131 protein-coding genes, 2 tRNA genes and 19 pseudogenes are annotated in these 98,545 nt (G+C 47.2%); 74 read left to right on the top strand and 78 right to left on the bottom strand.

Annotated elements, in window-relative coordinates; all coding sequences use genetic code 11:
- Window positions 1–476 precede the first annotated feature (476 nt).
- Window positions 477–572 (top strand) — tRNA-Ile (locus JCM16159_RS17040).
- 43 nt (window positions 573–615) lie between these two features.
- Here the strand turns inward: JCM16159_RS17040 and JCM16159_RS10415 are convergent.
- The 4 genes from JCM16159_RS10415 to JCM16159_RS19365 are packed head-to-tail and all read right to left on the bottom strand — an operon-like array spanning window position 616 to window position 1,616.
- Entirely contained in the window at window positions 616–984 is a 369-nt protein-coding gene (locus tag JCM16159_RS10415) for a hypothetical protein (RefSeq protein WP_054857785.1), read from the bottom strand.
- Window positions 985–992: 8 nt separating this feature from the next.
- Window positions 993–1,226 carry a hypothetical protein gene (locus tag JCM16159_RS10410; protein ID WP_054857784.1) on the bottom strand — a complete coding sequence of 78 codons (234 nt, stop codon included), beginning with the start codon at window positions 1,224–1,226 and terminating at the stop codon, window positions 993–995.
- Complete coding sequence (locus tag JCM16159_RS10405) at window positions 1,219–1,425, bottom strand: hypothetical protein (RefSeq protein WP_054857783.1); 207 nt, start codon at window positions 1,423–1,425, stop codon at window positions 1,219–1,221. Before JCM16159_RS10405 ends, JCM16159_RS10410 begins: the two co-directional genes overlap by 8 nt.
- 59 nt (window positions 1,426–1,484) lie before the next feature.
- Complete coding sequence (locus JCM16159_RS19365; protein WP_367834456.1) at window positions 1,485–1,616, bottom strand: hypothetical protein; 132 nt, start codon at window positions 1,614–1,616, stop codon at window positions 1,485–1,487.
- Between the two features lie 88 nt (window positions 1,617–1,704).
- Here JCM16159_RS19365 and JCM16159_RS10400 point away from each other — a divergent pair, with 88 nt between their 5' ends.
- Window positions 1,705–2,151, top strand: coding sequence for an archease (locus tag JCM16159_RS10400; protein WP_054857786.1), 447 nt, complete (start codon window positions 1,705–1,707; stop codon window positions 2,149–2,151).
- Window positions 2,152–2,312: 161 nt separating this feature from the next.
- Window positions 2,313–3,930: pseudogene (locus JCM16159_RS10395) on the top strand (acyl CoA:acetate/3-ketoacid CoA transferase).
- On the opposite strand, the gene JCM16159_RS10390 reads toward JCM16159_RS10395, so the two are convergent.
- The 4 genes and pseudogenes from JCM16159_RS10390 to JCM16159_RS17035 all read right to left on the bottom strand — a co-directional run bounded on the left by JCM16159_RS10390 (window position 3,920) and on the right by JCM16159_RS17035 (window position 8,048).
- A complete protein-coding gene (locus JCM16159_RS10390; protein WP_054857782.1) occupies window positions 3,920–4,786 on the bottom strand; it encodes a hypothetical protein in 867 nt (288 codons plus the stop codon). The pseudogene JCM16159_RS10395 and the gene JCM16159_RS10390 sit on opposite strands and share 11 nt — an antisense overlap.
- A 58-nt stretch (window positions 4,787–4,844) precedes the next feature.
- Window positions 4,845–6,733, bottom strand: a pseudogene (locus JCM16159_RS10385) (aldehyde ferredoxin oxidoreductase family protein).
- A 233-nt stretch (window positions 6,734–6,966) separates the two neighbouring features.
- On the bottom strand, window positions 6,967–7,857 hold the full coding sequence (locus JCM16159_RS10380; protein ID WP_243666626.1) for an MFS transporter: 891 nt from the start codon (window positions 7,855–7,857) through the stop codon (window positions 6,967–6,969).
- Between the two features lie 26 nt (window positions 7,858–7,883).
- Window positions 7,884–8,048 (bottom strand): hypothetical protein, encoded by a 165-nt coding sequence (locus JCM16159_RS17035; protein WP_243666620.1) that lies wholly within the window; start codon window positions 8,046–8,048, stop codon window positions 7,884–7,886.
- Between the two features lie 192 nt (window positions 8,049–8,240).
- On the opposite strand from JCM16159_RS17035, the gene JCM16159_RS10375 reads away from it, so the two are divergent.
- Window positions 8,241–8,453 (top strand): AMP-binding protein, encoded by a 213-nt coding sequence (locus JCM16159_RS10375; RefSeq protein WP_054857781.1) that lies wholly within the window; start codon window positions 8,241–8,243, stop codon window positions 8,451–8,453.
- A 69-nt stretch (window positions 8,454–8,522) separates the two neighbouring features.
- On the opposite strand, the gene nadC is transcribed toward JCM16159_RS10375, so the two are convergent.
- The 12 genes and pseudogenes from nadC to JCM16159_RS19350 all read right to left on the bottom strand — a co-directional run bounded on the left by nadC (window position 8,523) and on the right by JCM16159_RS19350 (window position 15,618).
- Window positions 8,523–9,353 carry a carboxylating nicotinate-nucleotide diphosphorylase gene (gene nadC / locus JCM16159_RS10370; RefSeq protein WP_054857780.1) on the bottom strand — a complete coding sequence of 277 codons (831 nt, stop codon included), beginning with the start codon at window positions 9,351–9,353 and terminating at the stop codon, window positions 8,523–8,525.
- Window positions 9,350–10,785 (bottom strand): annotated as a pseudogene (locus JCM16159_RS10365) (L-aspartate oxidase). The gene nadC and the pseudogene JCM16159_RS10365 overlap by 4 nt, the downstream one beginning before the upstream one ends.
- A 5-nt stretch (window positions 10,786–10,790) precedes the next feature.
- Window positions 10,791–11,717, bottom strand: a complete 927-nt coding sequence (gene nadA / locus JCM16159_RS10360; RefSeq protein ID WP_054857779.1) for a quinolinate synthase NadA — start codon at window positions 11,715–11,717, stop codon at window positions 10,791–10,793.
- 145 nt (window positions 11,718–11,862) lie between these two features.
- Entirely contained in the window at window positions 11,863–11,991 is a 129-nt protein-coding gene (locus tag JCM16159_RS19360; RefSeq protein ID WP_367834455.1) for a hypothetical protein, read from the bottom strand.
- Complete coding sequence (locus tag JCM16159_RS17025; protein ID WP_243666618.1) at window positions 11,988–12,332, bottom strand: hypothetical protein; 345 nt, start codon at window positions 12,330–12,332, stop codon at window positions 11,988–11,990. The genes JCM16159_RS19360 and JCM16159_RS17025 overlap by 4 nt, the downstream gene beginning before the upstream one ends.
- A gap of 78 nt (window positions 12,333–12,410) precedes the next feature.
- Window positions 12,411–12,941 (bottom strand): hypothetical protein, encoded by a 531-nt coding sequence (locus JCM16159_RS17020; protein ID WP_243666617.1) that lies wholly within the window; start codon window positions 12,939–12,941, stop codon window positions 12,411–12,413.
- Between the two features lie 20 nt (window positions 12,942–12,961).
- Window positions 12,962–13,102, bottom strand: a complete 141-nt coding sequence (locus JCM16159_RS17015) for a hypothetical protein (protein WP_243666616.1) — start codon at window positions 13,100–13,102, stop codon at window positions 12,962–12,964.
- A complete protein-coding gene (locus JCM16159_RS17010) occupies window positions 13,099–13,536 on the bottom strand; it encodes an MFS transporter (protein ID WP_243666615.1) in 438 nt (145 codons plus the stop codon). The genes JCM16159_RS17015 and JCM16159_RS17010 overlap by 4 nt, the downstream gene beginning before the upstream one ends.
- Window positions 13,537–13,627: 91 nt before the next feature.
- A complete protein-coding gene (locus JCM16159_RS17005; RefSeq protein ID WP_243666614.1) occupies window positions 13,628–13,765 on the bottom strand; it encodes a hypothetical protein in 138 nt (45 codons plus the stop codon).
- Window positions 13,766–14,297: 532 nt separating this feature from the next.
- Window positions 14,298–14,795 carry a hypothetical protein gene (locus JCM16159_RS10350; RefSeq protein ID WP_243666613.1) on the bottom strand — a complete coding sequence of 166 codons (498 nt, stop codon included), beginning with the start codon at window positions 14,793–14,795 and terminating at the stop codon, window positions 14,298–14,300.
- Window positions 14,753–15,295, bottom strand: a pseudogene (locus JCM16159_RS19355) (glycosyltransferase family 2 protein); the annotation flags it as partial. The gene JCM16159_RS10350 and the pseudogene JCM16159_RS19355, both read right to left, overlap by 43 nt.
- A gap of 11 nt (window positions 15,296–15,306) precedes the next feature.
- Window positions 15,307–15,618, bottom strand: coding sequence for a glycosyltransferase family 2 protein (locus JCM16159_RS19350; RefSeq protein ID WP_054857776.1), 312 nt, complete (start codon window positions 15,616–15,618; stop codon window positions 15,307–15,309).
- A gap of 689 nt (window positions 15,619–16,307) precedes the next feature.
- Between JCM16159_RS19350 and JCM16159_RS16995 the strand changes: the two genes are divergently transcribed.
- Together JCM16159_RS16995 and JCM16159_RS10330 are read left to right on the top strand one after the other, a co-directional pair.
- Window positions 16,308–16,517, top strand: coding sequence for a hypothetical protein (locus JCM16159_RS16995; protein ID WP_243666612.1), 210 nt, complete (start codon window positions 16,308–16,310; stop codon window positions 16,515–16,517).
- Between the two features lie 2 nt (window positions 16,518–16,519).
- A complete protein-coding gene (locus JCM16159_RS10330; RefSeq protein ID WP_054857774.1) occupies window positions 16,520–16,972 on the top strand; it encodes a hypothetical protein in 453 nt (150 codons plus the stop codon).
- Between the two features lie 24 nt (window positions 16,973–16,996).
- On the opposite strand, the gene JCM16159_RS10325 is transcribed toward JCM16159_RS10330, so the two are convergent.
- From JCM16159_RS10325 to JCM16159_RS10310, 4 genes are all read right to left on the bottom strand, one after another.
- A complete protein-coding gene (locus tag JCM16159_RS10325) occupies window positions 16,997–17,344 on the bottom strand; it encodes a hypothetical protein (protein WP_054857773.1) in 348 nt (115 codons plus the stop codon).
- Window positions 17,341–17,907, bottom strand: coding sequence for a hypothetical protein (locus JCM16159_RS10320; RefSeq protein ID WP_243666611.1), 567 nt, complete (start codon window positions 17,905–17,907; stop codon window positions 17,341–17,343). The genes JCM16159_RS10325 and JCM16159_RS10320 overlap by 4 nt, the downstream gene beginning before the upstream one ends.
- A gap of 151 nt (window positions 17,908–18,058) precedes the next feature.
- On the bottom strand, window positions 18,059–20,023 hold the full coding sequence (locus JCM16159_RS10315) for a hypothetical protein (RefSeq protein ID WP_054857771.1): 1,965 nt from the start codon (window positions 20,021–20,023) through the stop codon (window positions 18,059–18,061).
- 245 nt (window positions 20,024–20,268) lie between these two features.
- Window positions 20,269–20,362, bottom strand: a tRNA-Met gene (locus JCM16159_RS10310).
- 356 nt (window positions 20,363–20,718) lie between these two features.
- Between JCM16159_RS10310 and JCM16159_RS16990 the strand changes: the two genes are divergently transcribed.
- The gene (locus tag JCM16159_RS16990; RefSeq protein WP_243666610.1) at window positions 20,719–20,919 is read left to right on the top strand and encodes a hypothetical protein; all 201 of its coding nucleotides are present in this window, start codon (window positions 20,719–20,721) and stop codon (window positions 20,917–20,919) included.
- Window positions 20,920–21,025: 106 nt separating this feature from the next.
- Here JCM16159_RS16990 and JCM16159_RS10305 read toward each other — a convergent pair whose 3' ends face one another.
- Together JCM16159_RS10305 and JCM16159_RS10300 are read right to left on the bottom strand one after the other, a co-directional pair.
- A complete protein-coding gene (locus tag JCM16159_RS10305) occupies window positions 21,026–21,895 on the bottom strand; it encodes a phosphotriesterase (RefSeq protein WP_243666609.1) in 870 nt (289 codons plus the stop codon).
- Window positions 21,896–21,985: 90 nt separating this feature from the next.
- Window positions 21,986–23,607: pseudogene (locus JCM16159_RS10300) on the bottom strand (long-chain-fatty-acid--CoA ligase).
- Window positions 23,608–23,869: 262 nt separating this feature from the next.
- On the opposite strand from JCM16159_RS10300, the pseudogene JCM16159_RS19345 reads away from it, so the two are divergent.
- From JCM16159_RS19345 to JCM16159_RS10285, 3 genes and pseudogenes are all read left to right on the top strand, one after another.
- Window positions 23,870–25,346: pseudogene (locus JCM16159_RS19345) on the top strand (4-hydroxyphenylacetate 3-hydroxylase N-terminal domain-containing protein).
- A gap of 114 nt (window positions 25,347–25,460) precedes the next feature.
- Window positions 25,461–26,393, top strand: coding sequence for a polyamine aminopropyltransferase (gene speE, locus JCM16159_RS10290; protein WP_054857770.1), 933 nt, complete (start codon window positions 25,461–25,463; stop codon window positions 26,391–26,393).
- Between the two features lie 50 nt (window positions 26,394–26,443).
- Window positions 26,444–27,774, top strand: a pseudogene (locus JCM16159_RS10285) (aspartate aminotransferase family protein).
- On the opposite strand, the gene JCM16159_RS10280 reads toward JCM16159_RS10285, so the two are convergent.
- Window positions 27,771–28,634 (bottom strand): class I SAM-dependent methyltransferase, encoded by an 864-nt coding sequence (locus JCM16159_RS10280; protein WP_054857769.1) that lies wholly within the window; start codon window positions 28,632–28,634, stop codon window positions 27,771–27,773. The pseudogene JCM16159_RS10285 and the gene JCM16159_RS10280 overlap by 4 nt on opposite strands.
- 295 nt (window positions 28,635–28,929) lie before the next feature.
- Between JCM16159_RS10280 and JCM16159_RS10275 the strand changes: the two genes are divergently transcribed.
- From JCM16159_RS10275 to JCM16159_RS19335, 7 genes are all read left to right on the top strand, one after another.
- On the top strand, window positions 28,930–29,553 hold the full coding sequence (locus tag JCM16159_RS10275; RefSeq protein WP_243666607.1) for a hypothetical protein: 624 nt from the start codon (window positions 28,930–28,932) through the stop codon (window positions 29,551–29,553).
- Window positions 29,554–30,041: 488 nt separating this feature from the next.
- Window positions 30,042–30,731, top strand: coding sequence for a hypothetical protein (locus JCM16159_RS10270; protein WP_054857768.1), 690 nt, complete (start codon window positions 30,042–30,044; stop codon window positions 30,729–30,731).
- Window positions 30,732–30,748: 17 nt separating this feature from the next.
- A complete protein-coding gene (locus tag JCM16159_RS19340; RefSeq protein ID WP_367834454.1) occupies window positions 30,749–30,880 on the top strand; it encodes a hypothetical protein in 132 nt (43 codons plus the stop codon).
- Between the two features lie 263 nt (window positions 30,881–31,143).
- Window positions 31,144–32,235 (top strand): hypothetical protein, encoded by a 1,092-nt coding sequence (locus tag JCM16159_RS10265; protein WP_243666606.1) that lies wholly within the window; start codon window positions 31,144–31,146, stop codon window positions 32,233–32,235.
- A gap of 35 nt (window positions 32,236–32,270) precedes the next feature.
- Window positions 32,271–32,417 (top strand): hypothetical protein, encoded by a 147-nt coding sequence (locus JCM16159_RS16965; protein WP_243666605.1) that lies wholly within the window; start codon window positions 32,271–32,273, stop codon window positions 32,415–32,417.
- 94 nt (window positions 32,418–32,511) lie between these two features.
- Entirely contained in the window at window positions 32,512–33,078 is a 567-nt protein-coding gene (locus tag JCM16159_RS10260; protein ID WP_243666604.1) for a hypothetical protein, read from the top strand.
- A 43-nt stretch (window positions 33,079–33,121) separates the two neighbouring features.
- Window positions 33,122–33,247, top strand: coding sequence for a hypothetical protein (locus JCM16159_RS19335; protein ID WP_367834453.1), 126 nt, complete (start codon window positions 33,122–33,124; stop codon window positions 33,245–33,247).
- A gap of 21 nt (window positions 33,248–33,268) precedes the next feature.
- Here JCM16159_RS19335 and JCM16159_RS10255 read toward each other — a convergent pair whose 3' ends face one another.
- The 5 genes and pseudogenes from JCM16159_RS10255 to JCM16159_RS16955 all read right to left on the bottom strand — a co-directional run.
- The gene (locus JCM16159_RS10255; RefSeq protein ID WP_243666603.1) at window positions 33,269–33,826 is read right to left on the bottom strand and encodes a DUF86 domain-containing protein; all 558 of its coding nucleotides are present in this window, start codon (window positions 33,824–33,826) and stop codon (window positions 33,269–33,271) included.
- The gene (locus JCM16159_RS10250) at window positions 33,823–34,131 is read right to left on the bottom strand and encodes a nucleotidyltransferase domain-containing protein (RefSeq protein WP_243666602.1); all 309 of its coding nucleotides are present in this window, start codon (window positions 34,129–34,131) and stop codon (window positions 33,823–33,825) included. Before JCM16159_RS10250 ends, JCM16159_RS10255 begins: the two co-directional genes overlap by 4 nt.
- Window positions 34,132–34,853: 722 nt before the next feature.
- Window positions 34,854–36,188 (bottom strand): hypothetical protein, encoded by a 1,335-nt coding sequence (locus JCM16159_RS10240; protein ID WP_243666601.1) that lies wholly within the window; start codon window positions 36,186–36,188, stop codon window positions 34,854–34,856.
- A 74-nt stretch (window positions 36,189–36,262) separates the two neighbouring features.
- Window positions 36,263–36,460, bottom strand: coding sequence for a hypothetical protein (locus JCM16159_RS16960; protein WP_243666600.1), 198 nt, complete (start codon window positions 36,458–36,460; stop codon window positions 36,263–36,265).
- 220 nt (window positions 36,461–36,680) lie between these two features.
- A pseudogene (locus JCM16159_RS16955) lies at window positions 36,681–36,836 on the bottom strand (30S ribosomal protein S30e); the annotation flags it as partial.
- 119 nt (window positions 36,837–36,955) lie between these two features.
- Between JCM16159_RS16955 and JCM16159_RS10230 the strand changes: the two are divergent.
- Together JCM16159_RS10230 and JCM16159_RS16950 are read left to right on the top strand one after the other, a co-directional pair.
- Window positions 36,956–38,305, top strand: a complete 1,350-nt coding sequence (locus tag JCM16159_RS10230; RefSeq protein ID WP_054857761.1) for a hypothetical protein — start codon at window positions 36,956–36,958, stop codon at window positions 38,303–38,305.
- The gene (locus JCM16159_RS16950) at window positions 38,239–38,463 is read left to right on the top strand and encodes a hypothetical protein (protein ID WP_243666598.1); all 225 of its coding nucleotides are present in this window, start codon (window positions 38,239–38,241) and stop codon (window positions 38,461–38,463) included. The genes JCM16159_RS10230 and JCM16159_RS16950 overlap by 67 nt, the downstream gene beginning before the upstream one ends.
- A 16-nt stretch (window positions 38,464–38,479) precedes the next feature.
- Here the strand turns inward: JCM16159_RS16950 and JCM16159_RS10225 are convergent, their stop codons facing one another.
- Window positions 38,480–38,935, bottom strand: a complete 456-nt coding sequence (locus tag JCM16159_RS10225) for a hypothetical protein (protein WP_054857760.1) — start codon at window positions 38,933–38,935, stop codon at window positions 38,480–38,482.
- A 681-nt stretch (window positions 38,936–39,616) separates the two neighbouring features.
- Window positions 39,617–39,748 (bottom strand): hypothetical protein, encoded by a 132-nt coding sequence (locus JCM16159_RS19330; RefSeq protein ID WP_367834452.1) that lies wholly within the window; start codon window positions 39,746–39,748, stop codon window positions 39,617–39,619.
- A gap of 435 nt (window positions 39,749–40,183) precedes the next feature.
- Between JCM16159_RS19330 and JCM16159_RS10215 the strand changes: the two genes are divergently transcribed.
- The 29 genes and pseudogenes from JCM16159_RS10215 to JCM16159_RS10120 all read left to right on the top strand — a co-directional run bounded on the left by JCM16159_RS10215 (window position 40,184) and on the right by JCM16159_RS10120 (window position 57,724).
- Entirely contained in the window at window positions 40,184–40,492 is a 309-nt protein-coding gene (locus JCM16159_RS10215; protein ID WP_243666597.1) for a hypothetical protein, read from the top strand.
- Between the two features lie 204 nt (window positions 40,493–40,696).
- A complete protein-coding gene (locus JCM16159_RS10210) occupies window positions 40,697–41,623 on the top strand; it encodes an AAA family ATPase (RefSeq protein ID WP_054857757.1) in 927 nt (308 codons plus the stop codon).
- On the top strand, window positions 41,608–41,976 hold the full coding sequence (locus JCM16159_RS10205; RefSeq protein ID WP_054857756.1) for an ATP/GTP-binding protein: 369 nt from the start codon (window positions 41,608–41,610) through the stop codon (window positions 41,974–41,976). Before JCM16159_RS10210 ends, JCM16159_RS10205 begins: the two co-directional genes overlap by 16 nt.
- A gap of 28 nt (window positions 41,977–42,004) precedes the next feature.
- On the top strand, window positions 42,005–42,514 hold the full coding sequence (locus JCM16159_RS10200; protein ID WP_054857755.1) for a hypothetical protein: 510 nt from the start codon (window positions 42,005–42,007) through the stop codon (window positions 42,512–42,514).
- A gap of 140 nt (window positions 42,515–42,654) precedes the next feature.
- A complete protein-coding gene (locus JCM16159_RS16945; RefSeq protein WP_243666596.1) occupies window positions 42,655–42,894 on the top strand; it encodes a hypothetical protein in 240 nt (79 codons plus the stop codon).
- A gap of 173 nt (window positions 42,895–43,067) precedes the next feature.
- A complete protein-coding gene (locus JCM16159_RS10190; protein ID WP_054857754.1) occupies window positions 43,068–43,295 on the top strand; it encodes an AbrB/MazE/SpoVT family DNA-binding domain-containing protein in 228 nt (75 codons plus the stop codon).
- Window positions 43,291–43,698 (top strand): type II toxin-antitoxin system VapC family toxin, encoded by a 408-nt coding sequence (locus JCM16159_RS10185; RefSeq protein WP_054857753.1) that lies wholly within the window; start codon window positions 43,291–43,293, stop codon window positions 43,696–43,698. Before JCM16159_RS10190 ends, JCM16159_RS10185 begins: the two co-directional genes overlap by 5 nt.
- Before the next feature lie 206 nt (window positions 43,699–43,904).
- Window positions 43,905–44,282: a DNA replication complex GINS family protein gene (locus JCM16159_RS10180; protein ID WP_243666594.1), complete on the top strand. Its 378-nt coding sequence runs from the start codon at window positions 43,905–43,907 to the stop codon at window positions 44,280–44,282.
- Window positions 44,279–46,340, top strand: a pseudogene (gene mcm / locus JCM16159_RS10175) (minichromosome maintenance protein MCM). Before JCM16159_RS10180 ends, mcm begins: the two are co-directional and overlap by 4 nt.
- Window positions 46,341–46,397: 57 nt before the next feature.
- Entirely contained in the window at window positions 46,398–46,583 is a 186-nt protein-coding gene (locus JCM16159_RS16940) for a hypothetical protein (protein WP_243666593.1), read from the top strand.
- Window positions 46,519–46,764: a hypothetical protein gene (locus JCM16159_RS10170; protein WP_243666592.1), complete on the top strand. Its 246-nt coding sequence runs from the start codon at window positions 46,519–46,521 to the stop codon at window positions 46,762–46,764. The genes JCM16159_RS16940 and JCM16159_RS10170 overlap by 65 nt, the downstream gene beginning before the upstream one ends.
- A 128-nt stretch (window positions 46,765–46,892) precedes the next feature.
- On the top strand, window positions 46,893–47,255 hold the full coding sequence (locus JCM16159_RS16935; protein ID WP_243666591.1) for a hypothetical protein: 363 nt from the start codon (window positions 46,893–46,895) through the stop codon (window positions 47,253–47,255).
- Window positions 47,256–47,257: 2 nt separating this feature from the next.
- Entirely contained in the window at window positions 47,258–47,992 is a 735-nt protein-coding gene (locus JCM16159_RS10165) for a 4Fe-4S dicluster-binding protein (protein ID WP_243666590.1), read from the top strand.
- A 6-nt stretch (window positions 47,993–47,998) separates the two neighbouring features.
- Window positions 47,999–49,245: pseudogene (locus JCM16159_RS19325) on the top strand (pyruvate ferredoxin oxidoreductase).
- A 96-nt stretch (window positions 49,246–49,341) separates the two neighbouring features.
- The gene (locus tag JCM16159_RS10155) at window positions 49,342–50,298 is read left to right on the top strand and encodes a thiamine pyrophosphate-dependent enzyme (protein ID WP_367834457.1); all 957 of its coding nucleotides are present in this window, start codon (window positions 49,342–49,344) and stop codon (window positions 50,296–50,298) included.
- 123 nt (window positions 50,299–50,421) lie between these two features.
- Window positions 50,422–51,357, top strand: a complete 936-nt coding sequence (locus tag JCM16159_RS10150; RefSeq protein WP_054857751.1) for a homoserine kinase — start codon at window positions 50,422–50,424, stop codon at window positions 51,355–51,357.
- Window positions 51,358–51,383: 26 nt separating this feature from the next.
- On the top strand, window positions 51,384–52,298 hold the full coding sequence (locus tag JCM16159_RS10145) for an FAD-dependent oxidoreductase (RefSeq protein WP_054857750.1): 915 nt from the start codon (window positions 51,384–51,386) through the stop codon (window positions 52,296–52,298).
- Window positions 52,295–52,507: a hypothetical protein gene (locus tag JCM16159_RS10140; RefSeq protein ID WP_054857749.1), complete on the top strand. Its 213-nt coding sequence runs from the start codon at window positions 52,295–52,297 to the stop codon at window positions 52,505–52,507. Before JCM16159_RS10145 ends, JCM16159_RS10140 begins: the two co-directional genes overlap by 4 nt.
- Window positions 52,508–52,561: 54 nt before the next feature.
- Complete coding sequence (locus tag JCM16159_RS16920; protein WP_243666589.1) at window positions 52,562–53,140, top strand: DEAD/DEAH box helicase; 579 nt, start codon at window positions 52,562–52,564, stop codon at window positions 53,138–53,140.
- Window positions 53,107–53,679: a helicase-related protein gene (locus JCM16159_RS16915; protein WP_243666588.1), complete on the top strand. Its 573-nt coding sequence runs from the start codon at window positions 53,107–53,109 to the stop codon at window positions 53,677–53,679. Before JCM16159_RS16920 ends, JCM16159_RS16915 begins: the two co-directional genes overlap by 34 nt.
- Entirely contained in the window at window positions 53,661–53,978 is a 318-nt protein-coding gene (locus JCM16159_RS16910) for an HTH domain-containing protein (RefSeq protein WP_243666587.1), read from the top strand. The genes JCM16159_RS16915 and JCM16159_RS16910 overlap by 19 nt, the downstream gene beginning before the upstream one ends.
- Window positions 53,979–53,990: 12 nt before the next feature.
- Window positions 53,991–54,848 carry a helix-hairpin-helix domain-containing protein gene (locus JCM16159_RS16905; protein ID WP_243666586.1) on the top strand — a complete coding sequence of 286 codons (858 nt, stop codon included), beginning with the start codon at window positions 53,991–53,993 and terminating at the stop codon, window positions 54,846–54,848.
- Window positions 54,849–54,959: 111 nt separating this feature from the next.
- Window positions 54,960–55,277 (top strand): hypothetical protein, encoded by a 318-nt coding sequence (locus JCM16159_RS16900; protein ID WP_243666585.1) that lies wholly within the window; start codon window positions 54,960–54,962, stop codon window positions 55,275–55,277.
- Complete coding sequence (locus JCM16159_RS16895) at window positions 55,235–55,672, top strand: hypothetical protein (protein WP_243666584.1); 438 nt, start codon at window positions 55,235–55,237, stop codon at window positions 55,670–55,672. Before JCM16159_RS16900 ends, JCM16159_RS16895 begins: the two co-directional genes overlap by 43 nt.
- Window positions 55,669–55,920: a glycosyltransferase gene (locus JCM16159_RS16890; protein ID WP_243666583.1), complete on the top strand. Its 252-nt coding sequence runs from the start codon at window positions 55,669–55,671 to the stop codon at window positions 55,918–55,920. Before JCM16159_RS16895 ends, JCM16159_RS16890 begins: the two co-directional genes overlap by 4 nt.
- A complete protein-coding gene (locus tag JCM16159_RS19320; protein ID WP_367834451.1) occupies window positions 55,913–56,287 on the top strand; it encodes a M20/M25/M40 family metallo-hydrolase in 375 nt (124 codons plus the stop codon). Before JCM16159_RS16890 ends, JCM16159_RS19320 begins: the two co-directional genes overlap by 8 nt.
- Entirely contained in the window at window positions 56,271–57,104 is an 834-nt protein-coding gene (locus JCM16159_RS10125; protein WP_367834450.1) for a M20/M25/M40 family metallo-hydrolase, read from the top strand. Before JCM16159_RS19320 ends, JCM16159_RS10125 begins: the two co-directional genes overlap by 17 nt.
- Before the next feature lie 66 nt (window positions 57,105–57,170).
- Complete coding sequence (locus JCM16159_RS19315; protein ID WP_367834449.1) at window positions 57,171–57,362, top strand: hypothetical protein; 192 nt, start codon at window positions 57,171–57,173, stop codon at window positions 57,360–57,362.
- The gene (locus tag JCM16159_RS10120) at window positions 57,293–57,724 is read left to right on the top strand and encodes a 50S ribosomal protein L22 (RefSeq protein WP_367834448.1); all 432 of its coding nucleotides are present in this window, start codon (window positions 57,293–57,295) and stop codon (window positions 57,722–57,724) included. The genes JCM16159_RS19315 and JCM16159_RS10120 overlap by 70 nt, the downstream gene beginning before the upstream one ends.
- On the opposite strand, the gene JCM16159_RS10115 is transcribed toward JCM16159_RS10120, so the two are convergent.
- Window positions 57,718–58,074: a twitching motility protein PilT gene (locus JCM16159_RS10115; RefSeq protein ID WP_243666582.1), complete on the bottom strand. Its 357-nt coding sequence runs from the start codon at window positions 58,072–58,074 to the stop codon at window positions 57,718–57,720. The genes JCM16159_RS10120 and JCM16159_RS10115 overlap by 7 nt on opposite strands.
- Window positions 58,064–58,891, bottom strand: coding sequence for an NAD(+)/NADH kinase (locus JCM16159_RS10110; RefSeq protein ID WP_243666581.1), 828 nt, complete (start codon window positions 58,889–58,891; stop codon window positions 58,064–58,066). Before JCM16159_RS10110 ends, JCM16159_RS10115 begins: the two co-directional genes overlap by 11 nt.
- 97 nt (window positions 58,892–58,988) lie before the next feature.
- On the opposite strand from JCM16159_RS10110, the gene JCM16159_RS10105 reads away from it, so the two are divergent.
- Entirely contained in the window at window positions 58,989–59,387 is a 399-nt protein-coding gene (locus JCM16159_RS10105; RefSeq protein ID WP_054857746.1) for a translation initiation factor IF-5A, read from the top strand.
- A gap of 6 nt (window positions 59,388–59,393) precedes the next feature.
- Here JCM16159_RS10105 and JCM16159_RS10100 read toward each other — a convergent pair whose 3' ends face one another.
- Together JCM16159_RS10100 and JCM16159_RS10095 are read right to left on the bottom strand one after the other, a co-directional pair.
- On the bottom strand, window positions 59,394–59,957 hold the full coding sequence (locus JCM16159_RS10100; RefSeq protein WP_054857745.1) for a DUF655 domain-containing protein: 564 nt from the start codon (window positions 59,955–59,957) through the stop codon (window positions 59,394–59,396).
- Between the two features lie 12 nt (window positions 59,958–59,969).
- The gene (locus tag JCM16159_RS10095; protein WP_054857744.1) at window positions 59,970–60,317 is read right to left on the bottom strand and encodes an RNA polymerase Rpb4 family protein; all 348 of its coding nucleotides are present in this window, start codon (window positions 60,315–60,317) and stop codon (window positions 59,970–59,972) included.
- 108 nt (window positions 60,318–60,425) lie between these two features.
- Between JCM16159_RS10095 and JCM16159_RS10090 the strand changes: the two are divergent.
- Window positions 60,426–60,751 (top strand): annotated as a pseudogene (locus JCM16159_RS10090) (50S ribosomal protein L21e).
- Here JCM16159_RS10090 and JCM16159_RS16885 read toward each other — a convergent pair.
- Window positions 60,752–61,318, bottom strand: coding sequence for a hypothetical protein (locus JCM16159_RS16885; protein ID WP_243666580.1), 567 nt, complete (start codon window positions 61,316–61,318; stop codon window positions 60,752–60,754).
- Window positions 61,319–61,338: 20 nt separating this feature from the next.
- The gene (locus tag JCM16159_RS16880) at window positions 61,339–61,989 is read right to left on the bottom strand and encodes a THUMP domain-containing protein (RefSeq protein WP_243666579.1); all 651 of its coding nucleotides are present in this window, start codon (window positions 61,987–61,989) and stop codon (window positions 61,339–61,341) included.
- 173 nt (window positions 61,990–62,162) lie between these two features.
- Here JCM16159_RS16880 and JCM16159_RS10080 point away from each other — a divergent pair, with 173 nt between their 5' ends.
- Window positions 62,163–62,618 (top strand): hypothetical protein, encoded by a 456-nt coding sequence (locus JCM16159_RS10080; protein WP_243666578.1) that lies wholly within the window; start codon window positions 62,163–62,165, stop codon window positions 62,616–62,618.
- Window positions 62,619–62,744: 126 nt separating this feature from the next.
- Here JCM16159_RS10080 and rfbC read toward each other — a convergent pair.
- Window positions 62,745–63,310, bottom strand: a pseudogene (gene rfbC, locus JCM16159_RS10075) (dTDP-4-dehydrorhamnose 3,5-epimerase).
- Window positions 63,311–63,417: 107 nt separating this feature from the next.
- Between rfbC and JCM16159_RS10070 the strand changes: the two are divergent.
- Genes JCM16159_RS10070 through JCM16159_RS10060 form a run of 3 tightly spaced genes read left to right on the top strand, consistent with a single transcriptional unit; the run spans window position 63,418 to window position 64,903 of the window.
- A complete protein-coding gene (locus tag JCM16159_RS10070; RefSeq protein WP_054857743.1) occupies window positions 63,418–64,020 on the top strand; it encodes an ArsR family transcriptional regulator in 603 nt (200 codons plus the stop codon).
- Between the two features lie 52 nt (window positions 64,021–64,072).
- On the top strand, window positions 64,073–64,453 hold the full coding sequence (locus JCM16159_RS10065) for a roadblock/LC7 domain-containing protein (protein WP_054853056.1): 381 nt from the start codon (window positions 64,073–64,075) through the stop codon (window positions 64,451–64,453).
- A gap of 39 nt (window positions 64,454–64,492) precedes the next feature.
- Window positions 64,493–64,903, top strand: a complete 411-nt coding sequence (locus tag JCM16159_RS10060) for a secondary thiamine-phosphate synthase enzyme YjbQ (protein ID WP_054853140.1) — start codon at window positions 64,493–64,495, stop codon at window positions 64,901–64,903.
- 11 nt (window positions 64,904–64,914) lie between these two features.
- On the opposite strand, the gene JCM16159_RS19310 is transcribed toward JCM16159_RS10060, so the two are convergent.
- From JCM16159_RS19310 to JCM16159_RS10045, 5 genes and pseudogenes are all read right to left on the bottom strand, one after another.
- Window positions 64,915–65,157: a bifunctional nuclease family protein gene (locus JCM16159_RS19310; protein WP_367834447.1), complete on the bottom strand. Its 243-nt coding sequence runs from the start codon at window positions 65,155–65,157 to the stop codon at window positions 64,915–64,917.
- Complete coding sequence (locus tag JCM16159_RS19305; protein ID WP_367834446.1) at window positions 65,157–65,405, bottom strand: bifunctional nuclease domain-containing protein; 249 nt, start codon at window positions 65,403–65,405, stop codon at window positions 65,157–65,159. The genes JCM16159_RS19310 and JCM16159_RS19305 overlap by 1 nt, the downstream gene beginning before the upstream one ends.
- Before the next feature lie 41 nt (window positions 65,406–65,446).
- A complete protein-coding gene (locus tag JCM16159_RS16875; protein WP_243666621.1) occupies window positions 65,447–65,677 on the bottom strand; it encodes a His/Gly/Thr/Pro-type tRNA ligase C-terminal domain-containing protein in 231 nt (76 codons plus the stop codon).
- Between the two features lie 153 nt (window positions 65,678–65,830).
- Window positions 65,831–66,663, bottom strand: a pseudogene (locus JCM16159_RS16870) (histidine--tRNA ligase); the annotation flags it as partial.
- Window positions 66,664–66,756: 93 nt separating this feature from the next.
- A complete protein-coding gene (locus JCM16159_RS10045; RefSeq protein ID WP_243666577.1) occupies window positions 66,757–67,536 on the bottom strand; it encodes an A24 family peptidase in 780 nt (259 codons plus the stop codon).
- A 109-nt stretch (window positions 67,537–67,645) separates the two neighbouring features.
- Here JCM16159_RS10045 and JCM16159_RS10040 point away from each other — a divergent pair, with 109 nt between their 5' ends.
- The 8 genes and pseudogenes from JCM16159_RS10040 to JCM16159_RS10010 all read left to right on the top strand — a co-directional run bounded on the left by JCM16159_RS10040 (window position 67,646) and on the right by JCM16159_RS10010 (window position 77,176).
- Entirely contained in the window at window positions 67,646–68,803 is a 1,158-nt protein-coding gene (locus JCM16159_RS10040) for a thiolase domain-containing protein (RefSeq protein ID WP_054857742.1), read from the top strand.
- A 37-nt stretch (window positions 68,804–68,840) separates the two neighbouring features.
- Window positions 68,841–70,018 (top strand): annotated as a pseudogene (locus tag JCM16159_RS10035) (thiolase domain-containing protein).
- A gap of 91 nt (window positions 70,019–70,109) precedes the next feature.
- Window positions 70,110–72,070 (top strand): annotated as a pseudogene (locus JCM16159_RS19300) (hydantoinase/oxoprolinase family protein).
- A 109-nt stretch (window positions 72,071–72,179) separates the two neighbouring features.
- A pseudogene (gene thiM, locus JCM16159_RS10025) lies at window positions 72,180–72,967 on the top strand (hydroxyethylthiazole kinase).
- Window positions 72,968–73,009: 42 nt separating this feature from the next.
- Window positions 73,010–74,010: pseudogene (locus JCM16159_RS10020) on the top strand (acryloyl-coenzyme A reductase).
- Between the two features lie 143 nt (window positions 74,011–74,153).
- Window positions 74,154–74,687: a 2-oxoacid:acceptor oxidoreductase family protein gene (locus tag JCM16159_RS16840; protein WP_243666569.1), complete on the top strand. Its 534-nt coding sequence runs from the start codon at window positions 74,154–74,156 to the stop codon at window positions 74,685–74,687.
- A 20-nt stretch (window positions 74,688–74,707) separates the two neighbouring features.
- Window positions 74,708–76,066: a 2-oxoacid:acceptor oxidoreductase subunit alpha gene (locus tag JCM16159_RS10015; RefSeq protein ID WP_243666568.1), complete on the top strand. Its 1,359-nt coding sequence runs from the start codon at window positions 74,708–74,710 to the stop codon at window positions 76,064–76,066.
- 63 nt (window positions 76,067–76,129) lie between these two features.
- Window positions 76,130–77,176: a glucose 1-dehydrogenase gene (locus tag JCM16159_RS10010; protein WP_054857741.1), complete on the top strand. Its 1,047-nt coding sequence runs from the start codon at window positions 76,130–76,132 to the stop codon at window positions 77,174–77,176.
- A 4-nt stretch (window positions 77,177–77,180) separates the two neighbouring features.
- Here JCM16159_RS10010 and JCM16159_RS10005 read toward each other — a convergent pair whose 3' ends face one another.
- Complete coding sequence (locus JCM16159_RS10005; RefSeq protein WP_054857740.1) at window positions 77,181–77,792, bottom strand: HEPN domain-containing protein; 612 nt, start codon at window positions 77,790–77,792, stop codon at window positions 77,181–77,183.
- A gap of 301 nt (window positions 77,793–78,093) precedes the next feature.
- Here JCM16159_RS10005 and JCM16159_RS19295 point away from each other — a divergent pair.
- Together JCM16159_RS19295 and JCM16159_RS16825 are read left to right on the top strand one after the other, a co-directional pair.
- A pseudogene (locus JCM16159_RS19295) lies at window positions 78,094–78,571 on the top strand (PaREP1 family protein).
- A gap of 71 nt (window positions 78,572–78,642) precedes the next feature.
- Window positions 78,643–78,798, top strand: coding sequence for a hypothetical protein (locus tag JCM16159_RS16825; protein ID WP_243666565.1), 156 nt, complete (start codon window positions 78,643–78,645; stop codon window positions 78,796–78,798).
- 319 nt (window positions 78,799–79,117) lie between these two features.
- Here the strand turns inward: JCM16159_RS16825 and JCM16159_RS09995 are convergent, their stop codons facing one another.
- Both JCM16159_RS09995 and JCM16159_RS09990 read right to left on the bottom strand, forming a co-directional pair.
- Entirely contained in the window at window positions 79,118–79,573 is a 456-nt protein-coding gene (locus JCM16159_RS09995) for a PaREP1 family protein (protein ID WP_054857739.1), read from the bottom strand.
- 430 nt (window positions 79,574–80,003) lie between these two features.
- Window positions 80,004–80,774, bottom strand: a complete 771-nt coding sequence (locus JCM16159_RS09990; protein WP_243666564.1) for a molybdopterin-binding protein — start codon at window positions 80,772–80,774, stop codon at window positions 80,004–80,006.
- A gap of 93 nt (window positions 80,775–80,867) precedes the next feature.
- On the opposite strand from JCM16159_RS09990, the pseudogene JCM16159_RS16820 reads away from it, so the two are divergent.
- A pseudogene (locus JCM16159_RS16820) lies at window positions 80,868–80,978 on the top strand (NAD(P)-binding domain-containing protein); the annotation flags it as partial.
- An 18-nt stretch (window positions 80,979–80,996) separates the two neighbouring features.
- On the opposite strand, the gene JCM16159_RS16815 reads toward JCM16159_RS16820, so the two are convergent.
- Both JCM16159_RS16815 and JCM16159_RS09985 read right to left on the bottom strand, forming a co-directional pair.
- The gene (locus tag JCM16159_RS16815) at window positions 80,997–81,365 is read right to left on the bottom strand and encodes a hypothetical protein (RefSeq protein WP_243666563.1); all 369 of its coding nucleotides are present in this window, start codon (window positions 81,363–81,365) and stop codon (window positions 80,997–80,999) included.
- A 5-nt stretch (window positions 81,366–81,370) separates the two neighbouring features.
- Window positions 81,371–82,534 (bottom strand): hypothetical protein, encoded by a 1,164-nt coding sequence (locus JCM16159_RS09985; protein ID WP_243666562.1) that lies wholly within the window; start codon window positions 82,532–82,534, stop codon window positions 81,371–81,373.
- A gap of 327 nt (window positions 82,535–82,861) precedes the next feature.
- Here JCM16159_RS09985 and JCM16159_RS16810 point away from each other — a divergent pair, with 327 nt between their 5' ends.
- Both JCM16159_RS16810 and JCM16159_RS16805 read left to right on the top strand, forming a co-directional pair.
- Window positions 82,862–83,026 carry a hypothetical protein gene (locus tag JCM16159_RS16810; RefSeq protein WP_243666561.1) on the top strand — a complete coding sequence of 55 codons (165 nt, stop codon included), beginning with the start codon at window positions 82,862–82,864 and terminating at the stop codon, window positions 83,024–83,026.
- 132 nt (window positions 83,027–83,158) lie between these two features.
- Complete coding sequence (locus JCM16159_RS16805) at window positions 83,159–83,335, top strand: hypothetical protein (RefSeq protein ID WP_243666560.1); 177 nt, start codon at window positions 83,159–83,161, stop codon at window positions 83,333–83,335.
- Window positions 83,336–84,036: 701 nt separating this feature from the next.
- Here JCM16159_RS16805 and JCM16159_RS09975 read toward each other — a convergent pair.
- From JCM16159_RS09975 to JCM16159_RS09955, 5 genes are all read right to left on the bottom strand, one after another.
- Window positions 84,037–84,321, bottom strand: coding sequence for a hypothetical protein (locus JCM16159_RS09975; RefSeq protein ID WP_054857737.1), 285 nt, complete (start codon window positions 84,319–84,321; stop codon window positions 84,037–84,039).
- Between the two features lie 114 nt (window positions 84,322–84,435).
- Window positions 84,436–84,681 carry a hypothetical protein gene (locus JCM16159_RS09970; RefSeq protein ID WP_054857736.1) on the bottom strand — a complete coding sequence of 82 codons (246 nt, stop codon included), beginning with the start codon at window positions 84,679–84,681 and terminating at the stop codon, window positions 84,436–84,438.
- The gene (locus JCM16159_RS09965; protein WP_054857735.1) at window positions 84,659–84,904 is read right to left on the bottom strand and encodes a hypothetical protein; all 246 of its coding nucleotides are present in this window, start codon (window positions 84,902–84,904) and stop codon (window positions 84,659–84,661) included. The genes JCM16159_RS09970 and JCM16159_RS09965 overlap by 23 nt, the downstream gene beginning before the upstream one ends.
- Window positions 84,873–85,514 carry a hypothetical protein gene (locus JCM16159_RS09960; RefSeq protein ID WP_243666559.1) on the bottom strand — a complete coding sequence of 214 codons (642 nt, stop codon included), beginning with the start codon at window positions 85,512–85,514 and terminating at the stop codon, window positions 84,873–84,875. Before JCM16159_RS09960 ends, JCM16159_RS09965 begins: the two co-directional genes overlap by 32 nt.
- Before the next feature lie 68 nt (window positions 85,515–85,582).
- Window positions 85,583–85,915 carry a hypothetical protein gene (locus JCM16159_RS09955; RefSeq protein WP_054857733.1) on the bottom strand — a complete coding sequence of 111 codons (333 nt, stop codon included), beginning with the start codon at window positions 85,913–85,915 and terminating at the stop codon, window positions 85,583–85,585.
- 61 nt (window positions 85,916–85,976) lie between these two features.
- On the opposite strand from JCM16159_RS09955, the gene JCM16159_RS09950 reads away from it, so the two are divergent.
- Entirely contained in the window at window positions 85,977–86,192 is a 216-nt protein-coding gene (locus JCM16159_RS09950) for a hypothetical protein (RefSeq protein ID WP_054857732.1), read from the top strand.
- On the opposite strand, the gene JCM16159_RS09945 is transcribed toward JCM16159_RS09950, so the two are convergent.
- The 8 genes from JCM16159_RS09945 to JCM16159_RS16785 form a co-directional block, all read right to left on the bottom strand.
- Entirely contained in the window at window positions 86,161–86,619 is a 459-nt protein-coding gene (locus tag JCM16159_RS09945; RefSeq protein ID WP_054857731.1) for a hypothetical protein, read from the bottom strand. The two genes, JCM16159_RS09950 and JCM16159_RS09945, sit on opposite strands and share 32 nt — an antisense overlap.
- Window positions 86,620–87,342: 723 nt before the next feature.
- Window positions 87,343–87,609 carry a hypothetical protein gene (locus tag JCM16159_RS16800; protein WP_243666558.1) on the bottom strand — a complete coding sequence of 89 codons (267 nt, stop codon included), beginning with the start codon at window positions 87,607–87,609 and terminating at the stop codon, window positions 87,343–87,345.
- Window positions 87,570–87,779 (bottom strand): hypothetical protein, encoded by a 210-nt coding sequence (locus JCM16159_RS09940; protein ID WP_054857730.1) that lies wholly within the window; start codon window positions 87,777–87,779, stop codon window positions 87,570–87,572. Before JCM16159_RS09940 ends, JCM16159_RS16800 begins: the two co-directional genes overlap by 40 nt.
- 284 nt (window positions 87,780–88,063) lie before the next feature.
- Window positions 88,064–88,207, bottom strand: a complete 144-nt coding sequence (locus tag JCM16159_RS16795) for a hypothetical protein (RefSeq protein WP_243666557.1) — start codon at window positions 88,205–88,207, stop codon at window positions 88,064–88,066.
- 55 nt (window positions 88,208–88,262) lie between these two features.
- Entirely contained in the window at window positions 88,263–88,421 is a 159-nt protein-coding gene (locus JCM16159_RS16790; RefSeq protein WP_243666556.1) for a hypothetical protein, read from the bottom strand.
- Entirely contained in the window at window positions 88,418–88,615 is a 198-nt protein-coding gene (locus JCM16159_RS09935) for a hypothetical protein (RefSeq protein ID WP_054857729.1), read from the bottom strand. Before JCM16159_RS09935 ends, JCM16159_RS16790 begins: the two co-directional genes overlap by 4 nt.
- An 80-nt stretch (window positions 88,616–88,695) precedes the next feature.
- Complete coding sequence (locus JCM16159_RS09930; protein ID WP_054857728.1) at window positions 88,696–88,953, bottom strand: hypothetical protein; 258 nt, start codon at window positions 88,951–88,953, stop codon at window positions 88,696–88,698.
- Window positions 88,954–88,985: 32 nt separating this feature from the next.
- Window positions 88,986–89,153, bottom strand: a complete 168-nt coding sequence (locus JCM16159_RS16785) for a hypothetical protein (RefSeq protein ID WP_243666555.1) — start codon at window positions 89,151–89,153, stop codon at window positions 88,986–88,988.
- A gap of 50 nt (window positions 89,154–89,203) precedes the next feature.
- Between JCM16159_RS16785 and JCM16159_RS19290 the strand changes: the two genes are divergently transcribed.
- Together JCM16159_RS19290 and JCM16159_RS09925 are read left to right on the top strand one after the other, a co-directional pair.
- Window positions 89,204–89,332 (top strand): hypothetical protein, encoded by a 129-nt coding sequence (locus tag JCM16159_RS19290; protein WP_367834445.1) that lies wholly within the window; start codon window positions 89,204–89,206, stop codon window positions 89,330–89,332.
- 191 nt (window positions 89,333–89,523) lie between these two features.
- Window positions 89,524–89,796, top strand: a complete 273-nt coding sequence (locus JCM16159_RS09925; RefSeq protein ID WP_054857727.1) for a hypothetical protein — start codon at window positions 89,524–89,526, stop codon at window positions 89,794–89,796.
- A gap of 7 nt (window positions 89,797–89,803) precedes the next feature.
- On the opposite strand, the gene JCM16159_RS09920 is transcribed toward JCM16159_RS09925, so the two are convergent.
- The 7 genes from JCM16159_RS09920 to JCM16159_RS09910 all read right to left on the bottom strand — a co-directional run bounded on the left by JCM16159_RS09920 (window position 89,804) and on the right by JCM16159_RS09910 (window position 91,593).
- Window positions 89,804–90,082, bottom strand: a complete 279-nt coding sequence (locus JCM16159_RS09920) for a hypothetical protein (RefSeq protein WP_243666554.1) — start codon at window positions 90,080–90,082, stop codon at window positions 89,804–89,806.
- Between the two features lie 4 nt (window positions 90,083–90,086).
- Window positions 90,087–90,260, bottom strand: coding sequence for a hypothetical protein (locus JCM16159_RS16780; protein WP_243666553.1), 174 nt, complete (start codon window positions 90,258–90,260; stop codon window positions 90,087–90,089).
- A 72-nt stretch (window positions 90,261–90,332) separates the two neighbouring features.
- Window positions 90,333–90,464 (bottom strand): hypothetical protein, encoded by a 132-nt coding sequence (locus tag JCM16159_RS19285; protein WP_367834444.1) that lies wholly within the window; start codon window positions 90,462–90,464, stop codon window positions 90,333–90,335.
- The gene (locus JCM16159_RS16775; RefSeq protein WP_243666552.1) at window positions 90,461–90,607 is read right to left on the bottom strand and encodes a hypothetical protein; all 147 of its coding nucleotides are present in this window, start codon (window positions 90,605–90,607) and stop codon (window positions 90,461–90,463) included. The genes JCM16159_RS19285 and JCM16159_RS16775 overlap by 4 nt, the downstream gene beginning before the upstream one ends.
- Window positions 90,608–90,691: 84 nt before the next feature.
- Entirely contained in the window at window positions 90,692–90,853 is a 162-nt protein-coding gene (locus JCM16159_RS16770; RefSeq protein WP_243666551.1) for a hypothetical protein, read from the bottom strand.
- Window positions 90,854–90,880: 27 nt separating this feature from the next.
- Window positions 90,881–91,141 (bottom strand): hypothetical protein, encoded by a 261-nt coding sequence (locus tag JCM16159_RS09915; RefSeq protein ID WP_243666550.1) that lies wholly within the window; start codon window positions 91,139–91,141, stop codon window positions 90,881–90,883.
- Complete coding sequence (locus JCM16159_RS09910; protein ID WP_054857724.1) at window positions 91,120–91,593, bottom strand: hypothetical protein; 474 nt, start codon at window positions 91,591–91,593, stop codon at window positions 91,120–91,122. The genes JCM16159_RS09915 and JCM16159_RS09910 overlap by 22 nt, the downstream gene beginning before the upstream one ends.
- A gap of 107 nt (window positions 91,594–91,700) precedes the next feature.
- Here JCM16159_RS09910 and JCM16159_RS09905 point away from each other — a divergent pair, with 107 nt between their 5' ends.
- The 3 genes from JCM16159_RS09905 to JCM16159_RS09900 all read left to right on the top strand — a co-directional run bounded on the left by JCM16159_RS09905 (window position 91,701) and on the right by JCM16159_RS09900 (window position 93,833).
- The gene (locus tag JCM16159_RS09905; RefSeq protein ID WP_054857723.1) at window positions 91,701–91,940 is read left to right on the top strand and encodes a hypothetical protein; all 240 of its coding nucleotides are present in this window, start codon (window positions 91,701–91,703) and stop codon (window positions 91,938–91,940) included.
- Window positions 91,941–92,103: 163 nt separating this feature from the next.
- Window positions 92,104–92,265: a hypothetical protein gene (locus tag JCM16159_RS16765; protein ID WP_243666549.1), complete on the top strand. Its 162-nt coding sequence runs from the start codon at window positions 92,104–92,106 to the stop codon at window positions 92,263–92,265.
- A complete protein-coding gene (locus JCM16159_RS09900) occupies window positions 92,253–93,833 on the top strand; it encodes a hypothetical protein (protein ID WP_054857722.1) in 1,581 nt (526 codons plus the stop codon). The genes JCM16159_RS16765 and JCM16159_RS09900 overlap by 13 nt, the downstream gene beginning before the upstream one ends.
- A 338-nt stretch (window positions 93,834–94,171) precedes the next feature.
- On the opposite strand, the gene JCM16159_RS16760 is transcribed toward JCM16159_RS09900, so the two are convergent.
- Window positions 94,172–94,336, bottom strand: a complete 165-nt coding sequence (locus JCM16159_RS16760) for a hypothetical protein (RefSeq protein WP_243666548.1) — start codon at window positions 94,334–94,336, stop codon at window positions 94,172–94,174.
- Window positions 94,337–94,730: 394 nt separating this feature from the next.
- Between JCM16159_RS16760 and JCM16159_RS09895 the strand changes: the two genes are divergently transcribed.
- On the top strand, window positions 94,731–94,961 hold the full coding sequence (locus JCM16159_RS09895; protein ID WP_054857721.1) for a hypothetical protein: 231 nt from the start codon (window positions 94,731–94,733) through the stop codon (window positions 94,959–94,961).
- A 277-nt stretch (window positions 94,962–95,238) separates the two neighbouring features.
- Here JCM16159_RS09895 and JCM16159_RS09890 read toward each other — a convergent pair whose 3' ends face one another.
- From JCM16159_RS09890 to JCM16159_RS09865, 6 genes are all read right to left on the bottom strand, one after another.
- A complete protein-coding gene (locus JCM16159_RS09890; RefSeq protein ID WP_054857720.1) occupies window positions 95,239–95,742 on the bottom strand; it encodes a DUF996 domain-containing protein in 504 nt (167 codons plus the stop codon).
- Window positions 95,743–95,882: 140 nt separating this feature from the next.
- Window positions 95,883–96,146 (bottom strand): hypothetical protein, encoded by a 264-nt coding sequence (locus JCM16159_RS09885; RefSeq protein ID WP_054857719.1) that lies wholly within the window; start codon window positions 96,144–96,146, stop codon window positions 95,883–95,885.
- 161 nt (window positions 96,147–96,307) lie between these two features.
- Entirely contained in the window at window positions 96,308–96,889 is a 582-nt protein-coding gene (locus JCM16159_RS09880) for a hypothetical protein (protein ID WP_054857718.1), read from the bottom strand.
- Between the two features lie 22 nt (window positions 96,890–96,911).
- Window positions 96,912–97,373, bottom strand: a complete 462-nt coding sequence (locus tag JCM16159_RS09875; protein WP_243666547.1) for a hypothetical protein — start codon at window positions 97,371–97,373, stop codon at window positions 96,912–96,914.
- A gap of 77 nt (window positions 97,374–97,450) precedes the next feature.
- A complete protein-coding gene (locus JCM16159_RS09870) occupies window positions 97,451–97,708 on the bottom strand; it encodes a hypothetical protein (RefSeq protein ID WP_054857716.1) in 258 nt (85 codons plus the stop codon).
- Between the two features lies 1 nt (window position 97,709).
- A complete protein-coding gene (locus JCM16159_RS09865) occupies window positions 97,710–98,132 on the bottom strand; it encodes a hypothetical protein (RefSeq protein WP_243666546.1) in 423 nt (140 codons plus the stop codon).
- Window positions 98,133–98,545 lie beyond the last annotated feature (413 nt).

The following is a 98,545-nucleotide window of genomic DNA, read 5'->3' as shown; positions in this document are numbered from 1 at the left end:
CAAGATGACCGTACATGTGAATGATGGTGGCCGTGTTGAACTCATCAGTCGTAAGGATTGTGAGGAGGCAAGGGCCATCCTGGAGAGGTTAAGGGGTGCGGGCTACGGGGAGGTTGAGCTGGTTAACGGGGTAAGAGGTACGTGGTTTACATGGGCATGGACGTGATAAGGAAGCACCCAGAGCTCGCCACCAAAGTCTGCGAAGTACTTAGGAGGATGCTCGAGGAGGCAGTGAGCAAGGGCAACAAAAAGAGAGCTTAGGGGATAACCAAGGCAATGACAAACCTAGGCTGTCAATAACCCCACCCAAGGGCCCACGGGCAAACAAACCACACAACAAAACAATAAGTACAACCACCCCGAGAAAAACACCCAGCAAACAAGCAATAAATAAAACAAAACCCACACAACACATAGAATTCAGCAACGAACCCACGAAACCAAAAACTTAAAACCACCCCATAAAATCATTAGCCAGGCCCGTAGCTAGCCAGGTAGAGCGCCCTGGGGCGGTAGCCCCGCGTAAGGCTCATAACCGGGAGGTCCCGGGTTCAAATCCCGCGGGCCCACCACCGTGCTGTCCTTGCCATGTTTTGTTGTGGTTGATTGAGTTGTTTAGTCTCTGCGTAATGATTCAATGGCCTTCCTGAGCCTATACTCCATTCTCTTCATGTATATTGCCATGGCGGCCATTCCGAGGAATTGTAATCCGATCAGGGTCATTATTATGGCGATCAACCCCTTAAGGTAGTATTTAATGCCGTAGAATATGTACCAATAACCAACGTAGGCGCCAAGGGCTAGGCCAGGTATGAGGAGGAGTGCGCCCAGTAGGAATAGTATTAGCATTGGGTTGTACCTAATGGTTAGCCTAACCATGTCACCGAATATCCTCAGCCCACCCCTCACGCCAAGCTTCTTCCTACCAATCTTGCGCCTATACTCAATGGGGATCTCCCTGACGACCCTGCCCGTACTAACCATGTGGGCCGTTATATGAGCTCGATACTGAAGCCGCCAACCTCCGCAACCGCATCCCTAAGCGAGTCGGCCCTAATTATGTACATGCCACTAAGCACGTCATGAAGCTTCGTGCCGAATAGTAGGTTGAAGGCCCAGGTGAGTATTTTATTACCAATCCTATAAATGAAGCCCTGACTGCCTGGCAGTGGCCTTCTAACGCCTATTACCTCGTCAGCCCCAGTCCTCATTATCTCCCTAACCATCTCCGGAACGTACCTGGCCGGGTATGAGTAGTCCCCCATCTATGACGAGCATGTAGGGCGTATTCACGTACTTCAGCGCCGTCCAGATGGCCATGGCCTTACCCCCACCCTCCTGCTGAATAACCCTAACCCCACGTCCCGCTGTTGAATACGCCAATGAACCATTCCCATAGTAAATCAACAGGTAGTAATCACTCACTAGCGAGTCATTGGGCTATTTTACAATGATCCAATCACCTGGTAATGCGTGGGTCACGTTTATGAACCTAGGCACAGTGTCGTAAGTATGATTATTGGTATCGCCGCATTAATGATTAATAACCTAAATGAGTTGATATCCCTAATGAAGAACCTAATTGATGCATCAATTGCGTAAACCCAACGATGCACATTAATGAATCACTGACACCCTTAAAAGTTAAATCTCACGGGTTAACAACACGTAAGGTTGTTAAAGGGGTTTAATAGCGGTATCCTGATGCAGTGTCAATTACCCACCAGGTATGAGTATGGGGAGCACACGGCGGACATTGCCGTGATAGCCTATGGCTGCACACTTGAGGAGGCCTTTAAGAATGCCGCGGTTGGGGTTGCCGGCCTCACCTACTACGTTGATAGGGTTGAGCCGAGGGAGTTCGTGGAGGTTAACGTGGAGGGTGATGACCTTGAGCAGCTATTGTTTAACTGGATTGATGAGTTTATTTACCTATTCGATGGTAGGAAGTTCGCCTATGGCGATTACTTTAGGGAAGTTAGTATTGAGGGTAATGGGCCGTATAGGATTAGGGCTACTGTTGGTGGTGAGCGCTTCGACATTAATAAGCATGGTTATAGGGGCCTAATTGTTAAGGCCATGACTTACAACATGATGGATATTAGGAAGGTCGATGATTACTGGAGGCTCACGTTCGTGGTTGACATCTAAGTTGTTGATGCGTTCCCACAACTGTGTCCTAACTTCGTTTCATGTTTCTATTCATTTGTTTATTTTCATATATTCTTGATCAAGGGTAGTTCGACAAGGGATTAGGCAAAAAATGCATTTTTATAAAGGTATAAATTTCGAGGTTTCATAACTACTTGGCTATGGGTAAGGTTGTTGATGTTGATGAAGCATTGGGCATCATTAGGGATGGTGATGTCATTGCTGTTTCGGGGTTTAATATGGCGACAACCCCTGAGTACCTGCTCATTAAGCTTTATGATAGGTATAGGGAGACGGGGCATCCACGTGATTTATTCATACTTGCTGACTCATTGCCTGCAGCTAGGGGGCGCGCTTTTGATTTAATTGCTGAGTGCATGATTAAGGATAATGACTTCGGCTTCATTAGGGGATTCATGATGCCGTTCCTTGGCGTTGCACCATCACTGCAGAGGCTAGTTATTGAGGATAGGGTTGAGGCTTACTCATTCCCCATTGGTGTTGCGACTAGGTGGTTTAGGAGTGTGGCCTCTGGTGTGCCTGCCATTACTAAGGTTGGCCTTGGGACATTCCTCGACCCTAGGCAGGACGGTATATACTTAAATGACCTGGCGAGGGAGAGGAGGACCTGTAGGGTTGAGTTAATTAGCATTGATGGCGATGAGTACCTGCTCTATGACTGCCCAAAGCCAAGGGTTGGCCTAATCAGAGGTAGTACAGCCGATGAGTTTGGCAACCTAACAATGAGCGAAGAGGCGATATACGGAACCGTTTTAGCAATAGCACAGGCCGTTAAGGCCCACCCCAATCCAGGTACTGTAATTGCCCAGGTACTGTATGTAAGTAAGTTTGTCAATCCCAGGGATGTTCATGTACCAGGCCCATTAATTGACTACATCGTTACTTCACCGCCTGAGTACCACACGCAATCGGCCAGTGTTAGGTATGACCCAAGCATGTGCGGTCGTGTTGTCCTGAGTAATGTCTGTCTACCCAGTGATGATAAGCCTGGCTTCGAGTACGTGATTGCGAGGAGGGTGGTGCTCGAGTTTGCCAGGCTCGTGGAGAAATTGGGTAGGCCAATAGCCGTTAACCTAGGCATTGGGATACCTGCCTGGCCGCGAGGATAATAAGGAGCGAGGGTATTGAGGATTACGTGGTCACCACGGTAGAGTCCGGCCCCTGGGGTGGGATAGCGCTTGGTGGTGATGACTTCGGCGTTGCGTTGTCCCCCAAGGCAGTACTGTCGATGCCCGATCAATTCATAATGTATGAGGGCGGCATAATAGACGCCTCGTCACTGGGGTTCATGCAGGTAGGACCCAATGGGGATGTAAACCCAAGCTTCCTACCTGAGAGGGTTACGGGACCTGGTGGGTTCCCGGTCATTGCCCATGGCTCGCCGAGGCTCTACTTCGCGGGGGCATTCACGGCGGGTAAGAGGGACATAGCGGTCATGAATGGTAGGCTTGCCATAGTTAGGGATGGGCCAATAATAAAGTTTGTGAAGAAGCCATACAAGGTGGGCTTCAATGCTGGGCTCGGCCTTAAGATGGGTAAGGAGGTCCTTTACATAACCGAGAGGGCCGTATTCAGGTTAACGGGTGAGGGCTTGGTCCTTGAGGAGTACGCACCGGGTGTTGACATTGAGAGGGATATATTGGCTAAGATGGAGTTTAAGCCCATGATTTCAAGGCATCTACAGCCAATGGATGAATTAGTGTTTAGGGATGGCCCATGGGCCTATTAGAGGTTGTTGAGAAGGCTGTTAGGCGTTGATTATGGCGTAACCTATTATCCTTGGTCTCCTGGGCCTGGCATTAACATTTATTACCAATGCTCTACCACTGGTCATGGGTAACTCCCTGGCTAGGGTGATGTTGTTGCCCTCGACCTTACCCATGACCTTAATGCCGTTAAACACCACGTGAACCTCCCTAGCATCATCACTCCACTTAAACCTGCTGAAACCATCGATGGAGTTTATGAATTTCGTACCAGGCCTAACCAACGCCTGCACCCCCTCAATATCCTCAAGCCTAACATTCCTAAGCGCTAAACCAACGCGGGTTCCCGGCAGCACGGAGTCCTGATCCTCATCAAGAACCTGTATGCTCCTAACCTCAACTTCTAAATTCATTGGGTAGGCAATGAACCTGTCATGAACGGACACCTGGGTCAATGCATAGCCGAGCACCACGACACCAACACCCCTGACATTAAATGCCCTATCAACGTAAACAATACCCCTGTCAGGTACCTCAAGGTCAAGCTCCCTAAACTCGGAGACGAATTTGGAGATGCCTAACTCGCCGAAGTACTTCATGAATAGGTTAGTATCATCCGCAAGGACCACGCCAGGTATCCCGGAGGCCTCAAGCAGTAGTGCTTTCTCGCCGTCGAGCCAGGCGACCTCGTTATTAACCCTGAAGTAGAAGGAGCTCGATATTGACAGGGCCATGGCCTCATCAAGGATACTGCTTGGGCTTGGTATTAAGACACTACGAACAAGCTCACCAATCTTCCTGTAATAAACCCTCTCCTCACCCCTATCCCTCTTTCCAAGCATTGACGCTACCCTGAAGGCCTCCTGCTCATTCGTTGATAAAACGGTTATGATGCTTCCTCGAAGCACGAGGTTATGGTTAGGGAATTACCGTTTTTAAACCTATCGTATTAATTAGGTAAAATGATCATGGAGGCAGGACATTAATGATGTCGCTGGCTATCTCGGCGAGCCCAAGCTCCTCGACGGTCCTCCTCCTTGGGTAGCCAGTGCTCGGGTCCCAACCAAGTGTCTCCCAGTACTGCTCCCTCATTCTCTCCACATCCTCCTCAGTCAACTTAACGCCGGCAAGTGGGCCCTCTGGGAATGGCTCGAGAACCCTCTTGGGTAGCTTGAAGTCCTTCTTCGGGTTGACGCCCTCCCTAACATTGAATAATTGCCTAAGCGTGTGTATCCTATGGCCAACCTTAAGCAGTTCCTGCGGTGTATACTTCATGCCAGTCACGGCATATATCAGGTCTATGTATGGCAGCGTCCTATAAATGACTTGCGAAGCAAATTGGCAGAAGCCCAGGGAATTCTCGACTTGCGTGGACATGGCTATTACGGCGGCCTTACGACCCTTATCACTATAATCATACTTTGGCGATGCGCCCAGGTCCATGCCGATATCAAATGGCGCCCAAAGTCTCTTACCACCCTCACCCCACCAATGGACCCCACCAGCCGTGTGCCTGGCCGGTGTTGGATCTGCCGTGTATGTAATGGCCAGTCCAGGCAGGAACTGCGGGTGGTGTGATGGTAGTTCCTGGCCACCAACGTGCATTGCGTACTGCTCGGCGCCCTTGCCAATTATCTCGGCAGCCCTCTTAACACCCTGCCCAAGTATCTTACCGATACCCTCCGCCTTGGCTATTAACTCAACGAGCTTAACCACACTCTCAGGGTCACCCCACCTCAGTGGAAAGCCAACATCCTTCTCAGTGAGTATTCCCTTCTCGTATAACTCAAAGGCAAAGCCTACGACATTTGCAGTTGAAATCGTGTCAAGCCCATACATGTTGCAGAGCTCGCCCACGTAAACCACCGAGTCCTGGTCAGCATTTAATAATGCCGGCCCGAATAGGGAGCCGTCTCATACTCAAGCCTATGGCCCTCGACGAGGCCGTACCTAGTGTTCCTCCTAATCCACGCACCGCAGGACACAGGACAGCTGGCGCATCCGTAGGGCTTGACATTATCCTTAATGACCGTGTTTGTGCCGAACTTCTCGAGGTTCTTGGTCCCGTAATCCCTAACACCAATGCCAGCCCAATTCTTAATTGGCGTATCGCCAGAGAGGACGCTCGTGTCTAATGTGGATATTGTCCCGTACTTATGCCAAATCTCGTATGCCCTCGCCCTAGTCGTCCTTAGGGCATCTAGCATCTCCTTAATCCTTTGCCTCAGTAGGTCCCTATCATGGATCTCCGGCTTCTTATCACCGACTGCGACTATGGCCTTCAGCTTCTTACTACCCATCACGGCGGCGAGTCCGGACCTGCCGTAGGCCCTACCATACTCATTAATAATGGCGGCAATCAACTGAAGCCTCTCGCCAGGGGGGCCAATACTGACCACTTGGGCTCCCTTATATCTACTCCTTAATTCATCCTCAGTCTCCCTGGTGGTTTTACCCCAAAGGTCGGTCGCGCTCTCTATGTGTATGTTGCCATTATCAATTAATATGTAGACTGGCTTCTCGGAAACGCCCGTGACAAATATGGCGTCTAAGCCAGCCTCTAGAAGCTTGGGCCCAAACCTACCGCCGGCGTTTGAGTCGCCCCAACCGCCAGTCAGTGGTGACTTACCAACGGCCATGGACCTGCCAGTCATTGGTATGCCACTGGCGTTTAGTAGGCCCGATATTATGCCCAGTATGTTGTCGGGGCCAAGCGGGTCAACCCTAGGCCTCATGTGGGTATATAGGAACCAGGCGCCTAGTCCATAACCACCCAGGAAGTTCCTATAAACCTCATCAGGCACTTGTACCTTCCTGACCTCGCCCGTCGAGAGGTTGACGAAGCTATAACCCATTAATGCCCTTAATCGTCACGGCCTGTTAATAATTGCTCTCTCTATTAAAGTTATGCCTGAAGACTAATTAAGTTATGATATGCAGGCATTGGTATGAGTTTACGTGGCTTAATTCGCATTGATCACGCTATTTCTCGCCGCCTCATACCTACGTATCTGCTCGAAGAGGTATGATGATGCTCAAAGCATTGCACCGGCGACCATGTAACTCCTACCAATGCCGATGGAATCAGCTAAGTAGCCGGATGCCAAGGAACCCGCCAGGTATGCCGAGCCAGTGATGAAGTTATAGCTCCAAGGCCCCTACCCTCCTCACCGCTGCTGAGTCTCTCAAAGACTATCACACTCGATGCCGTGTAGAACGTCGAGAAGGCGATGCCCGCGGCCAGTGGGTATAGCGTTAATCCCGTAATGATCATGGTCTCGGGGGTTGATGATGTTAAACCAATTAGAAAGTACGACAGGCCCCTCAACAGTAATGCACGTGATGAAGCTCTGGAATTACCACCAAGTACTTTAATCATGCGCGGCGTAATCATGAAACCCACGATCTGGATCCCCATGCCTACGGAGATTATGGTCATTACCCAAGTCCTCGATAAGCCGCCGACCCTGAGACCGTAGGGATAAAGCGTGTTGAAAATGCCCGATGAGACGTAGAAAATAATGAGCGCAAGGTATAGCGTCACCAACTCGCCGGGACTGACCTTAAGCCCCCGCCCACCGGGTAACAGCCTCTCCATAGCCTTTCTATTGCCGTTGGTGATCCTCGGTACTGAGACCAAGGACCAAACTGAGGAGACCATGGGCAGTAAACCCATGATGAGGAGTATGGACTTAACATCCATAAAGCCCGATAATACGGCCGCCGAGACATCACCCACTAAGTAACCCAGTGAATTAATGAAGTTGAGCATGGAGTACGACTCATTAAGTCTAAGCTTGCTCGAGGACTTGACAAGTATGAAGCTTGTGGAGACACCAACAGCGGAGGAGAACAGTGATGAAGCGGCGTAGTAAAGGGCTATCTGCGGAACGTTGGGCGCGTATGACAATGCCAGGATGAATATGGCCGTACCGAGGAAGCCCAGGGCAAGCACCTCCTTACTGCCGTACCTATCCAGTAGGAAGCCCCACAGCAGTGGGGCGATTATTCCGGTGGCAGAGCCGCGGCCATGGCGTAACCAACATCCACCGGGCCACCCATTAATGAGGCGATTTCGAGGGTTATCAAGGTGCTCAGCGGACCGATGGCTACACTATATGGCAGTAGGGTCAATACCCACCCAGTGCTCCGCTTATTGGTAATGTCCATATCATGGCAGGCATTATTTTAAGGCACATTTAAAACATACTACACGAGAATAACCAAAAAGAAACAGAAAGTTAGACTAACATGGCTTCTAAATACCATTATATGAAGCGCGGCATTGGTCTTGAGGAGGGTGACGTGATTTGAAACAGTGCAAACCCTGGATGGCCTTATTACGGTATCATAGGCCCATTGATGTTTGGTAAACCCGTCGTATTCCTAAACAGGCCATTCTCCCCTGAGGACACGCTTAGGTTGCTGGAGGAGTTGAAGATTACGAACTTCACCTTTGTACCAACGGCTTACAGACTAATCATGGGTACCGTAAAGAACATAGGTAGGTATAACCTGAGGGTTAGGAAGCTTAGCTCAGCAGGTGAACCACTCAATCCTGAGGTGATTAGGTGATTCCAGGAGAGGTTGGCGTCCCGGTTAAGTGCCACTATGTTCAATCTGAGGTAGGCATGGTCGTCTAGTTTAAACCCTCTCGGCATCCATTGTTAGATCAAGAGATCGGGCACTATGCGTTATGTAACCGCTGGATATCACGTCAACGCCCGTCCTTGCATACTCAATCACGTTGTCAGGCGTTATACCGCCGCTTGCCTCGAGTATCACCTTACCCTTCAACTCATTGACTATTGGCGTTATATCGCTGGGTCTCATATTATCGAGCAATACGGCATCGGCACCAGCTCTATAGGCCTTGATTGCGTCCTCATACGTAGACACCTCCACCTCAACCTTCTTCGTGAAGCTCGTCCCCTCCTTAATCAGCCTGATGAGCTTCTCAAGGTCTCCGTAAATTAATACGTGATTATCCTTAATCAACACCGCATCAGCCAGGTTAAACCTATGCGGGTCACCACCACCAACCTCTATCGCATACTTCTCAAACGCCCTGAACCCGGGCGTTGTCTTTCTCGTACCGGCAACCCTAACCGTTGGGTTAACGGACCTAGCCAACCTAACCATGGTGCTTGTGGCAGTGGCAATACCCGAAAGTCTCGAGAGGAAATTCAGAGTTAATCGCTCAACCGTTAATAACCTACCCGCGTCACCAATGATCTCCATTATAATGTCGCCCTTACGTAGCGCCTCACCATCGTGCTTGTGCGTAATTACCTCGAAGCCGAGGTATTTGAGGAATGGAGTTATGAACCTAAGCCCGGCGATTATTCCCTCATCCTTAGACTTAACAATGCCCCTGGCCCTAATGCCCTCAAGGAACCTACTGGTTATGTCCTCTGGATACGCGTCCTCCTCCAGGTAGTTAAGAAGCTTGTTTATGTAAAGTTCCTCAATCATGGGGACACCCTGAAGTAAATTCTCTTCTGCCAATTAATATCCTTGCCTGGGTAATCAACCTATAGTGAGTTCCCCTGGACTCTGTCCTGAGTAGGGCGGCGTATGCCGTTAGGTAAGAGACCAAGGCGGCGTTGGACTCCTTAGTACTGACGGCCATGTTTACTCGTTCGTAAAGGTCCACGGCCTTCCTCAAACCCTCACCACTCCTAAGTATGCCCACGTACTCCCAATTAACCCTCCTAACCTCATCAATACTCATTAAAGGCCCATTATCCCTAAGCTTTATAGTCACTAGCAAGCCATCGTCAAGCCTCGGTCCATCCCAAGGCTCGCTCAGGTACCTGGGTAGGTTAAAGCCCATTACCAATGCTTCAAGCAGTGAATTGCTGGCTAGTCTATTGGCTCCATGCAGGCCGGTATCAGCTACCTCACCAATGGCGTAAAGGCTTGATGTTCGTCTCACCCCTAACATTAACCCTCAACCCACCAATTGTGAAATGCGCACCTGTAGATGGGCACCCTATCCTTATTACTTAATCCATGCCTCCCCAGGAAATCACTGACACCAGGGAATTTTCTATCAAAATCCTCAATATCACTTAAATCCATGTACACCCTATGACCATTCATCAATTCCATGTATATTGCCCTGGATAGTACGTCCCTCGGGGCCAACTCGCCACGTTCATGGTAATTAAACGCAAACCTCTCGCCAAGCTCATTAACAATCCTGGCGCCCTCACCCCTCAAGGTCTCGGTTAAGAGCATAGTCTCACCGCCCAGGGTTGTTATGGTTGGGTGAAATTGAACGAACTCCATATCCGAAACCACGGCCCCAGCCTAAGGCTATGGCTACTCCATCACCGGTATTTGTTGATGGGTTTGATGTGTATTGCCATAAGTACGCATAACCACCCATTGCTAATACTAGGTAATCCACGTTACTAATGAGACCCCGCTCCCTAGTCACGAAACCCCTAATCACCCCATCCCCTATCTGCAGCGCCATCAACTCATCCTCAACAATATTCACGCCAAGTCCAACGGCCTCCTTAAGCAGGAACTCGGTCAATACCCTCCCAGTCTCGTCAGTCTTATGATGAACCCTCCTCCTGAAATGCCCACCCTCAAGCCTTAAGTCCTTATCAAATTCAAAGCCCATCCTTATCAATTCCTCAATAATGACGGGCGCCTCACTTGTAAAGTATCTAACGGCTTCCACATCGCAAAGCCCATCACCAACCCTAAGCGTATCCTCCGCATGCATTTGCGGTGAGTCATCAATTGCCGTGGCGGCCGCTATGCCGCCCTTAGATACATAACTTGAACCTCCATGCAATTCCTTAGTTATTACGGTAACATCATAGCCAGCCCTCCTAAGGGCAATTGCGGCCGACAACCCAGCAATGCCGCTACCGATTATGTATATCAACGGCCTCACCCCTCAAGGAGTTTTCGAGTCCTTTCGAAGGCCTCCCTTATGGCGTCGGCGGTTGATTTCGGTATCTCAACCTCATGAACCATGTCCCGGAGCGACCTATAGACCTTATCGAGGGTTATCATCGCCATGAATGGGCACCTAGCACTTGGGCCTGTCGTTAATGGATAAAACGTCTTATTAGACACCTTAATCCTCAGGGCATTTAGCATGCCTATTTCCGTACCAACCACGAATTCATCATAACCACTATTCCTGGCATACTCAATCATCTGGTTCGTGGATCCCACGAAATCGGCCAGCCTCAACACATTAAGGGGTGCCTCTGGGTGTATCATCACCCTAGCCCCTGGATACTTAGTCCTAACCTCCCTCAACATATCAACCGTGTAATTTGCATGAACTACGCACTTACCGTTGGGAGGCACCTTAATTATACGCTTACCAGTCATGTAAGCAACGTAGTCTGCCAGGTTAGAGTCGGGGCCGAAGATAACCACATCGCTACTCAATCTCCTAATGACCTTAATGGCCGTCGATGATGTAACGATGTAATCGGCCAACGCCTTAACATCCACGTTACTATTAACGTAGAGAACCACGGGGACGTTGGGATACTCCTCCTTAACCCGCCTTAATGTGCCTACGTCAAGGGCATCGGCTATTGTACAACCAGCGCCGGGGTCTGGTGCGAGGACAATCCTATCGTAATTAAGTGCCTTGGCTTGCTCGGCCATGAACCTGACGCCTGCGAAGACTATTACCTCGGCCTTCGTTTCCATGGCCTTTAGTGCCAAGTCATATGAGTCACCGATGAAGTCAGCAACGACTTGTACGTCGTAGTCCATGTAGTTGTGGGCGAGTATTACGGCATTTCTCTCACGCTTTAGGGCCAGCACCTTATTGATTAAGTCCTTACTTCCCATTGCTGGCGGGTTTATCTATATCGTAAAATATTCTCTATCTGGCAAATAAATAACGGCACAGATAAGGTAGAGCACTAAGGCTCAGGGCAAAAACTGTCAGGTCTATGACATGGATTGAGCTTGATAAGTTAGTGGTGATGCATTACTACGATGCATATGCACCCTCCCTTATGCTCTCCTCATAAACGTACCTACCACCCCTCATGTATGACAACACGGCGCCTATGGCAACGAAGACTATGGATATGTACAGCGAGAACCTGAGGCCCATCATGAATGGTGGTCCAAGGACGCTGGTAGGAATGTATTGCTGTCCAGGAGTCTCACCACACCTGCTGGTAGGTTATTGACTGTTGAGTTGGGCAATACCGATGCAGGGTCCATACCGAGGAATGTCGCAAAAAGTAGGCTAGATGCTGGTATGCTGGCCAGTGCATCGGCTATGCCTGTGGGTAGCCCATAACTTAGGGCAATATTGTGGATCCTAATCGGCACGTACTGGGAGAAAACGCTCATGGCTATTGTGAAGAACATGGCCATGCTTATCGTAGAACCAACATTACTCAAGGTTTGCCTCATACCATTACCCGCACCTCTATCCCTTGGTGGTAGCATTCATGATCGATGCGGTGTTTGGTGAGGCAAATAGGCCATTGCCAACGCCGTTAAGGAATAGTATTGACTCGAACTCGACTAGGTCGAAGTTGTAGGGAGTAGCGTGAGTAGGTAGAGCGATATGGCTATTATTACCATGCCCACGGTAGCTATGATCCTCGCGCCGTACTTATCCGTGAGCGAACCACCGATTGGTGCCATTACCACGGTGCCCACGAGCATGGGCAACATGTATATGCCGGCCCAGAACGGGGTCTCCGTATAACTAAAGCCGTGGAGCGGTAGGTATATGCCCTGTAGCCATATTGTTATTAGGAACATTATGGCGCCCCTGGCCAGTGATGATAGGAAGAGAGCCATCACACCGTAGGTGAAGGGCCTAACCCTAAACAGTGATAGTTTGAAGAGTGGTTCTTCCTGCCTAAGCTCTATGGGTATAAATGCGATTATTAACGCTGCACCGGCTATGAAGGAGGCTATGACCAGCGGGTTCGTCCAACCCATCTCCGAGTTTCCATAGGGCATCAGTGCGTATGTGAAGCCCAGGGTTACTAACACGAGGCCGAGGGCGAGCGTCAAGTTACCCCAGTAATCAATCCTCACCCTCACACTTCCCCTATCAACCCTCCTTAGCTTAAATATGGACCACAGGCGCCGGCTATTGCGAAGGGCACGTTAACGAGGAATAGGAGGTGCCAGTCATAGTTTGAGAGTAGGCCGCCCAGTATTATTCCAAGGAAGGAACCAATTATGAAGGAGGCCTGGTTCAAGCCAAGGGCCTACCTCTCTCGCCTGGTGGGAAGGCGTCGGTCAGTAATGCCGTGCTATTAACCATAATGAAACCACCACCAATTGCCTGGACAACCCTAAACACTATCAGTAGCAATGCACCGAAATTGCCTGAATCACTCGGTATTAATGAGAGCAGTACCGAGGCTACCGCGAATGTTATAAAGCCGAGTGTATAGAGCCTAGTCCTGCCAAATAAGTCCGAGATCCTGCCGAACGTAACTAGGATGCTGGCGAGGACTATGTTGTAGCCCATGAGAACCCAAAGCAGGTAATCAAACTCCCCGGGTAGGAATGGGTTAACATTCAATCCCCTAAAAATCGTGGGCAGCGATATTAAGACAATGTACATGTTAATTGAAGACATGATTACTCCAAGAGTCGTATTAGTCAGCACAACCCACTTATACTCCATCAATAATCAAAACCATTATCAGAAACAAATCATATTTAAAACTAATGCCAATAGAAAAACAATTCAATTAATGTATGTCGGTTATAAATACCTACTTTCCTTTCTCGGCTATGTACTTCACGCTGTATAGAAACGTCAGGGCAATTACGTATAAAATTAATGCAATTAAATAATCTGATATGAAACTCCTCGTTATGTAATTGAAGTAGCCGAATATTGTTGGCCCCACAAAGGATCCAATATTACCAGCCCAATCTATGAGCGCTATAACAGTTGCCGAGGCCGCCCCAGTGAAGAGTTGCGTTATTAGTGCCCAGAATGCTTATACCCATCATCGCGCCTATTATTATTAGGGATAGGCCTACAGTAAGCATTAACATGTTTGCGGGGAATAAGTAGGCCAGTAGTGCGCCGATGAGGGATAGTATTACGCCAACTCCTACGTGATTATACCTCTCATTAGTTCACTCTGAACATAACCTGTTAATAGTGCCTGTGGAAGGCACGCAAATGAATGGGCTCACGGCTGTTTTAAGGTCGGCTGCCGCATAGGTATACCCACGGTAAGTAGCGGCACATCACTCACACTAAACGTTAACCCAGCTAATATAAGGGATGAGGAAGGTCTCGAAAAGTTTGCATCGTTAATCCTGGCGTACTTCATGCTTGGAGGTAGGCACTTTCAGATCAACCAATAAGTAGGGAGATACCGCTAGGAATCCGTGAGGATGTCATAAAAATGCATTGACGTACGTGCGTTATCAATTGGACTTGTCCATGGGTATCTTTACAATGCCTATTCTATATCCTGTGAGTATTAATACGGCGTTGGTTATCATATAGATCGATATTAATGGACGACGCATTAATAGGAAGATTATGCCCAACACCAGCATTATTAACATAACTGACTGTTCAATGATGATTCTCCCGGTCTCAAGGGCTCGGGAAGCCTTAGGTGTCCTCATCCAGGGTATGTCGGATATGGCTGATTTCGTTAAGTAAACCACCAGTGGGTATGTAAGTGCATAAATTGTTAAGCCACCTACTATTAACGCCTTGAAGGTATCTAGAATATTGTAACCAAGCCTGCGGCCTATATCTAGTAATTGAATTATCATGACCAGGCCCAGAACGTCTGAGACAATCATTAATATTAATACTGGAAGCGGTGGTATTAATACACCTATTAACTGCATGAATAGGGATAGTACCATTAAGGCCAGGCTATGTAGGCAGTTGGGTACTTGATTAACCATAGCATTAAATCAATGTAGTTCAGGAAACCCATTGATAATGCCCTTCTGGCGTATTTCCTGAGGGCCCATATGTCGTTAGTGGCCCATCTAATGGTCTGTGATCTAAATGCATAGTATGTACTGGGCACCTCGGTCACCGCGTATACATCCATTAACCCAATCCTACCTCTACTTAGCAAGACCCTAATGGCTAAGTCAATATCATCAGCCTTGCAGTGGCATAAACCGCCGTATTTCATGAAGGTCGACTTAAGCATAGTTAAATTATTACCTATGAGCATGTAGAAGCCTCTTCTCGTCCTAATCATTGCCCTGCCCACTACCTGAACCATGGCCAATACATTAAATAATATGGTCAAGGCCCTACTGAACTTGGTCGAGACCTTAGGAAGCCCAAGGAATGGGGCTCCCACCACGTCATAACCAGCCGCTAAGTAATCCAAGGCCCTCCTAAAGTACTCCCTAGGAAGCTTAGTATCAACGTCCAGGATGGTTATGACATCTCCCGTGGCTAGGGACGCGGCGTAGTTAACGGCACCACCCTTATAACCAACGGGCTATCCCTTCTAATAACCCTGTAATCTAGATTAATTCCCTTTAGCGTTAGCCCTAAGGCGTTGTTAAGTTCCTTAACATAAGCCTCTTCATCATCAGACACTATGATAACCTCAAGCAGGTTTAAGGGATAATCCACATTTAGAAGCCCCTTAATAACCTCAACAACTGCGTCAATCGGTTCGTTCTTAATGGGTATTATAACCGATATCCTGGGTAACGGATCAACAGCGGCCGGACCTATGGGTCTTGCCTTTCGTGAAGCCATAAGCCGAATGTATAATTGATATTAATTGAATTAATATAAAGATCAAAAATATGCTGTAGATAACGTAAACTATTTTAAGACTAGGTATATATGATTTAGGGACTTGATTTGTGGTGACGCCTATTGATGAGTTAATTTGATTCACATAATATGTGCTATTGCTGATCATGACATGCATGTACTCCACATCACTATTAACCGCATCCTCGATATTCCTAAAAACATTAACAATGGAAAAAAAACGAGATGGAATTTCCATTAACCATTAACTTCATAAAGCTTAACAACATTATCTTATGTTACACGATAAAGATTTATTTAAGATTTACCCCAACGATATTCACACCTTAAAGATAAAAGAAGAGTATTTACATGCCTCAATCAAAATATATCTAATAAAAATAATTATTATATAGGCAGAAATTTTAGATAATATGGCGTAGAGTATGTTATACTACCTAGTATAAATTTATAGTGGAAGAAGGAATTAATTTTTATATTAATTTTGAATAATATTCAAAGTAAATTATTATTAATTATTTTTGCATCTTTAAGTAAGTTTTTAAATGATAGGTATAACTTATATTGTGCAACTTAAAAAGTACTACCTTGATGATGATTTACAATTTTTATTAGCTATCATGACTAGGCTATTGCTTTATTCTCCCTGTGCCAGGTTCACTGAATTAATGAGACTCACATCGTGGCATCAACAGAGACTCTCTAGGGCATTAGGTAGGGGCATTGGCATGGGTATCATCATTAGATGCGTTGATGGTGAGGGATACGACCTTGCATTACCCATATCGCGTAGGAGTCTTATTAGAAGAGGAAGAATAACACTTAGTGTTAATGATTTTGCGAGCAATTACCTAACCATGAAACACAGAGTTCCATAACGATGCAGAACACGGGCCTTACGGACATAGGTAACGTTTTTGTTAGGGTTTATGGCGACATTGACTGGAACGAGCCACTGAGATTCGGATGCGGTGATACGAAGGTGGTGAAGAAACTAGAGAGGGATAAGTGCCCACTAAACATGTGCAACTTAGTCTTTGATCTAGGTAAATCAATGGCTCCAGGAAGCATCTTCGATTATAACTATTCATTCAACCTATACTACTACCCACCAAGGGACTACTTCAGCCTAGACATACTCAACAACATTAAGTATGTCTCAATAAGGATACCGAGGAGCTACGGCATAAATGGGCGAATAAGCCTAGGCGATGTGGAACTAACGGGCTATGGCTCAGTGAGGACCAGCATAAGTAGGAAGTACAACATAGTCCATGGAATATCATTAACGCCACCAGGAGTACTAAAAATACCAATACAAATAGAGACATAATACTTTTAATCATGGGAACGTAAATTAACCATTAATAGTTACACCTGAACAGGTATTGGCTGAACCAATGGGTATTGTCTCCTCGCCCATTACTGGATTTGCTGTGAACCCAGTACAAAATGAGCCGCCATTTATATAAAAGTAATGAGCACCATCGGTCAACCATAGTACTAGGTATATGGGGCCGCATCCCTGGTAGCCATACGGATAACCATTATAACCACAACTATTTTGACTATTAAGGGAGTTCGGCATTGCGGTTGTGTATAATGTCTTACCATTGTATGTGATTGTCATCTGCGTTTGTATTGGCGTTAGTATAGTTACATTCTCAGGCCTATTGAGGGTTAATGTAATCGAGTTCTCCCTCATGAAGACGAGGGAGCCTGCGGTAAATACGGATTGTAATAAACACTATAGGTTATGAGCTGTGGACTGATTACTAAATAAATAGTCGTGGGTGTTTGTGCCGTAAAGACGTACGTGCCTGGACCAAGTGTTGAATTCGTATAGGGTGTGTACGTCCCTATATCAAAGCCATAATATGTACCGGAGGGTAGTGTCGTCGGTATTCCTGAGGTCATATAGGGAGCCTGTATTGATGCGCATGCGTTGTACTCGGTCTGCAGGTTCGTATAATTAATCATTAGTGAATTATATCTTGACTGAAGGGTACTGTATTGGCTTTGTAGTGAGGCGTATTGGGATTGTAGGGTATTATAATTATTCTCTAGGGAGTTGTAATTGTTTTCCAGGTCTGTGTAGTTGGTCATCAATGAGTTGTACCTGGAAAGTAATGTGGCATACTCAGCCTCTAATGATTGAAATTCAGGTCTATAACTAAGTATTGCCGTGTACCATTGATACGCAAAGAAAACAGAAACAATAGCCAGGGCAACCACGGAGACCAACAACCCAACCATACCCATATTCACCAATCAATCACCGCATCCCTTTACTCTAGATAACATATTTAAGGAATTGTCACGAAGCACCGTGACAAAGCTCATTATCCAATTTAACGAGAGTTTGATAAGGAAAATAAGAATTTCTAATAATTTTTAATGCTGAATGCCATGTCGAAGTCTAGCCTTGTTTGAATTGTGTTGTTATTTCTTGGTTGCTTGTTACGGTGTCCGTCACCACGTAGGCTCCGTATAGGTTGATGCCACTCATGGTGTTTCCATTGACGTAAACACCCTCCACTGCGTAGCCTGGTAGTGGCCATGCGTATATGGTGATTGTGGTGTTGATGGGTAGCTCCAGGTTTTCCGTAATCGGGCCATTGAGAATTAACTGCCTCTGGCCGAGACCAGGCTCATTGATTATGGTTATTACACCGCCACCAGTCGTCACGTTCATGGTAACGCGCATCATTGGTTCACAATTAATTATTATTGTCTCATAATTAGATCCGTAGTTTAGGCTTAGCGTGTTTGATGGTTCATAGGTTATTGATGGGCTTGGGCAGTTACCAAGGGCTGTGACATTGAATATCACGGTGGTGCCTGGCTGACCAATGAATGCTGGTCCAAAACCCATTGAGCCAGTGCCCGTGTAATTGACATACCAACCATTAGAGGCCACCGCAGAAACAAGCCAAGTGGCGTAGCTTGGGGCAACAACATTAATGAACGCGTACGATGGGGGTGGAGGAATAGTCAATGAGGTTGGTGTTGTGGTTATCATTGTTAGGAAGGGTACACCTATCAGGTCTGTGGAGTTTATCATGGTCGTCTCATTAGGCTCTAACTCAGTCGTTGTGGAATTAACAACAACCTTACTACTGCTCATATAGAAGCCGGTTACGTTTAAGCTTGCCGAGGAGTTGGACGTTATGGTAAGGCCGTATGGCCTTAAACCGATGGTTACATTGATTGACATGCTTGATGTTGCGTTGATTAGGAAACCCTTGACTGTCGTGCCCGAGACCTGCATTATGAAGACACCGACACTGGTACCTATTGGGTCCACCGCAAGGTCGCCATCGTACTGGTTGGGTATTGCAAAGACCTCAACATTACCATCAAAAACACCTGTACTACCAGGAATAAGCCCAACAAAGGACTGCGAATCACCCCACTGAGTGAAGGTATCATACATGGAGGGGTTATCTTTAAGAAAAACCTTGACATTAGACTGGGAACTGGCATAAACAACAATAAGAGTGTATGGCGCCAGCTCCTCTTCAACATACTTAATATTATCAAAAAGCTGTGACAAATAAGTAAGCCGATTACTAAACCAACTCCACCTAGCTGGAGTGGGCTGAATTACGTAGAATGTTGTGAATGTGGTGCCATTCGGCCACATATATTCAAATGCATTGTCCATTGGATTATAGATGGCGACTCTAATGGTACCTGGATAGCCAGGGTCGCTGATTAGTATTGCGTAGAAGCCATTGGCAAGCTTTGCATAACCCCAAGCAACAACATCATGACCAACATTTGAGTTACTTCTAATTGTTAATAGAAGAGCTGGATGCCCACTCTTTAGAATACTAGTCAGTGAAGTAAAATCATTAGGACTCCCCCAACTTGAAGGTAAAATAGTCCATGAACCAATAGACCAGCCTGCATTATTTGGATCGAATAGTTGGTGTATTGCTATTTCTAGGGCTGCTGGTGTTAAATTATATTGAGGTGGCGAAATAACTAAGTTACTTGAATTAACATAACCTAGATATAGTTGTGCTGTGGCTGTTGGCGTACTCGTTGGCCCATAATTCTGCAACGGGTAATAGGGCACTACTAGTCCATTGATTGTGTCCTCGCCAAGCACGTAACGATCAAAATAAAGTATTGCCGTGCTTGAGAAGCCATAGCAATTACCACTAGGTGAATAATTGGTGTCGTAATTGGCGTAGGAGTACATGTCGAGGAACGGGTTCCAACCACTCACAACACTATAATCATTACCCTGTGGAATGAAAACAATGTATATCGGTGGGTATATTTCTGCGGAGAATCCGAAACCTTCCTCATTATCCGCCGTTTGAGACCATAGTAGGTCTGTTAGGTTTATCGTGAGTTGGCTCGGTATCGGCACGTAAGTAACACCATTACTAGTATAATCATTAATGTTAATTGTAATCTCATAATTCGTTATATCACTAAAATCATAATGAACTAAGTTAAGATTAGAAAGCTTAACCGCGGTATTAAGATCAAAAAATTCATAGACGTGAATATTATTAGTGCTTATGCCGTAAAACCTAGTAACTATTAATGAATTAAATTATTTATTCATAGAAATTTTCATAAAATAATCAATAAATTTATGAAAAAAAGTCTTGGTAGCGGGGCGGATTTGAACCGGGGACTTCCCGACCCGATTGGGTTCTCGGGGTTATGAGCCCCGCAGGCTACCAGGCTACCCTACCCCGCTGGTTTATGGGCCCTTCCCTATGCTTTTAAGGCTTTCGGTCTATCTATACGTGGTTCCTATGATGGCTTTAGTATTGGGTATGATTATCACCTGCCCTGTTTTACATGTTTGTTTAATTAATGAACGATTATTAATATTACTTAGGTCTCTGATTGTGTGACCTATTTCTCCAATGGGTTTAGATATGGCATTAAGACAATCTATATCTGGGTAATTATTCCAGGATTCTAGTCGTGTTGTGACCATGGTATTTATGTTATTAGTAATTTCGCATAAAACTGACTAAGTGTATAAATAACAATATCTGTATTAAGATATAGAAAAATTTAAAAATCAAATAAATCAAATGAAAATGTATGTTTCGGAATAAACAAGTCAGGCAATCAGTTTCGTGTTTAGTTACTGATTTAATAGACGATGCCTTGAGGATTATTGCGTATGGTAGGGCTGGGTTAATGAGTAAGGACGAGGTCTTGGATATACTGTGGGAGTTGCTTGTTAATGTTGAGTATGAGTTGAGTAGGGGCTCCATGCGAGTTGAGGAGTTAAGGAATTAATTGCTTAAGTTACTTAGTCCTTATGGTATTTACATAGAATGGCTATTTTCAACGCTAAAGGTACAATATGAATATCTTCATATTTTAATGTTGGAATTAATGGTTATTAGGTTGCTCCAGTGAATATTTTTCTTGGATTGTCCACGAGTATTTTGTCTATTTGCTCCTGAGCTATTCCTTCACTCCTTAGTCTTGGTATTACCTTCTCAAATATTAGTGTCATTGACCAATCCGGCACCGTGCTCTTAACAACCTCTGGTGGGTACCAGTCAATGGTTGGGCAGTAATCGTGAGAAAGAAGTAACTGGTCGATCCAACCTCTCCTTATTAACTCAACCGTGGTCTTAATCCTCTTCTCGAGTGGTAGGTATGTATCCAGGCCGAACCTGTCGAGGCCCACGAATGCTCCGGTTCTCAGTATCTGTTCTATGTATGAAATATCGTCTGTATCACCTACATGCCCAATGACTGTTCTCGAAAGGTCTACACCCTCCTCCCTAAAGATCCTGATTAATTCAAGGCTTGACTTATTACCAACAAATGAGTGGGTGATTATCGGGACGCCGGTTTTGATATGAGCCCTCGCCGCGGCCCTAATGGCCACCTCCACATCACTGGTTAGTCCAGGTGAGTCAATAACGGCCTTAACAAATGCAGCCTTAGTGTTGGTTCCTTGGATGCCGATGGTTATGTCATGAATAAAGACATCAATTAGTGAGTCAATGCCCCTGTTCCTGAAGTAAAACGGTAATTCCGTGTATGTGTAGAAGCCTGTGCCCATTATTATATTAACACCAGTCGCCTTCGCGACCCTCTCATCAAACTTAACATCCCTACCCAACCCAGCTACCGTGAGGTCTATGATCGTCTTAACGCCATACCTCTTGGCCGCATTTACGGCATCGATGGCCCTCCTAAGCTCCTCGTCCTCATTGTACAAGTGCGGCCAGTTCCAACGAACAACCTCGGTGGTCACCTTAAGGTGCTCGTGAAATAACGTTAAACCATGTTACTTGGCTTATCTCACCTCCACCAACGATTGGTACCTTGTTCATACCACGGCTCATCACCTACCACCCACCTTCTTTCTCTCTTGCTCCTGAAGTAGTCTCCAATCTATTTTACCTGTAGCAGTCTTTGGCAATGAATCAACGAACTCCACAACCCTTGGATATTCATATGCTGACATCCTCTCCCTAGCCCATTGTATTATGTCCTCAGGCTTCACCTTGCCTCTGTATTCCGGCTTAAGGACTACGTATGCCTTAACCTCCTCACCAACCCTTGGATCTGGTGTCGCCACTACGGCAACCTCAAGAATGGCTGGGTGCATATACAGTATGTTCTCAACTCTATAGGGCCAGACCTTATAACCAGCCCTATTAATCATCCTCTTAATCCTATCAACGTAGAAGAAATAACCCTCATCATCCATATAAACAACATCACCAGTCCTAAAGTAAAGCTTACCATTAATCTCAATAAACGCCTCCCTAGTCTCCTCAGGCTTCTTCCAATAACCCTTGAATACATTCGGTCCCCTGATCACTAGTTCCCCATTTTTACCAACCGGTAGGATCTCCTTTGTATCAGGATCTATCACTAGGGCGTCTGTGCAAGGTTGTGGAATACCAAGGTCGCTACCAATCTTAACTCTGTGAGGTGGATTAACGTGGGTTTGCGAGAAGGTCTCAGTAAGTCCATAACCAGCCAGGTAATCAAGCCCCGTTAACTCCTTAAATCTCTTGGCGACAGCCTCGGGCATTGGTGCACCACCTCCACCGGCCAGTATTAATGATGATAGGTTCCTCTTCTCAATGCCTGGCATTGCCAATAAATCGACAATCATGGTGGATATGCTTGTCCAATGAGTTATCCCATATTTCTCAATGGCGTCGACGGCAGTCTCCCTGTCCCAAGTAGTCATTAGTACCATCGTTGAACCAGCATAGAGGGGCACAAGCACAGAATGTACTAGGCCGGTCACGTGGAATATGGGCAATACCGTTAATACAATACCACTCGGTGCAATATTATACCAAACCGCAGCATTTAGCGTAGACGCCACATGGTACCGTGACTATGCATAACGCCCTTAGGAATACCCGTTGTGCCTGATGTGTAAGGGATTGCGGCGAGGTCCTCATACGTAACCTTCACGGTGGGTGGATTGCCATTGAATGTCACGGCATCCCTCCAATTAATAACTCCCTGAGGAACCTCGGGATCCATGAGCATTAATTGGGGAAACTTGAGCTCAGGCTTTTCAGGTAAGTAATCCCTATATCTGCCGGCAATTACGTACTTAAGTGATGGGACCTTATCCTTAACACTGAGTAATCTAGGTAGTAACTGTGTTAGTGTTATCACAGCCTTAACCCCGGTTTCCTTCAATATGTACTCGAGCACATCAGGTGCAACCAATGGGTTTATTGGCACAGCAATTGCATTGGCCCTTAGGATGCCGAAGAATGATATTATCCAGTGGGGCGTATTTGGCATGTAAATGGCAACCCTATCACCCCTATCAACACCAAGGTTGTAGAGAAACGCCGAGAGCCTAATTATTGAGTCCCAAAGCTCTGAGTACCTAACCCTAAACCCATAGTAAATAATTACGTCCTTACCTGGATACCTCATTGCTGAAACTTCAACGATATTGAATAAAGGAACCCTCGGGTAATCCATTCTTCTTGTAACCCTAGGAGGCCAGAACCTAAACCAGGGCCTGTCATCATGAACCTCACATATGTAATCTCCCTCGGGTATAACCTGAACCTCAGTATCACCTACCTGCTTTGTGATTAGTTCCATGTTTTACATTTTATCATTTTGTTATTAAAGATTAGCATTATATATTTCACCTAATTTATTACACTATATTATAAATAACTATATATTTACTATACTAAGCATTTTAATTAACAACCTTACTCACTATATTGCTTGTATGGTTAGGTCTCCTGAGGATTATGTTAATAGTCTGCGTGATGGTAGGGTCGTTTATTATAGGGGTAAGCCCGTAGATGATGTCACTAGGCATGAGATTCTGAGGGTCGCGATTAATCACGCCCTTGAGCTCTACAAGTGGCAGGCGGATCCTGAGTTAAGGAGATACTTAACATATGATGATACTCAATATGGAACCATAAGCAGGTTCTATAAGGTTCCCAGGAGCCCGGTGATTTAATCGAGAGGTTCAGGTTAATCTATAACACAACACTGCTTGGTAGGGGTATGTTCAATATAATGAAGACCATTGGTTCAGACGCATTGTTCGGCTCATGATAGCGTCCAAGCAACTTGATAGGTCAAGGGGCACTAATTACTATGATAGGGTCATGAGGTATTATGAGCATGTGGTTAAGGATGATATTACAATTGCCGTTGCCCAGACCGACGTTAAGGGCGATAGGATGCTTAGGCCTCATCAGCAGGAGGACCCTGACCTTTACGTCCACATTGTTGGTAGGGAATCCGACGGAATAATTGTTAGGGGTGCCAAGGTTCACACGACACAATCCATTGCGGCTAACGAACTAATTGTCCTGCCCTATAGGAATATGGTTAAGGAGGACGCAGACTATGCGGTTGCATTCGCAACACCAGTAAATGCCAAGGGCATTATCCTAATACCGAGACCGCTAAGAGAGGTTGAGATTAACATGCTTGGTGATGAATTCCCAATGGGTAAGACGAACGTAGAGGTCGAGACATTGACAATATTCGACAATGTTAAGGTACCCAATGACAGGGTTTTCCTGGCCGGCGAGTATGATTTCGCGGCGCCCTATGGATTAACCTTCGCGCTTTACCACAGGTTCACCGCGATCTCCTACAGGGCTGCCCTGGCCGATATAATACTTGGCTATGCCAAGCTCTTTGCTGAGTATAATGATGTTGAGACTGCGTCCCACATTAGGAGGGATATTGTTGACATAATAACGTATAAGGAGTACCTGGTATCCAGCGCCATAGCCTCAGCCGAGAAGTGCATTAAGGACCCAAACACGGGCATTTGCATACCAAACCCAATATACACGAACGTGGGTAAACTAACAGCTAATGCCAAGTACCTAGACGCCGTTAAGGACATGATAGACGTAGCCGGCGGCCTACTGGCGGACATACCATCAACAAGTGAGTTAAGCAACCCAACCGAGGAGAGGTACATGGTTAAGTACCTGGCTGGTAAGAGGGGCACGGACCCGAGGGTCAGGATAAGGCTCTTCCAAGTCGCCCGTGAATTCCTATCAGCCCTCGGTGCCCTGCTCTCCGTTGGTATGATCCATGCGGAGGGTTCCATAGAGGCAAGCGTAATAGAGCTCTACAGGTCGTACAACTACGACATAAGCAAGACGGCTGCGCTATACAACGCGGACCTGGCTAAGATTGATGACGTAAAGAAACTACTGGAATGGTGGTGAATTAAGCATTCATTAAATCCCCGTTAATATGGTCTTCTCTACTTATTTATGCTTCCATAATCAGCGTGGTGCTTGACCATAAATAATGTTTAAAAGTCGAGGTAGGTAATTCACATGATGAGTCTCGAGAGGATGAGCAAGGAGGGTACGTGGTTTATTGAGTTTAATACGCCATTTAGTTACCATGTTAGGGGTATTAGGAGGGTTCTGTATAGTGGCATTACTAAGTATCAGAGGATTGCGATTGTCGAGTTTGAGGACTTGGGTAAGGCATTGGTGCTTGATGGTAAGATACAGAGTTCGCTATACGATGAGTTCGTTTATCATGAATCGCTCGTTCACCCAGCAATGATAACTCATCCAAACCCGAGGAGGGTGCTTATTCTTGGTGGCGGCGAGGGTGCTACGGCTAGGGAGGTACTTAGGCATAGGAGTGTTGAGGAGGTGATCATGGTCGATATTGATGATGAGGTAATTAGGCTCGTTAAGGAGTACCTCCCTGAGATGAACCAGGGTGTATTTGATGATTCAAGGTTTAAGCTTGTGCTTCAGGATGGTAGGAAGTTCCTTGAGGAGTCAAGGGATAGGTATGACGTAATAATACTAGACCTGACGGACCCACTTGAGGGTGGTCCATCATACCTACTATACACTATTGAGTTCTACAACATTGTTAGGGATAAGCTAAGTGATGATGGCATAATGGTGACCCAAGCCACGTCAACGACGTACTCCATAAGGACCTTCGCCACGATTTACAGGACTGTTGCTTCGGTATTCCCAATAGCCAGGGCTTACCAGGTGTACATGCACTCCTTCGATAGTACGTGGGGCTTCGTAATTGGATCTAAGAGGTATGACCCAGCAATACTATTGCCCGATGAGATTAATAATAGGATTAAGGAGAAGATAACTGGTGAACTTAGATTTTATGAGGGTGATATACATAGGGCATTATTCACGTTACCAAGGCATGTAAGGGCCATTTTAAATGACGAAACCATAAAGCCTGCGACAGACAAAAACCCAACATTCCTACCCGCCTGAGCCCTCTAATACCGTTAAAGTTATAATAATGTCAAAATTACTTATTGTGTATGGACGATTATATTAGTCGAACTGTTCGCGAACATTTATTTAGTACTTGGCGTAGACAGAGGGGTTGGGAACCGCTGAACATTATTAAGGCTGAGGGTGTTTACTTCTATGATTCCCAGGGTAGGAAATACCTGGACTTCTCTTCTCAATTTGTCAACGTCAATCTTGGTTATGGTAATGAAAACGTGATCAACGCCATCAAAAAAAACAACTCGAAACCCTACAATACATATCCCCCGTCTTTGCCACGGAGGTCAAGGCCAAGGCTGCCAGGGCGTTGCTCGAGATAATGCCTGAGGGCTTGACGAAGTTCTTCTTCTCCACGTCGGGTACCGAGGCCAATGAGGCTGCGGTTAAGATCGCCAGGCTCTATAAGAAGCCTGCCTACAAGGTCATCGTTAGGTATAGGTCCTATCACGGGTCAACACTTGCCTCAATATCCATGACAGGTGATTATAGGCGTTGGTTCATTGAGCCGCACACAATGCATGGTGTTGTCAGGGTACCTGAGCCATACTGCTATAGGTGCCCACTCGGCCTTAAGTATCCTGAGTGTGGCTTGGCATGCGTTAATTACGTGGATTACGTCATTAAGAATGAGAAGAATGTAGCCGCGATACTTGTTGAGCCAATAACTGGTACTAACGGCGTCGTCGTTCCACCCAAGGAGTACCTACCAACGCTTAAGAAAATCGCTGAGGATAATGACGTATTATTCATTGCTGATGAGGTTATGACTGGTTGGGGTCGTGTCGGTGATTGGTGGGCCGTGAACCTATGGGGTGTTAAGCCGGACATGTTAACAACGGCTAAGGGTGCGTCGGCTTCGTATGTACCCATCGGAATAACGGCCGTGAGTAAGAAAATCGCTGATTACTTCGAGGATGAGTTCTTCGCACATGGGCATACCTTCGAGGCGCACCCGGTCTCCCTGGCAGCGATACCGGCGGTCATTGAGGAGTATAGGAGACTTGACTTGCTTAGTCATGTCAGAGCCATGGGCGAGTACTTGAGTAAGAGGCTTGAGGAGTTGAAGGAGAGACACAAGAGTATTGGTGATGTTAGGGGCGTCGGCCTGTTCTGGGCCATTGAGTTCATTAAGGATAGCAGGAAGACGCCCTTCGGCACGTATGAGGATAAGTACAGGGGCGTGGCTACGCCAGTTGATAAGCTCGCTGCCGAGTTACTTAGCATGGGTGTTTATGTGTTTAGTGGTCCGTCCTGGTTCATAATAGCGCCGCCCCTAGTAATAACCAGGGAGCAAATTGACGAGGGTATCGATAAGATAGACCAAGTGGTTAAGAAGCTCGACGAGCAATACCAGGGTTAAAAACCTAATTTCCTACTGACAATGAGGAATGTGGTGGCCACGTACTTAAAGGGCATATACCTACCCAGCACCCTATCAAATGAGTACAATAGTGATGCTGCCTTAGTAATTCTACCGCTACTCCATTGATGCATTCTTGATGGAATTATATTCGAAAGCACGTGAATACCCCTGAGACTCACGACCTCAAATCCATAACTACTCAGTATGTCAAGTAATTCTCTAATCGTGAAAAATCTAAAGGGTATTGCCTCATTACCATTACCATACCAATAACCCACGTGACCCCTACCTTTAATTAAGCCCTTAAGGAAACCCTTAATTGATATACCACCTAGTAACGCCTCATAGGCCATGTCGGGGCATACCAAGTTATCAACATCAAACAGTAAATAGCCACCATTACTTAAAACCCTCGAAACCTCCCTGAAGGCCTCCTCAGACTTTACGATATGATTAAAGACACTTCCATATGCCACAACAGCGTCGAAAAACCCAGCCCTAAACGGCAACCTAACGGCATCACCCTGCACCGGGTCACTGCATCTCCTGGATCTAACGCACTTAGTTAACGATACACGGGATATGTCTAGACTGACAACGTGATATCCACGCTTCCTAAGTAGCATCGTCCAAATGCCAGTACCGCTACCTAGATCAAGGACTTTACTGTGTATCTTGATGCCATCAAAATAGTTTCCAAATATTTCGTACAATTCATTATACAAATGCCTATAATACTGGGAAAATCTTAGAAAAATTCTTTCATAAACAGGGGCTAACTCATCATAAACTGTACCTATAACTGATTCGTAACTAGACGATTGATCGTCACCCTCCACCTCAACCTCCCAATTCATAACTAGGTACCTCTGACTTAATAAAGTCTTCTATCACGTAAATATAGTATATATTTAATGGCACCAAGCCTCGGTGCTATTTCACAAACATAAAATGAGCCGACCATGACACATATCCATGAAAATAAAAGTTTTATAAGTCCACGGCTTACTATGATCGTAATGTCGCAAGATATCATTGAGAGGAAGATTAAGAGGGGCTTGGCTATTATTGATGCATGTGAAGGTAATAAGTTAACATGTAGCTACTTGGTGGCGTTGCAATAGCCTATTTGGTTCGTGACATATACCTGAAGTGCCGGCATTAATACGTGAACCTAAGGACATAGACATAGCAGCGCATAGGAGGGATTCGGGGAAGTTAACCAAGACACTTGAGGAACTTGGCTTGAGGGCTGATGTTAGGTTTAACGCGCTTCATGGTGCGGAGAGACTTAGGTTCTTTGATACCCAAATGAACATGAGAATTGATGTTTTCCTCGACATCTTTAGGGAGAGTCACGTCATCGAGCTTAAGGATAGGCTTGAGAGGTTCAGCCCAACAATACCACCGAGCGACCTACTAATGACAAAGTTTCAGATTTGGGAGATTAATGAGAAAGATCTAAAGGATATAATTGCAATGATGTATAGATTTGAATTAGGCGATAAGGATGATGCGAACACGATAGACCTGGGCAGAATAATAGAGCTAACATCAGATGATTGGGGTCTCTACAAGACAACAACAGTCAACATAGAGAGAACCCTAAACTACCTAAAAACCATTGACTTACCAGGGAAGGTTAAGGATAAGGTCATTAACAACCTAAATAGGATGAAGGAGGCCATGGATAAGGCACCAAAGAGCATGAAGTGGAAGATGAGGGCAGCCATTGGAGAAAAGGTTAAGTGGTACGAAACACCAGAGGAAGCCTAGGCATCCATGAATTACAACCCTTACCTATAGGCAGGCAATTGATAGATAAAATAATCACCAACTCAAGACTCCTTCAGTACTACTTCCTATTAATTGCATAGGTCCTCAGTGAATTCGTTAATGTCCTCTCCTCAAGGTTTACATACATGGTAATAACATCGTCCCTAACGCCCCCAAGCGCTTGCCGAGAAATTCCTCAGAAATGTTGATTTATCACAACCCAGTGGTCCATAAATAATCCCAACACAACCCAACTCCTAAGGAAGACCTCGACCTCATATTCACAAAAGCCATTGGAAATTCACCAAGTTCCTCAATACCGAAGTAAGTACTACCCTCTTAATTAACTTATCAATATTAACACCAATACTAAGCCCACTTGGCAATCACTATTATGGTGCCTTAAGCCACTTTTAACTTTAGGGATATAGAGAGGCATTAGTTTAGAAAAGCTAAATACCTAGGGCATTATCTCTATTAAGAGGTTCATGTCAAGCCGTAGTGTTGGCTATGGCATTTGCCCGAGATGCGGTAATCGTGGCGTGCTAATTATTAAGGAGTTGAACGGTGGTTACTATGCCTATTATAGGCACGGTAGGACTTGGCATTATATTGGTCCATTACCCGTGGTTTACGAACAAGTAATTAATAGCCTTGATAGTGAATATAGGGAGTCCCTGAGAAGGGCCATAACCCAGGTTAGCGCCTTCCATGGAATTATCACAATTAATAAGCATGTAGTTAGTAAGTTAATAAACGGTATAATTAACATACGTAATGGCATACTTTGGTTCGTAATACTTAATGCGTTATTCTACATTACAGCAATTATATCAATTCATTCAGAAATAATTTCTATTGCTGACATAGTCAAGGTCATCAATGCCTTAGTAAGTCTGACATTAACGTATGCTTTCCTACTCAATGGATTTAACACATTGAGTGATGTAGATAATGTAAAGTACGGCATAGGGTTAGGCGGTACTTACTTAAGGATGATTGGCTTATCCATAGTTATCGTAGCGAACGTTGGATACGCCCTGTCGATATTCACGTTAATTACAGCAACACTGTTAACCATAATAACTGGGGCGATAATAATAGTATCGTGGGTCTTGATATACATGGCAATTCTTAGATTGGCAAAATATGTAGACCTGGGCAAAGCCTCAAAGTAGGAATGCTATTAACCTTAATGGGTTATTCCCTCGATCTAGTCCCAGGTATAAATATACTAAGCCCACTTCTTCAAATGATTGGTGAAATACTAATGGTAATTGAGTTGGGGACCGCTGCGGTAAAGTTAAGGAACGTGGGTATTCATTAAATTGTGTTCGTTGTGGTAGGGCTTTACCAATAAATAGGAGATGAGAATTGGGTATGTGTATGGCGAAAAATAAGGTCTCGGATACCTGGTTAAAACACCTAGTAATTGCGATGTCTCTACTAGCAATAATACTATTATATGTATTTATATACATAATAACATTGAAATCATACGGTGCCACCAATACCACAATTATTCTAGGCCATGATTTAATAGTAAACTATACGGAATCACTAAATTATTTTAAGAGCGTAGGTGGTTTGGTGATAGTTCTTGGACCGCAATCGCTATATAACGAGATTTATCAGAGAGCCTCCGAACTTGGAATTACCACGGTACACTACGTAGGGTTGAACCTTTCTGAAGCATTAACGTTACTGATGAAGAAACCAGGTTCCATATTAATTATTGATTTACCCTACATTAAATTAAGCCCGGTTGAATTAAGTAATATACTCACACCATACATAAGGTACGGCGTCATAGCCTTCTATAATGCAACACCAACAATGCTCCAAGACTATGCATTAAACGCCCTATTCAGGGCTGAGATCATTAATAACACAGTTGAGGGACACTACATAGCGTTCATACCGTACCTAGCGGGAGGACCTCCATTTAGTGTTGAGGCAGTTACTGGCTATGGAGATAGACTAGACATATCCATAGGCTATAGATTGAGCTTGAGAAGCTTAATATTCGTACTATACGAACAGTTACATGATACTTATTCTGATCCATGTACCATAACTTCCACAGGGCAGTTAAATCTACCTGGCGGTAGTTATTATGAAAGCCCCACGTTTAACGACTATGGTAATCCATACAGCGACTCGTACATTACTAATTGGTACTATGACTTCTGCATTTATTATCCATCTAATTGGGAGTATACGGCAACAACCCCTGACTACATCAATCTATTCCCATACGCATGGATTGATGTACAACCCCAAAGCTCATATAGTCTAGCCTATTATGAATGGACGCCACCAAGATCCGCCATAACCACCTATAGCATGGGTATCGCGATTGATTACTCATCATCATGGGAATGGTATAGTAGTGGAGGGGGTTATAGTAATGGCCTTTCGCCAATCTCAGGACCGCAGGTCTTTTCATCATCAAGTTCCACATCCTCAACTATTTCCGACCCAGCCAATGTAGTGCATAGCGATTTACCCGTGGTTAGTAACGTGTACTCAAACGATACCTGGTCACTAATGCTTAGTAATGCCGCATTTGGCGATGCAATTCAGCTTAGCGCTGGCGATAATGGGGTTATTCACTTACCGTCATCACAAACAGAGCCTACTACACGGGTTACCTGCCGGTCGATGGAAATTTCACGATAGAGTCTCAGGAATTCCCATCTGATGGAACACAATGCATGTATTACTATTACTACGCAATACAACTTAGGTGGTATGTGATCTACGGAACACCATCAACAACCCTAAGCTTCAATAACGAAAGCTACGTAATATGGTCACCGGCACTCAGTGGCACGGCATGCTTCCCAGCATACCCACATTAAACATTAATCCTCTTAGCATCAACATGGCCATTCGTGATTTAAAACCAAAAATTTAGTTAGGGATAAAAGGGTGAGTCATGAGTAGATCAGTGATATGAGGCTTTCATACACATTGCTGATTATAGTGCTGGTTCTCTCATCTTCAGTAACTACATACTATGCGTATCAATACCTAACGAAGCCGATATATTGCATGTGCCCCGCGGTATTTCTCAATGAGGTCTATAATACTTACGTTTATTACAACAACAAATTGATTTATCACGAGTGGTATTTCGAGGCTTGGCCGACACCTTGTTGCGATAATTTCCCGGGGTTAAAACCACCAATAACCTTCAACGGCATAGTTAACGAAACAACATGCATACAGATAACGGGAATAACCCCACCACCTGGTATCGTCAATTACACATGCATGATAGCCCACAGCGATAATGCCATGATCATAATACCAACGAGGATAGTGGCCCAGGAGGATAGGGCATGCAGTATTGAGAGATTATTACTGCATTTCCTCACCTATGATGAGGCTGGGTTAACCACGTTGTATGGCAATACGAGGATCTTCATAATGGGTATACCAGTCATCGAGGAGTTCATTGGCAGTAACAGGGTTTTCCTGTCCGGTCAGGAATTCATAATTAACACGACTAGTTGGTAATTACGTAATTGCTTACGTAAGTGGTATTGAATTAGCGATGAACGTGTATTCAATAGGTGTGAAGACCGGAATAACGCATTTGGTTGGTACCATAACCGTGCAGTACCATTACTCAACAAGCATCAATGAGACAAACACAGTAATCATAATGTTAACGCCGAGGCGGTGAGCTACACATCAATGTTATTACTCACGGCATAATCATATAGCTAAGGGCAATCCTCAATAAATCCCTGTAAAGCGCCTTAGCCAGGATTTCACGAAGAACATCAATAGAGACCTGTGAATAATTATGCACGAGGACGTTACTGAAGCCTATCATCCTCCTAAAGACCCTTGAGTCATCATCACTTATAATACTGACTTGGCCCAAGTAAATGGGTACCTCGGAGTACGTTGATGGTGCCTTAAGGCCCTTCTCAACCATTATATGAGAACCCATGTCGATTAACGCCTGTATTGCAACCTGAAGCATGTGTAATGTGGCGTTCAGTAGCACATAATCATTAATTAACTCATTAACGCCATACCTGGAGACCAGGGCATCGACCTCATCAACATTCCTCTTAATAATAGCCAATAAATCACTTAAACGACCCACGCAACTCACCAACCTCCTCCTAATCAACCCATTAAATCCATTGGCCTGCAAAAACACTTGATAATCACCGTAAAGGCTGACCGCCCTAACAACCTCCCTAATGAATACCCCACGGTCACCAACGTAAACAGGCACGCCCTGCGTCAAAGCCTAAACCTAACCTCAAAGGGTAGCAATGGGTCATTAAGCACGGTAACGTCAACCCTATCCTCAGGAAGGCCCAGCGCCAGTGCAAGGTCGCTAACAAGCATGGGCAATGCATCAATAACGTTAACACCATCCCTAAACATAACCGCAACATCCACATCACTAAGAGGACCAAACACACCATAAACCAGGGAACCGTAAAGCACGGCAAAGTGAATAAAATCCTTATAATTATTATAATTATTAATAATCGCATCCCTAACAACACCCAACACCCTAAGGCACACCTCACTACATGCACTCATCGAATTCAATACGATATTTACTAATTTATAAGGGTATATGTAGTATATAATTGACATCATTTATGTGACAGTACAAATCAATAAGATGATTATATGCCTTACATATTAACTCCACGGGTACTATATTATTGCACTCTCTTTGATAATCCCAATCGTTCCTGATATAACCCAATGGAAAGAAAGTCACAATAACGAAATCACCATTTTGTTCCTGCGCAACAGCCATCTTAAAATAGTAATTATGCGTATTATCATGAGAATATTTTAGGTAAAATGCCTTTCGCGACTTCTCCGCATAGTTATAATTAATTCTGTTACTCTGATCTTCGCAAAGCATGAGTGAAGCACAGTCGTTAAAGATATATTATAAGGTCTCTGCAGATTAACACAATGAGTAACGGTTAATCAGTAATACATTATTTTAACTATAATTCTCATGATACTTGATGACTATGCAATGTACAAGTACGTTTTCGGAATAACGCACAGTGAGGTTTAGAGGTATGTAGCGCCTTGATGTGCGCCGAATTACGCCATCGAGATTTACTCCTTCAGTGCAGGTGCTATTCACCTTATAAGAGCATCTGCGTGGACGTTAAGTCATGCATTGTAGGTAGGCATACATGATGCGGTAAAACAAAGCCTAGTAAAAATACATCCTGTAATACTGATCCACATAATAGCCATATTACCTAATACAATATGCGTATCCCTGATACGCATCACCTAAAATAAGGAATATGAATGATAGGTATTACCATGTAATAAAGATAGTTTAGGGCAATAAATATTAACGTAATCAATACAGCAATTAATAACGCACGCCCAACATCACGTAACACAAACCAGGTGACCAACAATGAAAATAGAAAGGAAAGAGCAACGGCAGTAATATTTGAGTACAGCCATGAATGATAAATTAAATAGAATATGAACACCATAGCAGAACATACCGTAAAGACCGAGGAATCCAACATGGAAAGGTTAAGTACCGACTCATTACTCATACCATGACTGAACCACCTAATGATGGGCCTATAAACAATGCCCAGAAGAACCGTTAGCAAGAATGAACCAATAACAACACCCATATAAACAAGCAGGGCCGGCCCAATGTAAATACCCACCGGGCGAAGTACGGAGGTGCCGACGAGAATAAAACCGACAAACAAGGAGGTAAGCAGTGGAAACTCCCAAGGCGCGTATGCGCCAAGGACGTCACCGCTCGATAATACCAAGTCCCTCCTACCTGGATGCGTAATCCTAGACCTAATTGGGGCCCTCCTCGGATCATCAATACCGTAAAGTGACCTAAGTATCACCCTAAAGTAACCCAGGGCCCCAGGCCCCAACCTATCATAAACGGCCTTGTCAGCAAGCAATTCAAAGGACCTAGCCAATGTTAGGATTAACACGGCCAGGAGGGGCAACGCAGTCCACAGCATTGAGTAACCCCTAACACCGTAATAAATCAGGAAGGGTACACTAATGAACAAAACGGCGTTGAGGATCACGGTATGCTTAAACCTCGCGTGATAGCCCTCATGGGCATTAATAACCTCGATAACACCGTCCTCATAGTCCTCAGGATACATGAGAATTACCAGGTCGTGGTAAAGCATGCTTATGGTATAACCATTATATTTACTATCACTGACCAAACGAATCAGTGCACGCCTACCCCCATGAACGCCAAAGCCCCCAACACCCTTAATGTAGGTGTAGATCAAAGCTTCATTAATCAACATCGACAATACGAAATATGCGATGACAAAACCCACGAAGTAACCTATCGAAAGCCTAAACAGGTAATGAAGACTCATGAAGATAAGGCCCGTAAATTCCGCGGTAAGTAATACCGCAAGCAATGTAACGACATTAATCACCATGCGCCGCATCGCCTTATCCCTAACAGACCCTAACACCACGCGGTATGCCCCATGAACGAAATACGCAATTACCAAGAGACCCCCTGCACTACCCACAACGTAATTCAGGGTGGGCGAAAACCTCACATTCTTGAGAAGCCCAGATAGGTAGAGCTCCGCGAAAAACATCAGTACGGCTATTAAAATGCCAAAAAATAGATTATAAATCGTTTTTAACCTAGCCGGCATTGTTCATTACACCGTCATAAAATACCCGCAGTAATACCAGCACAAAGCCAGGGTGATGGATTATTAAACGCACCCCAACCATGAGTGACTCCTAAATAAATAGAGTAACCACAGTTTCCCACGTAACCCCAAAACGCGGCCCCAGCTCCAAAACTGGCCGCAAAGGTTGCTGCAGCCACTATATCACCAACACCCATCGTACCGATAGCCAAGCAATCGCCGGTGCCGTAAACTCAAAAAGCAGCATGATCGACACCGCGACAACCGCCTCAATAATCTCCTTCCTACGCACGCCCTTAGTACCCGCAGACCACATACCATGTTTATTTATTTTATCTAATATATATATTGCGCCACCAATCACCTAAAATAACACCTAAATACAGTTAAGATTACCAACAAAAGAAAGAAGGAAATTTTTAAGAAACAAAACTACGAAACCTGCTGACCCTGACCAAGCCTATAAAGCAAACGCCTATAATTACGACTATTCCTCCTCCTAGGCACAAGATTCTTCCTAGGCTTAGGCGGAATCCTAGGCGTCTGACTCCTCACCTTGCCTGCCTTTGTAAGGCTGCCGTGTGATGGCGTACTTTATCCCCGCACTCTTATGCAACCATGACTTATTTAAGTCTTACTTACCTTTCTACTGCAGTACTGAAAGTAATTTATAAACCAAGAAGATAAATTAACTATATGGATGCAAAATGCTCCTAAGTAATTTACCCGGTATTAACAACGATATAGAAATCACGGTCGAAGAGCTCGTCAATACGTTAGTAAATGTTAAAAATGAAATATTAAATAATTGGGATAGAATCAAGAGCGAAGACAACGTTAGTACTAAGTATTCTGCTCTGGGCACCACGATGCATTACCTAAGTGGATTCTCACTACGCCCATTCGTCACGTTAGACGTTAAAATCAACGATGCAGAACCAATACTTGCTGGTCTCTTCATTAGCGATGTATCCCCAGTAGAGTATAATAACGGTACGCGGGTGGTTACGTTGAACTCGCCAGACCCTCACCTGGCAGCCACATTATTGATCTCGTTAATTAGCTACCTTGATGTGGATAAGATTAAGGATTATATATACGTAACCATTAGTGAGGGTAAGGCTGGGTTAAACGTATCATTTAAGCACATAATACCAATGACAGGAAGATTAAGAGATAAAATCGAGAAATTCATCGTGAATAGAGAGAAGGCGGAGACCTTACTTAGCAATCCTAGAGTTCCCGACTACCTGGTTCCTTGGCTTAGGGAGGCTTTGGGTAATTGGGGCGTTGTTAGGTTTAGAAAGGGTGTTAGGTTTGTTTATTATGCGGTTAATGGTTTTATTGGTAGGGCTTCTTTGTTTGGTTGGTTTGTTGGTGATGGTGTTTTGGGTCATGTTGGTCGTGGCTCCTTTGACATTGGGTTTTCGTTTGTGACTGATGAGCCCGTTAGGAGGTTTATGGATGAGTTTCTGTGTGGGCTCTATGGTTGTTCTGGTAATTTCTTTGGTGGTTCCTCGGGTAGGGGTAGTGAGCATTACGTGGTTTGCCCTGTGAAGGCTATGGTGATTAGTGATATCGTTGGTTTGGCTGGTGGTTGGCCCATGTATGGGCTTACCGATAGGGGTGTTAAGTTGGTGGAGGCTGTTAGGTACTCAACCCCCTGCCTGACCTACGCCAAGTACCCCGTGATTAATGTTCTTGGTCATGACCTAATACTGAGGAAGCATAATATGGGCCGTGGATGGTACCTAGCCAAGTCAACGAGTGATGAGGGTTTGGCGAGGGCCATGGTCAGCGACCTGAGGTCGGCTGGTTTTAACGTGAGTGTTAATAACCGTGGTGGGGTCTTCGAAATATACGTGCCCATTGAGGATACCAAGCGCATTCTCAGGATGCTTGGTGTTTATGAGAAGTTTTATGGCGAGCCCAGGAGGCTACCGAGTATTGATGACTTGGTCAATGTGCTTGGGAGGTATAGAATTAGGAGGTGGCATGTGCACGTGGCCAGGGCCGTAATGGGAGGGGCTACGAGTATACCGAGTCCTGCGTATTAATTTCACTTGGCGACTCAGGGAAGGCTCGGAGGCTTAGGGATGAGCTTGTCGGTCTCGGTATCAGGGTTCGTAAGGTGGTTTGGGGTACGGTAATCATATGCAATGGTGAGGACAGGGAGTTGCTCATCAACGCCTTGAGCATCGTGAAGCCCCAGTAGGTATTTACTACCTTATTCATTGCTTCATTGGTTCTACGCTTATGATGAGCAATTTATTCATTCTCTGGTTCAGGTAGTTCATGAGTCTGATGCTCGCGTCCCTACTCAGTGGTGCCTTGATTATGACCTCGTGCCCGTTTATGGAGAGTTCGTAGGGTATTTCGTATATGTTCATTAACACGTATTGTATTAGCATTAGGTCTATGAGAAATTCCTTATCACCGTAGAGCAAGTGCATGAGCAGCCAAATCCTGAACCTGAGACCCAACTCCCCAATGGCCGCGCCAACCCCCGCCCAACCACCTAGGACCCAACCAACACCAACAATGCCAAATAGAAGCGGAATCAGTAGGGCAATTATGAGCATGGCACCACTATCGATTTTGAAATAAAATGGATAGAGGAGTAATGCGGTAATGACACCCGTAATAACTATTATAAATCCAATTAATAAATCAAATAGGCGTTTCATTAAATAAAAATATACCAATTTTATTTTTAAATTTTAATTAAAAACTAAAAATAATTACATTGCCCAGCAAGGCGGAAGAGGTGTAGGCCCGCATAGCGTTTATAGGATCGATAGACATAGAGTGACTGCTCCACGTTCCTCCTCCAAGCCATGGCGGCGGTGCGCGATATGCGGGAAGTAAAACCATTATTATACCCAACACTACCATAAGGATTACCAAGCCCCATATAATAACTTGCCTGTTCACCTTACTCTTAAGCGGGTCCTTCATCAAATAACTTTATTTTAACTAATATATATATCGCCAGAGTTATTTTAAAATGAACATAAACCTAATGTCTTAGCTGTAACTTATTGGAGTAGTTGAAATGCTAAGCCGAGTATGACGGGTGATTTGAATAAGTATTAATGAATTAAATGAGTCATTAGAGATTGATCACTGCCGGCCCGGTTTACATCATTGGTTCAGTGGGGACGGGAGGAGCTCATCCAGTTATTAGTTATTGGTGTCCGTTTATTAACCTTCCTCGGGATATGGCTCGAGTATTTTGTCTGAACATCCGAGGCAAAAAGCCCACTATAATGGGACTACCGTATGGCGTCTCTCACCAAAACTGAGGGTGCGAGCTTAAAGCATAAACTGTGGAAATACGGTGGTGTAATTGTCGGTTTATTTTCTATCTACTTAATCATGCTCTTTATATTAAACCTACTAAGTCCTCCAATTGCATTAGCGTCCACGAACGGCGCAGTAATAATCAAGCCGACCACAATTGCCGAGTACTGCACATTCACATGGGGTTCAACATCCATCTCACCTGGACAGACAACGTCTTTTCAGATAAACTGCATTATGATTGACCCATTAGGCATTTACGATTATTTCATCGTTACTTATATAAACGGACAAGGCCTTCTAAATGCCTTAATCCTCAGCCTCAGGTTACATATTGGAACTTGCCTGGCTTTAGCGGTACTCCCTCATTTAGTTATACGTATACAGGTACTTCGTTCTACGGCGTCTCAGTACCTCCTAATAGCTGGTACTTTATATCTGGTTGGATCATTTATTACGTACCTGGCGACTTTATAGCCACTGTGTCATTAACCGGTAAATGGGCTCCAGTAGTTAGTGGTACGTACGAAGGATGCGTATATAGTGATCTAAATGTTTATTCATTATTTACTAATACGTGGTCTTGCCAAAACTTAAATGTCTCCTAGGCTTAGGACTCAATGGTGATAGGTATGCCTCAAAATTACACCCGCTTATTGTATGGGCTTGGTGTTGCTGTTTTTCTTAATCCGTTTGCTTGGGTCTTCGTTATTCCAGTCACCTTAGCTAGGGAATTTCAATTGTCAATGCTTTATTTGGTGGCTATTTCAATTGTTGGTTTTGCGTTAGTGATTAAGTTCCTTAGGGATGACATTGTGGAGTTCGGCTTTGGGTTTAGGAGGGCTTTCCTTCAGTCCCTGGTTTACCTTGCCATGTGTCTTATTGTGCCGGTTGCGAGCTCGCCTTTTTATACGCCGTCATGGGGTTTCCTCCGCACTTAATAGCTTCCGCGCCGACGCCCGGCGATTTGATTGCTCTTTACACCGCTACGTACGTCCCAGTAATGATAGCCACTTTACTCCCTATTTATGCATTAGCCATGGCGCTCCTCAGCACGTGGTGGTCTAGATCAACCGTTAAGGGAGTGGGTATGCCGTGAATTGATTTTTCAAAAGGTATTTTAGCCCTGTTGCTACATTTATTTCATGGTTGTTGTATTGAGGCGGTTATTGCTTGAGGATTATGGACCATTTGCTAAGCTTGATATTGAGCTTGGCGATATTACGGTCTTCGTTGGTAGGAATAACACGGGTAAGAGTACGGCGCTTGAGGCCACTGCCCTGCTCCTCTCCTCAGTGAGTGATTTTAAGATTACCACATCAGAGCCTCATGTTGATGCGCTTTCAAAACTTGAACTTAAGAGTAATTATTTAATTAATTTGAGGAGTAATAGAAAGGTCGCCGTTGTGTCCGGCGACTTGATCAGCCAAGGTTCAACTCATCGCATTAAAGTGGAGATAACTAAGGGTTTTGAGGAACTAGGCAATTTACGCAGTGACATAATGCGAGAACTAACGAAATCGCTCACTGAATTAACGCCGAGATCCCAGGAAATACTTATGAATGCTTTTCGTAAAATGCAGAGGGAGCGTAAGGATGTTAAAGATCTCACGGAGGCATTTAAGGAGTTTATTGATAATGTGGTGGCTGTACTTAATGATTATGTAAATGATTTATTGTTGAAGATTATGATTATAAGTACGTATGTTAATGATGAATTATTCAATGTTGCATTATTACCTTTAAGCGGAGTAGAAGTTAGTGAAGATGCAATTAGTAAGTTGGAGAAGTTGGGATTGAGTGCCAATGAGGCTAAGAGAATATTAAATAATCAATTAAAGAAGTTGTTTTCTGAAACTCACATTATTCATATTGGTAGAAGGATGGATGTAAAGCCAGTACGTGTTCAGCATTTATCAATGAACCCATTCCTAATAGAGGACTTACTACCTGATAAACAAACCGAGTTGGTTGACTTATTAAGGAAGGAGGTTCGTTATTTCTATGATTATAGGGATAGGCAGGTAATTCTAAGTTTGGCGACAATAGGGTTTCTGTGCCCTATGACTTGATGGGTGATGGCTTTAAGGCCCTGGTTAGGATGCTCAGTCTCATTGTCATGGGCGTTGACGTTGCCGTGATCGATGAGCCTGAGGCTCATCTGCACCCTGGCTTCATGGAGGTTCTCGCTAGGTACATGGTTGAGCCTAGGTTCCTTGACCGTATTCAATTCGTTATGGCTACCCAATCGCTTGAGTTCCTTGATTACCTGCTTAATGAGGCTAGGGATAGGAATGCCCTTGATAGGGTTAGGTTGATTAGGCTCTACCTGATGCCCGATGGTAGCATTGATTATGAGCAATTGAGTGGTGAGGAGGCGTATGGCGAGAGGCACGAGCTTGAGTCGGACCTCAGGGGGCCCTAATTGCATCATAATTGCCCTATGCGAGGGCGTGCATGATTACGAATTCATCAGGGAAGTTGTCTCGAGAATAGAGCCTAATCGCAAGGTTATGAATGTAGAGCCCAAGGATAAGGACAGGCTAGTTAGGCGTGTCATAGATAATAAAGAACTTCCATTTATTATTGAGGGTGGTAGGGACAGGCTTGATCGTAATGTTAGGGTCCTCGTTAGTAAATTACGTTCTATTAGGTCGTCCATCAAGGTAAAGGTATTGGTTTTACGCGATTCCGATTCCAATGATGCAGTTAATACTTTCGATAGATTAAAGCGTGACGTTGAAAACTTCATCAGCAATAGGAATAAGTTTCCCCAGTATAAACCGAGTGTGGAGTGCGGGCAGGGAATTAATGCAGGGTCTTTCATGTCTCATGATTGCGTCTTGAGGTATAGGGATGGTGAAGTTCTTTTCCAGTTTGTCCTCGTAATTCCATCTTTAGAGGATTTTCTTCGTAGTTATGGATTGCTGGTGATGAGCCAAGCCTTCATGTCTCCATTATGAGGGCTCTTGATGATCCTAGGAATAACGGTATAATGAATATCTTTAAGAGTGCACTTTGTTCATGCCGATTTGATGGGTAGTAGGGTTTTGGCTCATGGAATTAAGCGGTATTCCCTGCGGGTTTTGATCCCGTTGTTAATGTGATTAGGGATTATGATCCCGCGTCTAATGTTTATTTCACGGTTTTGGGCACGAATCCCAGGGTCGCTATTGCTTTTGGGCAGAAGTTCTTCTTTAGGATTAATCATTACCTCACCTGCATGACCCTGGTTATTGAGCGTGGTTCCGAGACTGAGGTTAGGATTATCGCCCACTCCGGTCTTCAACTCTCCGCCCTCTCCAACTGTGGCACCAGCGCTGATTATGCTCGATGTGCTTGACCATCTGAGTAAGTCCCTTGGCGTTGATCCTAGGGATGTGGTTGAGGTTGACTACATGGATGTCACTAAGTCTCAACAGTTGGGATGATGGATTTCACGGTTAAGTGTTATGGTTTAGTAAATTATTGCGTTATAGTAGATAATGCTTAAATAGTTGGCTGTATCTTAATACTGTGGTTGAGACTATTGTTAAGGTTACTAGGAATTACCAGGTTACGATACCGGCGAGTATTAGGGAGAGGCTCGGGATTAGGGTTGGGGATTTAGTTAAGGTTGTCTATGACGAGGGTGAGGGTGTTATTAAACTCATTCCTGTTAGGAGGAGTAGGACTACGATTAGGTTAGGTAGACCTATTACTGTTGAGGAGATTGAGAGGGCTATTGAGGAGGTGATGGATTAAAGTACTCGTTGATACGAACGTTTTGGTTTACGATACCGTGGAGGATAGCGAGCATTATAACGATGCAAGTACTATTGTTGATAGTGCCACGGAATTAATAATACCGTCAATCGTGATTCATGAGTATATATGGGTGATGGCCAGGCATTTAAATATTGACCTTAATCTAATAGCGTTAAAACTTCGGGAGTACTTGATGGATCCTCGTGTTAATTATCTGCTCGAGGATTTGGGTATTTACGAGAGAGCGTTTAAGATGATAATTGAAGATAGGGCGTCTATAAAGGACATTAATGACTATTTAATACTTTCAATAGCTATAAGAGAAGGTGCCATATTGGCGACCTTTGATCGTGATTTAGCGCAAAAAGCTATTAAGAGAGGTGTTAGGGTGATGCCGTGATTTCGCATCTTAGGATCCCATCAATATTACTTATCCTTTTCCTGTAGTGCCTTTTTAATTGGTTTGTGGTAGTTACTTTTGATGGGTTTTTCATACTTAATGCCAAGCGTTAGGGCTGTGTTGACGCGGGATGTGGATGGGGTTGACCTGGGCATAATTAGTATTGCCCCTGCCAAGCTGGTTCAGTAATTAATGCGCCGCCCAATGTGCTTGAGGTGTTGATTAAGCGAGGTGTTGCTTCGTTGCTTGATGAGGATAAGATCGGTAGTGAGGAGATTCTTAAGAGAGTTTGGCTTGAGAATAGGGCTCCGAGCGAATTGAGGGAGTTGCCCAGGGACTTCTACGTTAGGGCTAGGCTTAGCATGGTTGGTGGTGATCAGAGGAGTGTTAGGATTTATGCGCAGCAGTTGAGGGAGCTCGCCCAGTTGAGGCTTAGGAAGATACTCACGCTTTTAGCCGTTAATCCCGGGATCGCGGACTCCAGGGACTTCCTGGACAAGCTCACTATTGAGGAGGAGGAGCTCGTTAAATCCATCGCGCCGATAATCAGGGAGTTCCTCAATGCGGTGGTGGGTCTGCAATGACTGCGCCAGAAACCGCCGAGGTTAGCCTTGACTCGTTGATTCAGGGGCTTAGGAGCTTTATTGAGTCCAGTGATAGGTATGTTGATGAGATTAATAATATGATTATACAGAGGAAGAGGTCCCTAGTCGTTGACTTCCACGACTTGTTAATCAATAATAAGGACCTCGCTGATATGCTTCTGGAGAGACCTCAGTTAGTTATTCAGGCTGGTTCCGAGGCTGTTAGGCAGGCAATAACCGAGAGGGACCCGGAGCTTGCCAAGTCCGTTAGGAACTTCTACATGAGGTTTAGGAGACTGCCCGAGTCCCTACCCATTAGGAGGCTTAGGAGTGAAGTCCTTGGTAAATTAATAATGGTTGAGGGCATAATAACCAGGCAGACACCGCCAAAGCATTACCTTAGGAAGTCCGTGTTCAGGTGCTCACAGTGTGGCTATGAGGTTGAGATTCCCCAACCAACCACGGGTTTTGTTCAGCCGCCGAAGCGTTGCCCCAAGTGTGGTGCATTGAATAGTATGGTGTTTGTTGAGGAGAGGAGTGAGTTCATTGATTGGCAGAAGGTAATCGTTCAAGAGAAGCCCGAGGAGTTGCCACCGGGTCAGTTGCCTAGGAGTATTGAGGCGATACTGCTTGATGACTTGGTCGATACCGTGAAGCCCGGCGATAGAGTTTACCTGGTTGGTATCATGAACCTCGACCTGGCCGACTTAAGGAAGGGTAAGCCACCCGTTGTCTCCAGCTTCATGGAGGTTAATCACGTGGAGAGCCAGCAGAGGGAGTTGGTGGAGATCGAGATTACGCCGGAGGATGAGAAGAGGATACTGGAGCTTTCGAAGATGCCCGACGTTAGGGAGAGGATAATCAAGTCAATAGCGCCCTCCATATACGGTATGGAGGACATAAAGGAGGCAATAGCATGCCTACTCTTCGGCGGCGTACCCAAGGTGTACCCAGACGGCATTAGGGTTAGGGGTGACATACACATACTGCTCGTTGGCGACCCAGGTATGGCTAAGACACAGCTGCTTAGGTTCGTAACCAAGATAGCCCCAAGGGCCGTATACACCACAGGCAAGGGTAGCTCGGCGGCCGGCCTGACGGCGGCCGTCGTGCGCGAGAAGGACACTGGCGAGTTCTACCTAGAGGCTGGTGCATTGGTCCTTGCGGATACGGGTGTGGCTGTTATTGACGAAATTGATAAGATGGATACCAAGGACAGGGTAGCCATTCATGAAGCCCTTGAGCAGCAAACGGTCTCCATAGCCAAGGCTGGCATTGTGGCAACTCTGAACGCCAGGTGTAGTGTTCTAGCCGCCGCTAATCCAGCCTTCGGTAGGTACCTGCCCAACAGGACCGTGGCCGAGAACGTGGACCTACCCGTCACCCTGCTTTCGAGGTTTGACCTAATATTCATCATTAGGGATGAACCAAACCTCGACAGGGATAAGGCGATTGCAGAGCACATAACCACGCTACATGCCGGCGAAGTTCCTGAGGGCTTCGCAGACATAATACCGCCTGACCTACTTAGGAAGTACATTGCCTATGCTCGTAAGCACGTCAAGCCAGTATTAACGCCTGAGGCTAGGGAGAGGATTGTGCAGTTCTACGTGCAGATGAGGGCGAAGTCCAGGGAACCGGATTCGCCAATTGCCATAACGGCTAGGCAGTTGGAAGCCTTGATTAGGCTTTCCGAGTCTGAGGCTAAAATGAGGCTTAGCCCCGTGGTTGAGGCTGAGGATGCTGATAGGGCCATTAGGCTCTTCATGAAGTACCTGAGTAGTGTTGGTATTGATGTTGAGTCAGGGAAGATAGACATTGACATAATAATGACTGGAAAGCCGAAGTCAACCCAGGAGAGGATGGCATTGATAATGACTACTGGCTCAACTCGAGGAGTCCAGTGGCGGTAAGCCCGTTAGGGTCGAGGACCTGTATAAGGAGGCCGAGGCCGCAGGTCTTGATAGGCAGGCGGTGGATAAGGCAATAAATATTCTACTTAAGTCAGGGGATATTTATATGCCTAAGCCTGGTTACGTTAAGAGGGTGCTTATTTGAAACACTTTTTATTTAATTACGAAATACTTATAATTATTAATTTAGTTTTATATTGTCGTGATTGACAGGTTAAATGCGATAATCGCTGGGTTGAGGAATGCCGTAGCACTTACTGTGGAGAAATTACTTGAGAAATTGAGGGAAGCAAACATAGAAATTCCTAGTGAGAGTACTATCGGTGATTGGGGATGGAACGTGGTCTCCAAGCCTTGGAGGCGGGATAATAAGCCTAAGCGATGCTGATATCGACGCCATGTATTACGTATTCAGAAGATGCGCCACACTTGAGGAGATGGTTAGGGAGGCGTTGTCTAGGTCTGAGGAGATCGATGAAAACTTCGTAAATAACCTAGTGGATGATTTCAGGGAAAATGCGGAGGCCCTGGCCAGGGTTAGAGAACGGATTAATCAGTTGGTTTCGTAAATCTATATATGCTATATATTATTGTTTATAAACCGGAGTCCACGTAAAGAACGCATCGAATGTGTTATTTTTAATATACTTGGGAGGGCATTGCTTTAAAAGTGCAATATAATCAATCTCTGATTAGAATGTCTGTTCAAGCTTCAAGTATATACACGATAGAGATCATTTATAGGGGAATACACCAGAGACACTTGGCCAGGAATTTAGCCAGGGGGATTGTTTACGCGGCTAGGATGGCTGGTAATGTTGCATTGTCCTACCAGAGGTATGGTGATGACCCGGAGAGGGATGGTTCACCTGCGAAGTACTTCGTGGTTGTAGCCAAGGGCGCAAGCGAGGAGGTTCTAGATGCTGAGGCTGCTAGGGTTGAGCCTGACTACGTTGATGCATCGATAGTGCTTGATGACACCATACTCAAGGGTGTTGAGTCCTGGGCCTGGCAGGGGATTCAACCAGTCCATCTTAAGTTGAGGCTGGTGGTTTATTAATCGTGGTTTCCAAGAGGAAACCAGATGAGTTACTTAAGTTCATACCGGCCAGGGACTCCCCATACACCCTAGTCGTTGTTTATGGTGAGAGGAGCATTGGTGATTTCTGGACATTCCCGGATGACGGCACTGTGGAGAGGGTCCTCGGCGCCATTGCCAAGGTAATGCCCAGCATACTCACTCTTGATGATGTTAAGAGGTACCTGGAGAGCCTTGATAAGCCCAGCGAGAGGGTTAACAGGGCTTTAGAGGCCTATCAATCACTCGTTAAGTTGAGGGAGGTTAGGCCTGGCGAGGGCCTGCCGTATAAGTATGAACCACCGCACTTACCTGGTTGGAAGGACATGATGATTGGCGGCGCAATACCAGGCCTAAAGCCGAACCAGAGGAACCCATACTTCACTGGCGGCACTGCCAAGCATTATAGGCCCGTGATTAACTTCGACAAGTGCATAAAGTGTAGCCTATGCTGGGAGTATTGCCCAGACTCTGTGTTTGACGTCACGCCAGACGGCTACTTCAACCCGGCCCTAGCCTACTGCAAGGGTTGCGGAGTGTGCGCTGAGGTTTGCCCAGTACCTGACACAATAATTATGGTTGATGAGATGGAGTTCGAGGATGGCTATGGGAAGTATATTGATGAGTACAGGGCTTGGAAGGAGAATAGGGAGACCTATAGAAAATGGTTCGAGTCATTATTACCAAAGGCGCAGGTAATAAGTGTGAGGAAGAGGTGATGGAGCATGTCCGTCTCCGCACTCGAATCCAAGCGTCTCGAGGCAGTGCTTAAGGGAGATGAGGAGGTGGAGGTCGTTGGCACGGGCACCGATGCCGTTGCCTATGCATTAATGCTGGCCGACATTGACGTAACATCGGCATACCCAATAAGGCCCTATGGCGGTGTCATGCAGACAGTGGCTAGGTTAATAGCTGATGGCTACATGAAGGCTGAGTACATAGTGGCTGCTCACGAGCATGATCAATTCGAGATCGTAAAACACGCATCCGCGGTTGGCGCCAGGACATTCGTTGGGTCAAGCGGTGTTGGTTGGTTACTGGCCATTGAGGCCATCGTGGCCATAAGCACCGATAGGTACCAGTGGTTGCCTTGATAGGCAATAGGGCTCTGGACGACCCTGGCGCATACGGTGTTGAGCATAATGACGCATTAATGGTAAGGGACGTGGGCTGGCTACTGGTTTGGGTTGATACAGCCCAGGAGGCCCTGGATACCACGTTAATTGCGTACAGGGTTGCTGAGGATCCGAGGGTCATGCTTCCCGTGGGCATCTCAATGGACGGCGCATTCCTGACGCATAGTGAGCACGTGTTTAAGATACCGCCCAAGTCAAAGGTTCAGAAGTTCCTACCACCATACGACCTGGGCAATAGGAAGCTACATCCAAGCAATGTGATTAGCGTGGCACCGCAAGTCAATGAGGACTGGGTTACAGAGCTTAGGAAGCAAATGGATGAGGCAATGAAGAATGCGAGGAAGGTTATTGAGGAGGCCTATAGGGACTTCGCGAAGATCTTCGGTAGGGACTATGGGAACCCATTCATTGAGCCGTATATGGTTGAGGATGCGGACGTCGTCATGGTAGGCATGGGTACCGTTTCTAAGCCAATTAAGGAGGCTGTTAGGAGGTTGAGGGCTAAGGGCGAGAGGGTCGGCTTCCTGAGGATTAGGTGGTTCAGACCATTCCCAACAGAGGACATCATACGCTATCTAAGTGGCGTTAAGGTTGTAGCTGTGGTGGATAGGGACTACTCCTTTGGTTCGCCATTTGATGGTGGTGCTGTCTTCACGGAGATTAGGAGTGCATTGTACGAGGCGGAACATAGGCCATTGATGATGAACTTCATTGGTGGTCTTGGTGGTAGGGAGATTAGTTATAACGATGCGATTAATATGTTCAATATGGCTTTGGATGCAGCTAGAAAAGGTATGGTTGAGCAGAGGGTGATTTGGTATGGAGTTAGAGAGTAAAATGGAGATAGAAGAAAAATCTATAAGGAGAGTATGGGGTGATTGGGTGTGACAATATCGATCAAGCTCGCCAGGACGGTCAAGGACCTACTACAGATGGCTCAGACTGAGTATTTTGATGCTGGGCATAGGACCTGCCAGGGCTGTGAGTCTGCAATGGTCCTTAGGTGGGTTGCCAAGGCGGCAGGCCCTAACACAATTGTTATTGGAGCGACTGGGTGCATGTACGTTGCCAACACGACGTATTACACAACGGCTTGGGCGCTACCCTGGATACACACCCAACTGTCTGGGACTGGGTCGGCCGTGGTTGGTACGGCAGCCGCGTTGAAGGCACTTATGGAGAAGGGTAAGCTGCCCAATGAAAAGATAAACGTGATAGGCATTTGTGGTGACCTAGGCTGCGCAGATGCGGGGCTGTCGGAGGTCTCCAATGCGCTGACTCATACGAAGTATAACTTCCTAATACTTATGTATGATAACGAATCCAGCGCAAACACGGATATACAGGAAACAACAATGACACCATACGGAGCACTGACAACCTTCAGCCCAAGCGGTAAGCAGGTCAGGATAATGAAGTATAGGTGGAAGAAGAACATGGCCGCAATGATGGCCGTTGGGCACCCGGAGGTTAGGTACGTGGCCACGGCAATAGCGGCAGACCCAATAGACCTATACAACAAGGTGAGGAAGGCACTGGAGATTGGTGGACCAACGTTCATACACACCCTAGACCCATGCCCCAAGGGATGGGGTTTCGACCCTAAGTACAGCCATGAAATAGGTAAATTGGCAGTCGAAACAGGCATATGGCCGCTCTTCGAGATAGAGGATGGTAAGTTCAAGCTAACGAGCACGAGTGCTAGAATAGCAAGTGGCGAGATTAAGAGGAAGCCCGTTAAGGAGTACCTAAGGAGACAAACGAGGTTTAAGCACCTAACGGATGAGGATATTGAGTACATACAGAGGAAGGTTGATGAGATGTGGGAGAAGTGGTTAATACCTGGTTTAATACCGCTAATGAAGGAGTTACCATACCCAGAGCAGTAATAATTCGCTGATCAACGAATCAATATTAAGGCTTAAAATCCTTGCATGGATGCACTGTGCATTAAATACTCTAGTGTGCCCGCCTAGGTTAATGATTATAAATAGGTACCGTATTTATTAACAATGCCAATATGTATTAGGAGCCCAGCCTCTATAGCCAATTTAGGACCTGGATTTGACATAATGTCGCTTGCCATTATAGAACCATACGATGATATCTACGTGGAAGTAAGACGGGGTGGTAATGACGATATCAAATTCGTTGGAAGTTACTCACATTATTTACCAAGCGATTATAGAGCTACCACGCTTTACCCAGTAATTGAGGAGTTTAGGAGGGTTACGGGGCTTGAATTCAGTGTAAGGGTTATCGTTAAGAAGGAAATTAAACCAGCAAGCGGTTTAGGTAGTAGTGGTGCTGACGCTGCAGCCCTAACCTACGCATTGAATAAGTTATTGGGCGCTAACCTTGATTATAAGTCATTAATAAACATCGCGGCCTCAGGTGAAACCGCGGCGGCTGGTGTTCCTCACATGGATAATGTGGCTGCGTCCCTGCTGGGTGGCTTGGTCATTATTAACCCTGTGACTGGGGATTTCGTAAAGGTTGAGGTGCCCAGTAATTATTGGCTTGCGGTTGTGTTGGCCGGTAGTAAGGTGAGTACGGGGGAAATGCGTAGGGTGTTGCCGAGCGCCGTGGACATGAAGGACCTCAAGAATAACTCGGCCTATGTATCCATGCTAGTTTACTCATTGATAACGAATAATAGGGAGATACTCGGTAAGGCGTTGATGGGTGACTCAATCGTTGAACCAATAAGGGCCAAGTTCTACCCACACTACCAAGTGGTTAAGGATACCCTGTTAAGGATTGGCGCGATTGGTGTGGCGTTGTCCGGCGCTGGTCCATCATTATTCGGGGTCTTTGACCGTGAACCGCCTAAAGACCGAATAAGTGAATTACTGAATAAAGGTGGATTGAGGGACTATATATTAATCATTACGCGGCCGAGTAATGTGGGCGTTCATGAAATACCCTGCAAAGAACTTAATACTTAATACCTAATTCCAGGTCTGGACAGTGCATGAATGTCGTGATAATTGGCGGAGGTGTTATAGGGACAGTGCTCACGTACTTATTTAGTTCGAGGAATGTAAACGTCACACTGATAAACTCAGACCTACAAAAGCCAAGGTTCCCACTTATCCACTCAAAGCTCCTGAGGTTTCCTGAGGACATAAGGCTGGCAAGGATCAGTGAGGATGTGTATGGGGAATTGTCCAGGGAAGTTGGGACCAACGTGTTGAGACCCGTGGATTCGATCACGATAATACCAACTACGTGCTATAACGATACCAAGCAAATAATGAGTATGTGGCATGACGCTGGGGCAAGTACGCGAATCATAAGCGACGTAAGTGAGTACGGTATCAAGAGGGTTAGTGAAGAGGAGGTTTACATACTTAGTAGTAATGGTGATAACCTCGTTAATTACCCATTATTAATAAGTAGGGTTCGTAAGATCAAGGGCATCAACTACGTTAATGGCTTCGCAAGTATTAAGTTTGTTAATGGTGGCATTAAGGTTTTGGTAAATGGTAGAGAGTTCCGTGGTGACTACGTAATTATTGCCTCTGGTGCTTGGAATTCCATGATCATTAAGAACGCCAATTTAAAGGTGCCATTACTGCCCTATAAGTGCCAAGCAGCGGCGTTCCTTGGTAGGGTGGTGAATGATATAATTTATGATTACGTTCTCGGCATTTACGTGAGACCCCTTGGTTCCATGTTCGATAATGCATTAAGCGGTTTGAGGCTTTCGATAATCGTTGGCGGTGATGGCAATTTTAAGGTCACGGAACCAGGCAGGGAGAGGGGTGTCGACAATGATTTCCTAGACGAGGTCAGAAAAAAAAGGTTAGAGCCAGGCTCGGTAGGGCCAGGCTCATTGGTTCCAGGTTTGGTTATTGCGAGGGAACACCAGACACGAGACCTGTGATTGGCACCATCAATGATGGACTACTCCTTATTGGTGGGTTTAATGGGTATGGGGCCGAGGTTGGCCCTGCCCTCGCCCTGGCCGTTACTAATTACGTGCTTGATGGTTCATGGCCTGACTACGCAAGGCCATACCTAATTGATAGGTTTGGTGGTAATTGGCCGAGTACTTGGGATATTGATACTGAGGCCCATGAATTATGCGTTTGATAAGGCCTTAACTCTTTATTAATCCTGTTGAAGATTGGTAATTGGTTGATTGGTTTGCGCGTTACTGATTTGCCGCTTCCAGACATATTGAGGGATTTCATAATTAGGGAGAGAGGCATTCAGGAACTTTACCCACCGCAGGAGGAGGCCGTGCGCAAGGGCTTGTTTGATGGTAGGAACATCGTCATGTGCACAAGCACAGCCACTGGGAAGACCCTAATGGCTGAATTGGCAATGGTAAATGCCGTGCTTACGAGAAATGTTAAGGCAATAATGGCCGTACCACTGAGGGCCCTGGCCTACGAGAAGGCCAGGGACTTGAGGATTTACGAGAGACTCGGCGTTAGGATTGCCGTAACAACCGGTGAGTATGATAGGGAGGATGCCTGGCTCATGAATTATGACATAGTGGTTACCACGTATGAGAAGCTCGACAGCATACTGAGACATAGGGCTGAGTGGCTTAGGCAGGTCGGTGTTTTGGTTATTGATGAGATTCACTATATTGATGATGATAGGAGAGGCCCAACCATCGAATCAATAATTGCAAAGGTAAAAGCACTGGGTCTTAATACCAGATGCTTGCCCTGTCGGCTACCGTGGGTAATGCCGAAGAGGTCGCAAATTACCTAAATGCGGAACTCGTGATCTCTGATTGGAGACCCGTGAAGCTTAGAGAGGGTGTGTACTATGATGGAGTTATTTACTATGCTGATGGGTCCAGGGAGACTATTAAGGACTTGGGCAATCCCGTATTAACGCTTGTGATGGATACGATAATTAATGGTGGTCAAGCTCTTGTATTCACTAACTCAAGGGCAAACACCGTCAAGCTCGCCCAGCAAATCGCCCACTACGTATGCAATTACGGCACAAAGCTCATAGAACCTAACACATTAGCGAGGATTTCTGGCGCAATAATCGAGGCCTCCCAATCCAAGTTGCTTGGTGAGGAGTTATCGAAAACTGTTAGATGCGGTGTTGCGTTTCATCATGCTGGTCTCGACATGGAAACCAGGACAATCATAGAATCATCCTTTAGGGATAGGCTGATCAAGGTCGTTGTTGCGACAACAACACTGGCCGCAGGCGTTAATTTACCGGCGAGGAGGGTTATTATCCATGAGTATAGGAGGTACGAGCCGGCATTGGCATGGAGGAGCTCCCCGTGATGGAGTACAAGCAGATGGCTGGTAGGGCCGGTAGGCCTGGGCTTGACCCGTACGGCGAGGCTATACTCATTGCCAGGGGCGAGGATGAGGTTGATTACCTAATTAGGAACTATATAGGTGCTAAGGTTGAGGACATAAAGTCCAAGTTCCTGACTGATAAGAACATGGCCACGCACATACTATCGGCAATAGCCAGTGGCTATGCCTCAAGCATTGATGACGTGATGAGGTTCATATCATCAACCTCGGTTACGTGCAAGGTGGCTTTCACAGGAATGAATTCCTTAGAGACCTGTTGAGGAGGAGGGTAGATGACATCATTAACTTTCTGGTTGAGTCGGGGTTCCTTGAGAGGAGGGATGATTACGTATCCGCAACAGCACTGTTCATTACTAAATAACCTATACCTGGACCCGTACACAGCGAATACCTATATTCGTGGACTTAGGACTAGGGATGAGACTAACAACCTAGGCTACGTTCACTTAATTGTTCAGTCACCAGAGGTGCCGAGGCTGAGGGTTAGGAGGAATGAGATTGAGGATTACCTGGAACTCGTACTCGATAACTGGGATTACCTATTGATTAAGCCACCAATTACTAGGGATGAGATTGAGAACGGGGAGTTTGAGGATGAGGAGGTTGAGGATTACCTCTCCACGGTGAAGACCGCAGTGATGCTCCTTGACTGGGCTAACGAGGTTTCTGAGGATGAGCTGTATAAGAACTATGACGTGGGACCCGGTGATTTGAGAGTATATAGTGACTTGATGGATTGGTTAGCCAGCGCGGTGACTAAGCTTGCCAATGCCCTCAACATGAGAAGACATGAGGAGAGACTGAACATACTTAGGTGGAGGTTGACATACGGCGTTAAAGATGAGTTGATCGAATTCGTAACAAACCTCGAAGGCATTGGCAGGGCCAGAGCTAGGGCACTTTATAATGCTGGCTTCAGGAGCATTGAGGACTTAGCCAATGCGGATCCGAGGGTCATAAGCACTATTAGGGGTTTTGGTGATAAGCTTGCCCACTCGATAGTTGAGCAGGCCAGGAAATTAATTAAGGAGGGTAAAGTAATGAAATCATCAACGGTGGAGGTTACGAAACAAGAGGGCAGTAAATCGGGTTATAATAGGAGACGTGGTTCATTGCTTGATTACCTCTAACTTATTGTTGAGCGGCTACGCCATACTAACGTGAGACTAATAATGAGTGACAGAGAATTGCAAAGGGAAATTAAATATTTATAATAATCCTGTGTCTATTCAACCTAATCTATGCTTGTAAATATTATAGTAAGTAGGAATAGGGTTTCTGGGGAAATGAGGACTGGGGTAAGGCTGAGACTTGAATATCCACCCCCAGGCATTAGTTATAAAGTTGCTAATGAAACAATTAATTCATCAAAGTGGTTTCTCAAGGCCATAATAGAGCCCATATACTCCCTTAAGATTAAGGGTCTAACCCATGCATTCTTCCTGAACCTATTCATACCACGCACACCCTGGTTCAGGAAATTGACCAACCAATATTCAACTTCTTCGAGAAGTACATGGGCAAATCAAGGAGGGACTCGCTATATGGGCTTGCTGTAAAGACCTTTAGGTACTTATTCAATAGGGATAACGTGGTAGTGATAACCTGGACACAATGGAGTAAGGAGGGCCTTGAGGAGGAGGGGTTTAGGGACGTTAGGGTTGTGCCACCGCCAATGAGGACGAGCTTTAGGAAAATCGATAATAAGATGACAGTGGGCTTCGTCGGCGTTGAATACCATAGAAAGGGTGGTGATATTGCAGAGAACGTAATGTCTAAATTACCAAGGCATGTTAGGAAGGTTTATGTTGGTAAAAGCCCAAGGAGGATTGAGGGTATTGAGTACCACAGTCCAATGAGGAGGGATGAACTACTTAAGTTAATGGCCGAATTTGACGTACTTCTCTTCCCAACCAGGGTGAGGCTTATGGATTCACAGCACTTGAGGCTATGAGTATGGGGATACCCGTCGTCGCGTCTAACGTGGATTCGGTGCCCGAGGTTGTTGGTGACGGCGGCATATTGTGCGAGGTCGATGACGTTAAGTGCTTCCTGGATGGTGCTAAGGAGCTCATAAACTACCCTGATTACGCCATGGAGCTTGGCGCCAGGGCTAAGGCTATTGTTACCCAAAGGCACTCACCGGGTATTGTTGGTAAGGAATTATTAGCAATATATAATGAATTAAGTGAAGATGAGTGAACTCACTAGGCAGGCAATTAACGTATTAATGGACCTAATTGGGCTGAGGACGGTAGCACCGCCTGGCGAGAATTACCTGGAAATCGTAACTTACCTAGATAGGTTGTTAATGGACTTTGGGTTGAGTACGAGGATAATCGAGGTACCTAAGCCAGTGATTGAGAGGTATTATCCTGAGTATATTGATTACCCAAGATACATACTAATGGCTGAACTGTGTAATTCCAAGGACCATAGGATTCATTTTAATGCCCACTATGATGTGGTTCCTGGAGGGGGAGGCTGGTTAATTACGGAACCCTTTAGGCCCGTTCTTATTAATGATAGGATTTACGGTAGAGGCGCGTCTGATGATAAGGCGGTGTGACAGCCTGGTATTACTAGCAAAGAAACTTAGTGAAGCTAAGGACTTTCATGGGTGTGTCGAATTCTCCTTCACCCCAGATGAGGAGATCGGCGGCTTAACAGGCGTTAATTACCTCATCGACCAGGTTAGTAAGCCTGATTATGCCATAGTAGCAGAACCCACTGGGCTTGACACGGTGTGGATTGGTAGTATGGGAATACTACAATTGGATGTTATTGTTAGGGGCATACCAAGCCATGCCGCGCAGCCTTGGTATGGAGTTAATGCCTTCGAGGACGGCGTTAGGGAGGCCTATGCATTAATTAAGGAGTTGAAGCCTAGGATTGAGGGTAGGCAGTTCATGGGCGAGGGGGCGGCTATTACATTAGGAGGTTTCGTTAGGGGTGGTAATTCTCGTAATCTCGTGCCTGATTACTTTCAATTTTCAATAGATAGAAGGATACTACCAAACGAGGATGTTGAGACAGCACTTAATGAATTAATAAATTACATGAACGAGTTAAGGGGCGGTATTAAATCGGCCATAGATATTTACGTAGTAAGTAAGATAGAATCGGCACTAAATGACCGATCAAGGTTGTTAAATAAGTTGATTAATGCCATAGGTAATGTACTACGTATAAGTCCCAGGGTAGGCGTATCAAGGGTTCCTGTTGACACTCGTTACTTACAGAGAGCCGGCATAGACGCATTGACATATGGACCTGGCAATATCAACAGTGCCCATGGACCTGACGAGTACGTAGAGGTTAATGACATTATTAAGTCCATATATGTATACTTACAATTGATCAAGGAGGTCTATAGTGACGTGTAGGTTATTTGCCTCGTGAATTACGGTAGGTAAATATTTTTATATTGCATTACTCGCGTTGGTTTGGGTATGGCTAGGATTGACTGGAGCATTGATGCGGAGGATATCATAAGGAGGGTTAGGGAGACTTATGGAGCGAGTATTACCGAGGACCAAGTGGTTAAGGCCCTTGGCTATGAGTATAGGATTAGTTGGAAGAAGCTGTTGAGGTCGCCAGGTTCATTAGGGGCTTCACCATTAAGCAGGCCGAGGAGTACCTGAATAACGTCATTAAGATGAAGGCCCCAATACCAATAAGGAGGTTCACCAAGAAGCAGGCACACCACACAACGCCCTGGGAGGGCTGGCCAGTGGCCAAGTGGCCCGTTAGGGTTGCCAGGGCATACCTGGAGGTTCTTAAGAACCTCGAGAACAATGCCAATTATAGGGGTCTCAATGTTGATAATGTGGTCATTGTCCATGCTGCCGTTCATAAGGGTCGTAAGATCAGGAACTACATGCCCAGGGCCTTCGGTAGGTCAACACCCTGGTTTCAGGACACCGTAACGATAGAGTTGGCCGGTGCCGAGATACCTGAGGAGAACGCACCAAGGAAGCTCAAGTTAAGGCCAAGGCCCTACTGACGCCTTCTCAGGAAAACCACTGAATATCTAATCTTCAATTTCCTAAGGAATTTTATTAACATTGAATCATCGGTAATCACCAGTGGATTTTTATTCCTCAGTCTCATGGCTAGGACTATTAATGAAACATCGGCATCACTTAGTAACCTCGGTATGTGGTAATTCCTCCGGGCGTTGGCAACCTCATCCTCACTAATCTCATAAACGCTTATATTTAGTATTTCAGGTATAACAACCGCCCTCGCATCCCTTAATTCGCTGATCACGTAATTCGTAGTCACCAGGTCGCCCATATCCATTAATGGGCGTAAATCCCTCATATGAAGTATCGCCGATGTGTCAAGTATCACAGTATCCCCAGGGCTCATGGTATGAATAACCTCCTAAACAACCTATCATACATCCTATACTGACGAGTCCTGATAAACCTAACCCTCCGGTCACCCGGCGTAATACGTATCTCGGCACCCCTCTGCGCAACAATGCCGTCACAGAGTATGTGAGCACCTCACTCGTTAATACCTTAATGGGTATCTCGTATGGGTGTATAATGGGGACCAAGGCCCTGGAGAAGGGCGCTAGGGGTACTATTAACTTCACGGCCAACCTAATATCGACAGCCGGGCCCCCTGCCGCTAGTGCGTATGCCGTGGAGCCCGTGGGCGTCGCTATTATGACGCCATCCATCCTAGCCCTTATTAACTCCTCACCGCTATTCTCAACAATCGTAACATTTATTAAGTGACCAGGATCAACGCCCTTAACCAAGACCTCATTTAACGCAGTGCACTCGAAGTCCACGGCAATAGCCTTTAACGTGAGCCTCTCCTCAATCGTATACTCACCCTTAACTATCTTATCAAGAACCTGGGGTAACTCCCTGGCGCTCACGTCACTCAGGTAATTAACCCTGCCAGTACCCACATGAAATATGGGTATGTCCGTGGAATTAATAATTTCGTGTAAAAACCTTAGTACTGTCCCATCTCCGCCAATTACCATGGCTATATCAACGCCTTGAGCGCCGTCCCATCTCGGTACGCCGAGGTTCTTAACCTCCACGTCCCTGGCAGCCACTATCTCTACGCCATTACTACTAAGCCTATTGATTATCAACTTCGCCAATGCATAATCCTCGTACTTGCCAATATAAATCATTATCCTCATTAATACCAGGTTAATGCAGATAGGTGAATTAATAAGTAATTTCTCAGGGAATTACTCGATAGAAAACCTTTTATTAGCTTTAGGTATATCGACTTGTATGTCAACGAAGCCGACGGAGGCAGGTTCTGTGAAGGAGGGCAGTTACCTAATGATTGATGGGGAACCATGCAAGATAGTCGAGGTTGAAAAGAGCAAGACTGGTAAGCATGGCTCTGCCAAGGTGAGGATTGTGGGTATTGGCGTCTTCGATAATGTTAAGAGGACCCTAATAGTGCCTGCCGATGCCCAGGTCGAGGTGCCGATTATTGAGAAGTTCGTTGCCCAGGTCGTGGCTAAGGTCGGTGATTCCTGGCAGTTGATGGATTTGAGGAACTATACAACGTTTGAGGTTCCGCAGAATCAAATTGAGGAAGATATTAAGGGTAAAATCGAGCCGGGCGTTGAGGTTGAGGTTTGGGATATTGCTGGGCGGAGGAAGATTATTAGGGTTAGGTAGTTAAAATTAACTAACGAAGATCCTATACTGATCAGCACCCTGCAGTTCCCTCAATATCCTATCAATAATTAACTTCTCAGGGTCGATACCAACCCTACTCTTTATATCATCAAAGGATTGGAAGGGCTTCTTCCTCCTCTCCTCAAGTATTTGCCAAAGGGTCTTCTTGCCAATGCCCCGGAGAAGCTCGAGACTATGCATCTTAAGGGTTATTGGCCCAGCCTTATTGAAGAAGTCCACGAACTTACTCTCCTGGGCCTTAACAATCTTGGCAACAACCTCGGGGAGCGCGTTCTTGGCCTCATTCGTTAACTCATCGTAGTTAATCCTCCTGACAATCTTATTTACCTTATCCCTAGTCCCACTACCTATGTAAACCCTCTCACCAACCTCGGCAGTGGCGTTAGGCTTAAGCGTTAACTCAAGGAGCGTGAAGTACTGCTCACCAATGGCCTGCACATAGGCTTCATTCCTTGGAAAACCCTTCTTGATGAGGGACGGGTCCTTAATGAGCATTTGCTCCGGAGGTATTACGTCAAGTACGTATGCATAGTCCTCCCTCTTAACCATTCAGAACACCCCTTAAGAACCCCTGGCGCTCTTCAGTAGGTTCAGGATCTCCTCAACATCCTTATCACTAAACTCCCTCTTCTCGGCCCCGAGTAATACCCTAAGCTCATCGGCAGTCTGAGGCATTAAATCAACTATCTGAATTGCTGTTAACCTAGCCAGACCAAACCTCTTCATCAATTCCGAAATTAATTCCCTAGCCTTGTCAGAACCGACCTTAGAGAATTTCCTGAGGTAGTCCAGGGTGTTATTGACCACCTCGTTGGTAATCCCAGGATTAACACTGATTAGTTTCTCCTCGAGAATCCTGAGTGCCTCGGGCATGGAAATATCCTCAGAATTAATGATACGCTTAACCACAATTAAATCCCTAATAAAAATCCCTATTTAAATTTAAGGATTGGTGAACATAGATCATTAATGAGGGGAATGCTTAAATACTCCATAGAATTGTGGTGCTTGGGGTTCATCGTGCACCGAACACACGGCCTACGCTACAAGTCAAGGAAGCTACTGACAAAGAAGCCCAGGGAGAAGGGTAGGCCAGGGATTTCCAGGTGGCTCTATGAGTATAATGTCGGTGATAAGGTCGTAATTGACATAGACCCAACATTCGTAACCACAGCACCTCACAGGAGGTACCAGGCAAGGTAGGCACAATAATCGGCAGGAGGGGTAAGGCCTACGAGATCGAGATATACATTGGCGGCAAGAGGAAGGTCATAATAACGACCCCCGACCACATAGTACCCTTCAAGGCCCAATCCACCGAGACTAAGGCATCCGCATCATGATCAATCACTTATGCCGAGTATATCAACCTCGATAGGCCTAATACCAAAGCCCAGCGTGCCGGCAATACTCGGCTCAACATCACCGAAACCACCATGTACAAAACCCCTAATGTATAGGTTGCCCTGGCACCTAACCAGGAACTCCACAAGCCTACCCCTAACAACCCTACCATCAAGCTCGTAAACCATGCTAACCCTCCTCCTAACCCTACGGCCACGCCTAAACACCTGAACCACTTGCCTATTCCTGAAGTAGTCACGTAGCGACTTAATGTTATCGTCGGTGACTGGGTTATCCGTAATTGCCAGGACCCTGTACGTAATTACGTAATCCCTGACCCTAGCCTTCATCCTAATAACTGCGGAGGCCCTAACCCTGGATAGGTTGTCAAGCATAATGTCATAGTCTGAATCCCTAAGTAATGCGTAAACATCATTAATGCCGGGTCTCTTACTGGGCCTAATTACCTGCAGTATTACTGGTCTACCGTTACCAAGGACTCTTGTGCCCATTGGGTCCTCACCGCCTGTGTGTATTACCACGTCCTTAGCCCCATAGGCCTGCATTACCCTATCAATGGGCCACCTTACCTGCCCTCCCCATTAACTAGCCTATGTACCTTCCTATACCTAGCCAATATGTATATTGGCATTACCTGCGTCTCCACGGAGCCCGTGTTAATGTCTATGACCACCTCCACGTCAGGCTCCTCCCTATTGAATGGTACGCCGAGTATTGCTGAGACCCTCTTACCCAACTCCCTATTTATCTCGCGCTTGATGGACTCAGCACTCGATACGTTGAACTCGGTGGTTATACTTAACTCCCTACTCAGTATATCCAGCGGCACCTTACTACCAAGCCTAAAGGACCTAAACTCAATACCAAGGGACCTAAGGCTATTCGCAATATTATCGGCCCACTCATTAAGCCTAGTGAAGATGTTGTCGCCGCACACGTAGCATTTGACCGGCGATACATTAATCCCCATATTACTTAGGAATTTTATGCTTGGTTCATGACCACTCATCGCCAGTGCCTTAATATCATTGAGCAACTCATCGCTTAGTCCCTCATTTAATATCCTCTCATGAATCCTCATTAATAGGTAGTCCTTAATCGCCCTACCCCTCTCCTCATTATCAAGCCCTGTGCCTAATCTAGCGAATAACCTACCCAGGCAGTGATTGCATAGTGGGTACTTCCTCAGTATGTCCATGGCCCTCTCAATACTCATACCAACGCGTATACTGGACGTAGTATAAGTATATTAAAGCATATAATTAAGAGGTTCTTCGTGAACCCTTACCTAATTGGCGCCTTCATGAACGAGTGCTCAGTGAGGTGGAGAAGCATTGAGGCTTTTCTGACGCCGTTGACTACGCGAGGTCATTGGAACCGGGGATCACCATGAGTAATAACATTCTCAATGCAACAGGTAGTCTATGCGATGAGGTAAGTAAAATCCTGCAGAAACCAACCAGGTTACTAATGTTTTTCAACGTTAATGATTGGATTAAATTGTTCAGAGGGCTTTATGACTTTTATGGGGAATTAATCGACCCAGAACCCAGCCTTGATGTCCCCAATTTCGTACTCAGCATTAGGATACCGAATAAATCACTGGGGCTTGCATTGAGGATTGCATTGAAGTTCCTGGGTATTAATAGCAATGTATTTCCCGGCAATGACGGTAAACTCTACCTGGTGATCCACGAGAAGGAATCAATAGCCAGGTTTATAAAGACCGTGAAGCCGCATTTAGACCCTGGACTGAACATAGCCTTAAGAAATAAGTGGATCAAGCATTACATAGGCTCTGGCGAACCCTTAGTGATCATTAAGGAACCACCTCAGCCGGTTTAGGCCTCGCCATCGATCGGCGTGGGTTCAACTCATCATTGCAATTACTATTTAAGGGACCGCATATTAAGCTTTGTTGTGATGATTAGTGATCACTGATTTAACAGTGATGATGCGTGTGAGGGCTGATCATATTGGGTAATCGAAGTTCGTCTCTGCCTGCCTAAGTGGTGGGCATTTACTGTCCTTCTCACTGATTATCACGTTTTCCCTAATCGGCCATGGTATGCCCATTTCAGGGTCATTCCAGGCAATACACCTCTCATGCTGTGGACTGTACTCCTTGGTCTGTAGGTATAGGAATAGCGTGTCATCCTCAAGGGCTTGAAAGCCATGGGCAAAGCCTGGCGGTATCCAGAGAAGCTTGGGTTGTCCGCAGAGAGCTCCACCATTACGTACTTACCGAACCAGGGAGAGCCCCTCCTGACGTCGACTGCCACGTCAACCACGCGGCCCTTGACCACTGTTACTAGTTTTCCCTGCTCCATGGGCTTGAGTTGGTAGTGTAGTCCGCGTACGACACCACGTCTTGACTTGCTTAGGCTTACCTGGACGAAGTCGTGGGGCACACCACCGGCTAGGAAGTCAGTCCTCTTGTAGAGCTCTGCGAAGAAGCCCCTTATGTCTGGGAATACCACGGGCTCTACGAGTATTACGTCAGGTATCTCAAGCCTCACGAAACTCCTAAATGGCATACTTCCCATGTGCAATTGCTGAGTTAATAAGGAGTACCTCATGGACCTTATTAGGTATTTTGGTTTTTGGAAAATGGTTAATAAGTCGGTTATTAGCCATTGACTTGATGAATGCTGTCATTAAGCCCGAGATAATAGTGACACTGAATGGAAAGGGCGGGGTTGCTATTCCCAGTTACGATAGTGAGTACGTGCTGATGAGAGAGAGGGACTTCAATGCAATACTTGATAATATTAACCTGGAGATAATGCTCACAGTAATAGGCGGTAATAATAGTTTCACACAGATAATGAGGAGGACTGGGTTGCAGAGGGGTAAGTTATCGAGACATTTAAGGAGACTCCTCAACTCAGGCTGGGTCGTTAAGGAGGGTAGTAGGTACTTACCGAGTGGTCGGATTTACGTTGTTTATGAGGTCAAAGACGTTAATGGGGAGATAATACTCAGTATATTGATGAATAAGGGCGCGTTCATAGACCCAATTCACGGACTCGTGGTAATAAACGGCGAGCCCCTAACCAACTACTGCTCAACCTGCCCGCTCAGGCAGGCATGCGTCAATAATGTTAAGTCCTTGGCGAGGAGGTACGGGATTGAACTAAGGGGTGCCGAGCCTAGTGAGACTTATGTGGAGTTGTTTAGGGAGTTGGTTAGGAGGGATTTGATTAAGAGGTTGAGGGGTGGTTGGAGGATCGTTGTTAGGAGGTAGGCGAATTGAAAGTTATATTTATATTCTCCCCAGAAGAAAATAGATAGAGCGTATGGAGGAGATAAAGGAACCAATGGGTAAGATTGTCCAGGACTTCCTGAACACAGTGGGCAGCATCAGCGGTGTTTACATAGCGTCACTAGATGGGCTTTTAATCGCCCACGCGTCTAGGATTAATGTTGACCCGGACCGCGTGGCCGCCATGATCGCGTCATTGAGTGCCGTGGGTGACAGGGTTAGTAAGGAGTTACTGAATGAGGATTCAAACCACTCAATTGTTCAAGCCCGCGCGGGTTACATAGTGATTAAGAGGGTTGATAACTTCGTGATTGGCGTTTTGGTTCAGGGTGGTGATGACTCAACGATTGGTCTCACAATGCTTGAGTTGGAGAGGTTAATCTCCACGATTAAGAAGCAGTTGAGACGATTATGAAGTAAGGTTTTACTAAGTGCGTGATAGTATCTGGGTAGTATGAGGGTTGTTACCAAGGAGGTTACCGTACAAAGTAGGAAACGTAGGGAGGTTATTAACGTAACAAGCCATGTGGAGGAATTCGTTAGGGAGTCAGGTATTAAGAATGGAATGGTACTTGTATTTTTACCGCATGCAACCTCGGCCCTATTCGCCAATGAGGATGAACCGCGGGTAAGGAGGGATTACGAGAACCTATTCGAGAGGTTAGTACCTGCCGATGGCAATTACTTTCATAATGAGATTGATAATAACGCAGACGCCCACTTACTGACAACAATCTTTAAGCAATTCTATGTATTACCCATCGTTAATGGCGAACTCATTCGCGGAACATGGCAAGAGGTCTTCCTTGCAGAATTCGATGGGCCTAGGAATAGGCGCATGGTTCTTGTGGCTATTGGTGAGTAGTACCGGGTAATTCATAGGTTCTTGTTAAAGCTGAAGCCATACCTCGCTCTCAACTCCCTGTAATTCTCAAGTGGCTCTGCATAAGCCGCGAGGTGGTCAGCCACGTATATAGGCGCCCCAAGTCTCACGGCTATTGCGGTGGCATCACTGGGCCTAGCGTCGAGTTGGAAGGTCTCGTTCGTCCTGTTATCCTTTACAAATATTGTGGCTAGGTAGACACCGTCGATCATGGCATCTATAGTCACCCTCTCCACTACGGCATCGAGCTATTTATTAAGTCAACGAGTAGGTCATGGGTTAATGGCCTATGAAAGGTCACCAGTCCCAAGGCCTTCTTTATTGAGAATGAGGCGGTTATGTCGATCCTTATGGGTAGTACCTTGTCATCCCATTCCTCTGTTGTGAACAGCATAACTGCGACGCCCTCTTCAGGTATTTCAATTACATCGAGAAGGTCCGCCTTTAGGTACTTTGAATTACCTGAACTTTCCTCCCTAACCATTACACTGATATTTAAGCAACCCCTTTATTTACTTATTTACCCTAGGCATTAATCCCGAACTCAGTAAGTGGGACGTCCCTTTCACTCCAGCTGCTCATGTCCCTAACCTTAACGAGACCCTGGGAAACCTCCTTGGGACCCACTATCACGAAGTACCTTACGTTTATCTTGGAGGCATACTCAAGGGCACTCCTAAGGCTCTTCTCACCCGTGTCAACAATGACCTTACTGCCACGGTACCTCAAATTACTCGCTAATTTATAACCAAGCATCAAGTGGTTCCTTTCGTTGCTAAGTACATACACGTAGTAATCAACTTGCGGAAGACCACGCTTAAGCGAACCCCTCTGTTCAAGGACTTCGAGTAACCTCTCAATGCCCATGGCGAATCCCGAGGCTGGCATTGGCTTACCGCTGTAGATCTCGATTAGGTTATCATACCTACCGCCACCCCCCACTGACAGCTTATAATCCGGTACGTACATCTCAAAGACTATGCCCGTGTAGTAATCGAGGCCCCTCACAATGCCCATGTCAAGGTCCATGTAACTGCGTATGCCATACATGTCAAGAAGCTCTATTAACTCGCTATAGTACTTAATGAATTCATCGCCAACGCCAAATTCCCTAAATGAGTCAATGGCCTTATCAATACCCTCACTAGTGCCGGCTAGCTTAAGGACCTCCTGAGATGTGTCATTATTTAACCCGAGATCCCTCAGCATCTTTAGTAACTCATCATCAGGCACCTTACCCCTCTTATCCATTATCCTGAGAACACCAGGTCTAAGGTCATTGGAAATGCCCAATTTGCCAAGTATTTGATCAATTACCCTCCTGTCGTTGATTCTAACCCTGAAATCACCAATATTGAGCGCCCTGAGCGCCTCAACACCGACTGCAAGGACCTCAGCGTCAGCCCTAACACTTGAGGAACCTATAAACTCAATACCGAATTGGTGAAACTCCCTATACCTACCGTGCTGCGGCTCATCATAACGCCAGACCTTCGTTATGTAGTACACCTGATCGGCTTCGGCACATCAACCCTGTACGACACGACCCTGGCCACAGGCACGGTCATGTCGAACCTAAGCCCAACCTCCCTACCGGCCTTATCCTTGAAGTAGTAGATCTCGTTAATTACGTCTTCGCCGGCCTTGGCCTTAAGTATTTCATAGTGCTCCAGGGCCGGTGTCTCAACCCTTAGGTAACCGAAGGATTCGGCGACCCTGGCCAGTTTATCGAAGATCTGCATCATTGGGTAGTACTCCTCGGGCGTTAGGTCTTTCATTCCCCTGACAGGCCTTAGGTCCTTGTCATCAAATACCACAGATCACCGATACAGCGGTTAAATAAAAATTTTCGTGTTCATAGTGAGGACAGAGCAAGCGTTAGGAAGTTTGCATGGGTTATTATGTACATTACTAGGCCGAGGGTTATGGGCACTATGAATGGTATGTGATATGAAGTCAGCACTGGCGTGTCCACGTTGATCCTGCTGGGACAACCACTCAATTAGTAATTCCCTGGGATCATCAACCTCAAGACCAAGCCTAATCACTGGTTGGAAACCACCGTCAGCGAGTTCCTGGGATATTGCGTAATTATTGGGGTTTCTAAAGACCCTATGTGCTGGTACACACATGAGGATCACCAGGTATATTATCCTGCTGAGCCCCTTAACCCTGGATAAGGCCTCGCAATTACTGCCGTACCTAATGTTTTGAATTACATTGTAGGGCATGTATATAACTAGGGCTATGATTAATGAATTGATCAGTACTGATAATGGCGTGATATTTATTACAGTTAGTGCTGGGCTGGTCATGGGTAGTGTGGGTATTGAGGCCGATATGAAGGCTATGGACTTAGAGTCGGCACCACCCATGGCCCTCAACCAATAAACCGACAATGCGAATATCGAACCAATAACCACATTAATGATGAATAGGATTAATTGATTTAGTGCGATGGCCACGTACAAGCCAAGCGGTATGCATATTATTGAACCTATTATCCACGTCCAATCACTAATCTCCCTAGTCCTTAAATCCTGCGCAGAGGCCGCAATTTGAATCAAAACTACCACTAGGTAATCCATCATGAGCAATGCGTATGGATTTACCATGAATTTACGATTAATTAAAACCTGGCTGGAGTTATTAAGATTAATGCTTGGTGAGTTAACAACGGGTATGTAGGTAATAAATTAAAAGGTCCCTGGCACCATAATTACTATGTCAAGGAGGGTTGCGATTATAGGGGTTGGTTGGTACGGGTTTAGGCCTGTGGTTGAGGAGACATCATTTAGGGAGATGATGTTCGAAGCCGCAACCCGCGCCTATGAGGATGCCGGCGGTTTAAACCCAAGGACTGATGTCGACGCTTTCGCCAGTTGCCAGGAGGACTTTTGGGAGGGTATAGCCATAGCCGACGAATTCGCGCCAGAGCCCATCGGTGGTACGTTAAAGCCCGTATTCACAACACCCGGTGATGGGCTTCAGTGCGTGGCTAATGCATACATGTTAATTAAGACTGGGCAGTTCGACGTAGTCGTTGCTGAGTCCCACGCGAAGCCCAGCGACATTGCCAATATGCATGATGTGATGCTTTTTGCCATGGATCCAATAACCATAAGGGCAATAAACACACCCAATTACCACGCATTAGCCGCATTGGAGGCCCAGGCATATATGTCGCGTTATAACGTGCCTCGGGAGGCCCTGGCCTACGTGGTAGTTAAAGATAAGAGAAATGCCCTCTATAACGAGAAGGCTAGTTACGGCGCCAACCTAACAATGGACGAGGTACTTAATACGCCATACACCGTATCACCATTAACTAAGTTGGACATCGCACCATTTGTCGATGCATCCATAGTGGTAGTTCTAGCCAGCGAGGATGTGGCAAGGAGGTACACAGACACGCCCGTGTGGGTTGACGGGATTCACTGGATTACTGAGGACCCATCCCTCGAATTCCATAACTGGGAATTCCCAGTGCACGCGATGAGGGCTGCCGAGGCAGCGTATAAAATGGCTGGCATTCAGGACCCAATTAAGGAACTTCACTTTGCAGAAATTGATGCAAGGTACAGCTTCAAGGAGTTGCAATTCATTGAGGCGCTGAAGCTGGCCCCTATTGGTGAGGCCCATAAACTACTCCTGGAGGGAGCCTTTGATAGGGATGGCCTATTCCCAGTAAACCCAAGCGGCGGCGCACTTGGTGAGGGCGTTCCACTCGAGGTTCATGGTCTCGCCAGGTTAGTTAATGCAGTACTACAACTGAGGAGTGAGGCTGGTAGGATGCAGTTGGATAGGGCTGAGAGGGCTGTTGTTCATTCATGGCGTGGTGTGCCGACCACGACAAGCGTCGTCGCCGTGTTAAGTAGGTGATCGGTAATGCTTAAGAAGCAAGCATGGGTGGTAATCTATGAGTAGGAACATTTACATTAAGCATAGGCCCGCAGTAATCGGTGCAGGACTCACGTTATTTAGAAGGAGGATGCTCGAGACGCCCAAGGAGCTTGCCTGGATAGCGGCTAAGCAGGCACTTGATGAGGCGGAGCTTACGCTTAAGGATATTGATTGTGTAGTCATCGGCTCAGCGCCGGACACATTTGATGGGGTTCACATGAAGGGTGAGTACCTGGCTGATGGGGCTGGCGGTGTTGGTAAGCCGACAATGAGGGTTTTCGTTGGCGGTGCTACCGGCGTGATGGTCCCAATAGCCGCCTGGTGGCACGTGGCCAGTGGGCACTGCAGGACTGTGCTGGCGGTTGCTGAGGAGAAAATGAGCAACGCGGATATACCGCATCCACAGGCCGTGTTTAGGTACATTTGGGACCCAGTGACCGAGGTACCACTCCAGCCGAACCTAATCTGGATATTCGCGATGGAAATGCATAGGTACATGTATAAGTGCGGTGTTAAGAAGGAGGATATAGCCCTGGTCAGCGTTAAGAATAAGCGTAATGCCCTTGATCACCCAGCGGCCCAGGTGGCCGCTAACATAACGGTAGATGACGTGCTCAGGAGCGAAGTCTTGGTCTGGCCCGTCCAATTACTCGACATATCGCCTGCAAGCGATGGAGCAGCAGCATTCGTGGTAGCCAGTGAGGACATTGCCAGGAGGCAGACGGACACGCCGGTCTGGATTGATGGAGTTGGATGGGCTCTGGACACAACGTCCTGGACCAACAGGGACTTGGCATTCCCCGAGTACGCCAACGTGGCCGCCCAGATGGCCTATAAAATGGCTGGCATAACAAACCCGAGGAAGGAAATCGACGTTGCGGAGGTTTATGACCCATTCGACTATAAGGAGCTGCACCACATGGAGGGGCTTGGACTTGCCAAGAAGTGTGAGGCTCCAAAACTAACTAAGGAGGTGTCACCCAGAGATGGTGACTTACCAATAAACCCATCGGTGGGTTACTCGGTGTTGGCAATCCAATAGCCGCTGCCGGTGTAATGAAGGTGGCCGAAATCTACTGGCAATTGGTCGGGAAGGCAGGTAAGAGGCAAGTGAAGAAGCCCGTATACACGGGCCTAGCCCACGCCTGGGGCGACCTAATGCAGGCAAGCACAGTAGTGGTAATGAGGGTGTAAAACTGTTTTGTTCATTTTCTATTTTATTTACTCAATATACGCATGGTAAAAACATAAATAATATTGTGGTAATTTCACACCCTGATTATATATGGTGGTCGTTGCAGTTGATATTGGTGGCACGTTTACGGATTTCGTGATCCTCAGGGATGATGGGACTATATACTCGATCAAAGCCCTCAGTACTCCGAGGAGTCCCGAGGTTGCCGTACTCGAGGGCTTAAGGAGGGTTAGGGAATCTATTTCCGAGGTTCTTCATGCGACGACCATAGGCACTAATACCCTGCTTGGGCAGGTCGGGCTTGAGATCCCCAAGGTGGCTTTGTTCACTACGAGGGGCTTCAGGGACGTTATTGAGATTGGCCGTCAAAATAGGCCTAGGCTTTACGACCTCTTCTTCGATAAGCCGAGGCCCCTGATCCCTAGGGAGCTTAGGTTTGAGGTTGATGAGAGGGTTTTGGCTGACGGCACGGTGGCTAAGCACGTCGATCCCAGCGAGGTTGAGGAGTACGCTATTAGGCTAAGTCGATGGGAGTCATTAGCGTGGCTGTTTCATACCTACACTCATACATTAACCCAGTTAATGAGGAGGTTACAGGTGGCGTACTTAGGAAGTACTTCAAGTACGTTAGTTTATCGAGTAAGATAGCCCCTGAGCCTAGGGAGTATGAGAGAACATCAACAACCGTTGTTAACGCAGCGCTCATGCCAATAGTCAGTGAGTACATAGCAAGGTTCTCCGAGGGCCTTAAGGAGCTTGGTATTAGTAAGTTCTACATAATGTCGAGCGCGGGCGGTCTCGTGGATGCAAATGAGGCTGTGGAGAGGCCCGTTCAATTAATCGAGTCCGGCCCCGCAGCTGGTGCTGTGGCTGCTGCGGAGTTCTCTAAGTTAATTGGTGCTGAGAATGTCATTGGCTTTGACATGGGCGGTACCACGGCTAAGGCATCCTCAATACTCAAGCATGAGCCTGAGGTCACGACTGAGTATGAGGTTGGCGGTGAGGTTCACCACGGGAGGCTAGTCAAGGGTAGTGGCTACCCAGTTAGGTTCCCGTTCATTGACCTTGCTGAGGTCTCGAGTGGCGGTGGGACTATTATTTGGCGTGACGAGGCGGGGGCCTTAGGGTTGGCCCCATCAGTGCTGGGCTGATCCGGGGCCTATATGCTATGGTAGGGGTGGTAAGGAACCAACGCTGACTGATGCTAACGTGGTCCTTGGAAGGATCGGTGAGTACCTGCTCGGTGGTGAGATGAGGCTTGATAGGGACGCCGCGATTAAGGGATTGGCGAGGCTTGGCGACCCCATCAACGTGGCCCTTGAGGCCATTAGGCTTGCGGTTGTTGAGATGGCTAGGGCTGTTAGGCTTGTGACCGTCGAGAGAGGTCTTGACCCAAGGGACTTCGCTCTAATGGCATTTGGTGGTGCGGGTCCCCAGTTCGCGCCCTACATAGCTGAGGAGTTGGGGATTGGCTCCGTGATCGTGCCGCCTGAGCCAGGTGCCTTCAGCGCCCTTGGCCTGTTAATGGCTGATGAGAGGTTTGAGGCTAGGTCGTCATTCCCAAGGGATCTTGAGGATGGGTTTAGGAGACTTGAGGATGAGTTGCTTAGTAGGTTAGGTAGGGTTGATTACTTCCTTAGGTATGCGGATGTTAGGTATGTTGGGCAGGGTTGGGAGTTAACAATACCTATTGGTAGGCCGGCGAGCATGAGTGATATTGAGAGGGTATTCAATGATAGGCACTATGCGACATACGGCTTTAAGTTGGATAAGCCTATTGAGGTCGTTACCATTAGAGTATTCGCGGTAATAACCAGAGTTAAGCCAAGGTTCAGGCGCCAAGGACCGAGGGCGAGGCTAGGCCGAGGAACTTTAGGAGGGTGTTCTTTGATGATTGGGTTGAGGCGCCTATTTACTGGCGTGATGACGTACCGATAAACCAGGCCATTGAGGGGCCAGCCATAATTGAGGAATATGGTTCAACAATAATTATTCCACCAGGGTGGAAGGCTCTTGTTGGAAATCATGGGGAGGTTAGGATGAACCACTGATGTGTCGCCGGGTGTTGAATTATTTTATGCGAGTAATTATTTGTCCAGGGTCCTAAATTAATGAATAAAACACTTAGTGTTTATTAATAAGAATGTTATTGAACAAGCGATGATCAACTACTGGAATGACCTACAAAACATCAGGAAAAAGAGACCCCTAATTCATCACCTAATGAACTATGTGGTTATGAATAATGCCGCGAATGTAACCCTTGCCGTAGGCGCATCACCAATAATGGCCCATGCCAGGGAGGAGGTTGAGGAACTAGCCTCAAGGGCTGATGTCGTTTACATAAATATTGGCACACTCGATGATAGGTGGATAGAGTCCTTCATACTGGCTGGTAAGGCCGCGAGTAGGAATAACGTGCCTGTGCTCCTAGACCCAGTCGGTGCTGGTGCCACTAGGCTCAGGACCGAGACCACGCTCAAGATACTCAACGAGGTCGAGGTTAGTGTGCTTAAGGGGAATGGCGGTGAAATGATGGCTTTGGCCGGCGTGTCTGGCATGGTTAAGGGTGTGGACTCGCTGGGCGAGGCTAGCCCTGAGGTTGCTGAGAAGTTGGCTAGGGAGTACGGCGTCACTGCCGTGATCACGGGGCCAGGGACTACGTGTCTAACGGCAGGAGAACCGCGATTGTTAGTAATGGAACACCAATGCTACAGTACATAACGGGTAGTGGCTGTATGGTTGGTTCAGTAATTGCAAGCTTCATGGCCGTGAACAGGGACTTCCTAATCGCCTCGGTGGAGGGCTTAGTTACGTTCGAGGTAGCCGCAGAGAAGGCCGAGAAGAGATCCTTTGGCCCGGCGTCATTGATGGTGAACCTCGTCGATGAGCTATATAACATGAAGCCCGATGATTATGAACTAGCCAGGGTTGAATTTAAGGAATAGGCAGGGTAATTCCTTAAAACGCGGTAATTCTGCTATTAATTAATGAAGGCAGTCGTTATTTATGAAAGGGGTAAGTACGAGGTGCGTGATGTACCGATGCCAAGGCTTAATGACGGTGATGTACTGATAAAGATAAATTATGCTGCCCTGTGCTACCGAGACCTACTCCAATTGGCTGGTTATTACCCGCGCATGAAGTACCCCGTTATTTTGGGCCATGAGGCTGTCGGCGTAGTGATTGAGTCTAGGGATCCGAGGTTTAAGCCAGGCGATAGGGTTGTGCCGCTGTTACATGAGCCTGATGGCACCTGCGAATTCTGCATGCGCGGTCTCGATTCATACTGCATCAATGCGCTTAGTTATGGTGAGAACGTTGATGGGTTCTTCGCGGAATATGCGAGGGTTTCAGGCAATGCATTGGTTAAGGTTCCCAATGAGGTGCCCGACGAGTTGGCTGTGCTTGTCCCCTGCGTAATAGCCATGGTATATAAGGGACTTAAGAGGGCCGGGTTAACACATGGTGAGACCGTTGTTGTGACCGGCGCAAGTGGCGGTGTCGGTATTCACGCGGTTCAATTAGCCAAGGCGCTGGGCGCTAGGGTTATTGCGGTTACTCGGTCGCCAGACAAGGCCAAGTTCATTAGGCAGTTCACGGATGACGTTATTACCGAGCAGAGGTTTAGTAAGGTTGTTAAGGACTTAACCAATGGTGTTGGCGCGGATGTGGTTATAGAGGCCGTGGGGACGCCCACACTTGATGAATCGCTAAAGAGCCTGCGTAGCGGGGGTAGGGTGGTGGTGATTGGGAATGTGAACCCTGATGAGAGCTATCCGCTGAGGCTTGGTTACTTGATATTGAAGGACGTGGTTGTCATCGGCAATGTCAGGTCTAATAGGTCTGACGTTGCCGAGACACTTAGAATACTGAGTAGGGGGTTGGTTAGGCCCATCGTGCTGCCACATATCCGTTGGACAAGTTTAGTGATGCCCTGGATTTTATGAGAAATAATTCTAGGATTGGGAAGGTACTTATTAAGCCTTAATTCATTAATTCATACGAATAAATTTATATTTTATTGAATTAATTACATAGACTCAAGTTTACACGATCAATACATATTCTACAATGGGAGAAGACTTAATAAATAGGTCTCAGAGAGCTTAGTGTAATGCCTACGGACATAATGTGGTTATTGGTGGACCACAGGGTGGAGGCATTGACACCGGCGCTAATGTTTTCATGAGGTCTGTCGCCAGGGCTGGCTACTACGTAATTGGTGACAGGGAGTACTTCTCAAACATTAAGGGTAGGCATAGCTACTTCATGGTTAGGGTCAGTGATGAACCCAGGGGAGGATTTCTAAGCACAATAGATGTTTTGGTGGCCCTCGATGCGGAGTCAATATTCACGCACTTCCAGGACGTTAAGCGTGGTGGGTACGTAATCGTCGATACATCAACCTTCAATACAAGGCTTGATCAAATGCAATACATGGAGGATGAGTTTAAGGAGAGACTTAAGGAGTACTTTAGCAAGTCTGGCATTGAGCCTACGGTGAAGGGCGTCATCGACTACCTGAGGAATAACGGGGTAAATGTACTAACAATGCACTACGCTGACCTACTTCAGGAGGTTAAGAAGAGGCTGCATGACATCGACCTACCCTCACTCATTGGTAGGTACTCGAACGTGGTTATGACTGCTACTCAACAGCCGTGATGGGTCTGCCCATTGATTATGTGTTTAAGGGCCTCGAGGATGTGTTCACGGGTAGGAGGGGTAAGTTGTTTGAGTATAATAAGGCCATTGTTGAGGTTGTTTATGATTATGCAAAGTCCATAAAGACCAATATATCACTACCACCAATAAAGAGGGATGTCAGGGCAATAATTGTTAATGGCAATGAGGCAGCGGCAATAGGCAAGATACTTGGCGGTCTCAGGTTCCAGACCTATTACCCAATAACGCCCGCAGCCGACGAGTCCTTCTTCATAGAGGCCCACAACATAGTTAGCCTCGACCCAGTCACTGAGGAGGCCAAGGCCCTGGAGAAGGCTGGCGTAGTGGTTGTCCAAACTGAGGATGAGATCTCGGCAATAAACATGGCAATTGGCGCCGGGATTGCCGGTGCCAGGGCTGCGACTGCGACATCAGGACCTGGATTGAGTCTGATGGTTGAGGGTACAGGGTTCGCGGGAATGAATGAGGTACCTGTCGTGATAACGCACTACCAGAGGGCTGGACCAAGCACGGGTATGGCAACTAGGAATAGCCAGTCAGACCTTAGGTTCGTGATGCACATGGGCCATGGCGAGTTCCCAAGGATAGTAATCTCATCGGGTGATCACAGGGAGACAATTGAGGATGCATACAAAGCCCTCAACTGGGCCGAGAGGTATCAAATGCCCGTGTTCCACCTGGTTGATAAGGCCCTCGCCAATTCATACTCAACTGTTGTCTGGGACATTGACAAGAAGGCCCTCAAGATTGATAGGGGATTAATAGTAACGAAGGATGATAATGACTATAGGAGGTTCAAGATAACGAAGGATGGAGTATCACCAAGGTCAATACCCGGGTTAGGACCAATATTCTGGTTAACGGGCGATGAGCACGATGAGTTCGGCCACATAACCGAGGACCCGGTCACAAGGACAGAGATGTATGAGAAGAGGATGAAGAAGCTCGAGCTTGCGGATAGGGAAATACCAATCACAGACAAAGTTAGGTTATATGGGCCGGAGAGCGCGGACATAACCCTCGTTGGTTGGGGATCAACAAAAGGTGTATTACTAGACGTCATGAACATGCTAAATAGGGAGGGCTATAGGGTTAACTTCCTGCAGCTTAAGATGTTCATACCATTCCCAAGCGATTTCGTGAAAAACGCCCTAAGCAAGGGACAGTTAATAATTGATGTTGAGTCGAACTACGACGCGCAAGCCGCCAGCGTGATTAGGGAGAAGACGGGCATTGAGATTAGGCACAAGGTCGTTAAGGTCACGGGGAGGCCCATATTCGTTGATGAGGTTTACGATGCAGTCAAGAAGATATTGAAGGACAAAGATGAGAGGATAATACTAATGAAGGGGCCCTAAAATCACTTTTAAATGAAACTTCCATTCTAAAATATTTATATTAGTACCCTACATAGTGGTCATATGAAGGCAGTCACCGTTATCCCAGGCGTACCAGAATCGCTGAGGTTAATGGACGTACCCAAACCTAACCCCAGTAAGGGGCAGGTCCTACTCAAGCCAATTAGGGTTGGTGTTTGTGGTACGGATAAGGAGATAATCGAGGGTAGGTATGGCAAGGCACCCGAGGGCAGTCAATACCTGGTCCTTGGTCATGAGGCGGTTGCCGAGGTTGTGGAGCTTGGTGATAGCGTGGATAATGTGGGTGTCGGCGACGTAGTCGTACCAACAGTCAGGAGACCACTGAATTGCGACTTACCCGTGGACTTCTGCCCAGTTGGTCATTACCTGGAGCATGGTATTTGGGGGTTGCACGGCCACGCGGCTGAATACTCAGTGACTGATGCCAAGTACCTGGTTAGGGTGCCGAAAGAGGCCATTGACGTTGCAGTGCTCACCGAACCACTCTCGGTGGTTGAGAAGGGGATTGACATGGCCATGAGGATTGGGCAGGCCAGGTTTGACTGGAAGCCGAGGGCTGCGTTGGTGCTTGGCGCGGGGCCCGTGGGTTTACTGGCCACGATGACCCTTAGATTGATGGGCCTTAACACGGTGACAACAGCTACAAGGCCGCCGGATAGCCTAAAGGCGAGGCTCGTTAAGGAGCTTGGCGGTACGTACGTGGACTCTGTGACTGAGCAGATAAGCGGTGAATTTGACATAGTGATTGAGGCCACTGGATCGCCACAGGTAATTAGTGAGGGGCTCAGGCACATCGCACCAAATGGCGTGTATGTCCTACTCGGCGTATACCCAAGCGGTGGTTCGTTAAGTGGTCTTGGCGAGTTAATGACTAATGTTGTCCTTAATAATAAGGTGATCATAGGTTCCGTGAACGCCGGGATTAAGCACTTCGAAATGGCCCTGGAGCACCTGAGGAGGGCTAAGGACGAGTTCAATAACTGGCCCGCCAAGTTAATAACCAAGAGGGCGAACCTGAGTAATTACCAGGAGGCATATACGTGGACTCACGATGACATAAAGACAGTATTAGAAATAACCCCTTCATAAAATATTATTGCTCACAATCAAGGCGGCTACCCATACCTAATCCATCATAGAGAAGCCTACAGCCCCTAAGCATCTCCTTAACGACTGGGTCATCAACATCATCAACACTAAGCACGAGTAAGTCCAGGAATAGACCCTCAGGCTTCAATGAATAAAACCTCAATAACTCACCACGCACATCAGTGACATGCCCAAGTATAACCGCAACATCATAGTCACTATTGGGTAAGTAATCACCGCGCCTGGAGCCGAACAATACGATTGTGCTCTCGGGAACCTCCTGGACAAGCCTATTCACGTACTCCCCAAGGAGCTTATCACCCTTCTCAACATACCTAGACAGGTCCTTAGAAGCCGACCTAATGAATTCGATGATTCTCCTCGCATACTCCACAGGAACATCAACGCCCAACGACTTAATAGTCCTCAATAATTCGGCCAGGTCATGCGTGAACGGATACGTACCTGCCTTAGCCAATAAGAAACCATTTAAATAAAGCTCAGCCGCTTGCTGGGCCTCGAAGCATGAGAGCCAATAAAGCCCATCCCTAATGTGGTTCTCCGCATCCACTAGGAAGGCATCACCCTTCTCAACCCACTCACCGGGTAAGTTCATTATTTTATACCGTGTGGAACGCATCTATATTAAAGTAATAACTTACGGAATAGTAGAATAAAATGAATGCATCTAAAATGAGGAAGAGGGTTTGAGGAGCAGATAGGGTACTTAACTAGGGATAATGCTGTATCTGATGAATCGTTATTATCGACAGGGATCGCCGTAATACCGCCGAGGCCCATAACCCTAATGCATGGGAGATATCGTTGAGGTACCAATAAGGGCTTGGGACACAGAGAATACCCGTGATAAAACTAGGTAAGTAAAAATATAAGCCAGATCATTAACCCTTAACTAAATGGAAATACCCAGGGAATTAATAAAGGCTGCTGAGGAGAGGGGTATTGACGTCACGGACTTAATAATAAATGCAATAAGTAAGAACGATCCATCAATCGGGGTAAAGCTACGACTACAACTCGCTGAGAAATACCTTAATGAGGCTAAGGATTACGTTAGTAAGAGTGATGCCGTCCAGGCCGGCGAGAAGCTTTACATGGCAGCTGAGGAGGTGGTGAAGGCGTTGGCAGAGAAGTATGGATTACCCGAGTACCAGCAAGCCACGATGGAGGCAGGTAGTATACTCATCAATTAAGTTCTGCAGCCAATAAATTATCAGGGATATTAGGCGGTTGGGTCCTAAATGGCTGGAGCAGGCCTACCTACTCCACGTCTGGGGCTTCCACGAGGCTAAACTGGGTATTGATGATATTATTGGCTATGTTGATGAGGTTGAGAGAATGGTTAAGGAGACTGAGAAGGCATTAACGCATTGAATTTAGGAGACTAAATATGTAAAATAAAGTGTTTTTAAGATATTCATATTATGGCGTAACCGTGGCATTGTTTGGTTGGGAGGGTATTATACGTTGATCTAAGTAGTGGCAGGACCTGGATAGAGGCTATTGGGGATGATGTCTATGATAAGGTGCTCGTTGGTGAAGGACTTGTTGCCTACATAATCTATAAGCACCCCAGGGAGATAAAAGGGACCTCAATATAATAGAGACCGTGAATGCCCCACTCCTCTTAAAATTCTGGTGCTGGTTAAGCTAGGGCTCATATGTGTATTCTCAGTATGGATGGCATGTACGTGAGCGGCTTTAATTACAGGGATATTGTGGGTACCCCGCCTCATAGACTCGTTAAGGAGTATAGTGTTAACACGAATGAGCTTTAAAGAATCCGAGTAGCTTCCTGACACCAGTTAGGTGCTGCTGGTTACAATTACCTCAGTAGGCTTCTACACGATTTGCTATATTAAGGATTTGTTAACGGCTGTGGCTAGGCAAGTGATAGATGATGGAGACCGGTTATTGGTGTCAAATTCTGTTCTTTAACCTATTTCTTATGAAGTTGATAACCTCGGTTATGTCCTTCTTGACTAACTCCTCACTTGTGTACCTGGAAACCTCGCTGTACCTGTCTAGGCCGTTGTATTGGAATTCATGTAAATTAAGGGCTATTTCTACGTAAAGCCTAAGCTCCTTATCACCTATTATTGAGGCCACCTCACTAAACCTTGAACTTAACATGACTGTTATCAGCCAATCAACTCTATCAATTACCTTGTTTGGCCCCAACCTCCTGGTGCCTGGATAGTGCTTTGCTAACTCATCCCTACGATCAACGGCTAGCCCAGCCACGTAGGCCTTAATGGCTTGATAGGCCTTGCCGGCGGCGTTCCTCATTAATCCGTACTGGAGGAACCTCTCGGCCAGGTCGACTTCGTAGAAGGCTTCCCTAAACCTATCCTCCTGGTACTTCTTAGCGTCTATCCAGGGGTTTTGTGATCTTCACATTCCCAATTCCGCGTGAGGTGATAAAATACTTTAGGCTTCAATAACTCTCCTGGCGTTGGTGATTAAGTCCTCAATGAGCTTTAGGTAGCTCGTTAGGTCTTCAACGCCTAGTTTACCCTCATGGAAGCCCCAAACACGCAGTGCGTATCCAGCTGCCCAACCAGCCGCAGGCCTACTTAGTATAACGATTTAATGACTCAATTTATAATTCGGTAGTAATCCTCCGTGGCCCATTGCCGCTATTTCCTCCCTGCCTGGTATTAGGTCTGCCATTAGCTTGGCAGGAATATGTCAATGGCGTTATAGTCGCTGTAGTATATTCCTCCGGCGGATATTGCGAGTATTGGTGTATTATCGAGTATGGCTATCATCGTCATTGTCGTTGGCTTAATGGGTACCCCATAGGCTATGACCCTAGCCTAAGTCTCCTGATTGCGATTGGTGTCTTATCCGTTGGGTCCACGGACATACCGCCTGTGATTACTACGGCCTCCGCACCATTGCTTACGGCATACTTCACGGCGCCCATTATCTTATCCTCGTCGTCAGGCACCACCGTATTGAATACCACCTCCCAGCCGTATTTATCAGCCCTGGCCTTAATCACTGGGTAGTAAAGGTCCTTCTTCCTGCCCTGATAAATCTCGGTACCCGTGACAACGATGCCAATCCTCTTTCTTTTGAACGGCACGACACTGACTAGATTCCTATACCTCAGTAATTCCTCAACCTCGTCCCTCCTCATGCTAAGCGGTATCACGTCAACAACACCAACCAACTCATCCTTAACAACACCGCTCATGCCCTGCCTAGTAATCAGAAGAACATTACCACCCAGGTTTAACTCGGTCAAGCCGTGTATATCAACCTTAAGCACGCCATTGACACTGGCCATTATCCAGGCTGAGCCCTGCCTAGCAGGCTTGACGTACGTATTCTCCCCAGCCACTGCCCTAGCCATTGCCTCGGCAATCTCCCACTCATACATCAAGTCACTTGACTCCTCATTACCCTCAACCCACACGAAGTAAACTCCAGAGTCCTTGAGTCTCTCGACATCATCTCTGGTAATCACGTGGCCCCTGGGCAGCAATACCGTTGCCCCATCCCTACCCACATACGTCGTGTCATAACCAAGCACCTGCCCAACCGCATCCTCAACCCTAACAAGCCTCACATTACCGACTTACCAAATGCGCCTTTAAATAATGATCCCAATTAAACAGGTTATAAGCAATGATTATTAAGCGGCGCGTCTTGGGCTACCTGTATGGAGAGACTTAGGGTAGGGTTCATCGGGCTTGGTATCATGGGTAGCGCCATGGCCATGAACATCCACAGGGCCGGCTTCCCACTAATTGTTTATAATAGGACCAGGTCGTTCGTGTTTTGTTTGTTTTTATTGGGCCCGTGGGCCCTGGGCGGGGCAGCCTAGGTACATCATTGCCTTGGCTATTGACCAAGCTCTTTCGATATTGCCCTTATTCACTGTCTCCTCATGTATTCTTTCTAGGACCATGCAGATCTTGGCTGTGAGGTTTGGGTCTTTCTTAACCTCGCTCATACTCATGTAGACCCAGAATCCGCCTTTCGACGGCCTCAGCCCAGCGTCGTAGCCGGCTCTCTTGAGCCTCTCCCAAATAGCCTTGGCCTCCCCATAGTCCCTACGCCAAGCCCTAAGCACGATAGTGCCGCTGTTATTACTTACCACGCTCATCTTTATGCCGGCAACCTCAACCATTGACCTACCCTTCGGCTTGGGCTCCATGTCAGTCAACGCCACCAAACGCCTAGGCTTCTCGCATCCGGCAATTGGGCTAAGTCCTCAATCAACACCTTAATCACCAGGTTGCCGAGCATCCTCTTAGCTAACTCAATAGCCTTTGAGGACTTAACCACGTAGGCTACGGTATGCCTATCATTATTCCTTTTCCTAAACCCTAGCCTTCTTAGTCTCTCGATTATGTTATTCCACAACTCGAGCTTCGAATGGCCCATGGCAAGCCTAATCTCCTTACTCTCGGTAATCACACTACCATCGCCGAACACCGCATATAACACGAACAGTAGGAACTCCTCATCGCCGAGTTTGCTAGCTTCCTCTGCAACCTCGGACTTGTCCTTAAACACACCCTTGTGATCAGTAGCCCTTAATTGCCACATGATGCCCACATCGCCATCATTGAGACTCAAGCCACTTATGTGCATGTGGTTCTTCCCAGGCCAAGCCAGTGACCAGGCAAAGACCTGCCAGAGCTGGTGGGTGCCCATCTCTGGGTAGCCCTTCTTGTCAATTGAGCCGTCGGTAAGCATTAGTCCGCACTGCATCGCCCTTAATCTTTCATTGTCAAAGAGTCTCGGCACAACAACATAGGTTTCCCTAAGTCTCATAAGTGATATGTTTATCGTTATACTCCCCGATTTGGCGACCCTATCTATCTCAATTGCCAAGTCCTCCACGTACAAGTGCGCCGTGAATGTCTTGTCCTTGTTAAGCAGTTCTCCCGTAATTATTACCCTCGCCTTGCCGCTCCTTAACCTCTCGATTAGCTCCTCGAGCTCAGGCTTGTAGGTCTTGAGCCACTTCTCACGTGCCTCCTCGGCTAGTTCAAGCATTTTCTTTCCAGAGTTAAGCAGTGCTTTCCTCAGGTTTGCGATGTTTTCGTCACTGCTTTCTCCAATCTTAGCCCTAATTTCGCCCAACCAATTGCTTAGGGCATTGATTGCGTCGTCGAATGGAGTGGCTGATTCACTCAACAGCACGGCTTTGTGCTTCTCGACCCTGCTTAGGAACTCGTTGATTAACTTCATAGTTTCCTCAATGACCCTTGGGTCGTCAACGGGCTCGCCACACCTCAGGCGTTTAGAGCCATTGACCTTAACGCCCCAACAAACCTTTGGCCCAGGGCCCACGGCTGGATTTGAGTCGTTCCCCATGCCTCTATCGAGTTTGGTCCGCTCATACTGCTAAATTAATACGTTGTAGGTTTAAAAATACGTCAAAGCCAACCTCGATGGAGGTTATGGAGAAGGGCTTATAAAGGAGTTCAAAAGCAAAGTGGTGGAAAGTCCCCAAGGGGGGAGTAAAAGTAGGGAGGAGTAGAAGTATTTAAAAATCCCCATGGGGGTGTAAAGGCAGCAAATTTTTAGCCCAGGGCCAGGGCCCACGGGCCTTGAGTTGGCTCCTACGCTCCATTGGCCCCCAAGAGGGGGTAGAAGTCGTTGTTTTAGGGATGATACAGAAAGAGGAGTACTACGTCTGCGATGTTTATGGCAATGCCGGCGGCGGTGATGCAGAGGATGAGCCCGCCGGATTCAGACTCGGGCGCGAACGCGGCGGCTAATCCGACCGCTATAAACCAAGTTGTCATAATGAGGATCATAAAAATAAAAAGAAGAGGGATGTTAACGTTGGTTGGCGCATTATGAATATCATCAGTGATATTATGACGGCAGCCAACCCCAACGTGATGCCGCATACGATTGACGTACTCCCATTACAATTTCATATACGCCTGCTGCAAATGCACATGCGGCTGCTCATAGGCTCATCGCTTAAAAATGGGTTCATTGGTTATGGCGTTGGCTGTGGCATTTGTTTGCACCGCGCCGGCGCCTGGCGAGGCATTGTTTAGGTGCGCCTGGGTTTGGGCGGCTTTTGTTCGCGTTGTCCCCACGTTGCCGTGGGGAGGCAGGCGTGAGGCCCTCTTCAATGCTTCGGCACGTGGTTGCGAATAACTTCTGGCTGGTTCGCCTCACCCATTGGATTTTATGAATGCATGCCTGGGGTTAGGAGAACAATGTTTTAGGTGGGTGGCGCGCTTAGGTGGGCCCATTTACGCACTTGCAGAGTTAGCTACTTGCCCTGCACAAGCATGACGTAATACACCTAGTGGTGCTTGGGTCCTGCGTGCAGGCAATGCACAGTGGCTGCTTGCTCCTTTGCTCCTGCGGGGGCATATAAAGCAATGAAACACTTGCTAACCATCCGCCTGCAAGCATCGTTAGGAGCGGTGGAGTTATTTGCAAGAGAAATACCGTGAAGGAAGGCATTAATTTAACGTTGGGAACAAAAAAAACGGCGCTGGCGTATGCGATATGGCCATATGGCGCCAAATATCATTATGGCTATGCCGATTTTGACGGTGGCCCTCCAATGCTTTTTGAAGAATGCGTCGCCTTGCCTAAGCCTATACTCCTCATATTCACTAAGGCCTACATATAAAACTAGCGTTTACCCTACACGGCGGTCCATTTTGAGTTGGCCCCATCTTGGAAATAATAGGCCGCGTAATTATCAAATACGACACTCCACGTGAGCGTGATCCATAGGTAATTCATGCGGTTATGCCTAATTATTAACAATTATTAACATTGGCCAGGGCGAGTGGCCCTGGCCCCCTAACCTGGGTTATTTAAGTCCTTCCTTTATGGGTTCGTCATGGGAGGTTGAGTTTTTCTTTGAGCGGCTTAAACCACAGGTCGATCTGTAGGGCCGTTTCGAGTGTCTCCAGGCTAAGCCTACCGCCGCGGATGTACCTCCTCGCCCAACTGAGTGGGTACTCGGCCTTGAACCTGCACTTCGGGCACTCAACAATGAAGTACCCATCCTCCTCATACTCGAGGAGCCACATGCCCCTGCGCCCGCATTTTGGGCATTCCACGTTGAGGAAGAGCGTTGCCGAGGGTCTCCTCCTGAAGAATAACCTCGCCAATATACTCATCACCTATAAGCTGCACGCCGGTTTAATAAAACTTATGCATAGAATGCGCTTCTCCCCACTAATGGTTTGAGTTGACAAAAAGATTGACAAGCCACCCTTTAGGGCGGGAGGGGGTCAGCATAGTTTGGTTATGGACACCGGCGGCCCCGTCTTTGCCTTATACCTCCTTATGTAATCGAGTATCTTCACGTCGACCTCGAACTCCCTGTTCGCCTCGGCGAGTAGGTAGGCTGCGAACATCGTGTTGTCGCGCCAGTACGGCTCCTGCCATAGGAGGTCCGCATTGCCGTGCGCGTCAATGATGACTACGTCGGAGGAGATGCCGCGGAGGTCGGCCTTAGGCCTGGTACCGCCTATCATCCACCATGAGCACCACCACGTAGTCGGGCGGCGTCCTCACCGCCTCATCGTAATCGAGGGGCTTGACTTGGTGGGTGGCCGCCAAAAGCCTGAATGGCCAGTAGCCGGCCATGTCATGGATGGGCAGCGGAGTTGCTGATAACCTCTCAATAATGGACTTGATTGCCTCCGAGATTGCCGCGTTTACGTCATTACCCGCAGTTATGCCTAGCCCCCCTTCCACAAACTTTGGCCTGCACCTTAATTCGAGCGGTAGCTCGGGAATTCTCAGTACATACTCGCCCTGAAGCTCCAAAAAAACTCGGATCGTACTTGATGGATGCGCTTATCGGTGGGCCCCGTATTTCGTCGATGAAGATGTTGGCGTTGCATTCCAGTCCGCGGCACTCACTCCTGAGTATGGCCTCCAAGTCCTTTACCAGGTTGTTAATCCCTACCGCACCGCCCCTAATTTCCTCAAAAACTTTAATGCCCCTAATTCTTCCAGGAGTTTCCACAAGTTTGCTGAGGGCGCTAACGGAATCCCCGTAGTCAAACCTACTGATCTTGACCGTGGCCTTACCGCCCGTCGGGAGCGCGATCTCGGCCTCCTCCCTCACCTTAATCCTCTTGAACAGGCCCCTCTTCGGCGGGTCCTCCCTATCGATGTTGATGATGTAGCGAAACGCCGGCTTACTACCGGCCAACCTCAACTTGAATTCGCCGGCCACCCTATTAGCCAGGACGCTGTTAAATCCCCACCTGAGCTTCACTAGGACTTCCTCCTCGCTAACACCGCTCACTTCGAAGCCGCTTCTATCATCACTTCTGAAACCGCTCGTGTCATTCCGCATATCGGCACTTATATCTATTGGGAGGAGGACAACCGCATCCGACCCCAGCAGCGCCGCCAACCTATCGATCACGGGCACCGGGAGCATGCCCCCTCAGAGAATTCCGATAGGCAGTATAAAAACCTATAAACATTATTACCGCTAAGTAGGCCCATTAGGTTCCTCGGTATTTCCATGTTCCATTTGTTGAATGCGTCCTTGATGCTTATTATCCTGCAGTCGTTGGTGCCGTACAAATCCTTCAGCTTATCAATGCCCCTGCAGTAGTCTGGGTGTAGCCTCGGCAGGTTCTCCCAGACCCACCTAGCCGTTACCGGGAACCTATCAATCAACGTACTAAACATCAACCACGCAACCAACCTAATCTCATGAAAAGCCCCAAGCCCCGTCCTAAGCGGCATGAAATTTAGAAGATGAAAGTAAAAGTAAATGTAAGGATGCCATGGGGTTGTACTGCTTCAGATGAGTTATAAGTCCATCACGCGTAACTTTGATGGTGTCCTAAGGGAATTGATGAAGAGGGATAAGGCATATGCCGGAATAGCTAGTATGGCGTATGAGTGGAGGTTGAGGATGGTCAAGGCTAGTATCGTTAAGTTGAAGCGTGAGGTTGCCGCGGAGAACGTGATTGACCCGCCGCAGCTAGTTAAGAATGATTGGGGCCTTTACCTAACATAGCGCGCATCCTCCTTAGCCACTCCGTGAACTCCCTATCCTCTTCTTCCTCTTCCCTCTTCTCTATTTCCATTAGTTTAAGCTCTGCCTCATTGATCACATCATTGTCAGTGATGACCGCCAACATGGGAATTAATGAATATGGAAGCGCATACCTTAATTCATCGCACGTCGGCGATAGGTAGTCGCAGTCCTCGGCAGCTTCTGCATCCTCATTATCGTACTCTGTGATGCACGCTATTTCCTCGCAGAACTCCTCAGTTAATCTACGTATGTCACCGCATGGGAGCTCGCGTAAATACTTATTAACCGCGGCTAGGACCGCATCGGCACTCCCAGACTTGGCAGCGTTCATCGCCACCTCCACAACCGCCGAAAGCATCGGCAACCTCCTCCACCTTTCCCTCATGCACTTTATTTCTGGGCGCATTCGCTAAGCCTGCCGCGCCAGCCTTAATAAATATGCTGACTCGTATCTGTTCGTGGCTATACCCATCACTTACGGGACAGTTGAGCGGTCAGGAAACCCTACCTGAATTTCCTAAGAACTAACTATAACTCGTAATCCTTCATCCTTACCATAAAAGGCGAACTTATTTAGCTTGCATTTATGATGTACTGCGCGAGCTTTTTGTTCACGGCTATTAACAGGTCTGTGGCGTACTTACTTGTGCTAATTAGCTGTAGGACTTAAACTCATCTTTTCACCTGGCAAGGCTCAGCTTAATTCTTCTTGAGTGAGCCCTAGTCGCTATTTCACCGATCACCGACGCAGCCTTACATCATTCTCCAGCGACTACATCGCTATTTAGTACGACTACATCATCTGGCTCAAGCACCTATGGTTTCATAGATATTATTTACTTTATTTACTTTTTATGCGCTCTGGGGCGGTTTGACGTGGGCCAACCCAAAACTAAATAAATGTATAATTAGATACTCAGTATTAATGAGTATGAATAGACTACGGTTTGTTTGGCAAAGCATATGCTATGCACTAGCCAACTGCCGTTAGAGCGGTATATAAGTAGGGTTCCCTTTGGGCGGTTCATTGGTTTGTGGTTTACCGCCTTCATCCTCATTGCTTCACAGCTGGTGAGTGCTTTACGCATCCATCCCGCTCCGCTCGTCCAGCGGTATAGGATTTAAATTTTCACCCGCCCCTTCTAGGGCGAGACTTGCCGATCTTTCCGTCATCATCATAAAGCCTTAACTCACCACGTAGGAACTTCTCCAAAAGCTCTATATTCCTCTCGAATTCCTCCTGCATTATCTTATTACACTCGCCATTCCTCGCCTCCTCCTCAAGCCTATCCATCACGCTCTTATGGCTGCACCCCCCACCTCCAATAACCCGCTTAAGCAAATGCGTGGCGCATTCTATAACGCCTTCCTTACAAACATCCAATGCCAGGTCCACACCGCTGCCAACCTATATACGTATAATCCCTCCGGCGTTCTAGGCATCCTTCGGAATGCATCGTATATACTTCCATACTTAATGCTGCCCTGCTCGCTGTAGATGCCGTCCTCGGCCTTGGCAATCACGTAATGCACGCGTCCGTTTTCCTCCCCAATTATGGCCACCATGCTTGTGAAGTTGTCCAAATACTTTATGAGAGCCTCGCCAATGCCGTAATCACCACCCCACTCCTCTAATATGTTTGAGAGCAGGGTCTTTTTTCATATCCCCCATTAGATTCGCGCTGGCATGCTATATAAAGCTCTTGTTTAGATACCTCACTGAAACTATTGCCCCAATCACATCATAGTTCCCAATGAATGACTCGGCGGCGGCACTGCGCCGAGGACCTTCATGGCGAGCGCCATGTACTGTTTCGCCTTCCTCTTTGCTGCCGCCCTCAGTGCCGCCGCTACCTCCTATGGCCGCGGGACGCGCATGAGGCGTACAGCGCGGCGATGACAGTGCCCTCCTTAGCGAGCCTGTCGAGGAGTACCTCCGCATCCTCTATGCATGGCTTTGGCACCTCAACGCCAACCCTCCTCACGACATCCATTATGAGGCGCCGCGCAGCCCTCGCCGGCAGCACTTGCTTAGCAGCTTAGGCGGCCTTACGGTAGTTGAAGCCTTAACGCGCGGCACCTCCTCACTCTTACTAGCGGCGTGTACACGCCGGCCTTCTCTATGTAGTGCCCGTTAACGCAGACGCAGTGGTCTCCAACATCGTAGACCTCCTTACCGCATACTGGGCACGCGTCGGGGCAGCTCATATGCTGTTCACCTCCACCTCACCATCGCTTATCCTCACGCAGACCTCCTCAGAATCAACCTCATCAATCCTCCTAGCCGCCTCCAGCGCAACCTCCCTGCTTAGGCTTGGCAAGCCCTGCACGCCCAATACAGCGCTCAGCACGAGGAGCGCCTTAACTACGACCTTCCTCCCAATAATCGTGGTGGCCCCCATTACGAGTTTAATATTTTGAAATGGAGTATTAAGGGTTTTAACAAGACAGGTTATGGGCCCATGAGACCCAGGCCGGCGCCCTAACTCCTCTCAACGAGTTCTAGTACCTTGGCCCTCACCTCCCTCAGCATCTTAGCTGTTTCCCTATCCTTAACCTGCCTGAGGAGCTCATCAATATCATGTAGTAATGACCTAGCATCCTCGATTGAGGGGCTTTCCACGGCGCTGAGGCTCGCGAACTCTGCAAGTGCCCTAAGGACCTTGGCGTTTATGCCGCCTGGGTCGAGGTCCTCCCTAACCTGCCTATAGTATTGCCTAATTTCCTCGCGCCTCATCATTTAATTAACACCCCCAGGCGCTTTTAAACGCGTTAATCAAGCGGTAGCGACGCTAGATAGGCAAACCTCTCAAACGAGGTTGGCTCATCCTCACGCACCTCATTGTTTATGACGACCTCGCCCCTAGCCTTAACCTCCTTCACCGCCTTACCCTCCTCCTTAGCCTTAACCTCCACCGCCTTCACAACCTCCCTACTCATACCCCCCCCCCCAAATAAGCTGGGCAATACCCACTTAATAAAGCTTACTAATGGGTGTTGGCGAGAGTAGGGCCTTGGGGCTTGGCTACGTTGTCGCTGACGTTGTGGAGGAGGGGAAGTTTGAGGAATTGAACATAATCGCGAGAAATTTTGAGAAGTGGGTTTATAAAGGAGTTTAAAAACCAACGTGCTGGAGATTCCCTAAAGAGAGTAGAAGGAATAAAGCTTGCTCTCAAAACAGGGGGTTGGGGATTTTAACGGCGCTCGCGGCGCTCAGTGTGGAAGTGGTGCCGTTGATCGATTGTTGGCCCGGCCACGAGGGGGTTTGCAGGCGTTACTCCCGCTGCCTTTCGGAATACGGCATAGCCATGTGAAGTCCCTCGACGTGCCTGCCGAGCAGCTTGCGGCCTGCCTGGCGAGGAGGGCTGACGTTGGGGTCTTATCGAGGGATTACGACCCACTCCTCATTACTCGGGTCCTCTACATGCCCGTCAAATACCCGGTGAGGTTCTTGAGGATTGAGCTGAAGGATGACTTGGCTAGGCTGCTTAATGTGAGTGTGGAGTGCGGTGGGCATAAGTTCGCCATTAGGCGGCCGGCGCCTAACCCCCCTCCTCAACATCGAGTTTACGGTCGAGGGTAATCGCCTCCTAACCCTCATTTCCTAACTCCTTAATTACCTCCTTAGATATTGCCTCCGCCTCATTAATTACGGCATCTATGAGGCCGCAGGTCGGGCCGCCCCCGCACATTAACTTGTACAGTGAGTACACAGTAATTACAATCCTTTTAGTAACCTCCTTGGTGGCGGTTGGGTAATCGCCATAGCATGTAAAGAGCAGCTCCCGCTCGTTAACATCATCATCCCTTATCCCGCACTTCTCCACGAGCACGGCATGGAGGGCCTTCGCAAATCCCACTAAATCCACGCAATCACTGGCAGGGCTTCATGATCCCGAGCCACAGCGTTACGGCAGCCTTAGTAATTGCCGGCTTCAAATCTTCGAGCGTGTTAATGCCCTCGAGCTCCTCAATTACCGACTCCAACAAATCGAGTATTACATTGCTGTACTTCCCAAGGGATATAATACAATCTTGATAACTCACACCGTATTAGAACAAGGCATTTTAATAAATATATCCTTGAAAGTGATGTACGAAGGATGCGTGGGTTGGGTATTAATTAATGAGGAATTGGGCGATATCCTGGAGCGCGTCTCGATAAATGTGCACAACCTTCCTAGCCGCCTTGCTTATTGCCGTGTATGCATCATAGCCGCTGGGCGACTCCCTTATGAATGAAATCCTCAAGCGCCAAAGCCGCCCCTCCTGATGTAAACCCCATCAACCGAACCGCCGATCTCATGATCAACAATAAAGCCCACTCCCTCCGGCATTACTGGGTCGGCGACAAACACGTTAGGCCTCCTAACGGCATTCACAACGTCCTCCAACTCACTGGCTTAACAAACACGGTATACGCAGGTATGCTTTTATTAATCCTAAACGCCACTATTTCGCTTGCTCTGACCGTCATATCATGGAGTAGGCTTGTCCATTATGTACCTCGTGATGTTCAGGCCGATTAAAATAATGAGGACTATCACGAATATGCCCAGGATCATGCTTATTGACTGTAAGAGGACACCTACAATAATGATTGAGAATAGTATTATCCTAAAAGGCTTTAGTCCTCCCATAGGTAGAGGATTATGTTCTTCATTCTCTTAACCATTGCGCGCCACCTCAAGCCTTATTGTTATCATAGAACTAATATAATTATTAAATTGTATGGAATTGAGCTCCACGCCAACTATCCTCGCACCACCAAGCCTAACTAGCCTCAGTGCTACCGCGACTGCCTTAGGCACTTTACTCCCTATTGCCTTTATGGCGACTTGGCCATTGAGGAGGAGGTGTATAGTAGCCGCAATCGCGTATGATGAGGTGGGCTTGTCCTTCACTCTTACAACGGGCCACTCATGCATTTATCCCTCACCTCAACCATGTACCTATTCAGCAGGCTAGTCTTATAAGTTATTCTGGACAGGTAGGGCTTAGTAAACACTGCGCTCTGCCTCTTCGGCGATATGAAGGCGAACACCCTATTTATCGATTGAAGCTCATTGAGCCGCTCCTCGCTTGCCCTAAGCACGGTACGAGCCATCTCAAGTAACCGCGCATCCTTTGGGTAGTTTAGGACAAATATTAGCGAGTAAATGTTTAGGTCGGATTGAGTTACGGCAAACCCGGCGTCGCTGGTTTCGTAGAACGTCTGGGCGATGATCCACCGCATCAGGCCGTACTTTCGAATCGTCAGTATGACGTCCGACAAGAACGACCTCACGTACCTTGCATATGTTGGGTAATCCTCGAATATTACAAAGGTATGCACATACGTCTTATTATCACCAACACTAACGGAAATTGCGGGGAACACTGAATGCCGCTATCGCTTCATGCCGATGAGGAGATAAAGAATACTATAAAAATGCAAGCTCCTCATACAAAGGCCTAGTAAGACTATATAACGCGGCTGCCAGGACAATGATATACGGAAGCCACATGGATGCGGCGCCGCTCGTGGTTAGGGGCGCAAATTCACGTACCATCACAATAGGTGTTGAGGACATCCCAATCCTCGTTAGGGCGGCGAATATAGATACGCATATAGACGACGAAATTTTGGCATACATGCATAGGTTCCCCACCATCATGACTATTGAGGCGCTGTCCGAAGCCGATAGGGCAGGCTCGATGCAGCCCGCAGTCGGCTACAAATCTTGAATCACATCCTTACGAATCTAAATAATCTAGGCATTACCCAACCCGACCCAGTCTTAGGCCAACTGCAAGCCGAATTAGGCGCGATTGAGCATAGGCTCAGGGAAATCAGGTAATTTTAAAAAGGAATGCAATATTTTTAAGCAATTAAATACGGCTTATTGCTGTGGGCTATCACAGGCTTGTCGTTGGCACGATATACTCGAGGCTTGTTAGGGACTTATTATTCGAGACCATTACAGGTGAGGACGTCTCCGGCAGCGATATAGAGAGGACGGTAATATTCTTCCCATACCTGGCGAGGCTGCGCCACCGATGGGCTATCTGATAAAAGTTAAATGCACGATACCATGGAGCCCCTTCTACGTCGCTTGCGGCAATAAAGTCAGCCCATTCAATGTATACCCGCCATTCACATACGTGTCCTATAAGGGGGAGCTGGTGCGCATGTTCACCACGCCCGAGGAGTACTCGAGTTACCTGGCCAGGGCGTTCTCAATATCCTTCAACCTGATGGAGCTGCTCACGAGTGTCGTCAGTGAGGTGTTTCCAAAATTCGAGTATGAGTTCAGGAGGATGGACTGGGCCCTCGGCGACATCAGCAAGGAGGAGGTCGTGGTGGAGTTTAAGGGGGCCCTCCTGGACGCCGTACTCAATGCCGAGACAAGCGAGGCGTCTAAGTACGCGCTCGCCAGGCTCATTAGCCTAATGGAGATTACGACAAACAAGTATTACCTACACCACGTGGCGTTTGACCCGTGGATTAAGGTGAACCTTGGGGCCTTCTCGGAATTCGCAGCCCTCCCGCACGCGGTCGATGCGCTGAAGAGGGAGGGGTTAATAAACGTGAGCGAGAAGAGCCCAATGCACGTAGTCGTTGTTGGCGCTGACGTGCTCTTCTTGCCAGCGTATGAGCCTGGAAGGTCGTCGCTCTTAAACGACTTACTATCGTTCATAAGGAAGGTGGGGATCAGGGTCTACATGCAGTCAAACATAATCCTAGTGAACCCGCGCAACAGGGCCGCGAGCATCATACCGCTGGATGACGTTGATGTCGTAATCACGAAGCACCACCGAATACGCGTCATAGTCGGGCCCACCGGCAGCGGCAAGACCAAGAAGGCGCTGGGCATGATTGGCGACGTGTTATCCGACATAAGGCGGAACATGGCGTGGGACATACGTAGGGGGGCGATGGTGGTCATCGTCGGCCGAAACCTGGACTACGACATAGAGCTGGTGAAGAGTCGCTTCAAAAACCTGGTGGTCCTAAGAGGCCACCCACGAATTAGCCCCAGGGACTATGCATACCTGGCAATCCCAATGTCGCCGGAGGAGGCGGAGGTGGTGGAGGTGGCGATGGCTAACGCGCTGGCTAAGAGCCAAGACCTGCAAGATGCGTTACGGCGCACTCTCAATGACGTGCAGGTCGATGAGGTAATCAAGGAGGTCAAAAACGTTAAGGCTCACTCAGAGGTCGTGGCTGCGGCACTCAGGAAGCTCAACCTACTCACTAAATATAATGAGGCTGCCAAGTTGGGCGCCTTGAGGGACGCACCGATTAATTACCACGGGGTTGACCTCGTGGCACATTACATAGCGCCTGACGATGCGTATAAGGAGTACGCCGCAGCCACGGTCCTGCGGAGCATCACGTTTAAAAGGAATGCCCTTTACACGATATACCTAATCGATGATGCGGACAAGACCCTACTGGGCGATGCAAGCCTCAGCATGAGGCAGAGGGCCATGCACCTCCACCCACTCCTGGCCCGGCTATACGATATCGATGCCGTGGTGATACTCACAATGCATGAGGAGAACATCGCACAGATATTCCCCAACGTCACACGGCCAGGCCTCCTCACCGCGGCAAACATATACATGGGCTTCTAATCAGGCCAATTCGGGCTTAACGCATTTCTAAGAAAAAGTAAAAACATAGGATAAATATGTTAAGTTTCTTAAAAAAATACTCTCCTCCCACTCTTTCCCTAGATATGTCAGATGTGGGTCTGCTACCATTAATCACCAGTACTATGCCGTCGGCACTCATCATTATTAGCAGTACCTCATGCTTCGAATTAATTATCTCGTCAGGGGGATCGCGTAGGCGCATCGTAAATCACGACTGCACCCCACCATCGGTACAACGTTTATGTAAATCCTGCCCACCCTAAAGCACCGCCCTCCTGTGGCTGGTTTTGCCGCCCCACCGCGGTTACCCCACGGTTCTAGAAATCAGCGGTCACCAATGGCTTATTAACCCACGCCCCAGCAAACCCACCGGGAGACCATAAATAACACGAAAAGACTTCCATAAACGCGAAAAATTCAGCCCTGAACTCATTGACCTTCCTAACCTCAATCTTCTTAACGTCCTGGCGTGAGTTCCTCAAGGAGGAGCCGCCGAAGATTTGGCAAAGCTTTATCTGGTTAGATTGAGGAGGTTCATTAAGCTTTGACCAATCAACTGGAGTGGTTTAACAATTCCTACGAGTTCAGAAGACTACCAAGCACCACATGCCCGGTCTGTGGATATGAACTAAGGCAACCACCCAATAAAATAATGGCCTGCAAAAGTGCGATTTAAGGCAAATAGGGCTCGGTCCCAATAAAATTGGCAATGAACGGCAAGGCATACCACGCCATTACTAGGCATTAAGTAGAAATATTTTTATTTTATTTATTTATGATATATCAACTAGTTGATGGGAACCAAAAAAATTCGTACTACATACGGAGGATGCCGCCAACATCGGCTATACTATCTTCGCATCGATTATAGGTGAAATGAGTGACGCCGCAGAGACCAAGGTTAAATTGTTTGGTGATGAACGCAGCGCCGCGGAATACATGCAGGAAACACTAAGCAAGCTAAAAGCGGATTTCGAATTCACCGCCTCCCTACTCGTGCGGGGCAACGGGGCATTCGTAGTGGTGTCCGCGGGAACAAACAACGAGAAGCTATTCCACAAATTCATAGAAATTTTTAAGGCGCACGGCGCGAGCAAGCTAAAGTAAGCCCTGCGGCTACTCCTGAAGCTTCTTAATCCCATTAAGCAATTCCCTCCTCAAGGAATCCACCGTGAACGCCTCAACGCCCCATTCAACAGCGTGATTACCTCATGGTAAATCGCCATGTCATGGTACACGAGCCTTGCCCTCCTCATGCCATTCTTACACGCTCACTAAATTTGTGTGATTAATGCTCGTGGCCTTAAGGTACTTCGTAGGGAGTTCATGTGGAGGGTATGATTGGGGGTTTTGACCTTTAATTTTGCTTTGGTTTCTTAATTTCTCACCTTAGTTTGTTAAACCCAGCGGCGGAGTATGCTAGGCCTATTATGTAGAGTATTATGCCAACGAGTATTATTGTTAGCAGCGCCCCGAGCCATATCCACTTGGCTGCCCTTTGGAAGTCGTTAATATTGCTGGACCTGGCGAGCTCGATATACGCATTCTTCCAGAAGTAGCCGCTCACCACGATTAGTGCGTATGCTGCTGCGAGTATGCCGATGATGGATGCGGTGGCGGCTGTGGCGCTTCCTGAAAAGGCTGCGTTAAATATTGCGAAGATGCTTACGAACAATACTGCGATGAGTGTGCCAAGTATGCCGCCCACTATCGCGATTATGAGCGCTTTTAGCGCGTTACTCCATATGGCGTCATTACCATAGGCCTTAGACGCCTTGTTCAACGCTATTAGGAGCAGTATGTAGCCGACTATGTCGACATCGGGTATTATCGCAAGTATTGACCCGATGAGGCCAAGCGTACCGGCCGTCTTTAAGTCCTCACTCATCAAAGAACATGCCTCGTACTCATTTAAAAATTTTTATCCAGAAACTCATTCAACACAGCCCCTTCTATTCCCTTTAAGGAGTCACTGGCACATTGGTTTTGGACCGCTTTATAAGCCATCCTCTTAAAAATGCCCATCAATCATTGAAACAACAAAGCCGCCTTGGTTGCGGCTTTGGTGAGGCCCTCAATCGCGGTGCCGGAGTATATCTTGGCGATGCTGTGGGTGCCGTTGGAGTAATTCATAATGCTGATCCAAGCCTGCGCAATGCCGTTGTCCCCCTCGCGTAGATTATTCGAACCTCGTTGCCGCCCCTCATGATTATGGAGCCTCAGTGAACGTGCCATCCTCACGCAGGGTGAGGGTAATGCCCCCGCACTTAACTTCCCTCCCGCTTTCGCCATCCCTCACTATGCACATGCCGCCGTATTATTAATCTAAACATTTATAAATACGTATTAGTTACAGAACAGAGGTAGTCGCCGCCAAAACTATTACTCTACTCTCTTCTAATCCCTTTAGGGATTCTCCAGCATATTACTTTTGAGTCTCCTTATAAGTTCTCCTATAGGTGCTCGCTGAGCACTGCCTGTATCCTGCCCCTGACCTCCTCATCGCTGATTACTGACGCCAGCTCGCCTAGTTCCTGCCTTACGAGGGCCTCAATCCTTGTGCCCTTGAAATCCCTCAGGAGCCTTGCCGCGCCCAATGCAAGCGATGATGATGCCTTGTTCATTAAGGCCCTTATGAGCATGGCGAGGTCCCTATCGTAATTCAGCGCCTGCCTATACGCCGCGTCGGCTGCCTTTACGGCGTTCCTAACGAGCAGCGCCAGCCCTCGGTTGAGGAGGACGGCGCGTGGTCTCTCGATTGCCAGGATCAGCGCCCTCACGTACTCGAGGGGCTTGCCGGGGCCCAGTATTGCCGATGCATACCCAGTAGGGAGTACCTGCTGCAGCGCCTGCGAGATTGATGAGGCCAGGTCGGACGCGGCGCCCGGCGCCATCCTACCGGCGGTTAATTGGGACAGGACTGCCTTGAGCTCATCCACGGCCCTGCCCAGCGCCAGGCCCGCCACCTCGCCCTGCACCCTCATTACTAACGCCTCGGCCCTGATCCTCCTGTCTAAACCCACAAGGCTGAACATTAGTGATTAAGTAATTCACTGCTTAATAAGCGTTTTGCAGCGCCTCCTGCGCCCTCGCAAGGAGCTGCAGTATTGCCCTTGCGTTGGCGTTCACGGAGGTGGTGCTTAGCTCGCGGTACGCGATGTTTATTGCCGACATTGCCTCGTCCCTGGGCAGGCGCGCCTCCATCGCCGGCAACGCGTATTTCGACATTACGTGCAGTACAGCCGCCCTCATGGCCACCTCCCTAGCCAATGCAGCTGCGTCGCTCAGCGAGAGGAGCCACGCGGCCTCGCCCAGGTGCGTGCTCACCCCCGCCTTGAGGAATTCCAGCAATGCCGAAGCCACCTCATCCGCGTACTTCATAGCATTGCTCAGTGCGTCCTCCACATCGCCTGTACTGACCTCGCCCCTGACCACGCCATTGATTATGCGCATGACATCCTCATCCATCCTCAACACCTCACCCGCGCACGCTGCCTTTGCGGAGGCCAACGCAATCATGGCCTCCCCAACGTCCCTGCCCAACGTGGATGCGGCGAGCGAGATGGACCGCCCGCAGCCCCCTATTCCCTTTCCCTCTAATCCCTCTTCGGGCTTCCGACGCGTTGCTGCCACAGCTCCCTTAGGGCCGCCTCCGTTGGGAGGTGCGGCTTCGTGGCTATGAGGGTTGAGACCGCGTTGGCCACCGGCGGTGCGATTCCCCCGCGGCTGAGCTCCGCATATAATGCAATGGCTGCGTGGCGGCTGAAGAACCTTGACGCCCTATAGATGTATGCGACGTCCTCATAATCGCCCCTAAAGCCCTCGAGGGCCGCCCTCGCTATCGCGGCGGCCACGTCAGTGAGGGCCTGCAGGCCCTCGCTCGGCAGCCCCTGGCCCTAAGCGGCTCGTAGGCAGCGTCGTAGGCGAGTTGGAGGAGGTAGTCATCATCCATTGATGGGCTGATGACGAAGAGGGCCGCCACCTTGGCATCGTCCCCCAGCCACTCGCCAGGGCAGCCTCCACGTCGTGGTTGTCCCTAACGAGCAGCGCGGCCACCCTCACAAACCATTTCTTGAACTCGCCGCAGCCGTGCACGCGCAGCGAGAGCTCGGCGAGCGCCCTGATGCCATTGTACGACGACGCCTCAGAACTACTAATGGGCAGGCCCATCCTACTCAACGCACCTGCCAGCTCAGCCCTCCTCCTAACGGCATCCCCAATGACCAGCAGAAGCTCATCGCACGACCTCCTGGCGAGCCACCCCTCAACCGCACGCACGCCGCCCACGGCCACGGCCTGCACGGCGCGGCTATAAACGCTCATACCACGCATTAGTAATACGCATACGCTTAAAAACTAACTATACCGCGGAACCACGCTAGAACTAAATACAACATGGGGTGGTGGAGGCTTGAAAAAATAGTTCTGACGCATAAGTAATAAGGCTTATCGACGCCGTTAAAACAATGTTTGGGCATCCTCGTAAGCAGGTGGTAAACCATCCAACGAGGGCCAACAGGGAATCCTAAACACAAGCTATTTAAGGAGTGTGCGAATTAGTAATACCGGTGGGGAAAATGGGTTGGGGATACACAAGCTGGGAATCCACACCAACGTGGTTAAAGGCGTTCGCAATAGTTGGGGCTGCCGCAATAGCCCTCTTGGTTGTGGTGGTCGCGAGCCCGCATGTT

Source organism: Vulcanisaeta sp. JCM 16159 (genome assembly GCF_001316265.1).
In the GTDB taxonomy this organism is placed as follows: Archaea; Thermoproteota; Thermoprotei; order Thermoproteales; family Thermocladiaceae; genus Vulcanisaeta.
Note: the sequence above shows the minus strand (reverse complement) of the source record. Positions and strands in the feature narration are given on the sequence as shown.

Bases quoted from the DNA above. Each gene is read 5' to 3' on its own strand.
- JCM16159_RS10210 (WP_054857757.1), top strand. From the start codon at position 40,697: ATGGTTGTTGTATTGAGGCGGTTATTGCTTGAGGATTATGGACCATTT.
- JCM16159_RS10250 (WP_243666602.1), bottom strand. From the start codon at position 34,131: ATGAGTGCATGTAGTGAGGTGTGCCTTAGGGTGTTGGGTGTTGTTAGG.
- JCM16159_RS09900 (WP_054857722.1), top strand. From the start codon at position 92,253: ATGGGCTATCTGATAAAAGTTAAATGCACGATACCATGGAGCCCCTTC.
- JCM16159_RS10150 (WP_054857751.1), top strand. From the start codon at position 50,422: ATGCCAATATGTATTAGGAGCCCAGCCTCTATAGCCAATTTAGGACCT.
- JCM16159_RS16900 (WP_243666585.1), top strand. From the start codon at position 54,960: ATGCTTGTAAATATTATAGTAAGTAGGAATAGGGTTTCTGGGGAAATG.
- JCM16159_RS10375 (WP_054857781.1), top strand. From the start codon at position 8,241: ATGTTTGGTAAACCCGTCGTATTCCTAAACAGGCCATTCTCCCCTGAG.
- JCM16159_RS16810 (WP_243666561.1), top strand. From the start codon at position 82,862: ATGTTTATGGCAATGCCGGCGGCGGTGATGCAGAGGATGAGCCCGCCG.
- JCM16159_RS10280 (WP_054857769.1), bottom strand. From the start codon at position 28,634: ATGAATTGGGAGGTTGAGGTGGAGGGTGACGATCAATCGTCTAGTTAC.
- nadA (WP_054857779.1), bottom strand. From the start codon at position 11,717: ATGGGAAGTAAGGACTTAATCAATAAGGTGCTGGCCCTAAAGCGTGAG.
- JCM16159_RS09985 (WP_243666562.1), bottom strand. From the start codon at position 82,534: ATGGGGAACGACTCAAATCCAGCCGTGGGCCCTGGGCCAAAGGTTTGT.
- JCM16159_RS10005 (WP_054857740.1), bottom strand. From the start codon at position 77,792: ATGAACTTACCCGGTGAGTGGGTTGAGAAGGGTGATGCCTTCCTAGTG.
- JCM16159_RS17025 (WP_243666618.1), bottom strand. From the start codon at position 12,332: ATGCTACCACCAAGGGATAGAGGTGCGGGTAATGGTATGAGGCAAACC.
- JCM16159_RS10350 (WP_243666613.1), bottom strand. From the start codon at position 14,795: ATGGTTAATCAAGTACCCAACTGCCTACATAGCCTGGCCTTAATGGTA.
- JCM16159_RS16995 (WP_243666612.1), top strand. From the start codon at position 16,308: ATGAGACTCACATCGTGGCATCAACAGAGACTCTCTAGGGCATTAGGT.
- JCM16159_RS16805 (WP_243666560.1), top strand. From the start codon at position 83,159: ATGGGTTCATTGGTTATGGCGTTGGCTGTGGCATTTGTTTGCACCGCG.
- JCM16159_RS19305 (WP_367834446.1), bottom strand. From the start codon at position 65,405: ATGGTTAGGGAGGAAAGTTCAGGTAATTCAAAGTACCTAAAGGCGGAC.
- JCM16159_RS10325 (WP_054857773.1), bottom strand. From the start codon at position 17,344: ATGAGGGAGAACTCGATTACATTAACCCTCAATAGGCCTGAGAATGTA.
- JCM16159_RS17010 (WP_243666615.1), bottom strand. From the start codon at position 13,536: ATGGAGTATAAGTGGGTTGTGCTGACTAATACGACTCTTGGAGTAATC.
- JCM16159_RS10145 (WP_054857750.1), top strand. From the start codon at position 51,384: ATGAATGTCGTGATAATTGGCGGAGGTGTTATAGGGACAGTGCTCACG.
- JCM16159_RS19360 (WP_367834455.1), bottom strand. From the start codon at position 11,991: ATGATGGGCCTCAGGTTCTCGCTGTACATATCCATAGTCTTCGTTGCC.
- JCM16159_RS10070 (WP_054857743.1), top strand. From the start codon at position 63,418: ATGAATGCTGTCATTAAGCCCGAGATAATAGTGACACTGAATGGAAAG.
- JCM16159_RS10230 (WP_054857761.1), top strand. From the start codon at position 36,956: ATGCTCCTAAGTAATTTACCCGGTATTAACAACGATATAGAAATCACG.
- JCM16159_RS10270 (WP_054857768.1), top strand. From the start codon at position 30,042: ATGTCAAGCCGTAGTGTTGGCTATGGCATTTGCCCGAGATGCGGTAAT.
- JCM16159_RS09930 (WP_054857728.1), bottom strand. From the start codon at position 88,953: ATGATGAGGCGCGAGGAAATTAGGCAATACTATAGGCAGGTTAGGGAG.
- JCM16159_RS09950 (WP_054857732.1), top strand. From the start codon at position 85,977: ATGAGTTATAAGTCCATCACGCGTAACTTTGATGGTGTCCTAAGGGAA.
- JCM16159_RS10125 (WP_367834450.1), top strand. From the start codon at position 56,271: ATGATAAGGCGGTGTGACAGCCTGGTATTACTAGCAAAGAAACTTAGT.
- JCM16159_RS16905 (WP_243666586.1), top strand. From the start codon at position 53,991: ATGACATCATTAACTTTCTGGTTGAGTCGGGGTTCCTTGAGAGGAGGG.
- JCM16159_RS10260 (WP_243666604.1), top strand. From the start codon at position 32,512: ATGAGGCTTTCATACACATTGCTGATTATAGTGCTGGTTCTCTCATCT.
- JCM16159_RS10410 (WP_054857784.1), bottom strand. From the start codon at position 1,226: ATGGTTAGGGAGATAATGAGGACTGGGGCTGACGAGGTAATAGGCGTT.
- JCM16159_RS09945 (WP_054857731.1), bottom strand. From the start codon at position 86,619: ATGCGCCCAGAAATAAAGTGCATGAGGGAAAGGTGGAGGAGGTTGCCG.
- JCM16159_RS10060 (WP_054853140.1), top strand. From the start codon at position 64,493: ATGAGGGTTGTTACCAAGGAGGTTACCGTACAAAGTAGGAAACGTAGG.
- JCM16159_RS10045 (WP_243666577.1), bottom strand. From the start codon at position 67,536: ATGGTAAATCCATACGCATTGCTCATGATGGATTACCTAGTGGTAGTT.
- JCM16159_RS09975 (WP_054857737.1), bottom strand. From the start codon at position 84,321: ATGAGTATATTGGCGAGGTTATTCTTCAGGAGGAGACCCTCGGCAACG.
- JCM16159_RS10155 (WP_367834457.1), top strand. From the start codon at position 49,342: ATGGCTCAGACTGAGTATTTTGATGCTGGGCATAGGACCTGCCAGGGC.
- JCM16159_RS10330 (WP_054857774.1), top strand. From the start codon at position 16,520: ATGCAGAACACGGGCCTTACGGACATAGGTAACGTTTTTGTTAGGGTT.
- JCM16159_RS19290 (WP_367834445.1), top strand. From the start codon at position 89,204: ATGGGTGTTGGCGAGAGTAGGGCCTTGGGGCTTGGCTACGTTGTCGCT.
- JCM16159_RS10080 (WP_243666578.1), top strand. From the start codon at position 62,163: ATGAGTAATAACATTCTCAATGCAACAGGTAGTCTATGCGATGAGGTA.
- JCM16159_RS19315 (WP_367834449.1), top strand. From the start codon at position 57,171: ATGGCTAGGATTGACTGGAGCATTGATGCGGAGGATATCATAAGGAGG.
- JCM16159_RS09905 (WP_054857723.1), top strand. From the start codon at position 91,701: ATGATATACGGAAGCCACATGGATGCGGCGCCGCTCGTGGTTAGGGGC.
- JCM16159_RS16910 (WP_243666587.1), top strand. From the start codon at position 53,661: ATGGAGGAGCTCCCCGTGATGGAGTACAAGCAGATGGCTGGTAGGGCC.
- JCM16159_RS16895 (WP_243666584.1), top strand. From the start codon at position 55,235: ATGGGCAAATCAAGGAGGGACTCGCTATATGGGCTTGCTGTAAAGACC.
- JCM16159_RS09895 (WP_054857721.1), top strand. From the start codon at position 94,731: ATGAGTGACGCCGCAGAGACCAAGGTTAAATTGTTTGGTGATGAACGC.
- JCM16159_RS16880 (WP_243666579.1), bottom strand. From the start codon at position 61,989: ATGAGTATTGAGAGGGCCATGGACATACTGAGGAAGTACCCACTATGC.
- JCM16159_RS09890 (WP_054857720.1), bottom strand. From the start codon at position 95,742: ATGAGTGAGGACTTAAAGACGGCCGGTACGCTTGGCCTCATCGGGTCA.
- JCM16159_RS09955 (WP_054857733.1), bottom strand. From the start codon at position 85,915: ATGCCGCTTAGGACGGGGCTTGGGGCTTTTCATGAGATTAGGTTGGTT.
- JCM16159_RS17035 (WP_243666620.1), bottom strand. From the start codon at position 8,048: ATGGACATTACCAATAAGCGGAGCACTGGGTGGGTATTGACCCTACTG.
- JCM16159_RS16965 (WP_243666605.1), top strand. From the start codon at position 32,271: ATGTATTACTATTACTACGCAATACAACTTAGGTGGTATGTGATCTAC.
- JCM16159_RS16890 (WP_243666583.1), top strand. From the start codon at position 55,669: ATGAGTATGGGGATACCCGTCGTCGCGTCTAACGTGGATTCGGTGCCC.
- JCM16159_RS09970 (WP_054857736.1), bottom strand. From the start codon at position 84,681: ATGATAGGCGGTACCAGGCCTAAGGCCGACCTCCGCGGCATCTCCTCC.
- JCM16159_RS10240 (WP_243666601.1), bottom strand. From the start codon at position 36,188: ATGTTTTTCGCGGAGCTCTACCTATCTGGGCTTCTCAAGAATGTGAGG.
- JCM16159_RS09935 (WP_054857729.1), bottom strand. From the start codon at position 88,615: ATGGGGGCCACCACGATTATTGGGAGGAAGGTCGTAGTTAAGGCGCTC.
- JCM16159_RS19350 (WP_054857776.1), bottom strand. From the start codon at position 15,618: ATGGCTTCACGAAAGGCAAGACCCATAGGTCCGGCCGCTGTTGATCCG.
- JCM16159_RS10110 (WP_243666581.1), bottom strand. From the start codon at position 58,891: ATGAGGATAATGATTTATATTGGCAAGTACGAGGATTATGCATTGGCG.
- JCM16159_RS16875 (WP_243666621.1), bottom strand. From the start codon at position 65,677: ATGCTTGGTTATAAATTAGCGAGTAATTTGAGGTACCGTGGCAGTAAG.
- JCM16159_RS16815 (WP_243666563.1), bottom strand. From the start codon at position 81,365: ATGGAGCCCAAGCCGAAGGGTAGGTCAATGGTTGAGGTTGCCGGCATA.
- JCM16159_RS19320 (WP_367834451.1), top strand. From the start codon at position 55,913: ATGAGTGAACTCACTAGGCAGGCAATTAACGTATTAATGGACCTAATT.
- JCM16159_RS09885 (WP_054857719.1), bottom strand. From the start codon at position 96,146: ATGGCGAAAGCGGGAGGGAAGTTAAGTGCGGGGGCATTACCCTCACCC.
- JCM16159_RS16770 (WP_243666551.1), bottom strand. From the start codon at position 90,853: ATGGGAGGACTAAAGCCTTTTAGGATAATACTATTCTCAATCATTATT.
- JCM16159_RS16990 (WP_243666610.1), top strand. From the start codon at position 20,719: ATGTTTCGGAATAAACAAGTCAGGCAATCAGTTTCGTGTTTAGTTACT.
- JCM16159_RS16785 (WP_243666555.1), bottom strand. From the start codon at position 89,153: ATGAGTAGGGAGGTTGTGAAGGCGGTGGAGGTTAAGGCTAAGGAGGAG.
- JCM16159_RS10225 (WP_054857760.1), bottom strand. From the start codon at position 38,935: ATGAAACGCCTATTTGATTTATTAATTGGATTTATAATAGTTATTACG.
- JCM16159_RS19330 (WP_367834452.1), bottom strand. From the start codon at position 39,748: ATGGATGTTGAACCCCATGTGAATGTGCAGTACTCGGCAATTGTGGTC.
- JCM16159_RS10400 (WP_054857786.1), top strand. From the start codon at position 1,705: ATGCAGTGTCAATTACCCACCAGGTATGAGTATGGGGAGCACACGGCG.
- JCM16159_RS09880 (WP_054857718.1), bottom strand. From the start codon at position 96,889: ATGTTCAGCCTTGTGGGTTTAGACAGGAGGATCAGGGCCGAGGCGTTA.
- JCM16159_RS10100 (WP_054857745.1), bottom strand. From the start codon at position 59,957: ATGGTTAAGAGGGAGGACTATGCATACGTACTTGACGTAATACCTCCG.
- speE (WP_054857770.1), top strand. From the start codon at position 25,461: ATGATGAGTCTCGAGAGGATGAGCAAGGAGGGTACGTGGTTTATTGAG.
- JCM16159_RS10105 (WP_054857746.1), top strand. From the start codon at position 58,989: ATGTCAACGAAGCCGACGGAGGCAGGTTCTGTGAAGGAGGGCAGTTAC.
- JCM16159_RS09875 (WP_243666547.1), bottom strand. From the start codon at position 97,373: ATGATTGCGTTGGCCTCCGCAAAGGCAGCGTGCGCGGGTGAGGTGTTG.
- JCM16159_RS16935 (WP_243666591.1), top strand. From the start codon at position 46,893: ATGTCTGTTCAAGCTTCAAGTATATACACGATAGAGATCATTTATAGG.
- JCM16159_RS10215 (WP_243666597.1), top strand. From the start codon at position 40,184: ATGCCTCAAAATTACACCCGCTTATTGTATGGGCTTGGTGTTGCTGTT.
- JCM16159_RS16790 (WP_243666556.1), bottom strand. From the start codon at position 88,421: ATGAGCTGCCCCGACGCGTGCCCAGTATGCGGTAAGGAGGTCTACGAT.
- JCM16159_RS10065 (WP_054853056.1), top strand. From the start codon at position 64,073: ATGGAGGAGATAAAGGAACCAATGGGTAAGATTGTCCAGGACTTCCTG.
- JCM16159_RS09940 (WP_054857730.1), bottom strand. From the start codon at position 87,779: ATGGTGGCCATAATTGGGGAGGAAAACGGACGCGTGCATTACGTGATT.
- JCM16159_RS16795 (WP_243666557.1), bottom strand. From the start codon at position 88,207: ATGGATGTCGTGAGGAGGGTTGGCGTTGAGGTGCCAAAGCCATGCATA.
- JCM16159_RS09915 (WP_243666550.1), bottom strand. From the start codon at position 91,141: ATGCATGAGTGGCCCGTTGTAAGAGTGAAGGACAAGCCCACCTCATCA.
- JCM16159_RS09960 (WP_243666559.1), bottom strand. From the start codon at position 85,514: ATGCGGAATGACACGAGCGGTTTCAGAAGTGATGATAGAAGCGGCTTC.
- JCM16159_RS10010 (WP_054857741.1), top strand. From the start codon at position 76,130: ATGAAGGCAGTCACCGTTATCCCAGGCGTACCAGAATCGCTGAGGTTA.
- JCM16159_RS10415 (WP_054857785.1), bottom strand. From the start codon at position 984: ATGGTTAGTACGGGCAGGGTCGTCAGGGAGATCCCCATTGAGTATAGG.
- JCM16159_RS16885 (WP_243666580.1), bottom strand. From the start codon at position 61,318: ATGCAGGCCTATGGGGCTAAGGACGTGGTAATACACACAGGCGGTGAG.
- nadC (WP_054857780.1), bottom strand. From the start codon at position 9,353: ATGATTGAGGAACTTTACATAAACAAGCTTCTTAACTACCTGGAGGAG.
- JCM16159_RS19340 (WP_367834454.1), top strand. From the start codon at position 30,749: ATGGGTTATTCCCTCGATCTAGTCCCAGGTATAAATATACTAAGCCCA.
- JCM16159_RS10040 (WP_054857742.1), top strand. From the start codon at position 67,646: ATGTCAAGGAGGGTTGCGATTATAGGGGTTGGTTGGTACGGGTTTAGG.